The 115343-nt window shown below is 35.6% G+C and carries 130 protein-coding genes, 2 pseudogenes, 4 riboswitches and 1 other annotated feature (1 of these 137 running past the window's edge); of the genes and pseudogenes, 95 read left to right on the top strand and 37 right to left on the bottom strand.

The features are described 5' to 3' along the window. The first annotated feature begins 248 nt into the window (after positions 1-248). From ACXVYO_RS04855 to ACXVYO_RS04870, 4 genes are all read left to right on the top strand, one after another. Positions 249-2441, top strand: a complete 2193-nt coding sequence (locus ACXVYO_RS04855) for an MMPL family transporter (RefSeq protein ID WP_458466163.1) — start codon at positions 249-251, stop codon at positions 2439-2441. A gap of 101 nt (positions 2442-2542) precedes the next feature. After that, on the top strand, positions 2543-2959 hold the full coding sequence (locus ACXVYO_RS04860; protein WP_000490295.1) for a hypothetical protein: 417 nt from the start codon (positions 2543-2545) through the stop codon (positions 2957-2959). A 99-nt stretch (positions 2960-3058) separates the two neighbouring features. Next, the gene (locus tag ACXVYO_RS04865; protein WP_458466164.1) at positions 3059-3982 is read left to right on the top strand and encodes an RluA family pseudouridine synthase; all 924 of its coding nucleotides are present in this window, start codon (positions 3059-3061) and stop codon (positions 3980-3982) included. 91 nt (positions 3983-4073) lie between these two features. After that, positions 4074-4679, top strand: coding sequence for a DUF1648 domain-containing protein (locus ACXVYO_RS04870; protein WP_458466165.1), 606 nt, complete (start codon positions 4074-4076; stop codon positions 4677-4679). A 40-nt stretch (positions 4680-4719) separates the two neighbouring features. Here the strand turns inward: ACXVYO_RS04870 and ACXVYO_RS04875 are convergent, their stop codons facing one another. The 4 genes from ACXVYO_RS04875 to ACXVYO_RS04890 form a co-directional block, all read right to left on the bottom strand. Continuing rightward, positions 4720-5547, bottom strand: a complete 828-nt coding sequence (locus ACXVYO_RS04875) for a CAP domain-containing protein (protein WP_458466166.1) — start codon at positions 5545-5547, stop codon at positions 4720-4722. A gap of 465 nt (positions 5548-6012) precedes the next feature. Beyond that, positions 6013-7341, bottom strand: a complete 1329-nt coding sequence (locus tag ACXVYO_RS04880; RefSeq protein ID WP_061678841.1) for a (Fe-S)-binding protein — start codon at positions 7339-7341, stop codon at positions 6013-6015. Further along, the gene (gene glcD / locus ACXVYO_RS04885) at positions 7338-8750 is read right to left on the bottom strand and encodes a glycolate oxidase subunit GlcD (protein WP_458466167.1); all 1413 of its coding nucleotides are present in this window, start codon (positions 8748-8750) and stop codon (positions 7338-7340) included. Before glcD ends, ACXVYO_RS04880 begins: the two co-directional genes overlap by 4 nt. A gap of 96 nt (positions 8751-8846) precedes the next feature. Next, complete coding sequence (locus ACXVYO_RS04890) at positions 8847-9983, bottom strand: CdaR family transcriptional regulator (protein ID WP_458466168.1); 1137 nt, start codon at positions 9981-9983, stop codon at positions 8847-8849. A 136-nt stretch (positions 9984-10119) separates the two neighbouring features. Here ACXVYO_RS04890 and ACXVYO_RS04895 point away from each other — a divergent pair, with 136 nt between their 5' ends. The 9 genes from ACXVYO_RS04895 (at position 10120) to ACXVYO_RS04935 (ending at position 18259) form a co-directional block, all read left to right on the top strand. Further along, positions 10120-11094 carry a YncE family protein gene (locus ACXVYO_RS04895; RefSeq protein WP_458466169.1) on the top strand — a complete coding sequence of 325 codons (975 nt, stop codon included), beginning with the start codon at positions 10120-10122 and terminating at the stop codon, positions 11092-11094. Next, positions 11087-11758 (top strand): response regulator transcription factor, encoded by a 672-nt coding sequence (locus ACXVYO_RS04900; RefSeq protein WP_000049878.1) that lies wholly within the window; start codon positions 11087-11089, stop codon positions 11756-11758. Before ACXVYO_RS04895 ends, ACXVYO_RS04900 begins: the two co-directional genes overlap by 8 nt. Before the next feature lie 3 nt (positions 11759-11761). Further along, the gene (locus ACXVYO_RS04905; RefSeq protein WP_458466170.1) at positions 11762-13162 is read left to right on the top strand and encodes a sensor histidine kinase; all 1401 of its coding nucleotides are present in this window, start codon (positions 11762-11764) and stop codon (positions 13160-13162) included. Positions 13163-13372: 210 nt separating this feature from the next. Further along, positions 13373-14062, top strand: a complete 690-nt coding sequence (locus ACXVYO_RS04910; RefSeq protein ID WP_254913065.1) for a FadR/GntR family transcriptional regulator — start codon at positions 13373-13375, stop codon at positions 14060-14062. A 168-nt stretch (positions 14063-14230) separates the two neighbouring features. Then, positions 14231-14950 (top strand): (Fe-S)-binding protein, encoded by a 720-nt coding sequence (locus tag ACXVYO_RS04915; RefSeq protein WP_000869141.1) that lies wholly within the window; start codon positions 14231-14233, stop codon positions 14948-14950. A 16-nt stretch (positions 14951-14966) separates the two neighbouring features. Next, a complete protein-coding gene (locus ACXVYO_RS04920; RefSeq protein ID WP_098324483.1) occupies positions 14967-16388 on the top strand; it encodes a LutB/LldF family L-lactate oxidation iron-sulfur protein in 1422 nt (473 codons plus the stop codon). Continuing rightward, positions 16388-17098, top strand: a complete 711-nt coding sequence (locus tag ACXVYO_RS04925; RefSeq protein ID WP_458466171.1) for a LutC/YkgG family protein — start codon at positions 16388-16390, stop codon at positions 17096-17098. Before ACXVYO_RS04920 ends, ACXVYO_RS04925 begins: the two co-directional genes overlap by 1 nt. Before the next feature lie 112 nt (positions 17099-17210). Next, positions 17211-17933, top strand: coding sequence for a prepilin peptidase (locus ACXVYO_RS04930; protein ID WP_458466172.1), 723 nt, complete (start codon positions 17211-17213; stop codon positions 17931-17933). Positions 17934-17947: 14 nt separating this feature from the next. Continuing rightward, positions 17948-18259, top strand: a complete 312-nt coding sequence (locus tag ACXVYO_RS04935) for a cyclic-phosphate processing receiver domain-containing protein (protein WP_458466173.1) — start codon at positions 17948-17950, stop codon at positions 18257-18259. 27 nt (positions 18260-18286) lie between these two features. On the opposite strand, the gene ACXVYO_RS04940 is transcribed toward ACXVYO_RS04935, so the two are convergent. The 7 genes from ACXVYO_RS04940 to phaQ form a co-directional block, all read right to left on the bottom strand. Beyond that, positions 18287-19138: a formate/nitrite transporter family protein gene (locus ACXVYO_RS04940; RefSeq protein WP_098275457.1), complete on the bottom strand. Its 852-nt coding sequence runs from the start codon at positions 19136-19138 to the stop codon at positions 18287-18289. Between the two features lie 203 nt (positions 19139-19341). Then, the gene (locus ACXVYO_RS04945; RefSeq protein WP_073517466.1) at positions 19342-20136 is read right to left on the bottom strand and encodes a TerC family protein; all 795 of its coding nucleotides are present in this window, start codon (positions 20134-20136) and stop codon (positions 19342-19344) included. Positions 20137-20226: 90 nt separating this feature from the next. Beyond that, a riboswitch (yybP-ykoY riboswitch) is annotated at positions 20227-20392 on the bottom strand. Between the two features lie 38 nt (positions 20393-20430). After that, positions 20431-21750, bottom strand: coding sequence for a TrkH family potassium uptake protein (locus ACXVYO_RS04950; protein WP_458466174.1), 1320 nt, complete (start codon positions 21748-21750; stop codon positions 20431-20433). A gap of 114 nt (positions 21751-21864) precedes the next feature. After that, entirely contained in the window at positions 21865-22050 is a 186-nt protein-coding gene (locus tag ACXVYO_RS04955) for an alpha/beta-type small acid-soluble spore protein (RefSeq protein WP_000241212.1), read from the bottom strand. A gap of 147 nt (positions 22051-22197) precedes the next feature. After that, entirely contained in the window at positions 22198-22641 is a 444-nt protein-coding gene (locus ACXVYO_RS04960) for a MaoC family dehydratase (RefSeq protein ID WP_001067917.1), read from the bottom strand. Positions 22642-22742: 101 nt separating this feature from the next. Then, positions 22743-23267, bottom strand: coding sequence for a polyhydroxyalkanoic acid inclusion protein PhaP (gene phaP, locus ACXVYO_RS04965; RefSeq protein WP_061678855.1), 525 nt, complete (start codon positions 23265-23267; stop codon positions 22743-22745). 42 nt (positions 23268-23309) lie between these two features. Next, positions 23310-23762 carry a poly-beta-hydroxybutyrate-responsive repressor gene (phaQ, locus tag ACXVYO_RS04970; RefSeq protein WP_000903018.1) on the bottom strand — a complete coding sequence of 151 codons (453 nt, stop codon included), beginning with the start codon at positions 23760-23762 and terminating at the stop codon, positions 23310-23312. Positions 23763-23960: 198 nt separating this feature from the next. On the opposite strand from phaQ, the gene phaR reads away from it, so the two are divergent. The 5 genes from phaR (at position 23961) to ACXVYO_RS04995 (ending at position 29169) form a co-directional block, all read left to right on the top strand. Then, positions 23961-24443 (top strand): polyhydroxyalkanoic acid synthase subunit PhaR, encoded by a 483-nt coding sequence (phaR, locus tag ACXVYO_RS04975; RefSeq protein ID WP_073517464.1) that lies wholly within the window; start codon positions 23961-23963, stop codon positions 24441-24443. A 152-nt stretch (positions 24444-24595) separates the two neighbouring features. Continuing rightward, entirely contained in the window at positions 24596-25339 is a 744-nt protein-coding gene (locus tag ACXVYO_RS04980) for an acetoacetyl-CoA reductase (RefSeq protein WP_073517463.1), read from the top strand. 83 nt (positions 25340-25422) lie between these two features. Continuing rightward, positions 25423-26508 (top strand): class III poly(R)-hydroxyalkanoic acid synthase subunit PhaC, encoded by a 1086-nt coding sequence (gene phaC / locus ACXVYO_RS04985; protein ID WP_000206842.1) that lies wholly within the window; start codon positions 25423-25425, stop codon positions 26506-26508. Positions 26509-26602: 94 nt separating this feature from the next. Then, complete coding sequence (locus tag ACXVYO_RS04990; RefSeq protein WP_458466175.1) at positions 26603-27796, top strand: NAD(P)/FAD-dependent oxidoreductase; 1194 nt, start codon at positions 26603-26605, stop codon at positions 27794-27796. A gap of 23 nt (positions 27797-27819) precedes the next feature. Then, positions 27820-29169, top strand: a complete 1350-nt coding sequence (locus ACXVYO_RS04995) for a TrkH family potassium uptake protein (RefSeq protein ID WP_458466176.1) — start codon at positions 27820-27822, stop codon at positions 29167-29169. Positions 29170-29207: 38 nt separating this feature from the next. On the opposite strand, the gene ACXVYO_RS05000 is transcribed toward ACXVYO_RS04995, so the two are convergent. Further along, positions 29208-29543: a DUF3905 domain-containing protein gene (locus ACXVYO_RS05000; protein ID WP_262740989.1), complete on the bottom strand. Its 336-nt coding sequence runs from the start codon at positions 29541-29543 to the stop codon at positions 29208-29210. 148 nt (positions 29544-29691) lie between these two features. Between ACXVYO_RS05000 and ACXVYO_RS05005 the strand changes: the two genes are divergently transcribed. The 11 genes from ACXVYO_RS05005 (at position 29692) to cbpA (ending at position 42198) form a co-directional block, all read left to right on the top strand. Continuing rightward, positions 29692-29844, top strand: coding sequence for a hypothetical protein (locus ACXVYO_RS05005; RefSeq protein WP_000240799.1), 153 nt, complete (start codon positions 29692-29694; stop codon positions 29842-29844). 228 nt (positions 29845-30072) lie between these two features. Then, positions 30073-31149: a putative 2-aminoethylphosphonate ABC transporter substrate-binding protein gene (locus ACXVYO_RS05010; protein WP_073517459.1), complete on the top strand. Its 1077-nt coding sequence runs from the start codon at positions 30073-30075 to the stop codon at positions 31147-31149. 20 nt (positions 31150-31169) lie between these two features. Next, complete coding sequence (locus tag ACXVYO_RS05015) at positions 31170-32171, top strand: putative 2-aminoethylphosphonate ABC transporter ATP-binding protein (protein WP_061678860.1); 1002 nt, start codon at positions 31170-31172, stop codon at positions 32169-32171. Beyond that, positions 32172-33929, top strand: coding sequence for a putative 2-aminoethylphosphonate ABC transporter permease subunit (locus ACXVYO_RS05020; RefSeq protein ID WP_458466177.1), 1758 nt, complete (start codon positions 32172-32174; stop codon positions 33927-33929). Positions 33930-33950: 21 nt separating this feature from the next. Next, positions 33951-34745, top strand: coding sequence for a phosphonoacetaldehyde hydrolase (gene phnX / locus ACXVYO_RS05025; protein WP_458466178.1), 795 nt, complete (start codon positions 33951-33953; stop codon positions 34743-34745). A gap of 15 nt (positions 34746-34760) precedes the next feature. Further along, positions 34761-35858: a 2-aminoethylphosphonate--pyruvate transaminase gene (gene phnW / locus ACXVYO_RS05030; protein ID WP_327801247.1), complete on the top strand. Its 1098-nt coding sequence runs from the start codon at positions 34761-34763 to the stop codon at positions 35856-35858. Beyond that, the gene (locus tag ACXVYO_RS05035; protein ID WP_458466179.1) at positions 35855-37039 is read left to right on the top strand and encodes a saccharopine dehydrogenase family protein; all 1185 of its coding nucleotides are present in this window, start codon (positions 35855-35857) and stop codon (positions 37037-37039) included. Before phnW ends, ACXVYO_RS05035 begins: the two co-directional genes overlap by 4 nt. Positions 37040-37079: 40 nt before the next feature. After that, positions 37080-37862, top strand: coding sequence for a DeoR/GlpR family DNA-binding transcription regulator (locus ACXVYO_RS05040; protein WP_088095651.1), 783 nt, complete (start codon positions 37080-37082; stop codon positions 37860-37862). Positions 37863-38288: 426 nt separating this feature from the next. Further along, the gene (locus tag ACXVYO_RS05045; RefSeq protein ID WP_458466180.1) at positions 38289-40571 is read left to right on the top strand and encodes an NEAT domain-containing leucine-rich repeat protein; all 2283 of its coding nucleotides are present in this window, start codon (positions 38289-38291) and stop codon (positions 40569-40571) included. Between the two features lie 248 nt (positions 40572-40819). Beyond that, entirely contained in the window at positions 40820-41449 is a 630-nt protein-coding gene (locus ACXVYO_RS05050) for a class II aldolase/adducin family protein (protein WP_458466181.1), read from the top strand. A 125-nt stretch (positions 41450-41574) separates the two neighbouring features. Beyond that, positions 41575-42198, top strand: coding sequence for a cyclic di-AMP binding protein CbpA (cbpA, locus tag ACXVYO_RS05055; protein ID WP_458466182.1), 624 nt, complete (start codon positions 41575-41577; stop codon positions 42196-42198). 67 nt (positions 42199-42265) lie between these two features. Here the strand turns inward: cbpA and ACXVYO_RS05060 are convergent, their stop codons facing one another. Then, positions 42266-43036 (bottom strand): divergent polysaccharide deacetylase family protein, encoded by a 771-nt coding sequence (locus tag ACXVYO_RS05060; protein WP_458466183.1) that lies wholly within the window; start codon positions 43034-43036, stop codon positions 42266-42268. 397 nt (positions 43037-43433) lie between these two features. Here ACXVYO_RS05060 and ACXVYO_RS05065 point away from each other — a divergent pair, with 397 nt between their 5' ends. Continuing rightward, positions 43434-43715: an aspartyl-phosphate phosphatase Spo0E family protein gene (locus ACXVYO_RS05065; protein ID WP_000495532.1), complete on the top strand. Its 282-nt coding sequence runs from the start codon at positions 43434-43436 to the stop codon at positions 43713-43715. Between the two features lie 29 nt (positions 43716-43744). Here the strand turns inward: ACXVYO_RS05065 and ACXVYO_RS05070 are convergent, their stop codons facing one another. Continuing rightward, positions 43745-45241, bottom strand: coding sequence for a DUF3149 domain-containing protein (locus ACXVYO_RS05070; protein ID WP_458466184.1), 1497 nt, complete (start codon positions 45239-45241; stop codon positions 43745-43747). 194 nt (positions 45242-45435) lie between these two features. Between ACXVYO_RS05070 and ACXVYO_RS05075 the strand changes: the two genes are divergently transcribed. The 4 genes from ACXVYO_RS05075 to ACXVYO_RS05090 all read left to right on the top strand — a co-directional run bounded on the left by ACXVYO_RS05075 (position 45436) and on the right by ACXVYO_RS05090 (position 48624). After that, positions 45436-45882, top strand: a complete 447-nt coding sequence (locus ACXVYO_RS05075; protein WP_000203340.1) for a MarR family winged helix-turn-helix transcriptional regulator — start codon at positions 45436-45438, stop codon at positions 45880-45882. Positions 45883-46039: 157 nt separating this feature from the next. Next, entirely contained in the window at positions 46040-47734 is a 1695-nt protein-coding gene (locus ACXVYO_RS05080) for a M3 family oligoendopeptidase (protein WP_458466185.1), read from the top strand. A gap of 139 nt (positions 47735-47873) precedes the next feature. Then, complete coding sequence (locus ACXVYO_RS05085; RefSeq protein WP_000941973.1) at positions 47874-48407, top strand: DinB family protein; 534 nt, start codon at positions 47874-47876, stop codon at positions 48405-48407. 100 nt (positions 48408-48507) lie between these two features. Further along, positions 48508-48624, top strand: a complete 117-nt coding sequence (locus ACXVYO_RS05090) for a DUF6254 family protein (protein ID WP_274310576.1) — start codon at positions 48508-48510, stop codon at positions 48622-48624. 11 nt (positions 48625-48635) lie between these two features. Here the strand turns inward: ACXVYO_RS05090 and ACXVYO_RS05095 are convergent, their stop codons facing one another. After that, positions 48636-49844: an ATP-binding protein gene (locus ACXVYO_RS05095; protein WP_458466186.1), complete on the bottom strand. Its 1209-nt coding sequence runs from the start codon at positions 49842-49844 to the stop codon at positions 48636-48638. Positions 49845-50051: 207 nt separating this feature from the next. Continuing rightward, positions 50052-50095, top strand: a riboswitch (PreQ1 riboswitch). A 93-nt stretch (positions 50096-50188) separates the two neighbouring features. Between ACXVYO_RS05095 and queC the strand changes: the two genes are divergently transcribed. From queC to queF, 4 genes are read left to right on the top strand one after another with little or no spacing between them, the layout of a single operon-like run. Next, positions 50189-50851, top strand: a complete 663-nt coding sequence (gene queC, locus ACXVYO_RS05100) for a 7-cyano-7-deazaguanine synthase QueC (protein WP_000711596.1) — start codon at positions 50189-50191, stop codon at positions 50849-50851. Then, on the top strand, positions 50851-51342 hold the full coding sequence (queD, locus tag ACXVYO_RS05105) for a 6-carboxytetrahydropterin synthase QueD (protein WP_000368410.1): 492 nt from the start codon (positions 50851-50853) through the stop codon (positions 51340-51342). Before queC ends, queD begins: the two co-directional genes overlap by 1 nt. Then, on the top strand, positions 51335-52051 hold the full coding sequence (gene queE, locus ACXVYO_RS05110) for a 7-carboxy-7-deazaguanine synthase QueE (protein ID WP_073517446.1): 717 nt from the start codon (positions 51335-51337) through the stop codon (positions 52049-52051). Before queD ends, queE begins: the two co-directional genes overlap by 8 nt. A gap of 18 nt (positions 52052-52069) precedes the next feature. Then, entirely contained in the window at positions 52070-52567 is a 498-nt protein-coding gene (queF, locus tag ACXVYO_RS05115) for a preQ(1) synthase (RefSeq protein WP_000918895.1), read from the top strand. 55 nt (positions 52568-52622) lie between these two features. On the opposite strand, the gene ACXVYO_RS05120 is transcribed toward queF, so the two are convergent. Next, on the bottom strand, positions 52623-52808 hold the full coding sequence (locus ACXVYO_RS05120) for a YkvS family protein (protein WP_001165081.1): 186 nt from the start codon (positions 52806-52808) through the stop codon (positions 52623-52625). A gap of 263 nt (positions 52809-53071) precedes the next feature. Here ACXVYO_RS05120 and ACXVYO_RS05125 point away from each other — a divergent pair, with 263 nt between their 5' ends. Together ACXVYO_RS05125 and ACXVYO_RS05130 are read left to right on the top strand one after the other, a co-directional pair. Beyond that, a complete protein-coding gene (locus ACXVYO_RS05125) occupies positions 53072-53227 on the top strand; it encodes a hypothetical protein (protein WP_458466253.1) in 156 nt (51 codons plus the stop codon). An 88-nt stretch (positions 53228-53315) separates the two neighbouring features. Further along, complete coding sequence (locus ACXVYO_RS05130) at positions 53316-53918, top strand: histidine phosphatase family protein (protein ID WP_458466187.1); 603 nt, start codon at positions 53316-53318, stop codon at positions 53916-53918. 35 nt (positions 53919-53953) lie between these two features. Here the strand turns inward: ACXVYO_RS05130 and ACXVYO_RS05135 are convergent, their stop codons facing one another. Further along, entirely contained in the window at positions 53954-54532 is a 579-nt protein-coding gene (locus tag ACXVYO_RS05135; RefSeq protein ID WP_458466188.1) for a GNAT family N-acetyltransferase, read from the bottom strand. A gap of 244 nt (positions 54533-54776) precedes the next feature. Between ACXVYO_RS05135 and ACXVYO_RS05140 the strand changes: the two genes are divergently transcribed. The 12 genes and pseudogenes from ACXVYO_RS05140 to ACXVYO_RS05195 all read left to right on the top strand — a co-directional run bounded on the left by ACXVYO_RS05140 (position 54777) and on the right by ACXVYO_RS05195 (position 64636). Further along, positions 54777-54971, top strand: coding sequence for an abortive phage infection protein (locus ACXVYO_RS05140; protein ID WP_073517441.1), 195 nt, complete (start codon positions 54777-54779; stop codon positions 54969-54971). A 26-nt stretch (positions 54972-54997) separates the two neighbouring features. Next, positions 54998-55315, top strand: a complete 318-nt coding sequence (locus ACXVYO_RS05145) for a hypothetical protein (protein ID WP_088029065.1) — start codon at positions 54998-55000, stop codon at positions 55313-55315. A 476-nt stretch (positions 55316-55791) separates the two neighbouring features. Continuing rightward, positions 55792-56151: a class Ib ribonucleoside-diphosphate reductase assembly flavoprotein NrdI gene (gene nrdI, locus ACXVYO_RS05150; protein WP_000634376.1), complete on the top strand. Its 360-nt coding sequence runs from the start codon at positions 55792-55794 to the stop codon at positions 56149-56151. After that, positions 56138-57265: pseudogene (locus tag ACXVYO_RS05155) on the top strand (ribonucleotide reductase N-terminal alpha domain-containing protein); the annotation flags it as partial. The gene nrdI and the pseudogene ACXVYO_RS05155, both read left to right, overlap by 14 nt. A gap of 382 nt (positions 57266-57647) precedes the next feature. Further along, a complete protein-coding gene (locus tag ACXVYO_RS05160; protein ID WP_306472068.1) occupies positions 57648-58598 on the top strand; it encodes a ribonucleotide reductase in 951 nt (316 codons plus the stop codon). A 93-nt stretch (positions 58599-58691) separates the two neighbouring features. Further along, positions 58692-59660, top strand: a complete 969-nt coding sequence (nrdF, locus tag ACXVYO_RS05165) for a class 1b ribonucleoside-diphosphate reductase subunit beta (protein WP_001203019.1) — start codon at positions 58692-58694, stop codon at positions 59658-59660. Between the two features lie 216 nt (positions 59661-59876). Further along, on the top strand, positions 59877-60257 hold the full coding sequence (locus tag ACXVYO_RS05170; protein ID WP_000687513.1) for a GntR family transcriptional regulator: 381 nt from the start codon (positions 59877-59879) through the stop codon (positions 60255-60257). Next, complete coding sequence (locus ACXVYO_RS05175) at positions 60254-60952, top strand: ABC transporter ATP-binding protein (protein ID WP_458466189.1); 699 nt, start codon at positions 60254-60256, stop codon at positions 60950-60952. The genes ACXVYO_RS05170 and ACXVYO_RS05175 overlap by 4 nt, the downstream gene beginning before the upstream one ends. Next, complete coding sequence (locus ACXVYO_RS05180) at positions 60949-61737, top strand: ABC transporter permease (RefSeq protein ID WP_458466190.1); 789 nt, start codon at positions 60949-60951, stop codon at positions 61735-61737. Before ACXVYO_RS05175 ends, ACXVYO_RS05180 begins: the two co-directional genes overlap by 4 nt. Before the next feature lie 14 nt (positions 61738-61751). Beyond that, positions 61752-62654, top strand: a complete 903-nt coding sequence (locus ACXVYO_RS05185; RefSeq protein WP_458466192.1) for an ABC transporter ATP-binding protein — start codon at positions 61752-61754, stop codon at positions 62652-62654. Continuing rightward, on the top strand, positions 62654-63430 hold the full coding sequence (locus tag ACXVYO_RS05190; RefSeq protein WP_458466194.1) for an ABC transporter permease: 777 nt from the start codon (positions 62654-62656) through the stop codon (positions 63428-63430). Before ACXVYO_RS05185 ends, ACXVYO_RS05190 begins: the two co-directional genes overlap by 1 nt. A 192-nt stretch (positions 63431-63622) precedes the next feature. Next, positions 63623-64636 (top strand): CPBP family glutamic-type intramembrane protease, encoded by a 1014-nt coding sequence (locus ACXVYO_RS05195; protein ID WP_458466195.1) that lies wholly within the window; start codon positions 63623-63625, stop codon positions 64634-64636. A 28-nt stretch (positions 64637-64664) separates the two neighbouring features. Here ACXVYO_RS05195 and ACXVYO_RS05200 read toward each other — a convergent pair whose 3' ends face one another. Next, positions 64665-64847: a DUF3913 family protein gene (locus tag ACXVYO_RS05200; RefSeq protein ID WP_000707104.1), complete on the bottom strand. Its 183-nt coding sequence runs from the start codon at positions 64845-64847 to the stop codon at positions 64665-64667. A gap of 100 nt (positions 64848-64947) precedes the next feature. Further along, positions 64948-65400, bottom strand: coding sequence for an Lrp/AsnC family transcriptional regulator (locus ACXVYO_RS05205; RefSeq protein WP_001175498.1), 453 nt, complete (start codon positions 65398-65400; stop codon positions 64948-64950). A 63-nt stretch (positions 65401-65463) separates the two neighbouring features. Between ACXVYO_RS05205 and ACXVYO_RS05210 the strand changes: the two genes are divergently transcribed. Together ACXVYO_RS05210 and ACXVYO_RS05215 are read left to right on the top strand one after the other, a co-directional pair. Next, positions 65464-65979, top strand: coding sequence for a carboxymuconolactone decarboxylase family protein (locus ACXVYO_RS05210; RefSeq protein ID WP_458466196.1), 516 nt, complete (start codon positions 65464-65466; stop codon positions 65977-65979). A 158-nt stretch (positions 65980-66137) separates the two neighbouring features. After that, entirely contained in the window at positions 66138-66536 is a 399-nt protein-coding gene (locus ACXVYO_RS05215) for an SseB family protein (protein ID WP_458466197.1), read from the top strand. Between the two features lie 27 nt (positions 66537-66563). Here ACXVYO_RS05215 and ACXVYO_RS05220 read toward each other — a convergent pair whose 3' ends face one another. After that, on the bottom strand, positions 66564-67484 hold the full coding sequence (locus ACXVYO_RS05220; RefSeq protein ID WP_458466198.1) for a S66 peptidase family protein: 921 nt from the start codon (positions 67482-67484) through the stop codon (positions 66564-66566). Between the two features lie 115 nt (positions 67485-67599). On the opposite strand from ACXVYO_RS05220, the gene ACXVYO_RS05225 reads away from it, so the two are divergent. Beyond that, positions 67600-68694, top strand: a complete 1095-nt coding sequence (locus ACXVYO_RS05225; RefSeq protein ID WP_458466199.1) for an NAD(P)H-dependent flavin oxidoreductase — start codon at positions 67600-67602, stop codon at positions 68692-68694. A 17-nt stretch (positions 68695-68711) separates the two neighbouring features. Here ACXVYO_RS05225 and dltD read toward each other — a convergent pair whose 3' ends face one another. The 5 genes from dltD to ACXVYO_RS05250 form a co-directional block, all read right to left on the bottom strand. Then, positions 68712-69887, bottom strand: a complete 1176-nt coding sequence (dltD, locus tag ACXVYO_RS05230) for a D-alanyl-lipoteichoic acid biosynthesis protein DltD (protein WP_458466200.1) — start codon at positions 69885-69887, stop codon at positions 68712-68714. Beyond that, a complete protein-coding gene (gene dltC, locus ACXVYO_RS05235; RefSeq protein WP_000807310.1) occupies positions 69884-70123 on the bottom strand; it encodes a D-alanine--poly(phosphoribitol) ligase subunit DltC in 240 nt (79 codons plus the stop codon). Before dltC ends, dltD begins: the two co-directional genes overlap by 4 nt. A gap of 68 nt (positions 70124-70191) precedes the next feature. Further along, on the bottom strand, positions 70192-71358 hold the full coding sequence (dltB, locus tag ACXVYO_RS05240; RefSeq protein ID WP_000127945.1) for a D-alanyl-lipoteichoic acid biosynthesis protein DltB: 1167 nt from the start codon (positions 71356-71358) through the stop codon (positions 70192-70194). After that, positions 71355-72869, bottom strand: a complete 1515-nt coding sequence (dltA, locus tag ACXVYO_RS05245) for a D-alanine--poly(phosphoribitol) ligase subunit DltA (RefSeq protein ID WP_458466201.1) — start codon at positions 72867-72869, stop codon at positions 71355-71357. The genes dltB and dltA overlap by 4 nt, the downstream gene beginning before the upstream one ends. Before the next feature lie 12 nt (positions 72870-72881). Continuing rightward, positions 72882-73028, bottom strand: coding sequence for a teichoic acid D-Ala incorporation-associated protein DltX (locus tag ACXVYO_RS05250; RefSeq protein WP_000440293.1), 147 nt, complete (start codon positions 73026-73028; stop codon positions 72882-72884). A gap of 337 nt (positions 73029-73365) precedes the next feature. Here ACXVYO_RS05250 and amaA point away from each other — a divergent pair, with 337 nt between their 5' ends. The 5 genes from amaA to ACXVYO_RS05275 all read left to right on the top strand — a co-directional run bounded on the left by amaA (position 73366) and on the right by ACXVYO_RS05275 (position 76435). Next, complete coding sequence (gene amaA / locus ACXVYO_RS05255) at positions 73366-74535, top strand: N-acyl-aliphatic-L-amino acid amidohydrolase (protein WP_458466202.1); 1170 nt, start codon at positions 73366-73368, stop codon at positions 74533-74535. 232 nt (positions 74536-74767) lie between these two features. Beyond that, a complete protein-coding gene (locus ACXVYO_RS05260) occupies positions 74768-74938 on the top strand; it encodes a hypothetical protein (protein ID WP_170960728.1) in 171 nt (56 codons plus the stop codon). Further along, positions 74931-75377, top strand: coding sequence for a flavodoxin (locus tag ACXVYO_RS05265; RefSeq protein ID WP_144613760.1), 447 nt, complete (start codon positions 74931-74933; stop codon positions 75375-75377). Before ACXVYO_RS05260 ends, ACXVYO_RS05265 begins: the two co-directional genes overlap by 8 nt. Positions 75378-75401: 24 nt before the next feature. Continuing rightward, positions 75402-76175 (top strand): hypothetical protein, encoded by a 774-nt coding sequence (locus tag ACXVYO_RS05270; RefSeq protein WP_048561412.1) that lies wholly within the window; start codon positions 75402-75404, stop codon positions 76173-76175. Between the two features lie 98 nt (positions 76176-76273). Further along, on the top strand, positions 76274-76435 hold the full coding sequence (locus ACXVYO_RS05275) for a hypothetical protein (protein ID WP_016088745.1): 162 nt from the start codon (positions 76274-76276) through the stop codon (positions 76433-76435). Between the two features lie 2 nt (positions 76436-76437). Here the strand turns inward: ACXVYO_RS05275 and ACXVYO_RS05280 are convergent, their stop codons facing one another. Then, entirely contained in the window at positions 76438-77340 is a 903-nt protein-coding gene (locus ACXVYO_RS05280; protein ID WP_458466203.1) for an aminoglycoside phosphotransferase family protein, read from the bottom strand. An 83-nt stretch (positions 77341-77423) separates the two neighbouring features. On the opposite strand from ACXVYO_RS05280, the gene ACXVYO_RS05285 reads away from it, so the two are divergent. After that, entirely contained in the window at positions 77424-77942 is a 519-nt protein-coding gene (locus ACXVYO_RS05285; protein WP_458466204.1) for a biotin transporter BioY, read from the top strand. Positions 77943-77990: 48 nt separating this feature from the next. Here the strand turns inward: ACXVYO_RS05285 and ACXVYO_RS05290 are convergent, their stop codons facing one another. The 3 genes from ACXVYO_RS05290 to ACXVYO_RS05300 all read right to left on the bottom strand — a co-directional run bounded on the left by ACXVYO_RS05290 (position 77991) and on the right by ACXVYO_RS05300 (position 79767). After that, a complete protein-coding gene (locus ACXVYO_RS05290; protein ID WP_426831835.1) occupies positions 77991-78140 on the bottom strand; it encodes a hypothetical protein in 150 nt (49 codons plus the stop codon). Between the two features lie 18 nt (positions 78141-78158). Next, a complete protein-coding gene (locus ACXVYO_RS05295) occupies positions 78159-78332 on the bottom strand; it encodes a hypothetical protein (RefSeq protein WP_000343559.1) in 174 nt (57 codons plus the stop codon). A 70-nt stretch (positions 78333-78402) separates the two neighbouring features. Continuing rightward, entirely contained in the window at positions 78403-79767 is a 1365-nt protein-coding gene (locus ACXVYO_RS05300; RefSeq protein WP_458466205.1) for an MATE family efflux transporter, read from the bottom strand. A 181-nt stretch (positions 79768-79948) separates the two neighbouring features. Here ACXVYO_RS05300 and uppP point away from each other — a divergent pair, with 181 nt between their 5' ends. Continuing rightward, positions 79949-80743, top strand: a complete 795-nt coding sequence (gene uppP, locus ACXVYO_RS05305; RefSeq protein WP_242252452.1) for a bacitracin resistance undecaprenyl-diphosphatase — start codon at positions 79949-79951, stop codon at positions 80741-80743. 29 nt (positions 80744-80772) lie between these two features. Here the strand turns inward: uppP and ACXVYO_RS05310 are convergent, their stop codons facing one another. Both ACXVYO_RS05310 and ACXVYO_RS05315 read right to left on the bottom strand, forming a co-directional pair. Further along, positions 80773-81360, bottom strand: coding sequence for a thioredoxin family protein (locus tag ACXVYO_RS05310; protein WP_458466206.1), 588 nt, complete (start codon positions 81358-81360; stop codon positions 80773-80775). 33 nt (positions 81361-81393) lie between these two features. Then, positions 81394-81825: a YrvL family regulatory protein gene (locus tag ACXVYO_RS05315; RefSeq protein ID WP_458466207.1), complete on the bottom strand. Its 432-nt coding sequence runs from the start codon at positions 81823-81825 to the stop codon at positions 81394-81396. A 162-nt stretch (positions 81826-81987) separates the two neighbouring features. Between ACXVYO_RS05315 and ACXVYO_RS05320 the strand changes: the two genes are divergently transcribed. Together ACXVYO_RS05320 and ACXVYO_RS05325 are read left to right on the top strand one after the other, a co-directional pair. Beyond that, entirely contained in the window at positions 81988-82407 is a 420-nt protein-coding gene (locus tag ACXVYO_RS05320; RefSeq protein ID WP_458466208.1) for a MarR family winged helix-turn-helix transcriptional regulator, read from the top strand. 136 nt (positions 82408-82543) lie between these two features. After that, a complete protein-coding gene (locus ACXVYO_RS05325) occupies positions 82544-82699 on the top strand; it encodes a hypothetical protein (RefSeq protein WP_000184931.1) in 156 nt (51 codons plus the stop codon). Positions 82700-82721: 22 nt separating this feature from the next. Here the strand turns inward: ACXVYO_RS05325 and ACXVYO_RS05330 are convergent. Next, a pseudogene (locus ACXVYO_RS05330) lies at positions 82722-83938 on the bottom strand (dicarboxylate/amino acid:cation symporter). Between the two features lie 574 nt (positions 83939-84512). Between ACXVYO_RS05330 and ACXVYO_RS05335 the strand changes: the two are divergent. Next, positions 84513-85856 (top strand): TrkH family potassium uptake protein, encoded by a 1344-nt coding sequence (locus tag ACXVYO_RS05335; RefSeq protein ID WP_458466209.1) that lies wholly within the window; start codon positions 84513-84515, stop codon positions 85854-85856. A 33-nt stretch (positions 85857-85889) separates the two neighbouring features. On the opposite strand, the gene ACXVYO_RS05340 is transcribed toward ACXVYO_RS05335, so the two are convergent. Beyond that, on the bottom strand, positions 85890-86282 hold the full coding sequence (locus ACXVYO_RS05340; protein ID WP_073517663.1) for an imidazole glycerol phosphate synthase: 393 nt from the start codon (positions 86280-86282) through the stop codon (positions 85890-85892). Positions 86283-86541: 259 nt separating this feature from the next. Between ACXVYO_RS05340 and ytfJ the strand changes: the two genes are divergently transcribed. Both ytfJ and ACXVYO_RS05350 read left to right on the top strand, forming a co-directional pair. After that, positions 86542-87009, top strand: a complete 468-nt coding sequence (gene ytfJ / locus ACXVYO_RS05345) for a GerW family sporulation protein (protein ID WP_061678666.1) — start codon at positions 86542-86544, stop codon at positions 87007-87009. A gap of 108 nt (positions 87010-87117) precedes the next feature. After that, entirely contained in the window at positions 87118-87207 is a 90-nt protein-coding gene (locus tag ACXVYO_RS05350) for a hypothetical protein (protein ID WP_000608225.1), read from the top strand. A 351-nt stretch (positions 87208-87558) separates the two neighbouring features. Here the strand turns inward: ACXVYO_RS05350 and ACXVYO_RS05355 are convergent, their stop codons facing one another. Next, complete coding sequence (locus tag ACXVYO_RS05355) at positions 87559-87798, bottom strand: YkuS family protein (protein ID WP_458466210.1); 240 nt, start codon at positions 87796-87798, stop codon at positions 87559-87561. 243 nt (positions 87799-88041) lie between these two features. Then, entirely contained in the window at positions 88042-88281 is a 240-nt protein-coding gene (locus ACXVYO_RS05360; RefSeq protein WP_000752504.1) for a DUF3911 family protein, read from the bottom strand. A 59-nt stretch (positions 88282-88340) separates the two neighbouring features. Here ACXVYO_RS05360 and ACXVYO_RS05365 point away from each other — a divergent pair, with 59 nt between their 5' ends. From ACXVYO_RS05365 to ACXVYO_RS05465, 21 genes are all read left to right on the top strand, one after another. After that, positions 88341-88556: a hypothetical protein gene (locus ACXVYO_RS05365; RefSeq protein WP_458466211.1), complete on the top strand. Its 216-nt coding sequence runs from the start codon at positions 88341-88343 to the stop codon at positions 88554-88556. Positions 88557-88697: 141 nt separating this feature from the next. Further along, on the top strand, positions 88698-89594 hold the full coding sequence (gene ilvE, locus ACXVYO_RS05370; RefSeq protein WP_458466212.1) for a branched-chain-amino-acid transaminase: 897 nt from the start codon (positions 88698-88700) through the stop codon (positions 89592-89594). Positions 89595-89610: 16 nt separating this feature from the next. After that, positions 89611-89838 (top strand) — a binding site (T-box leader). Positions 89839-89911: 73 nt separating this feature from the next. Beyond that, the gene (gene ilvB, locus ACXVYO_RS05375; RefSeq protein ID WP_458466213.1) at positions 89912-91612 is read left to right on the top strand and encodes an acetolactate synthase large subunit; all 1701 of its coding nucleotides are present in this window, start codon (positions 89912-89914) and stop codon (positions 91610-91612) included. Then, complete coding sequence (gene ilvN / locus ACXVYO_RS05380) at positions 91609-92118, top strand: acetolactate synthase small subunit (protein WP_240587151.1); 510 nt, start codon at positions 91609-91611, stop codon at positions 92116-92118. Before ilvB ends, ilvN begins: the two co-directional genes overlap by 4 nt. Positions 92119-92144: 26 nt before the next feature. Continuing rightward, positions 92145-93155 (top strand): ketol-acid reductoisomerase, encoded by a 1011-nt coding sequence (gene ilvC / locus ACXVYO_RS05385; RefSeq protein WP_458466214.1) that lies wholly within the window; start codon positions 92145-92147, stop codon positions 93153-93155. A 1-nt stretch (position 93156) separates the two neighbouring features. Beyond that, positions 93157-94677 (top strand): 2-isopropylmalate synthase, encoded by a 1521-nt coding sequence (gene leuA / locus ACXVYO_RS05390; protein WP_097843832.1) that lies wholly within the window; start codon positions 93157-93159, stop codon positions 94675-94677. A 77-nt stretch (positions 94678-94754) separates the two neighbouring features. Beyond that, positions 94755-95819 carry a 3-isopropylmalate dehydrogenase gene (leuB, locus tag ACXVYO_RS05395; RefSeq protein ID WP_458466215.1) on the top strand — a complete coding sequence of 355 codons (1065 nt, stop codon included), beginning with the start codon at positions 94755-94757 and terminating at the stop codon, positions 95817-95819. Continuing rightward, positions 95819-97213 carry a 3-isopropylmalate dehydratase large subunit gene (gene leuC / locus ACXVYO_RS05400; protein WP_458466216.1) on the top strand — a complete coding sequence of 465 codons (1395 nt, stop codon included), beginning with the start codon at positions 95819-95821 and terminating at the stop codon, positions 97211-97213. The genes leuB and leuC overlap by 1 nt, the downstream gene beginning before the upstream one ends. Further along, positions 97191-97772, top strand: coding sequence for a 3-isopropylmalate dehydratase small subunit (gene leuD, locus ACXVYO_RS05405; protein WP_458466217.1), 582 nt, complete (start codon positions 97191-97193; stop codon positions 97770-97772). Before leuC ends, leuD begins: the two co-directional genes overlap by 23 nt. 309 nt (positions 97773-98081) lie before the next feature. Further along, positions 98082-99344 carry an ATP phosphoribosyltransferase regulatory subunit gene (hisZ, locus tag ACXVYO_RS05410; RefSeq protein WP_458466218.1) on the top strand — a complete coding sequence of 421 codons (1263 nt, stop codon included), beginning with the start codon at positions 98082-98084 and terminating at the stop codon, positions 99342-99344. Beyond that, positions 99320-99955, top strand: coding sequence for an ATP phosphoribosyltransferase (gene hisG / locus ACXVYO_RS05415; protein ID WP_458466219.1), 636 nt, complete (start codon positions 99320-99322; stop codon positions 99953-99955). The genes hisZ and hisG overlap by 25 nt, the downstream gene beginning before the upstream one ends. A gap of 11 nt (positions 99956-99966) precedes the next feature. After that, positions 99967-101256 carry a histidinol dehydrogenase gene (hisD, locus tag ACXVYO_RS05420; protein WP_458466220.1) on the top strand — a complete coding sequence of 430 codons (1290 nt, stop codon included), beginning with the start codon at positions 99967-99969 and terminating at the stop codon, positions 101254-101256. Then, on the top strand, positions 101256-101840 hold the full coding sequence (hisB, locus tag ACXVYO_RS05425; RefSeq protein ID WP_001209293.1) for an imidazoleglycerol-phosphate dehydratase HisB: 585 nt from the start codon (positions 101256-101258) through the stop codon (positions 101838-101840). The genes hisD and hisB overlap by 1 nt, the downstream gene beginning before the upstream one ends. After that, the gene (gene hisH / locus ACXVYO_RS05430) at positions 101841-102470 is read left to right on the top strand and encodes an imidazole glycerol phosphate synthase subunit HisH (RefSeq protein WP_458466221.1); all 630 of its coding nucleotides are present in this window, start codon (positions 101841-101843) and stop codon (positions 102468-102470) included. Next, positions 102443-103162, top strand: a complete 720-nt coding sequence (gene hisA / locus ACXVYO_RS05435) for a 1-(5-phosphoribosyl)-5-[(5-phosphoribosylamino)methylideneamino]imidazole-4-carboxamide isomerase (RefSeq protein ID WP_458466222.1) — start codon at positions 102443-102445, stop codon at positions 103160-103162. Before hisH ends, hisA begins: the two co-directional genes overlap by 28 nt. Continuing rightward, positions 103156-103914: an imidazoleglycerol phosphate synthase cyclase subunit gene (hisF, locus tag ACXVYO_RS05440; protein WP_458466223.1), complete on the top strand. Its 759-nt coding sequence runs from the start codon at positions 103156-103158 to the stop codon at positions 103912-103914. The genes hisA and hisF overlap by 7 nt, the downstream gene beginning before the upstream one ends. Continuing rightward, the gene (gene hisI / locus ACXVYO_RS05445; RefSeq protein ID WP_073517398.1) at positions 103911-104216 is read left to right on the top strand and encodes a phosphoribosyl-AMP cyclohydrolase; all 306 of its coding nucleotides are present in this window, start codon (positions 103911-103913) and stop codon (positions 104214-104216) included. Before hisF ends, hisI begins: the two co-directional genes overlap by 4 nt. 10 nt (positions 104217-104226) lie before the next feature. Beyond that, complete coding sequence (gene hisE / locus ACXVYO_RS05450) at positions 104227-104550, top strand: phosphoribosyl-ATP diphosphatase (RefSeq protein WP_458466225.1); 324 nt, start codon at positions 104227-104229, stop codon at positions 104548-104550. Positions 104551-104562: 12 nt separating this feature from the next. After that, positions 104563-105582 carry a histidinol phosphate phosphatase domain-containing protein gene (locus ACXVYO_RS05455; RefSeq protein WP_458466226.1) on the top strand — a complete coding sequence of 340 codons (1020 nt, stop codon included), beginning with the start codon at positions 104563-104565 and terminating at the stop codon, positions 105580-105582. Between the two features lie 68 nt (positions 105583-105650). After that, positions 105651-105818, top strand: coding sequence for a DUF4025 domain-containing protein (locus ACXVYO_RS05460; protein ID WP_001118891.1), 168 nt, complete (start codon positions 105651-105653; stop codon positions 105816-105818). A 144-nt stretch (positions 105819-105962) separates the two neighbouring features. Beyond that, positions 105963-106934: an NAD(P)-dependent oxidoreductase gene (locus ACXVYO_RS05465; protein WP_458466227.1), complete on the top strand. Its 972-nt coding sequence runs from the start codon at positions 105963-105965 to the stop codon at positions 106932-106934. Between the two features lie 29 nt (positions 106935-106963). Here the strand turns inward: ACXVYO_RS05465 and pssA are convergent, their stop codons facing one another. Beyond that, positions 106964-107665, bottom strand: a complete 702-nt coding sequence (gene pssA, locus ACXVYO_RS05470) for a CDP-diacylglycerol--serine O-phosphatidyltransferase (RefSeq protein ID WP_000285414.1) — start codon at positions 107663-107665, stop codon at positions 106964-106966. Positions 107666-107846: 181 nt separating this feature from the next. After that, positions 107847-109733, bottom strand: coding sequence for an LTA synthase family protein (locus ACXVYO_RS05475; protein ID WP_458466228.1), 1887 nt, complete (start codon positions 109731-109733; stop codon positions 107847-107849). A 255-nt stretch (positions 109734-109988) separates the two neighbouring features. On the opposite strand from ACXVYO_RS05475, the gene ACXVYO_RS05480 reads away from it, so the two are divergent. From ACXVYO_RS05480 to ACXVYO_RS05510, 7 genes are all read left to right on the top strand, one after another. Further along, complete coding sequence (locus tag ACXVYO_RS05480; RefSeq protein ID WP_458466229.1) at positions 109989-110384, top strand: DUF3888 domain-containing protein; 396 nt, start codon at positions 109989-109991, stop codon at positions 110382-110384. Between the two features lie 89 nt (positions 110385-110473). Continuing rightward, positions 110474-110655: riboswitch (Lysine riboswitch) on the top strand. 180 nt (positions 110656-110835) lie between these two features. Further along, positions 110836-112152, top strand: a complete 1317-nt coding sequence (gene lysA, locus ACXVYO_RS05485; protein ID WP_458466230.1) for a diaminopimelate decarboxylase — start codon at positions 110836-110838, stop codon at positions 112150-112152. Positions 112153-112268: 116 nt separating this feature from the next. After that, positions 112269-112377: riboswitch (SAM riboswitch) on the top strand. A gap of 72 nt (positions 112378-112449) precedes the next feature. Continuing rightward, positions 112450-112593, top strand: coding sequence for a YezD family protein (locus tag ACXVYO_RS05490; protein WP_000116163.1), 144 nt, complete (start codon positions 112450-112452; stop codon positions 112591-112593). 86 nt (positions 112594-112679) lie between these two features. Further along, on the top strand, positions 112680-113384 hold the full coding sequence (locus tag ACXVYO_RS05495; RefSeq protein WP_458466231.1) for a phosphoadenylyl-sulfate reductase: 705 nt from the start codon (positions 112680-112682) through the stop codon (positions 113382-113384). Positions 113385-113422: 38 nt separating this feature from the next. Continuing rightward, entirely contained in the window at positions 113423-114559 is a 1137-nt protein-coding gene (gene sat, locus ACXVYO_RS05500) for a sulfate adenylyltransferase (protein ID WP_458466232.1), read from the top strand. Between the two features lie 12 nt (positions 114560-114571). Further along, positions 114572-115183: an adenylyl-sulfate kinase gene (gene cysC / locus ACXVYO_RS05505; RefSeq protein ID WP_458466233.1), complete on the top strand. Its 612-nt coding sequence runs from the start codon at positions 114572-114574 to the stop codon at positions 115181-115183. 147 nt (positions 115184-115330) lie between these two features. Next, positions 115331-115343 carry the 5' portion of a nitrite/sulfite reductase gene (locus ACXVYO_RS05510; RefSeq protein WP_458466234.1) on the top strand. The gene runs 1610 nt beyond the window's last position, so 13 of the gene's 1623 nt are visible here — the first part of the coding sequence; the start codon lies at positions 115331-115333; the stop codon falls past the right edge of the window.

Raw genomic sequence — 115343 nt, forward strand, 5'->3', positions numbered from 1 at the left:
AGTGGGGGTTTTCTTCATCCCCCACTGATTATTAGCCCTCACCAATCGGACTTTTATGGGCAGTTGATCCCCCACCTAACTTCTTTGCTTTCGCTGCATTTTGAGGTGGGGGTCTTACTGCCCATTAAAGCGGGATAAAAAAACGTCTAGAAAAACTATCATTATAGTATTTCTAGACGTTTTTTGTTTGTACGAAGATGTGATACAGTATAAATGACAATTGAATTATTTAAAGTAGGTGAAAATGTGTGAAGACAAATGTACATAAAGTAGATAAGTGGGGGAAGTTAGGAGCTTTTTTGTATCAGTTTCGTTATACAGTAATTGTAGCATTACTATTGCTTGCGATTGCACTTGGTATTTTTGCTCCAAAGCTACCGGGAGTATTAGGTGGTGACGGTTTCCAAACAGAAGGGGACTATCAAAAAACGAAAGAAATTTTAGATAAAGATTTTAAGAGGTCTCAAGATACGTTGTTACTCGTTTTTGAAAAAAATAAAGGTGTTTCACATGAAGAATTTCAAAAGCAAGTAGAGGGAATTGTAAAAAATGTACAAGAGAAAGAGACATATGAATCTTTCCATCACCCAGTGCAAAATAAAGAAATGTTACAAGAAGATATCGGCTATGCGACAATTTTATTTTCCGGGAAAACCAATAAGGAACGAATGGAAAAGACGTTACAATTTGCTGATAAAATCGAAAAGGAAAGTAATGCAGCGTTAAAAGTAACGCCAACAGGGTTTCCAAAAATTAATCAAGAGATTAATGAAAGAACGCAAAATGATTTAAAGGTAGCAGAGATGATTGGGTTACCGATAGCATTTCTCGTATTACTATTTTCATTTGGTAGCCTTTTAGCATCTATTTTACCAATTTTAAATGGGGCACTTAGTGTTATTAGTACGATGGGCATATTATACTTTATAGGTGTCGATAAGGAGCTATCTATTTTTGTGTTAAATGTTGCACCGATGATTGGACTTGCTTTATCTATTGATTTCGCACTATTATTTGTAAATCGCTTTCGAGAGGAAGTTGCAAAGCGAACAGTAAAAGAAGCGATAGCAATTACATATCAAACAGCAGGTCGCGCGATCGTATTTTCAGGATTATGTGTATTTGTTGGATTATCCGGCTTGTTTTTCTTTAAAATCGATTATATTCAGTCTGTCGCAATTAGCGGGATGATTGTTGTGATTATGAGTATTTTATTCTCACTCACACTCCTTCCAGCGCTATTATCCTTAATTGGTAAACGAATATTAAAAAAGAATCAAGTAGCACATACGCCGGCAAAGGTATGGCGTAAATTTGCACAATTTGTAATGAAACATCCAATTGCGATGATTATTGTTGTTACAACATTTATTGTTATTTGCTTATTACCATTACGTACAGCTAATTTGCAGTTCCCTGATGTGGAAGCTTTACCTAAACAAAGTGATACAAGAATTGCATATGAGAAGTACAAAGAGGCATTTAATGAAACGGCAAAAACACATGCTGATGTTACGTTAGTGGTAGAGACGAAAAAAGATATGAAAGAAAAAGAAAGTTTACAAAAGGTAGAAGAAGTCGTTCAAAAGTTAAAAGACGACAAGAAAGTGCATGAAGTAAGAAGTTTATATGACGGGTTAACAGGTATGAAAGCAGATCAAGTTGCTGGAATAGTAGTATCGCCAGAAGCAGCGAAACTCGCTCCTATATTTGAAGCATATACGAAAGAGAATAAGACGACGATAGAAATCTTTTTGAAAACGAAACCACGTACTGAAACTGCTAAACAGTGGGTTCGTGATTTTAAACAAAATTATAAAGAAACAGATGTTACGTATTATTTAGGCGGGATGACGACGTTCCAACAAGAGTTAGAAGATGAAATTAAAGATAAAGTTGTAATTGGTATGTCTGTTATATTTGGATCGACTTTTGTTATATTATTATTTGCATTCCGATCTATACTCATTCCAATTAAGGCGATTATTATGAATATACTTAGTTTAAGCGCAACAATTGGAATTGTTGTTTGGTTATTTGAAGGTGGGCATTTTGGTTTAGAAGCGAGTCCTGTTCTATTTGTCTTGCCAATCTTCATTTTCGGTCTCGTATTTGGGCTTAGCATGGATTATGAAGTATTTCTTATTTCGCGTATTCATGAACTGTATGAAGAAACAGGAGATAACGATCAAGCTACGTTAGAAGGACTTGTGTCAACAAGTAGAATCATTACTTCAGCTGCGTTAATTATGATCGTTGTAACTGGTGCGTTCGCTTTTACTGATATTTTACCAGTACGACAAATGGGGCTTGGCGTTGCATTAGCGATATTCCTTGATGCAACAATTATTCGCCTTATGCTCGTACCAAGTTTAATGAAATTGTTTGGAGACTGGAACTGGTGGTTACCATTTCGAAAGAAAAGAGAAAAATCATCGTAAAAAATACTCATCTTATAGATGAGTATTTTTTTATGAATAGCAAGACCTACATTTTGCAAATAGTATGTGATAAGAACATTACATATAAGTAGGTGAAGGCAATGTTTCGTTATTTTAAGTTTAAGCTAAATGATACAGTACAGTTTGCAGAAAACGATGGGCATATGTATCGCATTGTCGGTTATCGGTTAGAAAAAGGATTTTATCCAAAAGATGAATGGACTCATATCATTTATGAATTGCTGAGAGATTTTGATGGATATACGATGGATGCGGAAGAGGAGGAACTTGTAAAGGTCATTCAAGTAGAGGATGAGTATTATAAAATACAAGAAGTATCGGGCTATCGTTATCCAGTAAAAATGAAGCAAAAACAACAAGTGATGAAAGTAGAAAAGATAGATGATTTATTAGATACGTATAATGATTATAAAAGATTGGCGGATTTCTTTAAAGATTTATCGTATGAGCAAAAAGCCGAAGAAGTATTGCAAGAAATGAAAAGGCGTAGAGCATGAGGGGGCAGTCTATTATAAGACTGTCCTCTATTTTTGACGGTGCATCAAAGTGTATTTTCCGTTACAATGAGAGAATCAATAGAAATAAGGTGATACAGTATGGAAACGAAGAAAAAGGGCGAATGGTGCCAAATTACTGTTCCAGCGAAATGGAATGGCATAAGTATTGATTCGTTATTAAAAATAGAATGGGAAATACCGAAAAAGTTGTTACATCAGCTTCGTATGGAGAAAGGTGTTACCGTTAACGGAGAACAAAAAAGGTGGAATGAGCTTTTAAAAGAAGGCGATAAGTTACAAGTTCATATGTTTACGGAGGAAGAATACGACGTAGAGCCTGAATATGGTGAATTACATGTAGTATATGAAGACGATCACGTACTCATCGTAAATAAGCCTGAGAAGATGGATACGCATCCTGCTGAAAAAGGTGGAACGGGAACACTTGCCAACCTTGTTGCCTTTCATTTTCAAATGCAAGGTTTAGAGACGAAGGTTCGTCATATTCATCGGTTAGATAAAGATACGACAGGTGGTGTCGTGTTTGCTAAGCATAGAATTGCTGGTGCAATTATGGATCGTTTATTAATGGAACGAAAAATTAAAAGAACATATGCGGCGCTTGTGGAAGGGAAAGTAAAAGGTAAGCAAGGAACAATTGACGCAGCGATTGGAAGAGATCGCCATCATGCGACGAGGCGACGTGTTTCTCCCAAGGGAGACCAAGCAATCACATATTATAGAGTAGAGAAGTATTTTAAAAACCAAAATGTTACGCTCGTAACGTTACAATTAGAAACAGGTAGAACACATCAAATTCGTGTTCATATGAGCTATCATGGCAATCCATTAGTTGGAGATGTATTATATGGTGGACAAACGCAATATATGTCCGGACAAGCATTACATGCGATGAAGATAAACTTCTTACATCCCATTACGAAAGAAGAGATCGAAGTGGATGTACCATTTCCTGTGAAATTAAATAATACAATGAAAGAATTTCAAAGAATGAATGCGTAAAGTATAAGTTTAAATTTGAGAAAAGTAGATTTTTGCAGGAATTTCTCTAAAAGAAGCGAAGCCGTTAAGAGAAAAGAGAGGTGAGAATCGCTTGGTCAAATGTAAATATATACTCGGAATATTTTTCGCTTGTCTTTTATTTACTCTATGCCTCTATCCATATTTGCCAAACCTTATGGCAGTACATTGGAATGAAAATGGTGCACCGAACGAGTTTATGAGTAAACAAGTTGTTATAGCATTTATTCCTTGTCTTATTATTTTTTTACATGGATTCGTGTATATTATTTCACATAATATATATAAGTTTAATGAGGGCGAGCATGTCATTACAAATGGATTTATAAAAACAATTACTTTATTTATGTTGTTTATCCATATGCTCATTCTCTTTATTAATTTTGGAAGCATGATGTCCTTTCAGACAGGACTAACGATTGGAATTAGTATGTTTCTTTTTATGCTTAGTAAAGGATTTAAAACAGTTAAGAGTACGGAAAAAGACCCAATTAAATTACAAAAAATTCGTTTAGTGAGTAGGCGGATTTTCCAAGTGATGGCATGTAGTATATTGTTTTCACTGTTTTTGGACTTGAAGTGGGGGTTTTACGTGTTACTTAGTGTAATAAGCTGTGGCTCTATTTTGTTTATGTTTTACATAATGTACTCATACATAATAGAAAGTTATGAAACGTAAAAAAGAGTCTTCTCATTATGAGAAGACTCTTTTAATCTATTTACTTCGTAATAAATTGTTGTGTCCAGTAGTTGCCGCTTTCTACATAGCCAACACCGATGTGAGTGAAGCCGTTATTTAAGATGTTTGCACGGTGTCCAGCACTGTTCATCCAAGCTTGTACTACTTCTTCAGGTGTACGTTGGCCTTGAGCGATGTTTTCACCGGCAGATGTATAAGAAATACCAAATTTCTTCATCATGTCAAATGGAGACCCGTATGTAGGGCTGTTATGATCAAAGTAGTTGTTTTTTTGCATATCTTCAGATTTAACACGTGCTACTTTGCTTAATTCAGTATCGATTTTTAAAGCTGGTAAGCCTTGTCTTGCACGCTCAGCGTTTGTTAATTCAACAACACGTTGTTCGAACTCGCTTAAAGATTTTGCTTCTTCAGCAGGCTTTTGCTCAGCAGGTTTTTGTTCAGCAGGCTTTTGAGTATTGTTGTTTTCAGCTGGTTTTTGAGCTTCTGGTTTTTGAACTTCTTCAGCAGGCTTTTGCTCAACTGGTTTTTGCTCAGCAGGCTTTTGAGTTTCTGGCTTAGCTGTTGGTTGCTCAGTTACAACATTTTCAGTAGGTTGTTGACCAGGAATAATGCAATTTGGTTGGAAGTTTCCTTGTTGCCATTGTGCGAATGACTCAACGCCCATAGATTGTAAGAATGCTTGTAATTCTTGTTGGCTCATTTGCTTCATCATCACTTTTGAATGCTGAATATTTTGAACCTTTATGTTAGATGGTTGTACTGTTGCAGCTTGTGCATCTAGAGAAGATACTCCTAAAGTAAGAGCCGTTGCAGCAGCTACAGATAATAAAACACGTTTTTTCATGATGTGTGTCCCCCTATATAAAGTTTTAATTTGTTTTCACACGATTTGTTTTTGACAGCCTGTCTGACTGACAAATTCATCGTAGCATAGATTTTGTGAGAAAAAAGATGGAAAAAAATTCATAGACTTAAAATTTACCTAATTTATCCTAAGAGGGGAAAGGAGGAAAAATAAGAGAAACATAGAGTATAAAAGGAATTTTCAGCATTTATATACTTGGTTTTAAGAGGGGTGTTTTGGATAAAGTTACCTAAATAGAAAATGAAGAATCCTATTGTATCAATGGTTTGAGAGGTTTTTTGAGGAATATACTGGATTGATTTTTACAAAACTGTAATGTTTCTGTTGTTCTTTTTTATAATAAAGTAACATATTTTTAATGTTGTAGAGGACAAAAAAGCGGCTATCTCTTTACGTAGACGAAGGAGATAGCCGTTTTCTTATTATTACGTATGTTACGAGTTATTACGAGTTGGTTTCAATTGCTTCTAATAATAAATCTACAATGTGAATTCCTCTCATTTTATGAGAAAGACCTTCTCGCTCAATGCCTAATTTCATTTGTAATAAACAACCTGGATTTGCAGTAACAATGGTTGCTGCTTCTGTTTCATGCACACGATCCATTTTATAATCTAGAAATTCCATAGATAACTCTGAATGAACAATATTGTAAATACCAGCAGAACCACAGCAGCGATCCGCATCTTTCATTTCACGGTATGTTGCGCCTTGAATTGCTTCTAGTAACATACGAGGTTCTGAAGATGTTCGCATAACATTGCGTAAATGACAAGAGTCTTGATACGTAATAATTTGCGGCGTGAGTCGTAAGTCATTCCGTTTATGGAAATCTAGTTCTACTAGAATAGCAGTAATATCTTTAATTTTAGAAACAAACTGCTTCGCACGTTCAGCCCACTGTGGATCGTCTTTTAAAAGATAATCGTAGTCTACGAGGTAAGCTCCGCAACCACCAGCATTCGTAATGATATAGTCGATGTTTAAATCTTCGAAGGCTTTTATATTACGTTTCGCTAATTCTTTTGCTCCACTTTTTTCACCAGCATGTCCATGTAATGCCCCGCAGCAACTTTGTGTTTTCGGAATAACGATATCGCAACCAGCTAACTGAAGAAGTTTCATCGTTGCATTATTTGTTTCTAAAAACATCGTATCCATTAAACAGCCCGTGAAGAATGCAACTTGTTTCTTTTTTGTACTTTCAGCAGGTAAAAATGCAGGACGATCTTTCATTTCTTTCATTTTTGGAACTTTTGGTAAAACAAGATCCATCGTTGCAAGTGTTTCAGGGAATAACTTCATAATTCCTGTTTTATGTGTTAGCGTTTGTAAACCGGAACGTTGGTAAAATCCGATTAACCCTGTTAATGTTCTCATTCGATTTTGATGCGGGAATAGTCCTTCAAAAACGACTTTACGCACAGCTTTCACTGGCACCGAGAATTTTTTGTTTTGATTTATAATATCACGAGTTTCTTCTAATAAATGTCCATAATTCACACCTGATGGACAAACAGGTTCACAAGCGCGGCAGCCGAGGCAAACATTTAATGTGTTTTCAACATCTTCATCTGGCTCAATTAAACCGTCAACGACTGCTTTCATTAATGCAATACGTCCTCGTGGTGAATGTGATTCTTTATACCCAGATTGAATATAAGTAGGACAAGTAGGTAAACAGAAACCGCATCGCATACAGTTTAGTAGTTCATCTTCACTTAATCTTTCTTTAAATTCTTTTTGAATGTTTTCTTTATTTAATGTTGTCATCGTTCAACCACCACTCTTTTGCGAGTGTCTTTCGCGAACATCTTGCCAGGATTCATAATGTTATTTGGATCGAAGGCTTGTTTAATTCCTTGCATGGCAGCAATACCTTCTTTACCTAATTTCATTTCTAAATAAGGAGCTTTCATCGCACCAACACCATGTTCACCAGTAATTGTGCCACCAAGTTCAATTGCTTTCGCAAATATTTCAGCAAAAGCTTGTTCAGCTCGGTGCATTTCTTCTTCATTACGAGCATCTGTCATACAAGTTGGGTGTAGGTTGCCATCGCCAGCATGCCCAAAAGTACAAATAGGAATATTATATTTCTTTGCAATGGTATTAATCGCTTCAACCATTGGAGCGATTTGTGAACGTGGTACTGTTGCATCTTCTAGTATTGTAGTAGGTTTTAATCTTGCAAGTGCTGATAGTGCGCTACGGCGAGCTGTTCGAAGCGCATCTGCTTCTGCTTCATCTTTTGCAACGCGAACATCAACTGCATTCATAGAGCGGCAAACGTTAGCCATTTTTTCAATATCTCGATTGACAACTTCAGGTGGACCATCTTGTTCAATTAATAAAATTGCTTTTACGTCAGTTGGTAAACCGATTTGAGCAAACTCTTCTACTACTTCAATTGTCGGTTGGTCTAAAAACTCAAGTGTCGCTGGAATGATTTTATTTGCAATAATAGAAGAAACAGCACGAGCAGCTTCATTAATATCTTCATAGAGCGCAAGCATCGTTTTCTTCGTTTCAGGCATAGGAACAAGTTTTAATATCGCTTCTGTTACGACGCCAAGTGTTCCTTCAGAACCGATAAATAACCGAGTTAAATCGTAACCAGCTACATCTTTTGCTAATTTACCGCCAGTGCGAATAATATCCCCATTTGGTAAGACAAGTTCAAGACCCATCACATAATCACGTGTTACGCCATATTTTAAGCCGCGTAAGCCACCGGAGTTTTCATTAATGTTACCGCCGATTGTAGAAATTTTCATCGAACTTGGATCTGGTGGATAAAATAAACCTTTTTCTTCTACCGCTTTAATAATATCAAGCGTAATCACACCAGCTTGTACTGTGATTGTTAAATTCTCTTCATCAATTTCTAAAATGTTATTCATATGACGGAAGATAAGGACGATACCGCCTTCAAGTGGACATGTTCCTGCGCAAAGGTTTGTTCCAGAGCCACGAACATATACAGGAATGTTGTGAGTGTTACATACTTTTAACACTTCCGCTACTTCATTTGTATTACGAGGAGCAATGACTGCATCAGGTATTGCTTGGAAGTTTGGAGTGGCATCATAACTATACGTTAAACGCCCCATATTGGATGTATCTACATTATCTTCGCCAACAATGGATACGAATGAATGAATAATTTGCTTTTCTAACATTGGAAATCCCCCTCAAACTGTTAACGTATTTAGTCATTATAAAAAACGTTGTCACAGTGCTTTCATTATAATGATAAAAAAGTTGGGGGATTCTTTCTATGTATGATCATCTAAAGATTGATCTATTTTATCGTTCTTTTTTGTGTGATTATCTAATAAGAGGAGCGAGAAGTATAAAATATGTAAGTCTTTGAATTGTTTCGGGTCAAGTCCTGTATGCTCCTCAACCTTTTTAAGTCTGTAATGCAATGTGTTAATGTGTATATGTAATTGTTCAGCTGTTTGTTTATAGGATTGGTTATAATCGATAAATAAGCGTAAAGTGTGCATAAGCTCAGGAGATGATAGTAAGTTTTCGATTGTGCGCTTTAGAAACTGTTCCCGCGTTTCTGCAGAAATATCTTGTAAGCACATTTCTAAACGTAAATCGTCATTAAATACAATTTGCTTCGTTTCAAGTGATACGGAAAGAGCTTGCAATGCTTGTTCGTACGATAAGTTCATATTGCTTGGCGTAACGGACTGTCCAATCCCGATATATAAAGGAATAGAAAACGAATTTTCACAGTCTTGTTTTAATCGTGTTAAAAATTGATACGTTTGTTCTTTGGAGTTCGTGGCTGTAAATAAAATGAATCGATCATTTCCCCAGCGAACAAATAGATGCTCCTTTGTTAATAGATTGCGTACGTGTTGCCAAATCTTACGCTGAAGCATCGTGTCATTTTGATCGATAGAGAACAAAATAAGTTGTTTCTTCTTATATAAATCAATACCAAGTGTTTTTGCGCGATCGAGAAAGCTTGGAGACCAATCTGTATTTTGAAGCCAATCAAAGACAAATGCTTCATAAGAACGGTGTTCAAGTTCTAGTTGTTCTAAAAAGTAGTTTTCATGAATGAGTAGCTCGGTCATTTTACGTAATATTTCTCCGTATTGTGAAATATTTTCAGGTTCGCCTGTAATTCCAATGACACCGATTACTTCGTCATGAAATAGTAAGGGGAGGTTCATACCCGCTTTTACGCCTTGCAAACGTCGTTCATCTTCTTTTGTAATAATGACAGTTTTCTTTTGTTTTGCACAGCGGAGTGCGCCCTCATGAAATTGACCGATTCTTTCTACATTTGTACTTGCGATAATAACACCTTGTATATTAATGATAATAATGTTTTCTTTAATTAGTCTTCGTACTTCTCGTACAATTTTATTCGCTAAATCAGGAAAAAGCATAATTTGCACACCTCAAATTCTATTTGTTGTACATTATATATGTAAATGAAGTAAGAAAGGAAAATTTCACACTTTCCACACATTTATTTGTTATTTTACAATTATAACGAAATCATCAGAAGATGGAGGGAATCTTTTGAGAAAGTATGTTTTTCTTCTCTGTTTTTTATTTCTATTAGTAGGGTGTCAAGGAAGTACATATACACCGATTGCTAAAGATAAAAGTGTTATGATAACAACGAATATAAAAGAAGGTAGTATCAGTTTTGTTGATAAACAAACTAAAAAGTTAATTACGACATGGGAACTTAATGAACCAATGGCGGGAGTTGCACTACTTCCAAACGGCGAGGACATACTTGTATATGGCAAGCAGTTAGAGTACATGTATGTATATTCACTAGCAGAAGGAAGGCAAGTGGACAAGTATAAAACTGGAAAAGGCATTGTAAATGTGATTGTATCCGAAGATAAAAAGCAATTATTTGCTGCCGATCAAACTGCTCAAAAGGTAAGGTTCTTTACGATAAAAGGGAAAGAGACAGGGAGTGTGTCAACTGGAAAAGGACCAATAACGATGGTAGAGTACCATAACCAGTTATCTGTATTAAACTTTTATGATACGAAGCTAACGACCATTGATACAAAGAAAAAAGAAGTGATACAATCCTTTATGATTCCCCCAGCATCAACGGGAGCGACAATTAGTCCAGATGGGAAAGAAATATGGATTGGCGGACATGGTGATGGAAATCAAGTCAATGAAAAAGTATTAGTGTATTCATTGCAGAGCGGGGAAATGGTACGTTCTTTACATGCTCCGTTTATGCCTGTGAATATAACGAAGGATAATAAGTATGTATATGCATTAAGCCACGGTTCGAATACGCTTAGACAGTTTGATGTTAGCACGTATAAAGAGGTAGCTTCTGTAGAAGTAGGATCGAACCCATTTGCATTTTTGAAGAGCGGAGCAGAAGGATACGTAGCAAGCTATGATAGTGATGAAGTGTGTGTCATGGATATGAAGAATTTGAAAATAAAACAAACGATTAAAGTCGGAAAAGGGCCGTTTCAACTCATAGAGAGGGAAGGGAAGGACAATGAGTAAATATAGGGTGCTAGTTGTAGATGATGAAAGTGATATGAGGCAGCTCGTTGGAATGTACTTAGATAATTTCGGATACGAGTGGGGAGAAGCTGAAAATGGAAAAGAGGCGCTAAAAAAATTAGAGACGGATCATTATGATTTCGTTGTATTAGATATTATGATGCCAGAGATGGATGGACTTTCAGTTTGTAAAGAAATTAGAAAAACATCGGATGTACCAATTATATTTTTAACAGCAAAAGGTGAAGAGTGGAATAGGGTGAACGGCTTACGTATGGGAGCAGATGATTATATTGTAAAGCCATTTAGTCCTGGAGAACTAATTGCTCGTATGGAAGCTGTGCTAAGACGTTATACAAAGCAAGAGCAACAAGAGGAGATTCAGTTTGGACCGATCCTTATTAATGAAAAAAGTAGGAAGATCGAGGCTGATGGTGAGCCGATTTCTCTTACAGTAAAAGAGTTTGATTTACTCTATTTTCTTTGCCAACATACGGGACAAGTATTTAGCCGGGAACAATTACTGGAAAAGGTATGGGGATATGATTATGCCGGAAGTACAAGAACAGTAGATACGCACGTGAAAACGATGCGTTTGAAGCTTGGAGAAAGTGGAAACTACATTCAAACGGTTTGGGGTGTAGGCTATAAATTTGAGGTGTAACGTATGTTTACGATGGTACAGAAGCTTTGGCTGACAGTAGTATGTGCAGTATTTGTAACAGTTTCCTTTCTTTATTTTGTATCTTTATACTCGTATGAAAAACTATACGTTGATAATTTAAAAGATTCATTAGTAATGGAAGGGAAGCGTCTTGCAGCGCAATATGATAAGCGTGAAGGAATAGCAACTTTTGAAGAGAAAGTAAGAGCATTTGATCAAATATCTAGTTCAGACGTTCTTTTCGTATCTAATCCGCGAGATTTAAGCGCATGTTTACCTTTTGATGTGCATCATCATTCTCTTATAAGTGAAGGGGACAGGCAATCATTATTAGATGGAAAAACTGTGACAAAGATAGGATATGAGGAACATTTTGACCGTAATATTATGGGGGTTGTCATCCCTGTTTTAGAAAATAAAAAATTAGTTGGCATTGTATATTCTTATATTCCTTTAAAAAGTATAAAAGACTTAATATATGATATGGGCCTTATTTTAGCACCGTTAGCACTTGCTATGACTTTACTGACAATATGGATTGGTAGAAAAATTATTATTGCTATTACGAGACCGCTTTCGCAAATGGAACGAGTTGCCAATCATTTGGCTACGGGAGATTTCTCAGAACGGATTACAATTTCTTCCGAAGATGAAATTGGACGATTAGGAAAAGCATTTAATAAAATGGCAAATTCTTTAGAGACAGAAGACGTAAAGCGAAAGGAATTTTTAGCTAACGTTTCGCATGAACTAAGAACACCGCTTAGTTATATAAAAGGATATAGTGAGGCTATTTTAGATGGTGTAGCGAAGGGACCGCAGCAGGAAAAAGTAACACAACTCATTCATAAAGAAGCGGGGCGTATGCAGCGTCTCGTTCATGATTTATTAGATTTAGCACAATTAGAAGGTGAACATTTTCCGCTAAAGAAACAACCTATCGTTTTTTCACAACTCATTGAAGATGTGTTAGATACGTATGAGATTAAGTTTATAGAAAAGAAAATTCGTATTTCAACAAATTTAAATCCAGAAATCATTGTAATGATTGATGAGGATCGTATGCAACAAGTGCTTCATAACGTGTTAGATAATGCGATACGGTATACAAATCAAAACGGGGATATTATGATAACGCTCAGGCAGATAGATGATTACTGTGAATTGAACATAAAAGATACAGGAATCGGTATTGAAACAGAGCATTTAGAAAATCTTGGCGAACGTTTTTACCGCGTTGATAAAGCGAGAAGTCGTCAACATGGTGGAACAGGTTTGGGTCTTGCTATTGTAAGACAAATTGTTCATATACATGATGGACAGTGGCGAATTGAAAGTGAAAAAGGGAATGGAACGACGGTTAGTATTAAATTGAAAATACAAGTTGAAGAAAGCATATTCTAACTTGAAGGATATGCTTTTCTTCATGAATATATATAAATTAATATCAAATAAATATTAAAGATTTGACGATTTTATGAACAAAACATTTGTACTTCTTACCAATTCGTTCTAAAATAGTTATGATGCAAAGTTCTTATAAATCGTTTCAATTGTTGTTTGGAAGATACTGAGGTGATTTAACTGGAGTACAAATCTATTAAACCGAAAAAAATTTATGAAGAAGTATCTGAAGCTATTTTAACAATGATTAAAAATGGTACGTTAAAACCTGGTGACAAACTACTTCCTGTACATCAATTAGCTGAGCAGTTTCAAGTTGGTAGATCTGCTGTTCGTGAAGCGTTAAGTGCGCTAAGAGCAATGGGCTTAATTGAGATGAAACAAGGAGAAGGTACATATGTGAAGAATTTCGATTCTTCTTCATTAACAAAATCATTAAACAATAAATTATTAATGAAGAAAGAAGATATTTTGAACTTATTAGAAGTACGAAAGGTGCTTGAAGTGGGGGCAGTTCGAGCAGCTGCGGCAAAGCGTACGGAAGATAATTTGCAAAATATGAAGCATTGGTTAGATGAAATGGCAAAGAGCATTGGAGATGAAAAGGCTGGTGAAAAAGCAGATTTTCAGTTCCATATGGGAATTGCGGAGTCTTCGCATAACAACATTTTGCTCGAACTCATGAATCATGTTTCAGAGATGATTGCTGAAACGATTGGTGAATCGAGACGCATTATTTTATATGGTGAACAAACAACATCAGAACGACTTATAGAAGAGCATCAAGTTATATATGATGCAGTGTTAAAGCAAGATGTAGAATTAGCGCAGCAAGCAATGCTAGATCATTTAACAAATGTAGAACATATTGTCACAGGTAAAAACGATATAAATTCGTAATTTAATCTTTTAAAAATCAAATTTTTTGATAAAATAGAGAGAGATTAAGTAAGCGTTTTCTTTAGAAGAGGGAGAGGATAGGCCATGGTTGAGCCTACTTCTTCTTTTCTTAGTCATCTGATGACCATATGTTTGTTGGTGGAGTTGTAAAAAGGGGGAGTAATAATTATGAAAGTTACTTTATTTGTTACTTGTTTAGTCGATATGTTTGAAACAAATGTCGGCAAAGCAACAGTTGAAGTGTTGGAGCGTTTAGGTTGTGAAATTGAATTTCCAGAAGCACAAGTTTGTTGCGGTCAGCCTGCTTATAATAGCGGCCATGTAGAAGCAGCAAAAGAAGCGATGAAACATATGATTGAAACTTTTGAAGATGCAGAATATATCGTTACGCCATCTGGTTCTTGTGCGACAATGTTTCATGAGTATCCGCATGTTTTTAAAGATGATCCGAAGTGGGCTAAACGTGCACAAAAGATTGCTGATAAAACATATGAATTTACACAATTTATTGTAGATGTTTTAAAAGTGACAGATGTTGGTGCAAGTTTACCAGGGATCGCTACTATTCATAAATCTTGTCATATGACACGCCTGCTTGGAGTAAAAGAAGCGCCAGGAATTTTATTATCAAACGTCAAAGGATTAACTGTGAGAGAACTGCCAAACGCGCAAAATTGTTGTGGGTTTGGGGGAACGTTTTCAGTGAAGATGACTCCAATTTCTGAGCAAATGGTAGATGAAAAGGTAGATAGTGCAATGGAAACAGGTGCTGATTATTTAATCGGTGCAGATTGTGGGTGTTTGTTAAACATTGGCGGACGTATTGAGCGTTTAGGAAAAGAAATAAAAGTAATGCATATTGCTGAGGTACTAAATAGTCGCTCATGAAGGGGGAACATAAGCTATGTCTATGAAAATCAGTGAGAAAAAATTTAATGATCGCGTTGGCGATGGAATTCAAGATTCGTTCATGCGCGGAGCAGTATCTTCTGCACAAACGCGCTTATATACGAATCGCTTAAAAGCAGCAGACGAATTAGGAAACTGGGAAGAGTGGCGTGAACTAGGAGAACAAATTCGCCAACATACGTTAGAAAATCTTGATTATTACTTAATGCAATTAAGTGATAATGTATCCAAAAGAGGCGGACACGTGTACTTTGCGAAAACGAAAGAGGATGCAGCAAAGTATATTCAAGACGTTGCAAAAAAGAAACAAGCGAAGAAAGTTGTAAAATCAAAATCAATGGTAACTGAAGAAATTAGTATGAATCATGCCCTTGAGGAGATTGGCTGTGAAGTGTTAGAAAGTGACTTAGGAGAGTATATCTTGCAAGTAGATAACGATCCACCTTCACATATTATTGCGCCTGCACTTCATAAAAATAGAGCACAAATTCGTGATGTATTTAAAGAAAAACTTGGTTATGAAAATTCTGATGATCCATACGAAATGACAAAGTTTGTTCGTAAACAACTTCGTGAGAAATTTATGGATGCAGAAATTGGTGTGACAGGTTGTAACTTCGCCGTTGCAAATACTGGCTCTCTTTGTTTAGTAACGAACGAAGGTAATGCCGATCTTGTTATGTCGATTCCGAAAACTCAAATTGCAGTAATGGGTATGGAACGTATGGTTCCGACAATGGAAGAATTAGATGTTTTAGTTGGTTTACTATGTCGTAGTGCAGTAGGGCAAAAATTAACAAGTTATGTAACTGTAGCGGGACCAATTCAAGAAGAGGAAGTAGATGGACCTGAAGAATTTCACTTAGTTGTTGTTGATAATGGCCGTTCTCAAATTCTTGGATCGGAATTCCGATCAGTATTGCAATGTATTCGTTGTGCCGCTTGTGTTAACGTATGTCCCGTATATCGTCACGTTGGTGGACATTCATATGGCTCTATATACTCAGGACCAATTGGTGCGGTATTAACTCCACTTTTAGGCGGATATGACGATTACAAAGAGCTTCCTTATGCATCTAGTTTATGCGGAGCATGTACAGAAGCTTGTCCAGTAAAAATACCATTGCATGATTTATTATTAAAACATCGTCAAGTAATCGTTGAGCAAGAAGGACGTGCTCCACTTGCAGAAAAATTAGCAATGAAAATGTTTAGTATGGGTGCTTCTTCAGCTGCTTTATATAAAATGGGATCAAAAATGGCACCTGCAGCAATGAGTCCATTTACATCTGGTAACCGTGTATCAAAAGGTGTTGGGCCACTTAAAAACTGGACAGATATACGTGAATTCCCGGCTCCAAGTAAAGAACGATTCCGTGATTGGTATAAAGATCATAAGAAAGGCGGGGACAAATAATGACAGGATTAATTCAAAACCGTGAGTCCTTTCTAGATAATATTGCAAAAGAACTTGGACGTGAGCGGAAAACGGAAGGCGTAAAGCGTCCAGCATGGAAAAGTAATGTGAATGTAGAAACGCTAAAAGATTATTCACAAGAAGAATTGTTAGAAGTATTTAAAAATCAATGTACAAACATTCATACAACTGTAGTGGAAACGACAAACGACCGTTTACGTGAAGATATTCAAAAAGTAATCGTGGAAAACGGCGGGGGACCTATTATGTTATCGGCAGATGAACGTTTTGATTCTTATGGATTGACTTCTTTATTTAAAGAAGAGCTTCCAATGCAAAATGTTGAAGTGAATGTATGGGATCCCGAGAAAAAAGAAGAGAATATGCGTATCGCAGAAAGAGCGAATATTGGAATCGCATTTAGTGATTATACTTTAGCTGAATCTGGTACGATTGTTGTACAAAGTCATAAAGGTCAAGGTCGTTCTTTACACTTTTTACCGACTGTCTACTTTGCTATTATTCCACGTGAAACACTTGTGCCTCGTATTACACAAGCAGTTCAGGATATGAACACACGTGTAGAAAATGGCGAGGCAGTGGCATCTTGTATTAACTTTATTACAGGGCCTAGTAACTCGGCAGATATTGAAATGAATCTTGTTGTCGGAGTACATGGACCATTAAAAGCAGTATATTTCATCGTATAAAAGAGGGGAAAGCAGGCCAGAAAATGGCCTGCTTTTTTAATAGAATAGAGATAATATGAAGTAGAATTTCTCTCCTTTTTTTGCTATGTTCTTCTGGAAAGGAGAGGAAGGGATGTTCACTTATTTATATGCATTGTTAGTGGGGATGGTGTTTGGTTCTTTTTTTATGGTAATTGCGATGAGAGTTCCGCTAGGTGAGTCTATCATTACCCCGCGTTCACATTGTCATTATTGTAAGTATGTGCTCAAGCCAAAAGAATTGATCCCAATCATTTCATTTTGTATACAGAGGGGACGTTGTGCGAATTGTAAGAGGACGATTTCAGTTTTGTACGTAGTATTTGAATTTGTAACCGGAATGATATTTCTTCTTACTGTATATATGATTGGGATGAAACGAGAGCTTATCATCATTTTATCACTATTTTCATTACTTCTTATTATTTCAGTTACAGATTACATATATATGTTAATCCCAAATCGTATTTTAGCTTGGTTTGCCTGTTTACTCATTTTAGAATGTATTTTTGTACCGTTAGTCACTTGGACAGATAGTATAGTTGGTAGTGGCGTTATATTCATTTTGTTATATTGCATGCAAAAGATATATCCAGAAGGGCTTGGTGGAGGGGATATAAAATTACTTTCGCTGCTTGGATTTATAGCGGGGCTGAAAGGGATTTTTATGATTTTATTTTTAGCATCTTGCTTTAGTCTTTGTTTCTTTGGAGCTGGTATAGTATTAAAACGTATGAAAATGAGGAGCAAAATTCCGTTTGGTCCTTTTATTAGCCTTGGGGCAATATGTTACATGCTGGTTACGTATACAAAATAAAGAGGGGATAGGACATGAATGTATATATGGATGATCAAAGAAGTTGTCCGTACGGATACGTTTTAGCAACTACAGTAGAATCTGCCTTACAAATTGTGAGGGATAATGAAGTGAATATTATTTCCCTCGACTATAATATGGGATGGCGACAAAAAAGTGGGTTAGATTTTGTAGAAGTTTTCTGCGAAGAAGGTTTATATGTTAATGAAATTCACTTGCATACAAATGATGTTATCGGTATGCATCAGATGAGGAAGAGAATAGAGAGAGGGAAAGAGCAAGAAGAGATTGAAGCTAGTATGACTGTGAAATATGTAGGGAGCTAAAAACTCCAAAGTTTTTCTTTGGAGTTTTTAATGTTTCATATGCGCTTGCAACGGAATGATTTCTTCTTGTTGAGCTGCTACTAATTCAGTTTCTTCTTGTTTCACGTCAGGTACTTTCTTTGTTAAGTAATGGTAAACCATACCGACAAATACAGACCCGCCAATAATGTTACCGATTGTAACTGGAATTAAGTTATGAATAGCACCTGCAAAAGAAATTGTCTCCGGATGCGGTGAAACTAAAGATAAAGCAAACAGTGATAAGTTTGCAATGCTATGCTCGTAACCAGATAAGAAGAATGTGAAAACGAGTAGCATCATCATCATAATTTTTGCTGTATCACCTTTCACTTGAGAAGGTAAGAAACACGCAAGACATACAAGCCAGTTACATAAAATTGCTTTAAAGAATAATTGCATTGTAGGTGTATTCATTTTTCCTTCTACTACTTTATTCATGAGATGACCGTGATCAATTGCTTCGAAAATGCCAGTTGCATAAAATAGTAAGGCAAAGAATAAAGCTCCAGCTAAATTCCCTGCATAACAAGCGACCCAGTTACGAAGTGTATCAGAAATCGTTGTTTCTTTTCTTAAAGTTGCTACAGTGAAGTACATTGTGTTTCCAGTAAACAATTCAGCGCCGCCATATATAATAAGTACGAGGGCAATTCCGAAAAACATAGAAGCAGCTAAATAAGTTGCTGGTGAATCTGCAATGTGAAAGAAATTACCTAATTTAAAACATAGTACAATAATAAAACCGATATAAATCCCCGCAAGTGCGGCACGAATGAAATATTGCATCGGGTTTGTATCTAGCATTTGTTTTTTGCTCTTAGCCAGTTTGACAACATAATCTAATCCTTGTTCTAGCATGAGTAATACGCTCCTTTAATACATCATCTATAAATACTCCTTATATGAATAAAGTACATGGATTCGGTCGTAGTTTCAATAAGTTTGTGCAATGTTTCACAAAAAGGACATACATGAATTAAGAAAACGTTTACAAAAGGTAGTATAATATAAATTTTTCTGGACATTGAGAAGGAGGAATGAAAAAAGAAAAAGCGCTGTGATTACAGCGCTTTTTCGTCTAAATTCTTTTCTACTTTTACTTCTACTTCTTTCGAGAAGAACCAACCACAAACTGCGATTCCAACTAATACAATCCAGAATGTAAGCTTCCATAGCGTAGACTCTGGGAATGAATGCGGAATTACATTTAATGCAGGGTGTGCTAATGTATAGACTGCTAGTTTCACACCAACCCAACCTACAATTAAGAATGCTGCAGTTTCAAGTCCTGGTTTACGTTTTAAGATTTGTACGAAAGCAGTTGCTGCAAATCGCATAATGATTAATCCGATAAGTCCACCCACAAAGATAACAACGAATTGCCCTGTATCAAGACTACCAATTGTACCTAATCCTGTTTTCGGTAAAGTCATTGCTAATGCAACGGCAGCTAAAATTGAATCAACTGCGAAGGCAATATCAGCAACCTCAACTTTAAATACAGTCCACCAAAAGTTCTCTTGTTTTTTCTTTGCTTCTTTTTCTTCTGTTTCTTCATCCGTATTCTTTTTAACATACGTTTTAAATAAGTGATTACCAGCGATAAACATAAGGTAAATGGCACCGATTGCTTGCACTTGCCATACGTCGACTAGGAACGAAATCATAAATAATGATCCGAAACGGAAAACAAATGCCCCCGCTAATCCGTAAAATAGTGCTTTCTTTCGTTTTTCTTCTGGTAAATGTTTTACCATAATTGCAAGAACAAGAGCGTTATCAGCCGCTAAAATCCCCTCTAGTGCAATTAGGATGAGTAATACCCAACCATACTCCAATAATAATGATACATCCATGTACATTCTCCTCTCATTTCTATAAGTACTAAATAAGTGAAGAATTTCCCCACTATTTAGTTTCCCCATACTCCTGCCTATTAACTTTGGAAGAATTTGGTAATGAATACAAAAAAGACCTCTGCCGTTAATAGGCAAAGGTCTTGCTAGACATATGTAATGAAAATGCCAACAAAGCCGGAAGAACTAAGTTCTACGTAATGACGACTTTGTTTCCAAGAAATATTCTTGGACGCTACTCCCCTTTGGAGATATGCTATTGTACCCTCATTATATGGATAATTTATACGGTTGTCAACCTGTTAAAATATCTTCATTCGGATATTTTATTTTTCGGTTCTTTTTACGTGCAAATGAAAAAGCCAATGTTAAAGGTCCCATCTTCCCGAAAAACATCATAAAGATAATAATAGCTTTTCCAATCATAGTTAAGTGTGGTGTGAAATTCATACTGAGTCCGACAGTCCCAAATGCTGAAAATACTTCGAAAGCACTCATCAATAGGGGAACTCGCTCAGTAATACTTAAAATTAAAATAGCAAAAAAGATAAATGAAATGGAAATAATAGTGATGGTCAATGATTTGACAATGAGAGTATCTTTAATAGATTTTTTAAACACGACAATATCATCTTGTTCTTGTAAAAATTTAAATACCCCAAAAAACATGATTAAAAAGGTTGTTAACTTAATTCCACCACCGGTTGAAGCACTACCAGCGCCAATAAACATAAGGAGCATCATTAATAGTAGGGAAGGCTTTGATAATGCAGAAATATCAACTGTATTAAACCCGGCAGTACGAGTTGAAACTGCCTGAAAATAAGCTGCCATTCCTTCTTCAAATGGGGTAAATCCTCTCATAGAAAAAGAATTGTGGAACTCGAATATAAAAATAAGAATAGTCGCAATAATATTGACGATTAGGGTAGATGAGAGCATAAGTTTTGAGTGTAATGTAAGGTTTTTAAAATTTTTCTTTCTTTTTATATCTATAATTACTGTAAAACCAATCCCACCTAAAATAATGAGGGAAGAAATAACGAGATTGACAAGAATGCTGTGAGAATGGGACATTAAATTATCGCTCCACACAGAAAAACCAGCATTGTTAAAAGCAGAGATTGAATGAAAAAAGCTATAATAGATCCCTTTAGCAATACCGTATTTTGGTATCCATTCAAAAGAAAGAATCAAAGTAGCGATACATTCGACTGTAAAAGAGAATAAAAATAATGCTTTGGCAAGACGAATGACGCCACCAATATTCGTTTGATTTAACGCTTGTTGCAGTAAAATTCGGTTTTGAAGACCAATTTTTCTGCCGAGCATAATCGCAATTAATACGGCAAAGCTCATAATGCCAAGTCCGCCCACTTGTATAAGCGTTAAAATGACACATTGGCCAAATAAGGTAAATACTTTCCCCGTATCCACAACACCAAGTCCTGTAACCGTACAAGCAGAAACGGTTGTAAATAAAGCATCGAGCCATGAAATAGACGTGGTTGTAGCAATTGGTAGCTTTAATAAGCATGTACCGATAATTGATAACATAATAAAAGACAAAGTAAGAACACGGGGAGGACTCATGCGAATGTTAATCCGTTTCATATCACATATCGTTCCTTTCAGTTTGCTCTTACTAGTATGTGAAAAAGTGCGATTAGGTATGTTAAAAATAGAAAGAGGCAGAGAATATCTGCCTCTAAGCCATATGTTATAGTATTATCCACGTAATTGTTGTTGAGCTAAAGCAACAAGTCGTTTCGTTACTTCACCGCCAACTGAACCGTTAGAACGAGATGCTGTATTAGAACCTAAGCTAACACCGAATTCTTGTGCAATTTCATATTTAAATTGTTCAAGCGCTTGTTCTGCACCTGGAACTAGTAATTTGTTTGTTTTTACCATGTTGATACACATCCTTATGAGTAGTCCAGTTCAGCTAAGTACTTATCTGAACTGGTAACATTATTTTATGTGGAAACGACGTACTCATACGCGGAAGTAATCGGTGTGATTAGAAGTTATTGGATAGAAAAAAGAGTAGCAAATTTGCTACTCTTTTTTCAGTATTGTCGCTGTACCTTCCACGACAATATCACCTGATTGATTATATATGTTTGTTTGCAACGTAATGATTTTTTTATCGTCACGTTTTTTGATGACTTCTGCCACAACGCGAAGTGTATCGCCAATTTTGACAGGAGCACGGAATGAAACGTTTTGAGACAAATAAATCGTGTTTTTGCCAGGGAGTTTCGTTCCAAGAATCGTCGAAATGAAACTGGAAACGAGCATGCCATGAGCAATACGTTCTTTAAACATTGTCGTTTTTGCAAAAGAATCTAAAATATGAATAGGGTTCACATCTCCAGTTAATTTTGCAAAATTGATAACGTCCTCATCCGTAATCGTTTTTGTAAGGGATGCTTGATCACCGACTTGAATCTCATCATAACGAAGCTCCGGAACAGTTTGTGCTTCTTGAAATGGATTCATTTGGGCCTCCTTCTTTTCCATATCGAAAAATGCCAGCCATCTTGATGTAGTAGGAGGAAGAAAGAGTTTTGTTTGTGCTGCAGTTAGCTCCCACATTTTTCTTACTTGATGGAAGTAAATAAATTTTTTGAGTTTTCCTCGAACTGCTTTGCGAGTTCTAGTTGTTTGGACTTGAACTCTCCCAAAAAAACTTCTAACTGTTTTTGAACCTCTTCACGTTGCACTTGTTGTTGTTCAATAAATTGTTTTGTTGTTTCTTCAAATTGACCGCTAGTTTGAGTAATAATAGACAAAGATGTTTTCGTAGGAGAAACAGTAAGTTGGTGCATTTGAGTAGAAAGTTCATTCCATTTCCCTTGCCACTCGTTAATTTGATCATTTAAGGAGTTTCCAGTTAATTGCTTCACGTAATCAGTATATTGGTTATTGAACTGAGCAGTGAATTGTTGTAGTTCTTTTTCTAGTTCATCTACTCCTGATGTTAATTTATGCAAAGCGTCTTGTTGTTGTTTTAAAGTTTCTAAAGTAAGTTGCTCCAATTGTTTCCCAGCTGAAGAGAAGAGGGAAAGAGATTGAGACCAGTTTTTCCAAAATGCATCGACTAATTCGTATGGCTTAGTTTCCATTGTTTGACCTCCAAATGTTTTTTTGCATATTGTGAACGCAGATTACTCTGCTGTACCACCAGGTGAAGATGAAGAATCCTTTTCATCCTTTTCTGGAGAAGTAGAAAATGGAAAGAATGCATTGGTGTATAACGTAAAAAACGTCCGCAACATATTTTGATAATGTTCAAAAGAAGTCGCACATGTTGTTAAATATTGCTCTCCATATTCTGTTAAAGAATAAATTCGTTTCGCTGGCCCGCCTTCGCTTGTATCCCAAGTAGAAGAAATAAGGTTTTCTTTTTCTAACTTGCGCAATGTTCTATACACATTACCTTGGTCAACAGAAGAAAAGCCGATGTCCATTAGCATTTGAATGAGTTTGTAACCATGAAGACTCCAGTCTTTTAGACAGAGAAGTAAGAAAGGAACTAAGAAGTTTTTTGGCATGGAGTTTGGTTGTTTCGCTTGGTTTTTTTCCAAACTTTCTGGGTGTTCTGGTTCATTATGTAGCATGATTGTGCATCACCTCATGAATCAGTTAGATGGAATTTTTTGCTTATAAGTGCAATTTACACCTATCTGTTTTTAATGTCAACACATTTATTGGAAAATAAAGAAAAATAAAATATGGACTTGAAGTTTTATTCAGAATATTAGAAAATAGTGAATAGGTTGAATTGTTTCAAAAACAAAAAAGGGAGTGTAGTCGAAGTGATTGATCAAAAATTCGATCCATTGCAAGCATGGAAAAATGCTTATGAACAAACCGAAACATTTTGGGGAAAAGCGCTCAATGAAACAATTAAAACAGAAGAATATTCTGCTTGGATGGGCAGCGTTCTAGACTTGAATTTGTTTTATCAAAAAGCGTTAAATGATACAACAAAAAGTTATTTAGAACAGGTGAATGTGCCTACGAAAGAGGATATCGCTAGAGTAGCTACGCTTGTTATCAACTTAGAAAATAAAGTTGATAACATTGAGGAAGTTCTAGAAGAGAAAGTGGATTCATTGGGACAAGCTCCTACATTAAAGCGTGATGTTACGAAAGTGAAACAAGATATTCGCACATTAGAAACGAAAGTTGATCAAATTTTGGAATTGCTAGAAAAGCAAAATGCAGTACTAGCGAAACTACAAGTACCTGCAAAAGAAGAAGTAAAGCCTGCGAATAAGCCGGAAAATAAAAAATGATAATAGCGTTTGTTTATAACGTGTAAAAGGGAAGGGAGAATCTCTTTTTCATGTATAAACAACGAAACATAATTAATAAATGGACTCTAATCATATGAGTACCAAAATGATTCATAACAATCGTTCACAAATTCATTTAAGGGGGAAAAGAAATGGTTCAATTAAATGGCAAAGTAGCAATCGTAACAGGTGGGGCAAAAGGAATTGGAAAAGCAATTACAGTAGCATTAGCACAAGAGGGAGCAAAAGTAGTTATTAACTATAACAGCAGTAAAGAAGCAGCTGAAAACTTAGTAAATGAATTAGGAAAAGAAGGACATGACGTTTATGCAGTTCAAGCAGATGTTTCGAAAGTAGAAGATGCAAACCGACTTATAGAAGAAACTGTGAATCATTTTGGTAAAGTTGATATTCTTGTTAATAATGCTGGTATTACAAGAGATCGTACATTCAAAAAGTTAAATCGTGAAGATTGGGAGCGCGTAATTGACGTGAATTTAAGCAGCGTATTCAATACGACTAGTGCTGTACTTCCATACATAACGGAAGCTGAAGAAGGAAGAATCATTAGTATTTCTTCTATTATTGGTCAAGCTGGTGGATTTGGACAAACAAACTACTCTGCAGCAAAAGCAGGTATGTTAGGATTTACAAAATCATTAGCGTTAGAACTTGCAAAAACAAATGTAACTGTAAACGCAATTTGCCCAGGATTTATTGATACTGAAATGGTAGCAGAAGTACCAGAAGAAGTACGTCAAAAAATCGTTGCGAAAATCCCGAAAAAACGTTTTGGTCAAGCTGATGAAATTGCAAAAGGTGTAGTATACCTATGCCGTGATGGTGCGTATATCACAGGTCAGCAATTAAACATTAACGGTGGATTATACATGTAATGAAGTAAGAAAAAAGTGCATATCCATAGCAGGAATGCACTTCTTTTTTTTAGAAAGAAATCGACCAAAAAGGAGATAGAAAAATGACTACATTCGTAACGGAATGGGAAAAGCAATTGGAGTTGTACCCAGAAGAATATCGTAAAGCATATCGCCGTGTGAAAAGAGCGAGCGAAGTTTTATTACGCGAACCAGAACCACAAGTTGGTTTAACACCAAAAGAAGTTATTTGGACGAAGAATAAAACGAAGCTGTATCGTTACATTCCAAAACAAGAAAAAACACAGAGAGTTCCAATCCTATTAATATACGCGCTTATTAATAAACCGTATATTATGGATTTAACTCCAGGAAATAGTTTAGTGGAATATTTAGTAGATCGTGGTTTTGATGTGTATATGCTTGATTGGGGCACATTTGGTTTAGAAGATAGTCATTTGAAATTTGATGATTTCGTGTTCGACTATATTGCAAAAGCAGTGAAAAAAGTAATGCGAACTGCGAAATCGGACGAGATTTCTTTACTTGGTTATTGCATGGGTGGAACGCTAACTTCTATTTATGCGGCACTTCATCCGCACATGCCAATTCGCAACTTAATCTTTATGACAAGTCCTTTTGATTTCTCTGAAACAGGATTATACGGTCCTTTATTAGACGAGAAATATTTCAATTTAGATAAAGCGGTTGATACATTCGGAAATATTCCGCCAGAAATGATTGATTTCGGAAATAAGATGTTAAAACCAATCACAAACTTTGTAGGTCCATATGTCGCTTTACTCGATCGCTCAGAAAATGAGCGCTTCGTCGAAAGCTGGAAATTAGTTCAAAAGTGGGTTGGTGACGGTATCCCATTCCCAGGTGAATCGTATAGACAATGGATTCGCGATTTTTATCAAAATAATAAATTAGTGAAAGGTGAACTCGTTATTCGCGGACAAAAGGTAGACCTTGCAAATATTAAGGCGAATGTCTTAAATATTTCTGCGAAACGTGATCATATCGCACTGCCATGCCAAGTAGAAGCGTTGCTAGATCATATTTCTAGCACAGATAAACAATATGTATGTTTACCAACGGGACATATGTCGATCGTTTACGGTGGAACAGCGGTAAAACAAACATATCCGACGGTTGGAAATTGGCTGGAGGAGCGTTCTAATTAAAAATAAAAAATCCAACTAGCGTATGTTAGTTGGATTTTTTTATGGGAAATAACAAAACATAGAAAGGAGAAATTTATATTTTAGGAGTATAATTATGAAACTTATGACTGGTAAGTTGTTTTGGAATACAGGAGTTTCTATACCTTGTTATCCATCATTAGAAAATGATATGATATGTGATGTGCTTGTAGTTGGAAGCGGAGAAGCAGGTGCTCATATAGCGTATTCGTTAGCGAAAATTGGAATGCATGTTACGCTCATTGAAAAACGAGCAATCGCATGTGGTAGTACAGCTGCTAATACAGGTTTACTTCAATTTCTTCATGATAAATCGTTAACCTCACTGATCCATACATTTGGTGAAAAAAAAGGGGTACGAGCATATAAGCTTTGTTACGAAGCGTTACGAACAATGGAACAAGTTGTACCGACTCTCGATATTGATCCCCAGTTTATTCCGCGAAGTAGTTTGTATTATGCAAGTAGAAATGAGGATGTATCGTTTTTACAAGAAGAATATAATACGTTACGCCATTATAGATTCCCGGTTGAGTATTTTACCGATTCGCATATGAAGAAGAAGTATTCATTCACAAAACAAGCAGCGTTATATACGCATGGTGACGCCGAGGTGAATCCGTATTTATTAGCGCATAGCCTTTTGCATAAAGCAAATCAAATGGGAGCTACTATACTTGAGCATACAGAGGCCATACATATAAAAAAACGCCAAAATGATTTAATTTGTTACACGAAAACAGGAAATCAAATTATAGCAAAGAATATTATTATGGCGACAGGTTATGAAGCGCTTTTCGGAAAGAAAGAAAAAAATACAATAGTGGAAACATCTTATGCAGTTGTGACAAATAAGGTAGATTCATTTGAAGGCTGGCACGAACAATCATTAATTTGGGAAACAGCACGGCCTTACTTATATTTTCGAACATATCAAAATCGCATTATTGTAGGCGGATTAGATGAAGCGATGCAAATTCAAACAATTGGTGATACGAAATTATTGCATAAGCGTGACATCCTTATTAACATTGTAAAAGAGATGTTCCCGCAGTATAAGAATATACAGGCAGAGTACTATTGGGCGGCAGCATTTGGTGGCAGTCATGATGGTCTCCCTATTTTAAAAGAAGATAAAAAGATACATAATTTGTTTTACGCATTACCATATGGAGGTAATGGAACTGTGTATGGAATGGTATTTGCCAAATTATTTGAGCAGTTATTTACAAATAAAGAAAGTGAAGATTTTTCTTTATTTAATCGATAGAAAAAAGGTAGCGAAGTGATGGAATGAGAGATATAAAAAAGTTTTTACAAAAATTACGTCCTGTACAACTCATTGTTTTGTTTTATTTATTAGCAGTAGTTGTATCGGTGATATTGCTTAGTTTCCCGTTTGTTACGAAGGCTGGTGTGAAATGGACATTTATCGATGCCCTTTTTACATCTGTTAGTGCGGTAAGTGTTACGGGTCTGTCTGTTGTTACGATTTCAGATACATTTACTACGGCAGGAATTATTATGTTAGCCCTAATTTTACAATTAGGCGGCTTAGGAATTATGGCACTTGGTACATTTGTTTGGATTATAACAGGTAAAAAGATCGGTTTGCAGAGAAGAAGACTCATTATGGCAGACCATAATCAAGGGAATTTATCAGGCCTTGTAGAATTGATGCGTTCGATTTTAATTGTAATTATTTCAATAGAACTTATTGGAGCAATATTATTAGGTACAAGATTCTTACTTTACTTTCCAACGTGGCAAGAAGCTTATTTTCATGGGTTCTTTGCGGCGGTTAGTGCAACTACGAACGGCGGATTTGATTTAACAGGACAATCGCTAATTCCGTATAAAAAAGATTACATTGTGCAAATGATTCATATGTTACTTATTATTTTAGGAGCAATCGGTTTCCCAGTGTTAATGGAAGTAAAGCAATTCCTTAGTAAAAGGAGACAGCAACTATTTCGTTTTTCGTTATTTACAAAATTGACGACAACAACATTTTTTGCGCTCGTTATCGTTGGAACAATTATGATTTTTTTACTAGAACGAAATCATTTTTTAGCAGGGAAATCATGGCATGAAACAATTTTCTATACATTATTCCAATCTGTGACGACGCGAAGTGGTGGACTGGCTACAATGGATATACGTGAATTGTCACAACCGACGCTTTTATTTATGAGTATATTAATGTTTATAGGAGCATCTCCAAGTTCGGTTGGGGGCGGAATACGTACAACAACATTTGCTGTTAGTATATTATCGTTATACACTTTTGCAAGAGGTGGAAGAACGGTTAGAGTTTTCAAACGTCAGCTACATGAAGAGGACGTGTTGAAAGCATCTGTCGTTATGACGATGGGGATTTTATTATGTGCCACAGCACTATTTATTTTATCTATTACGGAAAATGTACCGCTTATGAGTTTAATTGTTGAAGTGTGTTCGGCTTTCGGGACGACAGGCTTATCGACAGGTATTACGCCAGATTTAACAACGGTTGGTAAACTTGTACTCATTGTACTTATGTTTATCGGGCGTGTCGGTATTTTAACATTTATACTAGCTAGTGGTGGAAGAGAACAGCCACCTCGCTATAAATACCCGAAAGAGAGAATTATTATTGGATAATATGAAACCATTCTACCTACGTTAGGTAGAATGGTTTTTTAGTCGTTAATGCCAAATTGCGGATGCATAAAAGCGTCCTTCTTATTATTTCCTTCTTTTTTTAGCAACTCTTGATTTTCTTCTGAAATCCACCCAATATCATTTGTAGGATGGATCCATTCTTCTCCAGCCATAATGGCAGGATCTACTTCATCACTCCAATTGTGAAGTGGACTATTCTCAGAATCATATTTACTGTCTCCGATTACGACGTCATATTGATTTATGAAAGGTTGTTGCATCTTCTTTCCTGTTCCTTTAAAGGATGGGAAATTCATTTGATGCGGGAGCGTTTCATCTAAAATTGGTGACTGAATTTTATCTTTCTTCTTCATAATAATTGCTCCTTTTTATAATGCTTTCTTCATAGGTAGTATTTCCATCTAGCAGTTCTTATGTACTTGTTAACAGTTGCCAGTAATAATTATTGTGTGTTGCTTCAAACTAGAGTAGAAAGTGAATCCTTGAGAGCAGGTGAAGGTATTGGTAAAAAGAAAAGTGAAACAAAATGCAGCAATTAACAATAATAAAACTCCGAAAGAAAGCTTACCAGATGCAGAATTTGCATTAGAGTATGAAGGAGAAAATAGCGCGAAGTATGCAAATCGTAATTCAAAAAAAGGTAAACAAAAATGAGGCGTTTTTTACAAACGCCTCATTTTTTTGTGGGATTATAAAGGTTTTTTTAATTATTTGTAAATTTAGCGTTCATTATTAGCAGAAAAATGCGAAAAAACATAGAAGTAGCAACGTATTACACAAAAACAAACAACAAACAAAAGATTAATGTTGGTTTAATACTGCTTTTACACTAGTTGTTTATATTTGAATTGTACATAAGATTTGTAAAAGGAGAGAGAGACAGTGAAAAAAACAATCTTTAAAGCTGTAGCAACTGGAATGGTATTTTCGTTATTAATGGGGTGTGGTGCAAAGAAAGAAGAAAGTGCTGGGGCAAAAGTGAAAGATGATAAATTATCTGGATCATTGACTGTTTACACAGCGATTGAAGAAGAACTTGTACCAATTTATCTTGATTCTTTTAAACAAAAGTATCCAGATGTAAAACTGAACATTGTTCGTGATTCAACTGGAGTTATTACAGCGAAATTGCTAGCTGAAGGAAAAAATACACAAGCAGATGTTGTATGGGGAACAGCAGCGTCTAGTCTACTAGCTTTAGATAAAAAAGATATGTTAAAAGGATACTCTCCAAAAGGAGCAGATCGTGTTCTCACGCAATTTAAAGATGATAAGCAACCAGAAAAATGGGTAGGTAATACGGCATTTATGACGGGGATTGCTATAAATAAAGAAGAATTAAAGAAGAAAAATTTACCGATGCCAGAATCATATGAAGACTTAACGAAACCAGAATATAAAGGAACGCTTGTTATGCCACATCCGGCTTCTTCTGGAACAGGATTTTTAACAGTTTCTGCATGGTTACAAATTATGGGTGAAGATAAAGGCTGGGATTACATGAAGAAACTTCATGATAATATGGCAACTTATACTCATTCAGGATCAAAACCAGCGAAATTAGCAGGCGCTGGTGAATATCCAGTTGGCGTATCAATGGTTTATAGTGCTTTGAAAGAGAAACAAAAAGGTGCACCAGTTGAAGTTGTATTGCCGAAAGAAGGATTAGGTTGGGAAGTAGAAGCGAACGCACTTATTAAAAAAGATAATGCAAAAAATGAAAAATTAGCGCAAGCATTTTTAGATTGGGCAATTACTGATGATGTAATGAAGTTATACTTCGAGAAAAATGGATTTGCGACAATTAAAAATGATTATAAACTTCCAGATGGATTCCCTAAAGATGTAACAGAAAAGTTATACAAAAAGAATGACTTTAAGTGGGCAGCAGAAAATCGCGACAAAATCTTAGAAAAATGGGAAAAAGAATTTGGCCAAAAAGCAGAACCGAAAAAGTAAGTGAGTGGGAGAGAGAAAAAATGAGCGAATATTTATCAATTCAACACATTCAAAAACAGTTTGATGCATTTACAGCGTTAAAAGATATTTCTTTTACTGTGAAAAAAAATGAGTTTGTATGTTTATTAGGCCCAAGTGGTTGTGGGAAAACGACATTGCTTCGAATTTTAGCAGGGCTAGAAGAGGCAACAACAGGTAGTATAGCTGTGAATGGAAAAGATATTACAGCATTACCTCCTGGAAAGAGGAACTTCGGAATGGTGTTTCAATCGTATGCATTATTTCCGAATTTAACAGCACTTGAAAATATTGAATACGGCTTAAAGACAAAAAAATATGGAAAAGCAGAAGTAAAAGAAAAAGCGCTAGAGGCGTTGGAACTAGTTGATTTACTGAATGTAAAAGATAAATATCCTGCTCAAATGTCTGGTGGACAACAGCAGCGAGTGGCACTTGCACGTGCGCTCGCTCTGTCTCCGGATATTTTGTTACTGGATGAGCCGTTATCTGCTTTAGATGCAAAAGTACGTGAAAAGTTACGTAGAGAAATGCGTGATTTGCAAGAAAAAGTGGGAGTAACAACTATTATGGTCACACATGATCAAGAAGAGGCATTAACGATGGCTGATAAGATTGTTGTAATGAATCATGCGGAAATTATGCAGATTGGAACACCAGAGGAGATTTATCAAAGACCAGCCAATCCGTTTGTGGCAGATTTTATTGGTTCTATTAATTTCTTTTCGAAAAATAATGAAGAACATGCAATTCGTCCTGAACATGTAACAATTGTACAAAATGATGGTATTAAAACAGTTGTGGAAAGTATGGAATTTCGTGGATCTGTATATCGGACAGAAGTGCGAGTCGTAGAAGAGAAAACACATCTTTATAACGAGAAAATTGTAGTGGATATATTGGCATCAGAAGTAGAAAAAACCGCTATTAGAAAAGGAAAGCCGATTCAAATCTCTTTCTCAGAAAATCATATGTTGTCATATGGAAAGAAGGTTATTGTATAGATGGAGATGTTAGAAAATTTCAAGGTAGAAAGTACGAAAAAAAAGATTAAGAGACGTATTGGTAAAGAAGAGTGGATACAAAGACTATTAATTATTGGTATGCTTCTTGCTTTTTTGATCATGCTTGTATTACCCCTATTACAATTGTTTACACAAGCTTTTTACGATAAAGATGGGGCTTTCATTGGTGTTGCGAATTTCAGTAAATATTTCACAACACCAACGCTAGTTCAATCATTACAAAATACGATATGGATCTCGGGCGCGACAACAATTATTGCAGTGACACTCGCTTTTGCTTACGCTTATGCGATTGCTCGTACGAATGTGTTTGGGAAGCGTGTATTTCAATATATCGCGTTGTTACCACTATTCGCACCAACGATGATGCACGGTATCGCACTGACATATTTATTTGGTAATCAAGGGTTAGTAACGAAAGGAATGTTTGGTTTGTTTGAAGGGATACAAATCCCTTTATATGGACCAGTAGGAATTATAATGGCTGAAGTCATGTATACATTTCCGCAAGCATTTCTTATATTATTAATTGCTTTTCAAGGCTCTGATTATCGTTTATATGAAGCTTCTAATATGTTAGGAGCGAGTAAAACAAAGCAATTTTTCACTGTTACTTTACCTAGTGTAAAGTACGGATTAATTAGTGCGATGTTCGTTGTGTTTACACTTAGTTTCACTGATTTTGGGGCACCAAAAATTGTTGGTGGACAATATAATGTACTTGCTACTGATGTATATAAGCAAGTAATTGGACAGCAAAATATGCCGATGGGTGCAACTGTCGGAATGATTTTATTAATCCCTGCTATATTTGCATTTGCAGTTGATCGCATTACGCAAAGAAAGCAGGCGAATCTCTTATCTTCCAAATCAGTACCTTACAGAATAATAAATAATAAGAAACGTGATGTTATTTCATTCATATATTGTAGCGTAGTAACGCTTATGATCATTCTATTATTTGTGGCAGTTGGTATTGCGGCAAGTGTGAAGGTATGGCCATATAATATGAGCTTTACATTTGAGCATTTTAAATTTTCTAGTTTAACAGGAGATGGACTTGAAGCGTTTAAAAACAGCGTAATTGTTTCAGCAATCACAGCGGTTATTGGAGCGGTTTTAACATTTATGTTCGCTTATGCGATTGAGAAAATAGATCAGCTACAATTTTTCCGAAAAGCAGGTTACTTTTTCTCTATCGTCCCTTTAGCGATACCAGGTTTAGTACTTGGGTTAGGCTATGTCTTCTTCTTTAGTCAACCAACCATACAAATCTTTGGACTTTCCGTAACGAATCCGTTTCATTCTCTATACGGGACAATCGCTGTGCTAGTACTAGTCAATATCATTCATTTTTATTCTGTAACATTTGTTACAGCAACGACAGCTTTAAAGAAATTAGATCGAGAGTTTGAACTTGTTTCACAGTCGATGGGAATTCCGTTTTATAAAACATTCTTTCGAGTAACAGTACCGATGTGTTTACCGGCGATTTTAGAAATGGTAATGTACTACTTCGTAAATTCAATGGTAACTGTATCGGCAGTCGTATTCCTATATGCAGCTGATTTTAAACTAGCTGCCGTATCAATTGTAAATATGGATGATGCAGGAAATGTAGCACCAGCAGCTGCAATGAGTGTACTTATTGTTGTTACAAATATTGTAGTAAGAGTTGTATATGAATGGGGAACGAAAGCACTTCGTAACCGAACTTCACAATGGCAAAAAGGATAAATAAGAAGGGTGATGGATTGAATGAAAATAGAAGCAGTTATTTTTGATTGGGCGGGTACGACAGTTGATTATGGATGTTTTGCACCACTGGAAGTATTTATGGAGATTTTCCAGAAACGCGGTGTTGAAATTACTGCAGAAGAAGCTCGTAAGCCAATGGGGTTATTGAAAATTGATCATGTTAGGGCATTAACAGAAATGCCTCGTATTGCGAGTGAGTGGAATCGTGTTTTCGGACAATTACCAACAGAAGCAGATGTTCAGGAGATGTATGAAGAATTTGAAGAAATTCTCTTCGCTATTTTACCGCGCTATGCGTCGCCGATTAATGGAGTAAAAGAAGTGATTGCTTCTTTACGTGAAAGAGGAATTAAAATTGGTTCAACGACTGGTTATACGAGAGAAATGATGGATATTGTAGCAAGAGAAGCAGCGCTACAAGGGTATAAGCCTGATTTTCTTGTAACGCCAGATGATGTTCCGGCGGGTCGTCCATATCCGTGGATGTGTTATAAAAATGCGATGGAACTTGGTGTATATCCAATGAATCATATGATAAAAGTTGGAGACACGGTATCGGATATGAAAGAGGGAAGAAATGCTGGAATGTGGACAGTTGGTGTCATTCTTGGTAGTAGCGAGCTCGGTTTAACGGAAGAGGAAGTGGAGAATATGGATTCGGTAGAACTTCGTGAAAAAATAGAAGTAGTTCGCAATCGTTTCGTTGAAAATGGGGCGCACTTTACGATAGAAACGATGCAGGAACTCGAAAGCGTAATGGAACATATCGAGAAACAAGAACTTATTATTTCATAAAAGGGGAATAGGATCATGACTGAAAATCACTACTTATTATTAACACCAGGACCATTAACGACAACAAAAACAGTAAAAGAAGTTATGTTATACGATTGGTGTACGTGGGATGCTGAATATAACACGATGGTGCAAGATGTAAGAGCTAAGCTTGTATCGTTAGCGACGAAGGAAGAAGAAAAATATACGACTGTTCTCATGCAAGGAAGCGGTACGTTTTCAGTTGAAGCAGTAATTGGTTCTGTTATTCCTAGAAATGGAAAGTTGCTTGTTTGTACAAATGGTGCGTACGGTAAGAGAATTGTACAAATGGCAGAGATGTTACATATAGATGTGGTGGTTAGTCAAACGGAAGAATGGGAGCCTACTAATATTGCAGAAGTAGAAAAGATATTACAACAAGATAAAGAGATTACACATATTGCAGTTGTTCATTGTGAAACAACAACAGGTATTATCAATCCAATTGTAGATGTATGTAAATTAGGGAAGCAATATGGAAAAGTAACACTAGTTGATGCAATGAGTAGTTTTGGTGGCATTGAAATAGATATCGCTGAGTTGCAAATTGACTTTCTAATTAGTAGTGCGAATAAATGTATTCAAGGGGTTCCTGGGTTTGGCTTTGTTATTGCAAAGCGCGATGAATTGTTGAAATGTAAAGGGCAGGCACGTTCATTATCATTAGATTTATATGATCAGTGGGAGACGATGGAAAATCAAAATGGAAAATGGCGTTTTACGTCACCTACACATGTTGTACATGCTTTTTATCAAGCACTACTTGAATTAGAAAAAGAGGGCGGAGTAAAAGCGCGTTACAATCGATATTATAACAATCAAAAACTATTAGTGAATAGAATGAGAGAAATCGGATTTAAGTCACTAGTAGATGAAAAATATCAATCGCCTATTATTACATCCTTTATTTATCCAGAAGAGTGGTTTGATTTTGGGCAGTTATACAATGAATTAAAGCGTGATGGATTTGTTATTTATCCAGGTAAAATTTCAAAAGTAGATACATTCCGTATTGGAAATATCGGTGATGTACATGAGGCAGATATCAATCGTTTAGTTGATAGTATTGCTAAAGGAGTTGTTATAGGTTGAAAGTATTTTGCTTAGGTGGAGCAGGTAAAATTTGTCGTGAAGCAATTTTAGATTTAGTGCAATTTTCATCTTTTGAGACGATTACAGTAGCTGATTTTAATGAAGAAGAAGGTCTGAAAGTAGTAGAATGGCTTAACGATCCTCGCGTTGATTTTGTGAAAGTAGATGTAACGAATCATGAGGATACGGTTGCAAAAATGAAGGGCTATGACATTGTAATGGATGGCACGACGATAAAGCTAAATGGTTTGTCAACTCGATGTATTGCAGAAGCAGGTTGTCACGGTGTGAATTTGAATGGATTTGGTGAAGAAAATGACTCACATTCTATATTTGTTCAAAATGGAAAAACATGTTTACCTGGTTTTGGTATGACGCCAGGTGTAACGCAAATGATGGCAATGCATGCAGCAAATCAGCTAGATACTGTAGAATCAGTTCGTGTCAGTCACGGTTCGTATCGTCCGATTGCTTTTTCTGCATCAATTACAGAAACAACGACATATGAATATGATCCACATTTACCATCGCGTACAGTGTATGAAGATGGTGAGTTTAAGCAAGTACCTCCGTTTGCGCGTCCGAGAGAAATTGAATTACCGGCGCCTTATGGTAAGGAAACGCAGTATATAATCCCGCATTCTGAAACGATTACATTAGCAAAAGAACTGAAAAATAAAGGCGTCAAACTGATAGAGACGAGAGGGACTTGGCCAAAGCAAAATATGCAACTCGTACGTGCGTTATATGATTACGGTATATTGCGTAATGATCAAGTTGAAATAAATGGGGAAGAAATCGGCATTATGGATTGTATTTCGAAGTATTTATTGCAATCGAAAGAGGGACAAGAAACAGAAATTTACGGTTATGCACTTCATGTAGAAGTAATAGGTATGAAAAATAATGAGAAACAAAGGCACGTATTATATCATACACACCCGTTATCTGATGGATCTGTTGTAGGATGGGAAAAATTGAGAGCTTATACGAGAAACGTCGGTATTCCATTTGGGATTGCTACAGAGTTAATCGCAAAAGGGCAAGTAAATAAAGTTGGGGTTGTGACACCTGAGGAAGCTTTTGTAAAGCCACAAATTATTTTTGATGAACTGGTAAAGCGTGGTATTCATATTCATGAAGAAGTTTTTACTGAAAAAGAAAGTTATAACTTTGTATAAGTAAGGTAGTTTATGAGGTAGAAATCAATGGGGTGAGGCTATGTCTGTAGTAGGTGAAGAAAGAAAGCGAACCATTCTTGAGAAGGTAGAGTTTAAAGGGAAAGTAAAAGTTTCAGAGTTAGCGAGAGAGTTTGCTGTATCGACAGAGACGATTCGCCGTTATTTAGAAGAATTGGATCGTGAAAAGAAGTTAAAGAAAGTGTACGGTGGTGCCGTCCAACTTCCGGGAGCTGGAATAGAGGCACCAATGTTAGAACGAGAGATGCTGCATATAGAAGAGAAGAAGAGAATTGGGTATAAGGCAGCAACGTTTGTGGAAGATGGAGATGTGATTGCGATTGATGACGGAAGTACACCACTTCAAATGGTGCCATATCTTGTTCATCGTAAAAATTTAACGATTGTAACAAGTTCATTTCCAGTAGCCACACAATTAATTTCTTCTATTAATAAAAAGATGTTTCATGGTGAAGTTTTATTTATTGGTGGAAAAATATCCCCAAAGCATTCACGTGTGTCAGGGTCTATTTCGCAGCAAGTAATCCAGCAATTTCATTTTCATAAAGCATTCGTGTCGATTGATGGATTGTTACCTGGTTTTGGGGTTTCTAGTTTTGAATTAGAAAAGGCAAAACTGTCAGAAGCGATGATGAAATTAGCAGAGAAAACTTATATTTTATGTGATCATACAAAAGTAGGGGTAAAAGGAAATTACCGAATAGCAGCGTTTTCGCGTATTCAACATGTAATTTGTGATAAGAAAATGCCCTATAGTTTTGAAGAGGAAGTCAAAAAGCATAATATTCAATGGACAATTTGCTAAATAAATGGAACTTCCACCTGATTTTGAGGTGGAAGTTTTACGGTCCGCAAAAAGCAGGATAAAAGATTTGGATTTATGCAAAAAGTGGACACATTTTCTCATTTCTTTCATATAATTTACCAATACAAAAAAAGTTGGTCGAAGGAAAGAAGGGGGAAAGTATGTCAGAACGGATATATAATAAACTTGTATTGTATGCGAATATTTTGCAAAAAATTGGTTTTATTAATGAAAAAGAAAAAAGTGAAATTCTGCATACGATAAGTAAAAAGGCCCTTTGAATAAAGGGCCTTTTTATTTTTTCCTTTGGAAATATAAATTTAATGTAATATTCTCATTGACAATGATAATGATATTCATTATCATTTATTTGTAGATAATTGATAAGTGTTATCAATTAAAATATATATGATAGGGGATATTATTTTGAAAAAAAAATATATGAAGGCGTTAGTAGTAGCGACAACATTAGCAATTCCATTTGCTGCATACTCTACTCCAGCATTAGCAGCACTAAAAGTTGAAGCAAATCAATCGGTGGTAGCAGCTAGTGAACGTACGTACGATACTGAGATTAAAATATATAAGGACCAAAAAGACGAGCCATCTATGGTTTCTCAATATATAAAAGATCCTAAAGTAGCGATTGCAGACGGGAAAAAAATTGTTACTGTAACAATACAAGATAGCGATTATTTTCAATATCTTAGAATAGAAGATAAAAACCAACCAGGTGTATTTCATGATGTGAAAGTTTTGTCAGAAGATAAGAGAAAAAATGGGACGAAAGTAGTTCAATTTGAAATTGGCGAGTTTGAGAAGAAGCACAATATGCAAATGCATATACTTATTCCAGCTATTGGATACGATCACAAATATCAAGTTCAATTTGAAATTAAAGATCCAACTGTAGGTGACAAAGAAACAGAGAAACCAGATGATAACTCTAATTCAGGCAATACGGAAACGGATAATCCAGTTGATAATCAAAATATGATAACAGATAACAAATTAAGAGAACTTGTTAATAAAAAAGTATTTAATAGAAAAGATGTAAATACACCAATTACGAAAGAAGAGTTATTACAAGTAAAGGACTTGTTTTTAAATACGAATGAGATTCTTGATTATAGTGCATTAAAATATATGCCAAATTTAAAATCTTTAACAGTTGCGAATGCGAAGATAACAGATCCGTCGTTCTTTGCGAACTTAAAGCAATTAAATCATTTAGCTTTGCGTGGTAATGAATTTTCAGATGTAACTCCACTTGTTAAGATGGATAATTTAGAATCTCTTGATTTAAGTAATAATAAAATTACAAACGTTGCACCATTAGTTGAAATGAAAAATGTAAAAAGTTTATATCTATCAGGAAACCAAATAGAAGATGTAACAGCATTATCGAAAATGGAACAACTAGATTACTTGAATTTAGCAAATAATAAAATTACGAATGTTGCTCCATTAAGCGCATTAAAAAATATAACATACTTGACTTTAGCTGGTAATCAAATTGAAGATATTAAACCGCTATATTCATTACCTTTAAAAGACTTAGTATTAACACGTAATAAAGTTAAAGATTTATCGGGCATTAATCAAATGAATCAATTAAGTAAATTATTTATCGGGAAAAATCAAATAGAAGATGTGACATCACTTGCTAAAATGACTCAACTTACAGAATTAGATTTACCTAATAATGAGTTAAAAGATATTACGGCATTATCTAGTTTAGTAAACTTACAAAAACTTGATTTAGAAGCAAATTATATTTCAGACTTATCGCCAGTTAGTAAGTTGAATAAGTTAGTATATTTAAGTTTTGTTGCAAATGAAATTCGCGATGTTAGACCAGTAATCGAACTAAGTAAGAAGGCTTATATTAATGTTCAAAACCAAAAAGTCTTTCTAGAGGATACAGAAGTAAATAAAGAAGTAAAAGTACCTATATACGAAAAAGACGGCGAGGTATCTACAAAAATTCGTCTGAAGAGTGATGGTGGTACGTATAGTAATGGTGTAGTGAAATGGGGCACACCAGGTGAGAAAGTATATGAGTTTGGAGTGAAAGATCCATTTGCGGATACAGGAATCTTCTTTACAGGATCGGTAATTCAAAATGTGGTAGAAGGTAAAGGGGATAATACTTCTAAAGAGGATGAAAAAGTAGAAGTAGTAGAATTTAAAGATGTACCAAAAGGACATTGGTCAGAAGAAGCAATTCATTATTTAGCGAAAGAGAATATTTTTAAGGGATATGGAAATGGACAATTTGGATTTGGAGATCGTATTACTCGTGGACAAGTTGCGTCTTTAGTACAAAGGTACTTGAAATTAGAAAATAAAGTAGAGCAGAAAGAGAGATTTACAGATACGAAAGGGCATATGTTTGAGCATGATATTGCTGCAGTTGCGCAAGCTGGAATTATGCAAGGTGATGGTACTGGGGAGTTTCGTCCAGATGGAGTATTAACCCGATATGAAATGTCTGTAGTATTACATAAAGTATTTCAGTTAAAAGAAGATGGAAATAATAAAGTGAACTTTACAGATGTACCGACTGGTCATTGGGCAGAAGGATATGTGAAAGCGTTAGCGGATAATAATATATCAAAAGGTGATGGAAAAGGAAACTTTTTAGGTGATGATTTCGTAACACGTGAACAATATGCACAGTTTTTATATAATGCGATAATGAAATAAAAGATGAGAAAATACGTTATTCTTTGATTTAATAAGAATAACGTATTTTTTATGTACAAAATGAAATAGGCAATAGACAGGAGTATAGATATATGAATGGCCCATTTTAAAGAAGAGCTGTGAAACTATATTGACAAAAAGGCGTTCTCATGTGATAATTCAATTAAATTTTTAGAATAATCAAAAAATACTCCTTTTACATAGAAAGGATTCGAACATTATATAAATATTATGCCGGGGGTGACGAAATGTTATTTTTTCTAAAGAAATGGAATGAATTAAAAGATGTGAAATCTGAATTGGCACTTCGTGATTGGTTTTATGGTACAAAAATTAGTTTATCACTCTGTACGTCAAAAGAGCCGTTAACTTTTTTAGTAAACGTTGAGGGAAGAGATAAAGGGTTATTTTCAGAAGAAGACTTTATTGTTGTTAATTGTATGTGTGAGCCAGTATTTGAAAATGAAGAAAAACCAGCTGTAGAATCGTTTATGCATGCGGATATTTATAAAAAGAGTAGTGCAGAATGTATTTTACAAGTACAGACTGTAGATAGCCATTTAATATCAGAGTTATATGGAGAAGAAGGGGAAGTAACATTTGATAAACGTAGCGTGGAACGTGTTTTTGGAAAAGAAGGTATAACAGAAATGACAATTCCCATTGTAGAAGATGAGAAGAAATTTGCTGATTTATTAGAAGAAAATGTACCGAATTTTATTGAAGGTGGAGGAGTAGTTCTTGTTCATAATTATGGCATGATTGTGTGGGGGAAAACTCCAGAAGAAGCGAAAAAATGGCTAGAGGGTATAGAATATTTAATGAATTACCATGTAAAGTTGTTAATGATAAAAGGTGCAAAGAGCTCTGTTATATAAAATGTTTGTGATGTCGTTACAAGTCAACAAACAAATGAAAGCGTTTTAAAAATAATTTCACTCATAAAATATAGGTCTCCTTATTATATATAGATTACATGTTGACATGTAAGGAGGAACATATTTTGCGAGTTAAATATCATTTTCTGCCAAAACAGCAAGTAACATTTTGCAAAATAAGCGATTCAGGTGAAGAGGCTTTGCACATTATGAATGAAACGGGATTTCGAGCAATCCCTGTATTAGCAGAAGATGAAAAGAAATTCATGGGGATTATTTATAAAGTAGATCTTTTAGAAAAGAAGTGTGAAATCGGATTAGAGAAATTAAATACGGAACATATGCTGGAAGATTCCTCTGCATGTATTTTTGAAAAGGATTCTTTTTTTAGAGCATTTTATGTTATTCGTCGACTTCCATTTTTAGCTGTACTAAATGACTATAATGAATTTGTCGGTATCTTAACGCATTCCAATATATTTGATGTTATTGAAGATTCATTCGGTATGAGGACGGGTGGTTATATATTAACAATTGCAACACAAGATTGTAAGGGAACGATTAAAGAACTTGGGACATTGTTGAAAGCTTTTAATATCGGTGGACTATTTACGCTAGATAACGGTGATCAATATATTCGCCGCGTTATCGTAAATATAGCGGATGAGTTAAATGAAAAAAGATTGAAGCAATTAATCGAAAAAATAGAGAAAAAAGGATTCAGGGTGAGCCATGTAGATTATATTTAAGGTGGAAAGGAAAGGTACCAATTTGCTATATGCAGATTGGTACCTTTTTTAGTGTGAGTAATGAATTTTATTTTGAAACAGGAGGCGGAGATAATGCTAAATCAGATAAAAAAATAAAATCTGCATGTTCACGAATGTTAGGAATAGAAGACTCTATAACACGTGATGTAATTTCACCTGGAGGTCCAACGTGTCCGATAGCTACCATAATTGGTTTTTCTTGAAGTTTTTTTATGAGTAATTGGGCTTGTTTTGAAATATGTGCCGCTGTATATACATCATCAAAAAATAATTGGTTTTCAATAATAGGCACTCCTAATTCTTTCCCGATTTTTGGGACAACACTCTTAGGGTTTGTTTTGCTATCTAAATAAAATAAACCGTGTTTTTTACAAGCTGCAAGTATAAGCCTTACAATTCTTTCGTCCGCGGTCACTTTTGATCCCATATGATTGTTCATCCCAATTGCATGAGGTACTTCTTGAATCGCTTGTTCGAGTCGGTTATTTATTTCTTCGTCGCTTAAATCAGTTGTAATTGCTTTTGGTCCAAGCCATTCTTTTTTACCTTTAATAGGTTCCATTGGCATATGTATAATAACTTCGTGCCCTTTCTTATGAGCCGTTATCGCATCTTCCTTTGTGGAAGGGAGAAAAGGCATAACGGCAACAGTCAGTGGAATAGGAAGTGATAACATTTTATCAGTCCCCTTCATATTATTGCCGAAGTCATCAATGACAATAGCAACTTTGTTTGTATGGGCTTTGGCTTGAACAGGAAATAAGAAGGATGGTAAAAACATCGTAAAGATAAGCAATGCAATCGTATATTTGCGCATATAAATATTTCCTTTCTATTTGATCCCGCTATTTGCGAGCTGTGAGGAATGAACAAAATCCCCAATGATTAAACTTCACTTTATCAATCATCATTATGTTTTGCGTTTTTATATAAATTAAACAAAAAATGTCGAAGAAAAGTATATGAAAAATAGAGAATCCGCTATTTAATTGGTATTTGTAAAAAAAGAAGATGAAAAAAATGTCTATTATTGCGAATGTATTTACAAAGATAGAATAATTTGTAATAATTCTCAAAGTGAGGGTAAAGATTTGTAAATTACAGGGAGAAAATGTTAAATTTTCTGATTCTTCAAATTCAAATATGATTAAGTAGTTAAAAGGCCGATGGAGAAGTGAAGTTAAGAGCATGGAAGTATAATAAGGGGGATATGAATGTTTACTGTAAAAAGGAAGTACACATTAGAAAAGCTTTCACGTGATATTCATATGAAACGTGAAGAAATGATTCAATTAGGTTTAACGAGTGGGTTAAATAGTATGGAGACGATTCAGGTGAGTCAAGAATTGGACAAGCTTATTTTACAGTACCAGTGTTATAAAGAAAAACAAACACCAAAATGGTTATCAATTATAAAGGTACCTATTTTTCAAATTGGGTATGAAGGGAAATCGAGTAATTTTTGGCGAATGCTTGTGGCTGGTTTTATGAAATAAGTATAATTACCCTTTTGGGAGAAGGATAATTATACTAAGTGTAACGGAATTTCGATATGAACTGTCGTTCCTTCGTTTTCTATACTGTCGATAAAAATATGCCCATTGTACATCTCTACAATTCGTTTACATATGACAAGTCCAAGACCTGTTCCAGTATCTTTATTAGTAAAGAACGGATGAAAGAGGTGTTTTTGAATATGTTTTGGAATTCCTTTTCCAGTATCTATAATTTGCAATTGTGCGTGTGTTTCATTGTTTGTTACGGAAATAGTTAGTGTGTCACCAGAAGTCATGGCTTCAATTGCATTTTTTGTAATGTTTAAAACCACTTGTTTCATATGGTCTTTTGAGCAACGGATATGAACAGGATGGTCTGGTAAATGTAAATGAAATACAATGTTATGTAGATTCGCCTCAGATTGAATAATTAATGCTACCTCATTTAGAATGTTTCTCACATCGTATGTTTGTTCAATGATTGCAGTTGGCTTTCCAAGAATAAGAAATTCGCTTACAATTTCATTAATCCGTTCTATTTCTTGTTCGATGACGGAAAAATAGAACTGGTCTTGTTCATCTTTATATTTCTCTTTTAATAGAGCAACGAGTCCTTTAATTCCGGTAAGAGGATTACGGATTTCGTGGGCTGTACTAGCTGCAAAAGTGCCAACCAATTCAATTTTTTGTAGTTCATTTTGTTGTCTTTCCAGTTTTGTTTGGCGTTTTAATAACATATATTGAGCAAGTAAAAATAAAATAGACATTAAAAATAAAGTAGCTATACACTCTATTGAAACCCACTGATATAATGTTTTTTGATGGATAGGCAAGGGAGAAACAGAGACCTTCCAATTTAATCTTTGGAGTGGGGTAGTAAGCATATTAGAATGTGCATCACTTGTTTCGTTATTATCATCGGTGAGAAAAACTACATCATGTTTATCAGTTACTTCAAAGTGGTATTGTGGCTTAATGGCATTTAAAGATACTGAAATGTAGTCAAAGCGTAAACTTGCTAACAATAAGCCTGAGATTTCCTTCTGTTTATTGAAAATGGGAGAAGCAATCATAATAGCTTGATGTCCAAGAACACGATCTGTAATGACTGATGATACAGTTGTTTTTTTCGTCTGTAATACGTCTTGAATATATTTGCGATCTGAGACATCAACAGGTGGTCGGTCGCCTTCGGATGCGATTGTAATGATGCCTTCTGGTGTAGCGTAATATAAACCAGAAAAACGTGCATCGTTTCCATCTGTATCATGTACAATTTGTTTCACACCATTTATATTTCCAGTCTCGGTTTCTACGACCTTTGAGAGCATTTCTAATGCGGAAATTGCTTCACCAAGGTGATGATCTAAATAGTCTCTATATAAAAAGAGAACCGTGTGAGCAGATAGTTTGTTTTCCTGCTTCATTTTATATGAATGATATGAATAAAATGTAGCACCAATCCCTATCGTTGGTAGGATAACAAGCAATATATATAAAACTATGCTGTGGAATTTGACTTTCAAATTTGGTACTCCTTCTTTTTTATTATCATTATATATAAACTATGTTAAAATTGTCATGTTTTTATTCAAGAATCATTCATAATATATTTGGGGAGAGGAAATGAATGAGTGAATACTCATTCGGAATTTACATGAAGCACTAAGTTGTTTTTTCTTTTTATTACTGAGAATTTAAGTGAAGGGTTGAAAGTTGTATGACATCAAATAATGAACGAGAAGATATTTCTCAATCTCTAAAAGTATTTATTGCATTATCTCGTGTACATCGTTCTGTTATGGATACTACAAATAAATCTATACAAAGTAACGGGTTAAATCCAACTGAATTTGCTGTATTAGAACTGCTATATCATAAAGGTGGTCAACCACTTCAGCAAATTGGTGAGCGTATTTTAATAGCTAGTGGCAGCATTACATATGTTGTAGATAAGCTAGAGAAAAAGGGACTAGTAAAGAGAATTCCGTGCCCGAATGACAGACGTGTTATTTATGCACAATTAACTGAGTCGGGAGAGAACTTTATTGCTTCTATTTTTCCAGGGCATGAGCAAGTTATACACCAGTCTTTTGAAATGTTAACGAAAGAGGAAAAGGATGAATTACTTGATCTATTAAAAAAGATTGGAAAGTATGAAAAGTAATAGTATGTTCCAAAGGAGCTTTGGATAACGAAATCCAAGGCTTTTTTTACATATAATTATGACAGCGTCTGCTGTATTTTGCTGAAGAATAAGAGGAGATTTGTAAGTAAGCATTGAATTATAGTAAGGATGCATATAATGGAGAGGAGGCTCGTTCATGTCATTTAAAGACTATGAATATAAAAGGCCAAATATTGAAGAATTAAAAGAGAAGTTTACTGTTGCTTTAGAGAAGTTTGATAACGCCAAAACGGTAGAAGAACAAAAACAAGTCATCAATTCAATTAACGAAATTCGCAACGACTTCGGTACGATGGGGAATCTTTGTTACATTCGTCATTCTGTTGATACGACAGATGCTTTTTATAAGGAAGAGCAGGATTTCTTTGATGAATTCTCTCCAGTTGTACAAGGGTATGGTACAAAGTATTATAATGCGTTAATTCATTCTCCATTCCGTGAAGAATTAGAAGCGTATTATGGAAGGCAATTATTTGCTTTAGCGGAGTGTGATTTGAAAACATATTCTGATGAAGTCGTGAAAGATTTACAATTAGAGAATAAATTGTCTTCACAATATACACAGTTATTAGCATCTGCAAAAATTGACTTTGCAGGAGAAGAAAGAACGTTATCACAGCTTATTCCATTTATGCAAGGGAAAGAAAGAAGTGAACGTAAAGTAGCAAGTGAAGCATATTACGGATTTTTAGCTGAGAATGAGGAAGAGTTAGATCGTATTTATGACGAGCTTGTTAAAGTGAGAACGAAAATAGCCAAATCTTTAGGTTTCAAAAACTTTGTTGAACTTGGATATGCAAGAATGTACCGTACAGATTATAATGCGGAAATGGTGGCGAATTATCGTCAGCAAGTACTTGATTATATCGTTCCAGTTACAACGGAATTAAGAAAACGACAACAAGCACGTATCGGTGTAGAGAAGTTAGCGTATTACGACGAAAACTTTGAGTTTGCTACTGGTAATCCAACTCCAAAAGGAGATGCGGATTGGATTGTTAATCATGGGAAAACGATGTATAAAGAGTTATCGGCTGAAACGGATGAATTTTTCAATTTCATGCTAGATAATGATTTATTAGATTTAGTTGCTAAAAAAGGAAAAGCTGGTGGCGGATATTGTACATATATTGAGAATTATAAAGCGCCATTTATTTTCTCAAACTTCAACGGAACATCTGGCGACATTGATGTATTAACACATGAAGCTGGTCATGCTTTCCAAGTATATGAAAGCCGTAAGTTTGAAATTCCAGAATACAATTGGCCAACGTATGAAGCATGTGAAATTCATTCTATGAGTATGGAATTCTTTACATGGCCATGGATGAAGTCATTCTTTGAAGAAGATGCAGATAAATATTATTTCTCTCACTTAAGTTCAGCGCTTCTGTTTTTACCGTATGGTGTATCTGTTGATGAATATCAACATTATGTATATGAAAATCCAGAAGCATCACCAGAAGAGCGTAAGACAGCATGGCGTAATATAGAGAAAAAGTATTTGCCGCATCGTGATTATGAAGATAATAATTATTTAGAGCGCGGTGGTTTCTGGCAACGTCAAGGACATATTTATAGCTCGCCGTTTTACTATATCGACTACACGTTAGCACAAATTTGTGCACTGCAATTTTGGAAACGTGCAAGAGATAATAGACAAGAAGCTTGGGAAGATTATGTAAATCTGTGCCAACAAGGTGGAAGTAAATCATTCCTGGAATTAGTAGAAGTTGCAAATTTAACATCACCATTTGCTGAAGGTTGTGTGAAAAGTGTCATTACAGAAATAGAAGCGTGGCTACATGCGATTGACGACACAAAATTGTAAAAAACATGCGCTTTTTTTCACATGTTTAACATCGACATAACGAGAAAATGATGAGATAATAAAAGAAAATTCAGAATACTGAAAAGGTGTTTCTAATAAGGAGCACCTTTTTTCACCAACAAAAAGGGGGGAAAGAAGTATGCTTCAATCTAATATGGATGTGAGTTTAGAAAGTTTGGTGAACTCGTTACAGTCTACCCGAAGCACGCTATTATCAGAAATTGAAATGTTAAATGATACAGAAGTGAATGTAAAGCCGCGCCGTGATAAATGGAGTATTATTCAAATTTTGCATCATTTACATTTAGTTGAACAATCCGTTACGTCTGCCCTTGTATATGCTTTACAAAAAAATGAAAGAAACACGACTCCATTTAAAGACCTCCAACTTACGCTTGATCGCACACATAAACGAGAAGCTCCTCAGCAAATGAAACCAACAGAAACGTTAATGAAAAAACAGCAAGGAATTCAATTACTAGAACATTCACGACAAGAACTACTACACGCGCTTCATAGTGTGATAGATGAAAAAGATCTATTTGAAAATGGATTAAAGCATCCGGTTTTTAATGATCTGAATTTGTATCAGTGGGTTCAATTTCTTGATTTGCATGAACAAAGACATCTTACGCAGTTAAAAGAGGCGAAACACGCAATTTTACAGCGATAATTAGAAGGAAGTGGGAGACCACTTCTTTTTTGATACGTGTATAGTTTTCTTTCTTATTTTGGAATACTACATGGAGAAAGAAAAGAAGGAGTTGAAAAGTATGTCCAAGAAAAAGAAAGAAGAAGAGCGCGCTTGGAAAGCACGTAAAGAAAATCAAAAACCACATGGAAAAGTGAAAACCTTTGCTGAATTAGTTGAAGGAACAGAAAAAACGTGATGATTATTTCATCACGTTTTTTGTATGAGTGGAAAAGTTAATAAGAAAGTTGTACCAGCCCCTTTTTCGCTTATAATATCAATTTTTCCGTTCATAGCTTGCACAACACTGAATACGACCATCATTCCAAGACCAGTCCCTTTTTCTTTCGTTGAGTAGAAAGGGGATCCAAGGCGTTTTACTTGTTCTTGATCCATACCCACTCCTGTATCTTTTATATACAATTGTATATGTTTATGATCTGGAACTAAAGTAAGTACGAGATCACCGCCTGTAGGCATAGCCTCAATACAGTTTTTTAAAATATTTAATAAACATTGATTCAGTTTTTGTTTTTCACCAGCGATATAGAAAGATGTACTTTGTTTGATGTAGTGTATACGAACGTTTGTTAAATTAGCAAGAGGTGTGATTAAAGATAAGGCATGCAATAATTCTTCCTCTACTTGTAACTGTTGTTCTTTTTCAATACTTGGTTTCGCGAAAGTTAAATAGTCTGTAAGAACATGATTTGCTTGTTCGATTCCGTTGATGGCTATGTCGATATATAATTTTCGCTCTTGCTCAGTGCATGTATTTGATTGCAAAAGTTGTAAAAACCCTTTTGTTGAAGTTAATGGATTGCGAATCTCATGTGAGATGGACGCGGCCATTTCGCCAATTAAATGGAATTTTTCAGCATTCATAAGTTCGTTTTGAAGACGAACTTGCATTTGTAGTATGTGTAGCAAATATAAAGTAAGGATTGTTCCAATTATTGTACATATTTCGTATACGATAATATGTGGTATGTAATCTGCACTATTTGTAACCTCTGAAAGGAAAGATGGTATCCACCCTAAGCCAAATATGAGACTGTAAAAGATAGCGAGTGCTATTTTTATACGATTAGAACTTCGGTTAAATAGTTTGTATGTTAATAGTAGAACAATAAACAGTAAAACCGAAGCGATAAGGGATGGGAATACACCTATTCCCCCTAATAAAAAGCGGTATATGTTTAATACAACTAAGATGGAAGCACCAGCAATAGGACCTCCTGTTAATGTACCGACAATTAATACGATATGGCGCATATCAAATTGAAATCCATAATTTGTTTTTGCTCCGAAAGTAATACATAGTATGGTAGTGAGGCAACACAATGTAATAAATATAGCTGAATTTAATTTAGGAGAGCGTTTCCCTTTTTGATTCCAAAATAAATGGAATACGAGCATGGTAACAAGGATGAATAATATATTTAAAAAGAGATAAATAATAAAGGGTTTCAGTAGGATGCCTCCTCTCTTCTCACATTAAATTAATCATACTATAAAATGAAAGAAATGAAATGAGAAATGGCGGAAAAGTCAGAAATTTTTTCTGTTAGTATACAATATGTTACAATAAGCTTTGTCAATGAAAGAAGGAATTCCGTGCATTGCACGGGAGAGGTTCGCGAACTCCCTCTATAAAAAACTATGGAAACAACAATATCTTTAGGTATTGTTTTGTTTTTTTATTGTGACAGTTCAAGAACGTTCTTTCTTCTTATTCGTAGTAGAGAAGGAGAATGAGTGAAATGAAAAAAGAAAAGGCAGTTGTTGTTTTTAGTGGAGGACAAGATAGTACGACATGTTTATTTTGGGCAATAGAGCAGTTTGCAGAAGTAGAGGCTGTAACGTTTAATTACAATCAACGTCATAAGCTAGAAATTGATTGTGCAGCGGAAATTGCAAAAGAGCTAGGAATTAAACATACGGTACTAGATATGAGTCTATTAAATCAACTTGCTCCAAATGCGTTAACGAGAACGGATATGGAGATTACACATGAAGAAGGTGAATTACCATCGACGTTTGTAGATGGACGAAATTTACTATTCTTATCATTTGCTGCTGTATTAGCAAAACAAGTTGGAGCACGTCATATTGTAACGGGTGTATGTGAAACTGATTTTAGTGGTTATCCAGATTGCCGTGACGTGTTTGTGAAATCGTTAAACGTTACTTTAAATTTATCCATGGATTATCCGTTCGTAATTCATACACCACTGATGTGGATTGATAAAGCGGAAACATGGAAATTATCAGATGAACTTGGAGCATTCGAGTTTGTTCGAGAAAAAACATTAACATGTTATAACGGAATCATTGGTGATGGTTGCGGTGAATGTCCAGCATGTCAACTTCGTAAAGCAGGATTAGATACGTACCTACAAGAGCGCGAAGGAGCGAGTAACTAATGGATAACTTCTTTGGATTTCGCATCGTAGAAAATTTGCAAAAAATGGACAAGGATATTCAGCGTAAGCAGCTTAAATATCATAATAAAAGAGTAATGGTCAGCAAGGAATTTACATTTGATGCAGCACACCATTTACACTGTTATGAAGGGAAATGTAAAAACTTACATGGTCACACATATAAAGTTGTATTTGGTATTAGTGGATATGTGAATGAAATAGGTCTTGCGATTGACTTTGGAGATATAAAAGAAATTTGGAAGAATGAAATAGAAATTTATTTAGACCATCGTTATTTAAACGAAACGTTACCAGCGATGAATACGACTGCTGAAAACATGGTCGTTTGGATTTACGAAAAGATGGCAGAAGCATTAATAAAAGATAATCGTGCGAACGAATATAAAGGAGCTCGCGTTGAATTTGTTCGTCTTTTCGAGACGCCAACTAGTTATGCGGAAGTAAGACGGGAGTGGATGCTCGATGAGTAAAATCCCTGTCTTAGAAATATTTGGTCCGACTATTCAAGGTGAAGGAATGGTTGTGGGACAAAAAACGATGTTTATCCGTACAGCAGGTTGTGATTATAGCTGTGCATGGTGTGATTCTGCTTTTACGTGGGATGGATCGGCTAAGGATCAAATTAGACAGATGACAGCAGAGGACGTTTGGAACGAGCTTGTAGAAATTGGTGGCGAAAATTTTTCTCATGTTACGATTTCAGGTGGAAATCCAGCATTGTTGAAAAATATTGAGTTTCTTCTTTCTATATTAAAAGAGAATGGAATGCGGACGGCAATCGAAACACAAGGGAGTAAATGGCAAGATTGGTTACTTCAAATTGATGAGATAACGATTTCTCCAAAACCACCAAGCTCGACAATGAATACTGATTTTCAGAAGTTAGATGCTGTTATTCAGAAACTAGCAGGAAAAGATATTAGTTTAAAGGTAGTAGTGTTTGACGACTATGACTTTGAGTATGCAGTTAAGATGCACGAACGTTATCCAGATGTACCATTTTTCTTACAAGTAGGGAATGATGATACAAAAACAGTGGATGATGCGATGCTGATTAAAAAATTATTAGATAAGTATGAGTGGCTTATTGATAAAGCTGTAAATTGTAAAGAGATGAATGATGCAAAAGTATTGCCACAGCTTCATGCGTTAGTATGGGGAAATAAACGCGGAGTATAATGAGAAGGGATGTTTAAAATGGCAGGAAGATTAGATGAAGATTTAAAAGATGTAACGTTACTAGGAAATCAAAATACAAAATATTTATTTGAATATAGCCCAGAAATTTTAGAGGTATTTGATAATAATCATCCAAACCGTGATTATTTTGTGAAATTTAATTGCCCTGAATTTACAAGCCTATGTCCGAAAACAGGCCAACCAGATTTTGCAACAATTTATATTAGCTACATTCCAGAACAAAGAATGGTAGAGAGTAAATCTTTAAAGCTATATTTATTTAGTTTCCGCAATCACGGTGACTTTCACGAAGATTGCATGAACGTTATTATGAATGATTTAATTAAATTAATGGATCCGCGTTACATTGAGGTATGGGGTAAATTCACACCACGTGGAGGGATTTCAATTGATCCTTACTGCAACTACGGTCGCCCAGGAACGAAATATGAACAAATGGCAGACTACCGCATGATGAATCATGATCTATATCCAGAAACAATTGATAATCGTTAATATATGATAGAAAGAAAGGATCTGTATGTTATACAGATCCTTTCTTTCTATTATATTATGCATTTTGATTAATGACAGTATAGTTTTTATGACTTACAACTGTAAGAGGTTCCATATCTAGTTCTCTAAAATTTTCCATAATTGTTATATCTACAATAACGGAATTTTGATTTACTTTTTGAACACGGCCTTGCATTCCACCTTTAAATTCAATGATATCTCCAGTTTCTGCGATCTGCATAAGCAACTCTCCTTGTTACAGTTTTCCAAAAAAAGAATAATTTTGGGTTTTTTTATTTCCTCTTATTTTGAACCATATTGTCCAGTTTGTAAATGTTTCCAAAGTAAAAATTCGAAAAATATTCACATTTTGTAAGAAAATATGTAAGAACTCCATATTAATAGAAAAAAAGAACGATTTAAATGTGGACATCTTTATATAGGGGTATAATAAAAAATATACAATAACCTACTAAAGTAGGAGAAATTAGAGGCGGTAAAATGATGTTTGAATTTGTGGGGAGTGTTATAGCATTAATTTTATTTGTATTTTCTTATATAAATTTAAAAAAGATTCGTCATCATGAAACGACTACATATTTTGATGGGATGGATGGTATACATGCTGGGGTCACAAATGAGAGTGGCGGGGATATGTAAAGGGGTATAACTTTCTTTTTTTGCGTGGTATGATATTAAAAAATAGTACATAATAGAGTTCGTAAGTGATGAATGGAGAGTGGAAAGAATGAAGATTTCTTTTATTCGTCATGGTCGCTTAGATCGTACTATAGAACCAATGACGGTTACATCCTTTCATGAATGGATGAAAGGATATGACTTACATATTACAACAGAACAAGCACCTATACCAATGGAAACAAAGGAAGCGGTTGAAGCAGCAAAATTGATTGTAACGAGTGATCAAAGGTGTGCTGTACAGTCAGCAGCTGAATTAATGGATTCTTTATCCTTTATGCAAAATTCTCTTTTTAGGGAAGCTGAAGTTCCGACGAGTTTTTATGCTCCGAAATGGTTGAAATTTAAACCTAACGTATGGATGTTTATCGGACGAACAGTATGGATACTTGGTTACCATAAAGATGTTGAGTCTTATAAGGAAGTAAGAGAGAGGGCAAGGCAAGCGGCCTACTTATTACATCGTTACGCTCTCATACACGGAAGTATTGCTCTTATAGGTCATAATTACATGAATGCAATGGTTGGTGCGGAACTGAGAGCGATGGGATGGTCTGGTTCTCCTATTTTACATAGGAAGCCATGGGGATGTACAACCTATACATTCCACGAAGCGATGGATGGTAATGCATTAAATACAAATTTAACATAAAAGCACACGATTTATATAAATCGTGTGCTTTCTTTTTAAGATATAGAAACTTTGATGTTTAATGTTTTTACAAGATGTGCATAAGGTTCGCCTACGAGCATAACGATTTGATCTTTTTTATAACCTAGCTTCTCGTATAGTGAATAGGCACGTTTGTTTTCTAAGTTAACAAGTAATGCGATTTTTTTATACACTTTTTCAGTTGCATGGATTTCAGCAGCTTCAATTAATTTAGAACCAATGCCTTTTCCCCCATATGCACTTGAAACTGATAATGTATCAATGTAATATTCATCAAGTTCAGCTTCTTTTTCTAACGTAATCGATTCATCTTTATGTAATTCTCTTAAGTAATGTACAATTGGTGTATCAAGCGTTGTTGCTTCACTACCGTGATAAGCGACAATAACCCCAACTGCATCCCCGTCTTGTTCATATACAAAACAGTTTTCGTAGCTCAGTCGATTTCTCTCTTTTGAGAACCATGTTTCAAGTCCTAGTAATACTTCTGTCTCAACTGTGCTACCAGTGATTTTTTCAGCAATTTCGTGCAGAGCGTTATACAATAAAGGCGCTACCAGCTTCGCATCTGTCTTTTTTGCTTTCCGAATCATAGTATCCCTCCTAGTTCTATTTGTATATTGTAGCATAGTGGTATGGAACTTTGCATAATTGGATGTCGAAATGTTTGATATAGAGAAGTAGCTATGTTAGTATATGATATTTAGTGGACATATAGTAAAATGATATCGTTTGCAAATAATGAAAATGAAATGAAGGTATAGCATCTGGATAATTTTACAGTTGTTGACCTAAAGAATATACGATAAAATAAAATATTGCATAGAGGTGAAATACATGGATGAGCAATTAGCAAATACAATTTTGGATCAGCTGAAAAATGGTGAAATAAAGGAGTATGTTGTAACGAAAGATGTATTTTATACGTTTAGGAAAGTTGTAGTAGGGCGTGAAGATTTTAAACATATTATTGGGAACGCGCAGCGCGGCGGACAAGTAATTTATACATATTCAGAAACGCCACGTTCGTAACTAGAAGAATATAGGGGAGGAGAATTATGGGCGATTTTAAACAAGGCATATTACCGCATTGGGATTATATGTGGAAAGACAGAGCCGGCAATAGGTTTATGGGGATGGTTATGTACCCAGAGAAACGAAAGTGTTCGGAAAAAATGCTTCGAAAAATAAAAAGAGCATATGAAGAGGCTATAGAAATTAAAGTAACTGTACAAGTTCAACATACATATCAGTACGTAGAAGGAATGATTGTGTACTTTGATGAAGAAGCTCCTGTATGTACAATGATTGATAAAGATGAAAATCCACATCATATATTTGTAAAAGATATTTTGCGCATTGAGCACTCTGAATAATCTTTTCATAAATAAGTTGAATTTCCATAATAATAATCTTTTTCTATAATAGTTATCTTTTAGTATGTAACGCGAGCCAAAAGTATATGTATAATATTTAATAAAGTAAAATTGATAAATGTAATCGTTTGTTAGAACAGATTATCGTTTCATGTCTGTTCTTTTTTGCGTGATGCTGGAGAAATATATTCCTCCAGCATTTGCCGTTTTATGACAAAATATATTGGTCACTTTTTTAAAAATAAGGTTAAATTCGTTGACAACTTTTTTGAAAAGCACTTTATTGACATGAGTTTTAGAATGTTGTTTCATAGTCATTGTATTAAAAAAAATCGACTGTCTTGTCGAAAAGTAAAATTTAAAAAAAGAAAGAATTTATACATATATCTTGTGTCTTATTTTGAAACGTAATACAATATATAGAGAAAACAAGAATCAACATACAGAGAGTATAGATTGGAGAGGGAGGGTCGGAAATGATAGTTGCATATGATTCAATGACAGGAAACGTGAAGCGTTTCATTCACAAATTAAATATGCCGGCCGTTCAAATTGGTGAAGATCTAGTAATAGATGAAGACTTTGTTTTAATTACGTATACAACAGGTTTTGGCAACGTACCAGAACGTGTTTTAGAATTTTTAGAGCGCAATAATGAAAAATTAAAAGGCGTATCTGCAAGCGGCAATCGTAACTGGGGAGACATGTTCGGTGCAAGTGCTGACAAAATTTCTGCTAAATATGAAGTGCCTATTGTATCAAAATTTGAGTTATCAGGAACAAATAACGATGTAGAATATTTTAAGGAAAGGGTGCGGGAGATTGCGACACATTGAACTGAATAATGAAATCACGCAAATGCAGGACGGTTTTTATCAGCTTCATAAAGATAAAGAGGCATTAGAAGTCTTTATGGAAGAAGCTAGAGAGAATACCGTTCATTTTAATAGCGTGGCAGAGCGAATGGAGTATATGAAAGAACATGATTACTATTACAACGTTCTGGACGAGTATAGCTTGGAGGAAGTAGAAGAAGTATATAACATCGCTTATGGTGAAAACTTCGAGTTCCAATCTTATATGGCAGCATCTAAGTTCTACAAAGATTATGCGTTAAAAACAAATGATCAAAAACAATACTTAGAAAGCTATGAAGATCGTGTAGCAATTGTTTCATTATACTTAGGACGCGGTGATGTTGCGAAGGCAAAACACTTCGCAAGCATGATTGTAAAACAAAACTACCAACCAGCGACACCAACCTTTTTAAATGCGGGACGAAGCAGAAGAGGAGAAATGGTGTCTTGTTTCTTGTTAGAGATGGATGATAGCTTAAATTCAATCGGCTTTAACATTAATACTGCAATGCAATTATCAAAAATCGGCGGGGGAGTAGCTTTAAACTTATCTAAGCTACGCGCACGCGGTGAGCAAATTAAAGGTATCGATAATGCTGCAAGTGGTGTAGTACCTGTTATGAAATTACTTGAAGATTCGTTTTCATATGCGAATCAGCTTGGCCAACGAAAAGGTGCCGGCGCAGTATACTTAAACATTTTCCATTGGGATATTATTGAATTCCTTGATACAAAAAAAATAAATGCCGATGAGAAGAGCCGTATTCAGTCTCTATCAATCGGAATTATCGTTCCAAGTAAGTTCTTTGAGCTTGCTGAGACAAACGAACCTTTCCATGTTTTCGCGCCTTATACGGTGTATAAAGAATATGGCAAGCATCTAGATGATATTGATATCGATGAAATGTACGATGAATTAATGAGCAATCCGAAAGTGAAGAAGAAGCCGCTAGATATTAGTGCACGTGATATGCTTATTAAAATTGCTATGATTCAGCTTGAGTCTGGTTACCCATACTTAATGTTTAAATCAAATGCAAATAACCAACATCCACTGAAGGATATTGGAACTGTGAAGATGTCGAACTTGTGTTAAATATGTAGCACCTTCTAGTAGAAATGCTAGTCGAAAACTCCGTTAAACGGGGAAAGCCTCAAATTTGAGGTAACCTACCGTGCTAAATCTTATCTTAGAATGAAAATATAAAAGTTCAGAATGTATCTTATTATTTTGTATAGCAGAGTTAGGGGACAACATAAAGTAATAAGAGACTTTCTGAAGTATTAAGATAAGTAAAAGCCTAACGACTATCCCTTAGGGGAGTAGAGCGCAAGCGATTGGCGTTCGAAAAGCGGAGCACCTAATCAGGTAATGCTGTAGGTGATGATATAGTCTGTCCTGTATGGTGACATACAGCAGTTGCTTGAGCAACGGACTGAGGAGTAGCGAACTCGGTTGAACATTCGAGACAGAAATCTTCCAGCTTCAAGAAACTTCTGAAATAAATGATTACGGTACAGATGACATTATCCGCCGTGATATTAACTGTAACTTAGGATCGTTAAATATTGTGAATGTAATGGAAAATAAAGAAATTCGTGAAGCAGTGCATGCGGGAATGGAAGCTTTAACAGCTGTTTCTGATATGACAATCATTCCGAATGCACCAACTGTGAAAAAAGCAAATGATGAGCTTCATTCAGTTGGACTTGGCGCAATGAACTTACACGGATATTTATCAAAAAACAAAATCGCATATGAAAGTGCTGAAGCGAAAGAGTTCGCTCGTACATTCTTTATGATGTTAAATTACTACTCTATTGAGAAAAGTATGGAAATCGCTAAAGAAAAAGGCGAAACATTTAAAGACTTCGATAAGTCTGATTATGCAAATGGCACATACTTTGAAAAATACGAAACGACAGATTACAGCCCAGTAACTGAAAAAGTTCAGCAACTATTTGATGGAATTCATATTCCAACAAAAGAAGATTGGACAAGTTTAAAAGAGCAAGTGAAGAAGAATGGATTATATAATTCATACCGTCTTGCTATCGCTCCAACACAATCTATCAGTTACGTTCAAAATGCAACTTCAAGCGTAATGCCGATCGTAAGTCAAATCGAATCAAGAACATATGCGAATGCGACAACATATTATCCAATGCCGTATTTATCAAAAGATACGTTCTGGTACTATAAATCTTCTTACGATATGAATCAGTTTAAATTAATTGATTTAATCGCAGAAATCCAAGAACATATTGACCAAGGAATTAGTACAATTCTTTACGTTAATAGTGATATTTCAACACGTGAATTAGCACGTTACTACATCTATGCACATAAAAAAGGCTTAAAGAGTCTTTATTATACGAGAACACGTAAGTTAAGCGTGGAAGAGTGCGTAGCTTGTACCGTTTAATATAAAAAGTGAGACAGCATGAGCAGGGTTTTCTGAACCCTGCTCATGCTTAGTTATCAATTTTTCATGTTTATTTAGAGAAGGGGCGATTGAATGCGTGCGGTAAACTGGAACAAAAAAGAAGATGATTTTAGTTTAATGTTTTGGAAGCAAAACATCGCTCAGTTTTGGACAGAAGAAGAAATCGCGGTATCTTCTGACAAAAATACTTGGGCACAATTATCAAAAGAAGAGCAGGTTGCTTATAAGCGTGTATTAGGTGGTTTAACACTTTTAGATACGAAACAAGGTGGCGAAGGGATGCCGCTTGTACTTGTTCATCTTGAAAATTTACAAGCGAAAAGTGTATTAGCTTTCATGGGAGCTATGGAAGAAGTACATGCGAAGAGCTACAGTCATATTTTCACAACGCTAGCTACTGAAGAAGAAATTGATGATATTTTTGAATGGGTAGACAATCATCCATTACTTGAGAAAAAAGCTGGTATTGTTACTAGTTACTATCGTCGTTTATTAAAGCCTGAAGTAACGAAAAAAGAATTATACATGGCAATGGTAGCCAGTGTGTTCTTAGAAAGTTACTTATTCTATAGTGGATTCTTCTATCCACTTTACTTAGCAGGTCAAGGTAAATTGACGGCAAGTGGTGAAATTATTAACTTAATAATTCGTGATGAATCAATTCACGGCGTATTCGTCGGTATTTTAGCACAACAACTCTTCGCAGAACTTTCTGCAGAAGATCAACAAGAAGTGCAAAAAGAAACACAAGAGTTATTAATGGAACTATATGAAATTGAAATGGCATACACAGAAGAAATTTACACTTCTATCGGTCTTGTAGAGGATGTAAATCGTTTCGTTCGTTACAATGCGAATAAAGGACTTATGAACTTAGGACTTGAGCCGAAGTTTGAAGAAGAAGAAATTAACCCAATCGTTTTAAATGGTTTACGTACAGATACGAAAAACCATGATTTCTTCTCTGTAAAAGGAAATGGTTACGTAAAAGCGACGAACGTTGAAAAGTTATCTGATGATGACTTCGTGTTTAATTTTTAATATATGATCATAAAGAAAAGCTGTCTTATTCATTGATAAGGCAGCTTTTCTTTATTGTTTTGTTTACATAACACTATTATTTTTGTATAACGATTTCTGTTAAAAAAGTTCTATCCGGCTAATGGATAGAACTTTTTTGTAATTAAATGGGTATTTACAATTCTTTTGTATCGGTGTATTATTTAACTAGTACACCGATACAAAAGGAGGGAAGAAATGAAAATAGAGTTTTCTCCAAATACACCAATTTACATTCAAGTAATGGAATACATAAAAAAAGAAATCGTAACAGGACATTTATTGCCTGGTGATAAAATTCCCTCTGTACGTGAATTAGCGAGTGAATTACAAGTAAATCCAAATACGATTCAGCGTACATTTCAAGAGCTAGAACGGGATGGAGTTGTAGTAACGCGTAGAGGAATGGGACGATATGTAACGAATGAAGGGGAGAAAATTATGGAGCTGCGCAAAGAGATGGCGAAAGAATTACTTCATTCTTTTATAGATGGAATGGACAATTTAGGTTTTTCAGAAGAAGAAATTCTTACAATCCTGCGCTCTTCATTGCATGAGAAGAGGGAGGAGAGCGAATGACAGAGTTATTAAAAATAGAAAACTTATGGAAGAGATACGGATTAAAAGCAGTGATCCGTGAATTAAACATAGAGATTACGGAAGGGAAAATTATAGGACTCGTTGGAGATAATGGGAGCGGGAAAACGACGTTATTGAAAATGATTACCGGTCTGCAGCATTCTTCCGAAGGGATTATTACAATCGCTGGTAAAAAGGTCGGATTAGAAACGAAAGAAATTGTTTCTTTTATGTCGGATAAACCAGTATTTGATGATTGGATGACGGTAAAAGATTCTTTATTTTTCTATCGAGATTTTTATAAAGACTTCGACATTCAAAAAGCGGTAGATACGATTGCGGAATTTAAAATACCGTTAGAAGAAAAAATTACAGCTTTATCAAAAGGTATGGTTGAAAAGCTACAAATTATTTTAACATTTTCGAGGAAAGCGAAGTTGTACGTACTAGATGAACCGCTTGGTGGAATTGATCTTGTTTCTAGAGAACATGTATTAGAACTTATTTTACAGTTTTATCGCGAAGATTGTACGATAATAATCGCGACTCATTTAATAAATGAAGTTGAAAATATTTTTGATGAAGTAATCTTTTTAAAAGATGGAGAAATTGTATTGTATGAAAATGTAGAAGAGTTACGTTTTCAGAGAGGAAAAGCCGTCACAGATGTGTTTAAGGAGGTGTTTAGTAGATGAAGCCGAGCTTAATATACATGTACAATATAAATAAAAAGCAAATAATTATTTCGTTGCTATCATTTATATTCATTATCGCTGTAGCTTTCGTAAGTTTGGGGAATTATATTAAGCAAGAATCAGGAGAAGTAAGACAAACAATTATAGTTAGTTTCGTTATTCTAGTATATATAATCTTCTTAGCAATGATAGTTATTCAGGCAGTGTCTGCATTTGGAAAAATGACTGAAAGCACATTATTTCGGTTAACATCGATATCCGGTAAAAAGATTGTTTTAGCAATATTGTTATACGCTGTAATTTATTTACTTATTTTTGAATTAATAGGTTCTATTTTTTTATATGGTATTTCTATGAAAATAATAAAAGGTACAGAGCTCTATGAAGTATTATTTACTCAAAGTGTATTCAATCCACTAAAGCACCTCTTTAGTACTATGTTATATGTATTTAATTTATCTAGCATATTGCTAGTATTACTTTTTTCAGTAGCAAGCGTTAAAGTGTTTTCTTTAAAAAAGAAGAAGTTAAAATATCCAATGGTATTTTTCTTATTTTTATTAGTAACAAAATTATTAGGTGCTATATATGGAATGTTGGGCGGGCTTGCACCTACTGCGCCTTTAATAACAAAGTTAGTGTATATAGATGAATCATCAGAAGCAAATGTGTTTCTCTATCCAGAAAAACTTATGAATGTATATAGTATTGCTTTTTCAATCGGTATATTTGTTTTACTTGTTTATATAACAGGTCGCATAATTGATAAAAAACTAGAAGTCTAAAGGAGGAATCAACATTGGGAAATGTAGTAGTAAAGTTAGAGAATGTTCGAAAAAAGATTGGTGGAACAGAAATTATCCGCGGTTTATCATTTGAAGTTCGTAAAGGGGAAGTGTACGGGTTTCTTGGACCGAACGGTAGTGGTAAAACGACGACAATTCGTATGATGACAGGTCTTATATCAATGACAGAGGGCGATATTACAATTTGCGGTCATAGTATTCGCACGGAGCGTGAAAAGGCGCTAGAGCAAATTGGGGCGATCGTAGAAAATCCTGAACTATATGATTATATGACTGGAATGCAAAACTTAAAGCATTTTGCGAATATGGCAATTACACCAATTAATAAAGAGCGCATTGTTGAGATTGTAAAGCTTGTTGAATTAGAGCATGCGATTCATAAAAAAGTGAAAACATATTCACTTGGTATGAAACAACGTTTAGGAATTGCACAGGCATTACTTCATCAGCCGAAAATTTTAATTTTAGATGAGCCGACAAATGGATTAGATCCAGCTGGTATTCGTCAAATTCGTGATTATTTACAGCGTTTAGCGAAAGAAGAGAATATTGCCGTAATCGTATCAAGTCACTTATTAAGTGAAATTGAACTCATGTGTGATCGCGTCGTTATTATTAAGCAAGGGGAGTTTGTACAAGAGTACAACTTACATGAACAAGCGAAACATGATGAGACAGTAGTTGTAGCGTTTGAAGTAGATCAAGTACAGAAAGCAAATGAAATCATTAAAGGTAAGGCGCAAGGAAACGTAATTGCAGTATCTGTAATGAAAGAGGAAATTCCACAACTTGTAAAAAGACTTGTGAATGACGATGTGCTTGTATATGGAGTTACTGTTCAAAATAAAACGTTAGAGGATGAGTTCTTAGCGATTACAGGGGGAGTGAAAGCGTAATGTTTAAATTAATTCAAAATGAATTTTTAAAGTTGCATGCGAAAAAAGGTATGTATATTTTAATTGGTGTTATTGCAGTATTGGAGATTTTAGGAGTTTTAGCGATGCTAAAATGGGGAGATGGAAGCGAATTTAAAGGATCATATTTAGATTTTGCAAGTTCAGAGATTGGTTTAATTACTTTGTTTGCAACAATTTTTGGAATTACGATTGCTTCTCGTATGATTACTGATGAGTTCCAAAAAGGTACAATTAAGCAGTTATTAATCCGTCCAAGAAAACGAATTACAGTTTTATTCTCTAAATATATTACAGTGTTACTTACTATAGTATTTATCATATTTGCTAACACGATCATTTCAATGATTATTGGCGGAATTGTAATGGATGGTAGTAAAACAGAATTAACGCTAGGAATCGTAATGAAATCTACTTTATATCAAGTACTTTCACCGTTCTTCTTTGCGACACTTGCATTTTTCTTAGCAAACGTGTTTAGAAAGTCTGTATTACCACTAATTATTACGATGTTCCTCTTCTTCTTACAAGGACCAATTAATATGGTACTGATGATGTTTGCAAAAGGTGTAGCTAAATTTGTAGTGTTTTTCCATTTGAATTTAAGTGTGTACGATAGTAATAAACTAGTAAGTGGTGGAACGGAACCAACATTTACAGAGTTTACATTTACAACTTCATTCTTACTTGTAGCTGCATACTTTGTTGTATTACTTGTAGCATCAAGTGCATTATTCCAAAAACGTGACGTATTATAATAAAAGAAATCCCCGCTTGTAAAAACGGGGATTTTTATTACATAACTTTCTCGTAGATTTCAATGGAAAGAAAAAATAATTACTATATGTTGTTTGAAAGGATTTGAGAAAAATAGGAAAATTTCCAACTATATTCATATTATAATTTGATTATCAGATCATTTATTTTTACTATCTTTGGGGGTGTTCTATATGCACTATGCATTTTCACGTATAAGGCTACGTAGTTTTTTTGGATGGATGATTATAGGGTTGTTCCTTACGATGATCCCATTAGATCTAGCAAATGTTTCTGAGAATACGATGGAAGTTATTTCACAAATAACTTTATTTTTTGTATTTCCGTTATTTTGGTTATACGTAAAAACAAATAAAAATAATGTTGTATTTAACAGTTTTTTTGATAAGCCAGGACGTTTACCGTGGGGATTAATTGTATTAGCAACGATAATGGGAATGATTTTTTCAGTTGGTATATCTCAGATTCAATTTTACATATTAGCACATACGTTACCGAATTTTTTAGTTACTATGTTAGAAGACGGAAATGTTATTAACACGAGTAATGTATATATGACGATATTCACTTTCATTTCAGCATGTGTATTAGCACCTATTATGGAAGAGGTTATTTTTAGGGGCTTCTTTTTACAGCGAATGGCTTATAAATGGGGAATTAAAAAAGCTGTAATCATATCTTCACTTATTTTTGGTTTAGGACATTTTGATGTTATTGGTGCGTTCATGTTTGGTGTTGTAATGTGTCTTTTATATATAAAGACGAAAAATATATGGACGAATATCGCTGTGCACGCTCTAAATAATTTAATTGCAACAAGTATGCAATTTGTCGGTGGAGAAGAGAGCGGTGCAATTTCAATTCCTGAAATACAAGCGCAAAGTAATTTATGGATCGGTATCGGTCTTACAGTTGTTGGTTTACTTTGGTTAACTCCGTATGTCTGGAAGCAATGGCGTACAGTAACAGAAGTTGGTGTGCCGCCGATGCGCTTTATAAATGAGGAAAAAATAGTGAGTGCATTACAAGAAAATGAAGTGTATAGTCAAGTGATTGTAACAGATAGACTGATGGCTGTAGAGCTACCAGATGAAGCAGTAAATAAGCTTCGATTAGAAGAAAATGATTATGTAACAGTATCTGTAGAAGAAGATAAAATCGTTATAAAGAAAGCGCATGAGAGATAACTAAAAAGTAGCTCCTTGGAGCTACTTTTTAATTTGTAATAATTTCTACACGAAAATTATTACCGTTCTTTACATATTTAATATCTGTAACGATACGGACTGTTTTTAAAATCTCAACTTTTTCACCAATTCGAGGGATAGTCGGAACGTTATCCCAAATGCCAAGCAAGTCATCTAATTGTGCCGTTTTTTCATAAAACCAGATTTTCAATGTAAAGCCCCTTTCTCGAACTTTATGTATTTTAATACATAATATATTATTTTTATTCTTAATGTAAGGGGTTTTTATATATTTTATGAATAAAAATAAATTAATCTTCTGGGAAGATATGTTCAATATCAGGAGTAAGAGATACTTCTGATAATACGATATGAGAAACAGTCGTTGCATATGAAGAAACATCATTGATAAATTCTTCAAGTTCAACGAGTGAAGGAACAGAAATTTTTACAATGTAGCATAAGCTCCCTGTTACTCGGTAACAAAAACTTGCAGATGGATAAGACTGAATAAACTGTTGCATACGTGTAGTATCACCATTTTTTAAAGTGATTTCTAAAATACAATCTAAAACAAGTCCTGCTTTTTTATAATCGATATCGATTGTGTACTTTTGAATCACACCCTCACTTTCGAGTTTACGAACACGTTCTGCAGTAGACGGAGCAGATAAGTTTACTCGTTTCGCCAATTCACGCATCGAAAGGCGACTATCATTATATAGTTCATTTAAAATTTTTCGATCAACACGGTCTAGTTGCATTTGTAAATATACCTCCAGTAAAATGATGATTTTTGTAAAGTGAAAATATAAATTAAGATTCATATGAAATGTGAAGTGAACTTTATTTATTTTACAATAAAACAGAAGGAAATAGGAGGGAAAATGATGGAGAGAATTTTATTATCAAATGTAGGAGATACAAAGTTTCAAAAGTTATTAGGGCATAATCCGGACCTATTACATTCATGGAGTATGGTAGAGGATACATTGTATAGTAAAGGAACTCTTTCAGCAGAGTTGAAGGAGCAAGTAAGAAGAACATTAGCGTACGGGAATGAATGTCCGTACTGTATGGCAAAGGGAAGGCCTGATGATATGCAAAAGGTCGAAACAATGAGTGTAGCAGTTACTTTTGCACATACATTTGTTCATGACAAAAAGGCGATAGATGATAATATGTTTCATGTATTGAAAGAATATTGGACGGAAAAAGAAATTGTAGAGCTTTGCGCTTATATTTGTTTTATTACTGCGTCACAACAACTTGGTTTTCTGTTTCAATTACAGCCGAATGAAGGAGAAAATGATGATGAATCAAATAGCACTTATTATAATTGATGTACAAAAGGCGTTTCACCATGAAGAGTTTGCTACGATTGTGACGACAAAAGAAGTATGAAAATTATTTTAAGAAAATAATTGCGAATTATATAGAAAAAAATAAGAATATTTCGTATAATCTAAGTACAATCATTTTGAAATAGGGGTGGCATCATATGGAGCAAATTCCGGTAAAGAGAATAGAAGAAGTACTTGTTATAGCAGGGGACGATAAAAAGAAGCAAAAGGAATTTTATGAATTGCTCTTATCTACTGAGTTTTATGTTGCTGGTTCACTAGAAGCAGAGGACGGGGCAACAGAAGGAATACTTCGTTTGCGTCATTTCCAAGGAGAGGATAGATGGATCGTTCCGTTCTTTACACAAATGGAATTTGTAAAAGATGTGTTGCCAGAAGGAACGCCCCTTATTACGATACGTGGGAAAGAGTTATTTGGTGGCATTGAGAAAGATGCTACAGCAGTATTAAATGTTGGCACTGATATAAGTAAAACATTTATTCCAGAAGAAATTGCAGATATCGCCTCTGGACGAATTTTTAATTATTATAAATAAAAGGAAAAGCGGAATCGCTTTTCCTTTTTAATTTGAAAACGGAGTGGTTACGCCAGAGGAAATAGAGAGTGTTTTATTATCTGTATTTATTGTCGCTGTAGCTCCAAGAGGAATCCCGATGTTTGGGCTTATATGTCCAATCGGTAAACCGAATAGAACAGGTATATGATAGGGTGCGAAATATTCATATAATATTGTTTGTAATGATTGAGATGGTTTAGAAGGAGTGCAGTCGTGACAACTTGTAAAAATAACACCACTACATTCATTAAACTTTCCAGATAAAAGTAGCTGATTTAACATACGGTCAATGCGATACGGTTCCTCCCCAATGTCCTCAAGTAACAAAAGTTTATTCGCCGTATTTATCTCATAGGATGAACCAACTATACTCGTTAATACAGCTAAATTTCCTCCCACTAATGTACCTGTAACTGTACAGGAAGAGGTAGGTACGATACATTCTGAAGCAGATAAGATGGTGGAATACGTATGGAATAGTTGATTGAAAGAAGATAAAGAGAGAGAATCTACACCTTTTCCTAATTCTTCCACCATTGGACCGTGAAAAGTAACGAGCTTTGCATAACGTGAAAAAGCAGTATGTAAAGCTGTAATATCGCTATATCCCCAAAAGATTTTTGGATTTTTCCTAATGATTTCATATTGAATGTGAGGGAGGAGACGAGCACTTCCGTAACCACCTCGTGCACAGAAAATGGCCTTTACTTCATGATTTGAAAATGATTCATGTATATCATCAAGACGAACTTGATCACTTCCAGCTAAATATCCATATTTCTCATAAACACTCTTCCCGATTACTACAGATAAACCCATTTCTTGTAATACGTTTACACCTTTTAATACATTTTCAATTGTTGGTGGGCCGGACGGTGCAATAATCATTACTGTATCACCTTGTTGTAACGCATTTGGATATATCATTGTTTTCAGCCTCCTTCACTTTCAATATATTCGCTTCCTATGAAGTTCAACCCTTGTAAAAGAAGGGGAAAGTTTGTCAAATAAAGAAGATATAAGGGGAATAGGAGGAGAAATGATGTTTACAAGTCGAGTTATAGACACATTACAAATTAAGTATCCAATCATTCAAGCAGGTATGGCAGGTGCAATTACGACGCCTGAGCTTGTTGCAGCTGTAAGTAATAGCGGAGGACTAGGAACGCTTGGAGCAGGCTATATGAGCCCTGAACAAATTCGAGACGCAATTTATAAAATAAGGGAACGAACGGATAAGCCTTTCAGTGTTAATTTACTGTTAACGAAAGAGATACAGATAGAAGAAGAGAGAGTAAACTTGGCAAAGGTATTACTTAGCGGAGTGAATAGAGAATTCGGTATAGAGGAAGAAGAGACGATAAAGCTTCCAAAAAGCTATAAAGAACAATTACAAGTGTTAGTAGAAGAAAACGTACCAGTCGTTAGCTTTGCATTTCAAACGTTAGAAAAAGAAGAAATAGATAACTTGAAAAGAAGAGGAATAAAAGTTATCGGAACAGCTACTCATGTGAAAGAAGCGAGGGTGCTTGCTGAATTAGGAGTAGACATTATTGTCGGTCAAGGTAGCGAGGCAGGAGGGCATAGAGGAACGTTTATCGGGAAAGAACAGGACGCTATGATTGGGACGTTCGCATTAATTCCGCAGTTAGTGGTAGCAGTCCCGCATATCCCAATTGTTGCAGCAGGTGGTGTAATGAACGGACAAGGGCTTGTTGCGGCATTTACACTGGGGGCAGAAGCTGTTCAAATGGGATCAGCCTTTTTAACGAGTGAAGAAAGTATTACGCATGATGTGTATAAAGAAGCAGTTTTACATAGTACAGATACGAGTACAACTGTGACCCGTGCGTTTTCCGGGAAATATGCACGGGGTATTCGTAATGAATTTATAGAGAGACATGAAGGGAAAGAAGAAGGGCTTCCGATGTATCCAGTGCAAAATGTATTAACCTCTAAAATACGCCAAGAAGCAGCAAAACATAATAAAGGAGAATATATGTCGCTTTGGGCAGGACAAGCGTCATCATTAGCACGAATAGAATCAGCTCAGCATGTAGTGGAGCGAGTTATGAAAGAAGCAGAGAACGTCATCGAACAATTAAAAAATATATATATAAAAAGACCACTTGAATAATTCAAGCGGTCTTTTTATTAGTTTGCTTTATAAAATTGTTGGATGGCCTCATCGATATAAACCCAGCCTTTCCAACCTAAGTGCATATGATCTTTTAAGAAGTATTTATCATACTCATGATTTGAGAAGTCGGCAATTGGATACCCAGCTTTCTCAATTTGCTCATGAACTTTCTTGTAGTACAATTCGCGACGTTCTTTCGGGAAGCCAGCATAATCGTACCAAGGACCTTTTACAGGAACAGAAATGAAGAGTGGTTTTGCACCAGATTGTTTTAATAAATCAAGTACAATTTGTAAATCTTCATATTCTGGCGATTGATCATAAGCATCATTTTTTAAGTAGCCTTCACGTTGCTTTAATTTCTTCTTGATTTTGCTGTTGAAGTAATCATCTTCGATACCATATTCGTTAGAACCTGATTCTACTGCACCAGTTTGATCTGCATGTTTACGAGCCTCTTCCCAATTCATTTGTTTTAATGAAGGGTCAAGTTTTTCTTTATGCGGTTTAATATCAAACATTGCTGTAAATAAATCTTTACGATCTAAAATGTTACGATAAATATAAGCGAAAGGTTTAGCGGCAAGTGCTTTTACTTTATGCTTTGTATCATCGTAAACGATACCTTCAAGTGAAATTTTAAGTAAAGTTTCTTTCTTAACGATCTCAAAGTTTAATAAACGTTTTGCAATTTGCTTTTTCATTTCAGGTTTTACATCATCGTTGAAAATGAAGTGGTAACCTTGTTGTTTTGAAAAGTTAGGTGCAAAGTGTGTTTCATCAATACCTTGTGGTACAAACCATTGAGGAGAAAGAACGAATACCATTTTCTTATCCTTCAATTGATCCATTGTAGATGCAAAGTTTAATACATGTACAAGGTCTTGGGTTCCACCGCGTCCAAGTAGGAATGGTGTGAAGCCTTCAGGCTTTACTTTGAAATAGTTTGATGGATGGTAAGCATCCATACGTGCGAATTCCGATGAACCGTACATCGGAAGGTATTTCGGGTCTGCTAACATCTTTTGCTGTAATATCATACTTTGAATCTTTTCTTCTTTTAAAGAAGTGGCAGCTTGTTCTACTTTTTCATCACTTAATAGTGGAAGTAGGAAGCGCGTTGGAATAAGTAAGAATACAGCAAAAAGGGCCAATGCTAAAAGCATCGGACCAAATTTTGCTTTGTTCATCGGATTTCTTCCAACTTCTTAATAACCATGTTTGGTGTAGCCCACTCGTCACGGTCAAAATCAGAAATAGAAACTTCAATATCTAAACGCTCTTGGAATTCAACTAATAAAGATACTACAGCGAAAGAATCAAGAATACCTTCTTCAAATAATTGAACATCTAAGTTTTCTTTCACAATATCGTTTTCACATACTTCTTCTAAAATATCTAATACTTGCTCTTTGAATTCTGCCATTTTTAAAATCTCCTTTATATCCGAAATATATTATATGTGCAACTTCTTATTAGTATAAGAAGGGTGCATTAAAAGTATCTGTTAAGGTGTCCAGAGAAAATTAGGAAACCGAAACATACAACGTGGAACGTAATTACAATCGCAAGGACGTGTGTAAATTTATTGTTCGGCCAAAACTTATGCTTCTTGTTTTTTCGTTCGAAAATATCGAATAAAATAAACAGTGCGGCATGATAAAGACCATAAATAATGTATTGATACACATGCTCACCAGTAATATGCCAAATTCCCATGATGAAAAAGTTCAAAAATGCACCGATATAAGAAATTGTATAACGGTTTTTAATTAACTTTTTCTTCGTTGCAAAAAAGACGAAACGCATGTAAATAAAATCACGGAACCAGAATGATAAACTCATGTGCCAGCGGTTCCAGAAGTCTTTAATATTACGACTAATGAACGGTTTATTAAAGTTTTCTGGCGTTTTAATACCCATCATATAACTCACACCAATTACAAATGAGCTATAACCAGCAAAGTCAAAGAATAAATATAAGCTATAGCTATACATGTAAATCATATTGGATAGGATTGTATCTTGCTGAGCAAATGCCGGATCCATAAAATATTGTTTTATTAAGTAAGCGATAATAAATTTATACAAGAAACCTTGGAAAATACGGTTTAATCCTGTATATAGTAAGTTTTGATACTCCTCAGCGCTAGGTGGCTTTTGAATATCTTTTTGGAATCTGCGGTAACGATCGATAGGTCCCGTTGAAATTGCCGGGAAGAATAAAACGAATTCCCAAAAATTAAAGAAGGAAAGTTCTTTAATTAAGCCATCACGAACCTCAAATACCATTTGTACTGCTCTAAATGTTACATAGGACATTCCTAGAAATACAATAAACTTTAGATCAGGTGCAAACGGTGCGATTTTTGCCAAAATAAGTGGCAAAATCGATAAAATAACAGCTACACAAAAAGTGAGTGTACTATTCTTTTGTTTTCTTAATAATAAATAGCCTTTAATCAAGGCATATTGCCAAATAATAAATGCGGCTAACATAATTGCTTGCTTCGGTTTATCCGAGAAGATAATAGCAAGCATGACTAATGTTAATACGGCATTATATTTACGCAACATTTTACCTTTTAATCCAGCTATGATAGTAGGTATTAATAAAATGCCCACTATAGCGAAAAAATAAAATGATCCATATGCGGTCATGCTGTAACCTCACTCAATAATTTTTTGCGATCTACCTTTCCATTTGGTGTCATTGGAATAGAAGATTGATACATGAATTTACGTGGAATCATGTAGTTTGGTAATCGCTCATTGAGTTCTTTTTTGATTGCAGATGTTAATTTGAATTCTTTTTCAAATGAATGTTCCCCAGGGACAACAACCGCTAATAAATAATCGTATTTCTCACCTTTTTTAATTGGAACGATAACTGCTCCTTCTACGTAAGAACACGCACGAAGGTGATGCTCAATTTCTTCTAATTCCATTCGATAACCATGCAGCTTAATTTGGAAATCAAGACGACCATTATAGAATAGAAGACCATTTTCGACATAGCCAGCATCGCCTGTTTTATAGGCGCGCTCACCGTCAATCATAGTAAATGCTTTTTCTGTTAATTCAGGGCTTCCTAAATATCCAACGCTTACGCTTGGACCGACAATTACAATTTCACCTTTTTCACCATCAGGTGCAATCGTACCATCTTCTTTCATAATAAGAAGGCGGCAGTCTGATTTACAGTAACCAACTGGAAGTGATTTGTATTGATCAAGAACTTCTTCTGTAACGTGAATACCTGTTACAGCGACAGTAGCTTCTGTTGGACCGTACGTATTCATAATTGTTGCTTTAGGGAAACGCTCAATTAATTTTCTAGCCACTTCGTTTGGTAACACTTCACCGCAGAATAAGAATGTTTTCATGTTTGGTAGCATACTCTCAGAGAAAGATGCTTCCATTAAACACATTTCTGCGAAAGATGGTGTTGAAGTCCATACTTGTATATCCGATTGCTCTAAAGAAGCAAACAAGTCTTTTGGACGTGCAATCATATCTTTATCGATTGCCCAAAGTGTACCACCTGTTACTAATGATGGGTAAATATCCATGACAGATAAATCGAATGAGAAAGGTGCTTGGTTTAAGAATACTTGCCCTGTTTGTAAGTTGAAATCTTCTACAGCCCATTTTGTAAAGCTTACAAGGCAGTTATAAGTAATCTGAACCCCTTTCGGATTACCTGTGCTTCCTGAAGTGTAAATAATGTAGAAGTTCTCATCACCTTTTACCGCATGTTCAGGATTTGGAGTGTTCCCTTTATGAGTAAAGAAAATATCTTTTAAGTTATCTTCACTTACAATGCGAACTGGTAAATCAGTTACAGTTACTTCTGTTCCTGATAAAAGTAGTTTCGCACCAGAATTTTCAGCGATACGTTGTACACGATCATCTGGGATAGATAAATCTACAGGAATATAAGCGTGTCCAGCTTTTACACATCCTAAAAAGTTAATAATCATTTCAGGTTGCATATGGCCATACACCATAATTGGTGAACGATCATCTGGATACTCAGAAGAAATCCAATGTGCTAACGCATCAGAATCTTCCTTTAATTGTTTGTACGTAATTTTCGCATCTCGCCAAACAAAAGCAGTTTGATCAGGCGTTTCAATAGCCCACTTTTCAATTTGTTCTAATAACTTCATAACGTTCCCACCCTAGAATTCATTGTAAATAAATGTACTTGTGTTTGTATCATGGAATCCATACAACCAAAGTAATGCAAATAAAATTGCAAGGTAATAAACCGTCTTTGCAACCCATTGTGTGAGTGGTCGAGACCATATCTCTTTTAATCTTTCCATGTCTTTCCCTCTCTTAATGAAATAATAGCTCTTTGTAGGTATCATGTCCTACATTATTGTGAAAAAAACAAAATTCCACATTTTAGGTAAAAATAAGTCAAAAGGCTCTTTTCTGATATTAGCACTAAATACTAAAAAAGAAAATCCCTAACTTAGCAATTATATTACATTCAGCATCAATTTGTAACGGGTTTGACATGTAAATAGAAAGTGGATTGTGTGAATACATAAAAGTGGACTATAAGAATACGTGAAAATATAAGATTTGTTACTTATTAATCGGTAGAGAGTGAACAAACTTTAAGTTTCTAAATCTTTTTAAAAGGAGGAAATTATCGTGAATAGAGTGTGGAAGAGTCTTATTTCGGAAGAAAATATCGTGAAATGGAGAAGGCATTTCCATAAGTATCCGGAATTATCATTTCATGAAAAAGAAACTTCGCAATTTATATATGAAACATTATGCTCATTTTCTTCTTTTGAAGTAACGAGACCGACGAAGTATAGTGTACTAGCAATTAAAAGAGGAACGGAACAAGGGAAAGTGATTGCGATTCGAGCTGATATAGATGCTTTACCAATTCAAGAGGAGACAAGGAAATCTTATACGTCTGTGAATAAAGGAATGATGCATGCATGTGGGCATGATGCTCACGCAGCTATTTTGTTAAGTACAGCAGAAGTGTTATCACATATAAAGGAAGATTTTGCAGGTGAGATTCGGCTCTTCTTTCAGCACGCAGAAGAGGTGTATCCTGGGGGCGGACAAGAAATGGTTGAGGCAGGTGTGATGGATGGTGTGGATTATGTAATAGGTTTACATGTTATGTCAGGACTTGAGAGCGGGAAGATAGGAATTGCGTATGGGCCGATGATGGCGGCACCAGACGTATTTACAGTTGAAATTCAAGGGAAAGGAGGGCATGCGGCGAGGCCAGAAGAAACGATAGATCCTATTGCTATCGGAGCGCAGATTATTACAAATTTACAACATATCGTATCAAGAAATACAAGTGCGTTCATGCAAAGAGTTGTTTCAGTTACGCAGTTTCATGGGGGAATGGCTGATAATATTATTCCTAGTACAGCAACTTTAATGGGAACTGTTCGTTCATTTAATCAAGCATTAAGGGTAGAAGCAGAAGAGAAAATTGAGAAAATCGTGAAAGGCATTACAAAAGCACATGGGGGAGAGTATACATATTCGTATCGATATGGATATGATCCGGTTATTAATGATGAGTATATTACGAAGGTAGTAGAAGAAAGTGCACTACATTTGTTTGGGAATAAGCGTGTTGTGAAGCTTGAACCTTCTATGGGAGGAGAAGATTTTTCAGCATATTTAAGAAAAGCACCGGGTTGCTTCATTAAATTGGGGACGGGGAATGAAAAAGTAGGTACTTGTTATCCGCATCATCATCCGAAATTTGATGTAGATGAATCGGCTTTAATTTATGGAGTGGAATTATTTCTAGAGACAGCGATAAGACTACTGAAATCATAGAAAAGTATAAAAAAAGGCAACTGCGCTCTATCGCAGTTGCTTTTATTTCTTTCCGTCAGAGAGGGCTGAGAAAGAACTATGCTCATTTATAGTATATGAATAGCTAACGGACAAGCTTGTACATTTTAATCATTTTTTTAAAAATAGTTATTGACATTGATAATCACTGTCAATTAATCTAAGGGTAGTTGAAATTGATAATTATTATCAATAGGATGGATGAGACATGTTAATGAGAAAAAAATTTCACCTTCTGCGGAGGGGATTAAAAGATAAAAATAAAGATGTTGATCAGCATATGGAATGGCAACGAAATGTAATTCGTTCTGAATATGTAGATGAGAAGAGTCCGCTTCCAACAGAAAAAGAGATACAAGGTAAAAGGAGAGATTCAGTTGAGTAAGTTAGTAATGATTTTTGCAAGTATGAGTGGAAATACAGAGGAAATGGCTGATCATATTGCCGGTGCCGTTCGTGAAACAGAAAATGAAATTGAAGTTATCGATATTATGGATTCACCAGAAGCTTCTATACTAGAACAGTATGATGGGATTATTTTAGGTGCTTACACTTGGGGAGATGGTGACCTTCCTGATGATTTCTTAGATTTTTATGACGCAATGGATTCAATTGATTTAACTGGGAAAAAAGCGGCAGTATTCGGATCATGTGATTCGGCTTATCCGAAATACGGCGTGGCGGTTGACATTTTAATAGAAAAGCTACAAGAACGCGGGGCAGCAGTTGTGTTAGAAGGACTAAAAGTAGAATTAACGCCAGAAGATGAAGATGTAGAAAAATGTTTACAGTTTGGAGCTGAATTTGTAAAACACCTTTCTTAATGGCAGAAGGGAGATGAAGAGCAAGTGCATGAGAAAATCGCAATCAAAACGATGACAGATTATCATTTGTATGATTTTATGCGTTGTCCGCATAAATTTTATTTCCGTCATATAAAAAGAAGAGAACCTTCTTCGTTTGAATGGCAACAAATCGCACAAATGATTGTGAATCGAATTATTAACGAATATTACACACTACCTGCGGGCCAACAAACGAAAATCGTACTTTTAATATTAATAGAAAAGTATTGGAAAAAAGTAAGGATTAATATGTTTGCTTCAAAGACGGAGTATTATATCGTGTTAGCGAAGTTAACGGATCATTTATTACAGTTTGTTGAAAGAGATGATAGTCAGACACCGCCGTTATTTTTATATGAAAAATTTCAAACATATATGGAAGAGTTAGGTGTTCACATGTCATTGACATTAGAAGTTGGTGAGTGGAGTACTGAGTCGTTTGTAATTAAAAAGTATGTTGTCGATGCGGATGAGGAAATGCTTGCTCTTTGTCAAAAGTTAATGACAGTATTCAGTTATAAAGCTTTCGGCATTCTTCCAGGGAAAATTGAAGTAATTAATTTAATAGAAGGAACTAAGTATGAGTACATTCCGAAACAGGAAGATATTATAACTGGAATGGCTGATTTATCTAGAATGAAAGAAATGTTGCAACAACCTGAGCATTATACAGAGCGTCACTTTCGTTCTGAGTGTATGAGTTGTGCATTTCGTAGGGAATGCCAAGGGGAAGAAGTAAAAAAAGAAGCGAAGCAGAAGAAAAATATCGTACATTAAAGGATGCAATGTTGCATCCTTTTTTATTATTGACATGAAAAGCTTTTCATCATTTACCGTATATTTGTAGCAGATTTTAATAAAGGGAGGAATAATCAATGAAAGATGAAACGAAAGTATTTCAATGGTTAAAAGAACAGAATGCTCCTTTTGGAATTCAACTGCAAATTTTACAAGCATTTCAACTGTATCAAGTCATTGTTGAAATGGATAAAAAGTTAATGATGTATGAGGAGAGAGAGTATAGGGAGAGAATGTAATCTCATCCCTGTAGTATTACTTTCAGTTGTTCTGTACCCGCTAGGAATGCGAGTTCATTCTTTGTTTCAAAGCTATAAGTAATATTATGTAGTAAAGGACTGTATTGATAAAAGCTCGTGATGCGGTGAATGAGTAGTGGGTCATCGTGTGAAATAAGCATGCTGTATTGTTCATATACAGATGTAGTAAATTCACGTCCGAAATCATAATATAGCCCAGCAAAATCAAAAGCAGGATCGCCAATTTGAGCATCACCAAAATCGATAACCCCTGAAATGTTTTTGTTTTGCTTATTAAATAAAATGTGATGATGTGTAAAATCAGCGTGAATAATTGTATTTTGAAAAGTGGTTGTATCGATAAAAGTAAAGAAATTTTCGAATAACCGATTTAAAGATGATTTCTGTAACGAAGTAAAACTATTAGTAACATACTGATTTAACTTAGTTTGTAGCTCTTTCCAGTAGGTAAGTGTTTTTTCAACAGGGAATCCTAACTTTGTATCTTGTTTTAAAGGAATACTATGTAGGGTTGCAAGGAAGGTAGCTAATTGTGTAATAATAGTTTTTAGTTCTTTATCCTCAAGTTTGATTACTATGTCTGTTTTTAATGGTTCACCATGAATGAGTGTATAGTAGCTACAAAGTGGAACCGCATCAGCATCATTTCTATATAATAGGCGATACTGTGGAACCTCAATTTCATGTAGTGAACAAGAGAGAAGTGTGCATAATTCTTTTTCTAAAGGAATGCGCATTGCATATTCTTGTTTTCGTGGGAAACGAAACAGTAGTTCATCATTTACGATAACCGCTACATTATCCCAGCCTTCTTCATTTTGTTTATAGGAATGTATAGAAAGATTAGGCAAAGCTTCTTTTATATACTGTTTGTAAGAGTCCATAATTGTTCCTCATTTCCAAGTTAAGTTATTCCACTTCATGATATCAGAATTTTCTTTCTATATGTTAAAATATAACTATCATTATGAAGAAGGGCGGGAGTATTACGAAGAAAAGACTATTCATCATTTCTCTATGTATCGCTTTTGGATTGTTTTGGTCATATAAAGAAGAGGTTTTTGCTAGCTTTAAACAGATTGATCAGTACGGATTAAATAATGAATTAAAGAACAAAAGTGTCGAAACTTTAACTCATAATGAAATGAAAAAGGTAGGGGAACATTTTGTGACAGAGCAATTAGCAGTGTTTGAGTTTAATAATAAAGAAGATGTGAGACGAAAAGGTGAAGAAATATTTTTTAATAGAGGGTATGAACGATTAATAGAAAATTATTATCCAAATCGTTTTCGGGATTTAGAGTATAAATTTATAAACGAGGATATACGTGAAGTGGCGGATGGAAGTTTTCTCTATAAAACTGTAGCATACGTTGCGGGTACTGAAAATGGTAAGAGAATCGAAATGAAATTGAAGTATGAAATGAAAATTGTAAAGGTTAATAATATATTTAAAGTGTTAGAACAAAAGCAGTATGTACAATAAAGTGCCACAAATAGCGGATAAAAAAATCCCCCAGTTCTTTGAGGGATTCTAAAGGTTTTCATTTTGTTGACCAAGTTCTTTTTGAGCAATATATAAATTTCCTTGCTCGACTTGTTTCTGAGTAAGCACAGAATCACCGGCATACCCTTTTTCTGTTTTTACAGCTCTTTTCGAACGATTGGAATCCTGTTTCTTCATATAATAAACCACCTTATATCAAAAATAAACGAAAATGATGAGTACGAGTAACACAGCAGCAAAAATGGTAATGCCCATTAAAAACGAGGTGTTTTTATATTTAGGTGGCTTATGTACATCTTGCCGATATCCAGGTGAAATTTCAGGGGCGAATTCTTCATCGAATGATTGCTTTTTTTCTTTTTCGTCCATATGTATCCACCTTTCTTTTTCATTATGTTATACGTTCATACAAAAAATATGCATAAAGAAAATCGCCCCTCTATCGTGAGCGGCGGTTTTCTGTTGTATATTTTCTTTGAACTTGAAAGAGGCGGAAAAGAAGGAAGATAGCGCCAAATGCTAGACCGATAATAAGACCGATCCAATATCCTTTTGCTGCCCAGTCAGTATAAGTTGCTAATATGTAACCGAGAGGGAGACCTATTACCCAATAAGCGATTAATGTCATAATTAAGGAAACATTTACGTCTTTATAACCACGTAGTGCCCCTTGTACAGGAGTTGCAATTGCATCTGAAATTTGAAATAAAATCGCAAATATAAGAAATTCTTTTGCTAAATGATGAACTTGTATATCTGTCGTATAAATAGAAGCAATTTCATCATCAAAGAAGTAGAGAAGAATTGAATATAATAGGGCGAATGCAAGTGCTAAACCAATCCCGATAAATCCATATTGCTTTGCGTTATTATATCGTTTGGCTCCCACTTCGAATCCAACAGCGATGGTCATTGCCATTGCTAAACTTAAAGGAGTCATATATAACAAGGAAGCGAAGTTCATAGCTGCTTGATGGGCTGCGATTGTTGTCGTACTAAAATTACTCATCATAAGTGTCACTGCAGCGAAAATACTCGTTTCAAAAAAGATAGCAAATCCGATAGGGACGCCAAGTTTTAAGAATTCTTTCCAACTTGAAAGAGAAGGACGATATAATTGTTTAAAGATATGGAAAGATGCGAAAGGCTCTTTCGTACGAATAATAATAACGGTAATAATTAAAATACACCAATAGGTTGCTGCAGAAGCAATTGCGGCTCCGACACCACCGAGTTTTGGAAAACCGAAATTACCGAAAATTAATAAATAATTTAATACTACGTTAATTGGTAATGATAGTAATGTAATGATCATCGTTGTGCGAGTTTTTCCTAATGCATCAATAAACCCGCGTAAAACAGTGTAAGTAAATAAAGGGACAATTCCAACTGCAATAATACTTAAAAATTGTGCTGCAATACGTTCCACAGGTTCTTCCAGGCGCATGCCGTTTAAAATAGGTGAAACAGCGAAGAAACCGATAAGGATGACCACGAAACTAGCACAAATTGCTAAATATACTGCTTGTATGACAACTTGGGGAACATCCTCTTTTTTCTTGGATCCAACGAGCTGTGCAACAATTGGAGTAGTAGCCATTAAAATTCCTGTTAATCCGGTACTAACGGGAAGCCATATACTTGTTCCGATAGCAACACCTGCTAAATCAATAGGACTTGCGTGCCCTGACATTGTCGTATCGAAAAAACTCATTGCAAATAATGACATTTGCGTTACGAAAATCGGGAAAAATAGTAATACAAATTGCTTTAATTTTTGTGAAAATGAATTAGTTTCTTTCATAAAATCCCCTTTCCGCTAAAAAAACAAACTCTTACTATCATACAATTTAATCAAAAAATAGAAAAGAAATAAGCGCATATAACATGTACAATCAATAAAAAAAAGATGCACTTTAATAGGGGATAAGGTATTATGATAAGGTGTGAAAAATTACATATTCGTTATTAAGGAGGCACTACTCGTGGCTGATTGGTTAATTGGAATAATCATGGGTGCTGTTGAAGGTTTAACAGAGTTTTTACCAGTTTCATCAACAGGACATATGATTTTAACAGGTCATTTACTTGGATTTGACGATGAGAGAGCGAAAGTTTTCGAAGTTGTTATCCAATTGGGATCGATTTTAGCAGTTGTTGTTATATTTTGGAAGCGTCTATGGTCTTTAGTAGGTATAGGGAAAGTAACAGATGGACCATCGTTAAATTTATTACATATTATTATCGGGATGATTCCTGCCGGCGTACTTGGCGTATTGTTCCATAGTGCGATTAAAGAAGTTTTATTTGGGCCAGGCCCAGTTGTCATCAGTTTAGTGGCTGGTGGTATTTTAATGATTGTTGCTGAGAAGTTTTCGAAACCAAGTACAGCAAGAACATTAGATGAAATCACATATAAGCAAGCATTTACAATTGGGATGTTCCAATGTTTAGCGCTTTGGCCAGGATTTTCTCGTTCTGGTTCTACAATAAGTGGTGGTTTATTAGCTCGCGTGTCACATACAGCGGCGGCTGAATATACATTTATTTTAGCAGTACCAATGATGGTAGCTGCAAGTGGTTTAGATTTAATTAAAAGCTGGGATATATTAAGTGCGGCTGATATACCGTTATTTGCAACAGGATTCATTACTGCATTCGTTGTTGCGATGTTTGCAATTGTTTCATTCTTAAAATTATTAGCGCGTGTAAAACTAACGCCGTTCGCTTACTATCGTTTCATTTTAGCTGCGGTATTCTATTTCTTCTTCATTATGTAATAAAAAAACTGCCGAGTTCGGCAGTTTTTTTATTTTACTACTTTTTCCATCATGCTTTCCATTACATGTTCCCAAAGAGAAGTATCATCCGCTAATGTAGCACGGAAGTTAGCGTACATTTCTTTTTGTTTTTCCTCGAATGTTGGATCTTCTTTTTCAGGCAATGTAGCGCGCATAGAAGTTACTAATTCTTGTACTTTTGGAGCGCGTGGTCCCCAAACGGCTTGTTCATTTCCATCTTTATCAATGAAAATAAAGATTGGAATGGCACGTGCGGTTCCATTTGTTAAATATTGATCCATTAATTCTAAGTTTTCATCACGAATTAATAATCTCATATCAATATTTGCAACTTCAGAAATTCGTTTCATAACAGGTACGCATAAAAGAGCGTCACCACACCAATCAGCTGTTAATACGATAACACGCCAGCCATCATTTTGGCGTTCTTCTAATACGGGAAGTAATTCATTTGGAATTAAAAAGTTATTGTAAATGTGCAGTAGCTCGTATTGATTTACTTTCATTTCATTCACATATGTATCAAAGGACATACCTGTATCAGCCCATTGTTGTAAGTTCATAAGTAACACCTCTTTAGTATGATTTGCTTTCATTGTACCAATTTTTATATAGAAAAGCTTGTATTCTTACTCTTTCTTGTCACTTAATAATTTATTTAATAGGAAAAGGAATAGTACGACACATAATTCAGCTATGTTGGACAGTTGTACGCTCTCTATCCAGTCGTCAACGGTATGAATGACGAACCAATCTAGCGTAATTTCAATGATTGCGAAAAGAGTAATAGAAAGCCAATTTGGCATGTTTTGTGTCATTGGATATAGCAGTGCCTTGAAGAAACTGAAGATGAAAAATATAATACCGTCTAAGAAAGTAATTAATAAAAAAAATAGAAGTAAGGCAGTGCGCGACCTATACTCTACACCAGTAATATGAAAGATTCCTACATATACAAAAAATATAAATGCAAAAATTATAATGAGGAACAGAATAATAAAACCAATAATCAAAGTTTTATCTTTTAGATTGAAATTAGAAAATTTATCTTCTTCACCCACTATCCCAACTCCTTTTTTTGGAAATTCAACTTCATTTTATCATGAAATGTATATTAAAAAACTACGAATTATGGGAAAATAAGGTGACAAAAAGTAAGATTTCATGTAAAATTATTAATAAGGTTTTTATTTAACTAAATGAAGTAAAAGGGGCTGTCAAAATTGTCTCAAAATCGAGAGCAATTAATGGAAGAACTATCGACAAATGTGTTTGCTATGTTTCGCACGTTGCGTAATGATATTGGAAAAATATTTGGTGGTTACATACCGTGGAATGAGTTCATTGTCCTTAGAATATTGAACCGTACGAATAAAGAAATGGTATCACGTGTAGCTAACGAATTAAATGTATCGAATAGTCATATTACAGCTGTTACAGAAAAATTAATTAATAAAGGTTTTGTAACTCGTTCACGTTCTACATCAGATCGCAGAGTTGTATATTTAGAGATTACAGAGCAAGGAAAAGATTTGGTTGCGAAAATGGAAGGTGAGAAAAAGAAATATTTACAAGAAAGATTCTCTATGCTTTCAGAAGAAGAAATGAATATAATGATATCTATTTCTAAAAAACTTATTTAAGTCATTATAAGTAAGAAAACGCTTACGTAGTAAAAGAGAAGACCTTCCTTATATGAGGAAGGTCTTCTTTCTTATGTAAAAGATTATAAAAAAGAAAATATGTAACATACTACTAGTAAAGGAAGGGGGCAGAAATATGACAAATCGAAATGGTAGTAAAGGGAGCGGAAATCAAGGCTCACCAAAATCAGGGCAATTTCAGCAAGAGTTTAGTGCGGAATTTGAGACTGGTAATGATAACAAAGGGAAAGAATATCGTTCGAAAAAAGGAAGTAAATCAAAAAAGGAGTGAAATGATTCACTCCTTTTTTGATTTAAGATGCTGCAGATTGATCCGTATTATATTTTTCTTCTGATTTTGCAACAATCATTGCGCAAATTGCATCACCAGAAATGTTTACAGCTGTTGGTCAATACCGATAATTAAGGCAATACCTTCTACTGGTAGATTTACTTGATTTAAAACCATCGTCAGCATTACGAGTCCAACACCTGGTACACCGGCAGTGCCGATACTAGCTAGTACAGCAGTCAATACGACGATAGCTAATTGGGACATAGTAAGTTCAACTCCGTATACTTGAGCGATAAACACAGTTGCTACGCCTTGCATAATGGCAGTACCATCCATATTAATCGTTGCACCTAGTGGTTGTACAAAAGAACTTATCGCTTTTGGAACGCCAAGTTTTTCTTGTGCGGTTTTCATTGCAAACGGAAGAGATGCATTAGAGCTAGATGTACTAAATCCAATTGCCATGACCGGTCCGAAATGTTTAAAGAAACGGACAATGCTTTCTTTTGCTAATACCTTTAATAATCCACCATATACGAAGACGCCGTGAATAATAAGTACTAGCATAACGACAATCATATACTTGAACATCGCAGCGACGCCTGCAAGACCCATTTTACCAAAGGATGAAGCAAGCAACCCGAATGTTCCAATTGGAGCTAATTTCATAACGAGATTAACGAGATACATCATTAATTCGTTGCCCTGTTCAAGTAATGAATGGATACCTTGAACTCGTTTTCCTAAAATAGCGATACCGAGTCCGATTAATACGGCAAAAGAAATAATTTGTAACATGTTTCCATCAGCCATTGCTTGTGCTGGATTATCTGGTACGATATTGAGCAATGTATCGACGAAAGATGTTTCGGTTTTTGCACCTTCATATTTAAGGCCTTCGGTTTTAAAGTTACCGCCAGATCCTGGTTGTATAGTAAGTGCAAATGTAACTGCAATAGAGATGGCAACGGCTGTAGTGACAAGAAAGAATGAAATTGATTTTAAGCCGATTCTTCCAAGTTGTTTCGGGTCTCCAAGCCCAGCAGCCCCAAGCACGATAGAAATGAACACAACAGGAACAACTAGCATTTTAATGAGTCGAATAAACAATTGACCAAGTGGATTGAACACATATTGATTTAATGGTTCAAAAATGGATGGTGCAACTAAATTTAAAGTGAGTCCGACAACTAAACCGAGAAATAATGCAATTAAGATTGCTTTTGTTTGTTTCAATAAAACCCCCCTTATTTTTGTGAAATTACTTTCTACATTAATTGTACCGAAAAACCGTTTTATTTAACGGTATTTTCTGAATATTTTGCATAAAAATATCTATTTAAATATAGATTGCTTTCGCTAGAGTAAGTGAAAAAAATGGGGAATCTAGTCAGAAAACAAAATAGACCATCACATAGGATGGTCTAGGGAAGGGGACAATTTATGTCAATTTAATTAGGGATGGAAGTTGTTCAAGACACTGGGGAATGTCTTATAAATTAGGGAGGAACAACTTCGATACATATACTATAAAAGATAGATGTGACCTTGGTGTGAACATAGAGTGAAAGGTATGAGGATTTGAGAAATGATACATATAAAATGATTGTTGCGAGAGTTGTAGAGTAACAATAAATAGTATAGAAAGTGTCTCATCATAAAATGAAGTAAAGTTCGATTATAAATAAAAGTTGAAATCTTTGGAAAAAAGGATTATGCTCAACTATATTATAAGAATATAAGGTTTATCCCACTATGTAAGGGCTTTTATAAGCCTTTAGTTATGAGGGGGAAAAGGGAGTTAGTGAATATGGAAGTAACGAAAAGACAAGGGCTGTATAATCGTTTTATACGATTAAATCCACCACAAATATTAGCATTAGGTTTTTTCTTCCTAATTGTGGTTGGCGGTTTGTTATTAAAGTTACCATTCGCAACGAAAGTACATATTAGTTGGGTAGATGCTTTCTTTACGGCGACGTCAGCAGCGACTGTAACGGGATTGGGAGTAGTAGATACTGCAAGTACGTTTACGATGTTTGGCGAGATTGTTATTATGTTTTTAATTCAAACAGGCGGTTTAGGTCTTATGACAATTGCCATTTTAATTGTTTGGGTATTAGGTAAAAAAATCGGATTACGCCATCGATTATTAATTGGAGAGGCATTTAATCAGACAAATATAGGTGGTCTTGTAAAATTAGTAAAACGTGTCTTTATATTTTCAATTTGTATTGAGCTTATTGGAGTCATCTTTTTATCGTTTCGCTTTATTCCAGAGTTTGGTTTTGGAAAAGGCGTATACTATAGTATTTTTCACGTTATTGCATCTTATAATAATGCTGGATTTGCTCTATGGCCGGATAATTTAACAAGGTATGTAGGAGATCCTATTATTAATATTGGGATTTGCTCTTTAATTGTAATAGGTGGTCTCGGTTTTACTGTATTAATTGATGTATGGTATAGCCGTAGTTTCCGAAAATTATCGCTTCATTCCAAAATTATGATTGTTGGAACGGTAGTGCTAAATGTTATAGCGATGATTGTGATTTTTGTATTAGAATATAATAATATGAAGACGTTAGGGGATTTACCATTAAATGAAAAGTTATGGGCTTCTTTCTTCCAAGGTATTACTCCTCGTACTGCTGGATTTAATACAGTTGACTACGGGGGGATGGAAGAATCATCTATATTATTTACGATGGTTTTAATGTTTATTGGCGCAGGAAGTGTATCAACAGGTGGAGGGATTAAATTAACAACGTTTGTTATTTTAGTTACATCCGTCCTTTCTTTCTTTAGAAAGAAAGAGGAAATCGTTTTATTTCAGCGTACAATTAAAATGTCGACAGTAACGAGAGCGTTAGCTATTGCTGTTGCTAGTCAAATCCTCATTTTTACAGCAGTATTTGTATTAATGCTTACAGAAAACTTCAGCTTTATTCAGTTACTATTTGAAACAATTTCAGCGTTCGGTACAGTAGGGTTAACGATGGGGATTACTGCAAAGTTATCAGCGTTTGGAAAATGTATTATTATGTTTGTTATGTTTTGCGGATTAATTGGACCGTTAACACTTGTGTTTTCTTTAGCGCGACCAGCAAAACAAAAAATTAAATATCCATCAGAAGATGTATTTACAGGATAAGGTATCCCGCATAAGCGAGATACCTTTTTCTTTTTAAAAAAGGGAGAACAATAATCCAACAAGCGCTACTCGGAATAGAATTGCAATAAGTGCTGCAATTCCGCCGACAATCGCAGCAATGCCACCAGTTACAGTAGCTCCACGATTATAAGCGTAAATCCCTAGTAATACAGAAACAAGACCAAATAATGTTGGGAAGGTAAAGAGTGATAAAATAGATAAGGCAAGAGCGATAAAGCCAGCCGTTGATCCAGCCGCAGACGATCTTACATCATCTTTATGATCTTTCTCATCGTAATCATAATCAATGCGCTGTGGTGCAACCTCAGCTGCATATTCTTCTTTATAGTCACTATAATCACTATCTATTCTATCTCTTTTTTTATACTCATCAAATTTCTCAGTCAAAGTCATGACTCCTTTCATAACAAGGTTCAATAGTAGTATGTTTCTCTTTTTCTTTTTTATCCCGCTTTAATGGGCAGTAAGCCCCCCATCTCAAAATTCAGCGAAAGCAAAGAAGTTAGGTCGAGCTGTCCATTAAATTCCAATTGGTGAGGGCTGATAATCAGTGGGGGATGAAGAAAACCCCCACTGATTAAAGTTTCACTTTATCCGAGTATGTACAGGGAGTAATATCCATTTAGAAGGAAGAAATTGTTTTTTTGAAATAGGAAAAGTTAGTATGACTTCCTCTATTTTGGAAAGTATAAAAAAGAATAAGAAGGAAAGGGTGCAATACATAATGGAACATCCAATTGAAAATTTAATGAAAACAGCAATGACAAATTTAAAAGAGATGGTAGATGTAAATACGATTGTTGGAAGTCCAGTTTCAACGGCTGATGGAAATGTAGTATTAACAGTATCTCAAGTGGCTTTTGGTTTTGGTGCCGGCGGAAGTGATTTTAAAGGGGATTTTATTTCTGAAAAACATAATAACGGACAAGGACAGCATAAAGAGAACAAGCAAAGTCATCCATTTGGAGGCGGAAGCGGGGCTGGGGTTTCTATTAGCCCAGTTGCTTTTTTAGTAGTTGGTTCTAACGGTGTGCAAGTATTGCACCTCAATAGTAGTACGCATTTAATTGAAAAGGCTTTAAATACTGTACCAAGCACTGTAGATAAATTTGTAAATGGTCGCCAAAAGTGAACTTGCATTTTTTAGGAATTATGATATATTAGAAAAAGTGCGCTTTAAGATGATCGGAATAATTGAACTGTAAATATATATGATGTGTGGAATAAGGGAGAGGAATTTATGATTAATATCAAAAACCTAGTAGTTGGCTTATGTATGTTAGTAAGCGGTTTTGTTGTATATGTAATAAAAGAAAAAGCTCCATTCTAAAACAGACAAACCGTTACTGTCTGTTTTTAATTTGTAAAAAATATTGACAAGTTATTGTATTGATGTTAAAATTTTAATTCGTGTCTCGGTTACAGCTAGTGTAAAATAAATAAATCTTATAAATATAATACGAAAAGTTTGCGAAAGATCGGGTAGTCTTACCAACAACTTTTGTGAACAAACCCTATAAATTATTATTGTAGGCTTTATATGTATACTAGTGAATCAAGGAGCGGTCAGTGGAACCGTAATGATGAGAGAGAGGTAGGGCTTTCATCCAGTATATGTTACTTTCCCGTTAGGTGAATATAAAAAAGAGGACTCCTTTTCAAAAGGAGTCCTCTTTCTTTTTTAAGTGCGGCTATCAACTTGCTGACAAATTTCATCTGTTGTTAAACCATGAGCTGTAATTACCGATCCCTTAATGGATGCATCTGCAATACCCATCATATTGGAATCTTGCCCAGTTACAACACAACAATCGCATCCTTGTGCATCATGTTCGGAGTGAAGGGTAACAACCTCATGTCCCTGTTGCTTAAGAGCTTGCTGAACATCTGTTAATGAGTTTTCAACGCCAATTCTAGCCATAATTCTCACCTCCTACCATCTAGTTGCTAGTATGCTCAAGTACATTGCATATATTTATCCCGCTTTAATGGGCAGTAAGCCCCTCACCTCAACATGCAGCGAAAGCAAAGAAGTTAGGTTGGGGATCAACTGCCCATAAAAGTCCGATTGGTGAGGGCTGATTAAAGTTTCACTTTATGCAAAGAAGGTAGGAAGTCTATATTTATCCTGCTATTTACGGGTAGAATTAACGTATTACTTTATTTAGTCGTTATATACACCAGTAAGCATTTGACTTACGAATTGATCGTTTAAAGTATCTTGGGCGGAAGAAGTATTTGAATGAATGTCAATTGAAGCAATAAAATTATTATGTTCTTTATTATTTGGTTCTACCTCTACATAATTATCGAATTTACAAAAACCTTTCGTATCCATTAGATCAAATAGTTGCAGCATTTCTACTACCTCTTGTCTCGTTCCTTTAATTTGTACGCACGCCATATTGATTTCCTCCTTCATTTTGACAAATTGTTTTTTAAAAATAGGATTATGATTGCGAGATGAAAAATATGAATGTTATTTTTAGACAGCGTTATTTTTATTATTTTCCCCCTTTTTCAGCAAAAGTCGTTGTATATTCCCGAATTTATAAAAACGGACGTCCGTTTATTGAATACAATAGATTCGTATCAATTGATGAAAATCCTTCTTTTAAACAAATATTTTTTTTAGTGGAATTTGGCGAAAAAATTTTTTTGACTTTTTGTAAACGTTAACAACGCTATTAAATCAATATAATCAAAGATGTACGTACGATTAAAAATTATAAATTTTCTAAAAATTTACTTGATTTATTTAGAAAGGAGAGTAAACTAGGAAACAATAAAAAATTCATAGAACATAGGAGGCGCTTTCCAGTGAATGAGCAATGGATTTTCTTAAATGGAGAATTTGTTCCAAAAGACGAAGCAAAAGTTTCAGTATATGATCATGGTTATTTATATGGAGATGGAGTATTTGAAGGAATTAGAGTTTATAGCGGTAATGTTTTCCGTTTGAGAGAGCATCTTGTCCGATTATATGAATCAGCAAAATCCATCATGTTAGAAATTCCATATTCTTTAGATGAAGTAGCGAATATTGTTGTTGAGACGATTCGACAAAATAAATTATCTAATGGATACATTCGCCTTGTTGTATCGAGAGGTGCAGGAAATCTTGGATTAGATCCTGATTCTTGTAAGAAACCGAATGTAGTCGTAATTGCAGAACAACTATCTTTATTCCCACAAGAATATTATGAAAAAGGGATTCCGGTTGTAACAGTTGCAACGCGCCGAAACCGTCCAGATGTTTTGTCGCCTCAAGTAAAATCTTTAAATTACTTAAACAATATTTTAGTTCGTATTGAAGCGAAATTAGCTGGAGTACAAGAAGCACTTATGTTAAATGATCAAGGATACGTAGCTGAAGGTTCAGGAGATAACGTGTTTATTGTAAAAGGAAATAAATTAATTACACCACCAAGTTCTGCTGGAGCGTTAGAAGGTATTACACGAAACGCTATTTTAGAAATCGGTGAAAAACTTGGATATGACGTTAGAGAAGAGTTATTTACAAGACATGATGTATATGTAGCTGATGAAGTATTTTTAACAGGAACGGCTGCAGAAGTAATTGCTGTTACGACAGTAGATGGTAGAACGATTGGTTTAGGGCAAACAGGTCCACATACGAATCGTTTATTAGAAGAATTCCGAAAATTAGTTATAGAAGATGGAGAGAAAATTTACGAAGAAAATAAAGTTGGATAACAACTTTTTATAACATAAGAAAGCGTTGAGAGGGAGGAGTAGTTGATTGTGAAGCCTCACAGAGAGTCGGTGGTTGCTGAAAACCGATGGTTCACGTCGACGAACATCGCCCTTAAGTGCTAAGCTGAAGCATTTGTCTAGGCTTAGACGGTAGCTCCGTTATTAGCTAGACTCATTTATGGGTCACTGAGGCAAGAGTATTCTTGCAAAGAAGGGTGGTACCGCGAAATCTTTCGTCCCTTCAGCACATAGCTGGAGTGTGGACGTAGGATTTTTTTTATTGATAAAAGTTTTCAAAAAGGGGGCTTATAAGAACAATGTCTTCAAAAACGGAAGAGAAACTGGCAACCGGTGCACAGCTATTGTTAGAAGCGCTAGAAAAGGAAGGAGTAGAAGTAATTTTCGGTTATCCTGGTGGTGCTGTTTTACCTCTTTATGATGCACTCTATGACTGTGAAATTCCACATATTTTAACAAGGCATGAGCAAGGTGCTATTCACGCCGCTGAAGGGTATGCCAGAATTACTGGTAATCCAGGTGTTGTCATTGCAACGAGTGGACCAGGTGCTACAAATGTTATTACAGGTCTTGCAGATGCGATGATTGATTCGTTACCACTTGTTGTATTTACAGGGCAAGTAGCAACAACGTTAATTGGAAGTGATGCTTTCCAAGAAGCGGATATTATGGGGCTTACGATGCCGGTGACAAAACATAACTATCAAGTGCGAAAGGCTTCAGATTTACCTCGAATTATTAAAGAAGCATTTCATATTGCTAGAACAGGAAGACCAGGCCCAGTCGTTATTGACCTTCCAAAAGATATGGTGGTAGAGCAAGGAGAACGATGTAATGACGTACAAATGGATTTACCAGGATACAACCCGAATTATGAACCGAATCTACTCCAAATAAACAAATTATTACAAGCAATTCGTGCTGCAAACAAGCCGTTAATTTTAGCTGGAGCAGGTGTATTGCATGCGAAAGCATCAAAAGAGTTAACGAGTTTTGCTCGTAAATATGAAATTCCCGTTGTGCATACATTACTTGGTCTCGGTGGCTTTCCGCCAGATGATGAACTATTTTTAGGAATGGGAGGAATGCATGGTTCTTACACAGCCAATATGGCGTTATATGAATGTGACTTACTCATTAATGTAGGTGCGAGATTTGATGATCGGCTTACAGGGAATTTAGCTTATTTTGCTAAAGAGGCGACTGTTGCGCATATCGATATTGATCCAGCAGAAATCGGGAAAAATGTGCCGACTGAAATTCCTATTGTTGCAAGTGCTAAGCAAGCGTTGGAAGCATTACTTCAACCGGAAGGAAGGAAAGAAAATCATTATGAATGGATCACTTTATTAAAGAGTAGAAAAGAACAGTATCCATTCTCTTATAAACGAAACTCTGAAAGTATTAAGCCTCAATACGCAATTGATATGTTATATGAAATTACGAAGGGAGAAGCGATTGTAACAACAGATGTTGGGCAACATCAAATGTGGGTAGCCCAATACTATCCGCTGAAAAATCCAGATAAATGGGTAACTTCAGGAGGATTAGGAACGATGGGGTTCGGATTTCCAGCAGCAATTGGGGCACAAATTGCAAAGCCTGAGGAACTAGTTATTGCAATTGTCGGTGACGCTGGATTTCAAATGACCCTGCAAGAATTAAGTGTGTTAAAAGAACACTCCTTACCTGTTAAAGTGTTTATTTTAAATAATGAAGCTTTAGGAATGGTAAGACAATGGCAAGATGAATTTTATAATCAAAGATACTCGCACTCTTTACTGTCGTGTCAACCAGATTTCGTCGCTCTTGCGAATGCGTATGGCATAAAAGGAGTTCGAATAGATGATCCACTTCTTGCAAAGAAGCAAATACAGCATGCGATTGAATTACAAGAACCGGTCGTAATTGATTGCCGTGTACTTCAATCAGAAAAGGTAATGCCAATGGTTGCGCCAGGGAAAGGTGTTCACCAAATGGAGGGAGTGGAAAAAAGGTGAAGAGAATTGTTACAGCGACAGTTCGAAATCAAAGTGGTGTGTTAAACCGAATTACAGGTGTTATGACACGAAGGCATTTTAATATTGAAAGTATTTCAGTAGGTCATACAGAATCATCAGACATATCACGGATGACGATTGTTGTACACGTTGAAAATGAGCAGCAAGTTGAGCAGTTAATTAAACAACTTCATAAGCAAATTGATGTTATGAAAGTATCAGATATTACAGAAGAAGCGATGATCGCAAGAGAACTTGCACTTATTAAAGTCGCAACATCAGTAGCAAGAGCAGAATTATATAGTTTAATTGAACCGTTTCGAGCCGCTGTAATAGATGTTGGGAAGGATTCCATAGTTGTGCAAGTAACTGGTACGCAGGAGAAAGTAGAGGCGTTAATTGAATTACTTCGTCCATACGGTTTGAAAGAAATTGCTAGAACAGGTGTAACAGCATTTACGCGTAGTATGAAAAAACAAGATAAGCAAGTTATGTTAATTCAATAATCATTTATATATAGGGGGAAATGAAAATGACAAAGGTTTATTATGAAAAAGATGTAACGGTAAATGTATTAAAAGAAAAGAAAGTAGCAATCATCGGATATGGCTCGCAGGGTCATGCGCATGCGCAAAACTTGCGTGATAACGGATTTGATGTAGTAGTAGGTTTAAGAAAAGGGAAGTCTTGGGATAAAGCGAAAGAAGATGGATTTTCTGTATATACAGTAGCAGAAGCAGCGGAGCAGGCTGATTTAGTAATGATTCTACTACCGGATGAACTGCAGCCAGAAGTATATGAAGGGGAAATTGCACCAAATTTACAGGCAGGAAATTCTCTCGTTTTTGCACACGGATTTAATGTTCACTTTGATCAAGTGAAACCACCAGCTAATGTAGATGTATTTCTAGTAGCGCCTAAAGGTCCAGGGCATCTTGTACGCCGTACGTTTGCTGAAGGCGGAGCTGTTCCTGCATTATTTGCAGTATACCAAGATGCAACAGGAGTTGCGACTGAAAAGGCACTTTCTTATGCTGATGGAATTGGAGCGACGAGAGCGGGCGTATTAGAAACGACGTTTAAAGAAGAAACAGAAACAGATCTATTTGGAGAGCAAGCTGTACTTTGCGGCGGAGTAACCGCGCTGGTGAAAGCTGGATTTGAAACGTTGGTTGATGCAGGATACCAGCCTGAACTTGCATATTTTGAATGTTTACATGAACTTAAACTAATCGTTGACCTTATGTATGAAGGTGGACTTGAAAATATGAGATATTCAGTTTCAGATACAGCGCAGTGGGGCGACTTCGTATCAGGACCACGCGTTGTAACGGAAGATACGAAGAAAGCGATGGGTGCAGTGCTAGCCGAAATTCAAGATGGTACATTTGCAAGAGGTTGGATTGCAGAGCATAAAGCAGGAAAACCAAATTTCCATGCGACAAATGAGAAAGAGAATGAACATGAAATCGAAGTAGTTGGACGTAAATTACGTGAAATGATGCCTTTCGTACAGCCACGAGTAAAGGCAGGGGTCAAATAATATGAAGCAGATTTTGTTCATGGATACGACGCTACGTGATGGCGAACAATCACCAGGAGTGAATTTAAATGAACAAGAGAAATTGCAAATTGCAAGGCAATTAGAGAGACTAGGTATTCATGTCATGGAAGCTGGATTTGCAGCAGCTTCCGAAGGGGATTTTCAGTCGGTAAAACGCATCGCAAATACGATTCAAAATGCTACAGTTATGAGTTTAGCTAGAGCGAAAGAAAGTGATATTCGAAGAGCATATGAAGCTGTGAAAGGTGCTGTATCTCCTCGTCTACACGTATTTTTAGCTACGAGTGATATTCATATGAAGTATAAACTTTGTATGTCAAAGGAAGATGTATTAGATAGTATTCATCGTTCGGTTACACTTGGGAAATCGTTATTTCCGACAGTACAATTTTCTGCAGAAGATGCGACAAGAACAGCAAGAGATTTTTTAGCTGAAGCAGTAGAAGTCGCGATTCGTGCAGGAGCAAATGTAATTAATATTCCAGATACAGTTGGATATACGAATCCAGAAGAATATTATTCTCTTTTTAAATACTTACAAGAATCCGTTCCTTCATATGAAAAAGCAATTTTCTCTTGTCATTGTCACGATGATCTTGGGATGGCTGTAGCAAATTCATTAGCTGCGGTTGAAGGTGGAGCATTGCAAGTAGAAGGAACAATTAATGGAATTGGAGAAAGAGCAGGGAATGCAGCGTTAGAAGAAGTCGCAGTTGCTCTTCATATTAGAAAAGATTTCTATAAAGCAGAGTCTTCTATGACGCTAAAAGAAATTAAAGCGACGAGTACATTAGTAAGCAGATTAACAGGTATGGTTGTACCGAAAAATAAAGCGATTGTTGGAGCAAATGCATTCGCTCATGAATCAGGAATTCATCAAGATGGTGTATTAAAAGAAGTGACAACGTATGAGATTATTGAACCAGAGCTAGTAGGTGAATCTCAAAATCTATTTGTACTTGGAAAACATTCTGGACGTCACGCGTTTACAGAAAAAATGAAAGAGCTTGGTTATGAATTTACAAAGGAAGAACGAGATGCGGTGTTTGAAGCATTTAAAAAATTAGCTGATCGTAAGAAGGAAATTACGGAGGAAGATTTACGTGCACTTATGCTTGGTGAAGCAGCATTTGCGGCTCAGCAATACACCATTACGCAACTGCAAGTACATTTCGTATCAAATAGTACACAATGCGCGACAGTTGTATTAAAAGATGAAGAAGGGAATGTATACGAAGATGCAGCTACTGGCTCAGGTAGTATTGAAGCGATTTATAATGCAATCCAAAGAATTTTAGGCTTAGAATGTGAATTGGCAGATTATCGCATACAATCTATTACACAAGGTCAAGACGCACTTGCTCATGTTCATGTTGAATTAAAAGAAGGAACGCATCAAGTATCAGGTTTTGGTGTCGCGCAAGACGTATTGGAAGCGTCGGCGAGAGCATATGTTCATGCGGCGGGGAAATTAAAATCTTTTATCCAGCTTGTGAAATAAGTAGTTGATAGGTGAGAAAAGCTTTCCTCACCTATCAAAATAAAGTTCTGAAAATTCGGTTAAAAGGAGTGTTGAAATTGGAAAAACGTATCGTTTGTTTAGCTGGTGATGGTGTTGGCCCAGAAGTTATGGAAAGTGCGAAGGAAGTATTGCATATGGTAGAGAGATTATATGGGCATCGTTTTCATTTGCAAGATGAGTACTTTGGCGGGAGTGCTATCGATTTAAATGGGCAACCATTACCACAACGAACGCTTGCCGCCTGTTTAGCAAGTGATGCAGTTTTACTAGGAGCAGTTGGTGGACCAAGGTGGGATAGTGCGAGAGAAAGACCAGAGAAAGGATTATTAGCTTTAAGAAAAGGACTCGGCGTATTTGCGAATGTTCGCCCTGTAACGGTAGAAAGCGCAACGGCACATTTATCGCCATTAAAAAAGGCTGATGAAATTGATTTCGTTGTCGTTCGTGAATTAACAGGGGGAATTTATTTTTCTTATCCGAAAGAACGAACGGACGAAGTAGCAACAGATACACTTACGTATCATCGTCATGAAATTGAACGTATCGTTTCGTATGCTTTTCAATTAGCAAGTAAGCGGAAAAAGAAAGTAACATCGATTGATAAGGCGAATGTTTTAGAGTCTAGTAAACTATGGCGAACTGTGACAGAAGAAGTGGCACTTCGTTATCCAAACGTTGAACTAGAACATATTTTAGTAGATGCCGCTGCGATGGAGTTAATTCGAAATCCAGGACGGTTTGATGTAATAGTAACTGAAAATTTATTTGGAGATATTTTGAGTGACGAGGCTTCTGTATTAGCTGGATCATTAGGGATGCTTCCATCAGCAAGTCACGCTGAAAAGGGACCTTCATTATACGAGCCTATTCACGGTTCAGCACCGGATATTGCTGGGAAGAATAGGGCGAACCCAATTGCAATGATGCGCTCTGTTGCAATGATGCTTGGGCAATCGTTCGGATTAACGAGAGAAGGGTGTGCAATTGAAGAAGCAATTTCTACAGTCCTTACATCAGGGAAATGTACAGCAGATATCGGGGGGACTGAAACGACAACTTCATTTACGAAGGCAGTTATGCAAGAAATGGAAGAGCAAGCGTTAGTAGGGAGAGGGAGATAATGGGGAAAAGGTTGCTAGATAAACTTTGGGAAAGACATATAGTTACGACAAACGAAAATGGATTAGATTTATTATATATAGATCTGCATCTTGTTCACGAAGTAACGTCACCGCAAGCCTTTGAAGGCTTGCGGCTTACAAATCGAACAGTCCGTAGACCAGATTTAACATTCGCAACGATGGATCATAATATTCCAACGAAAGATGTTTGGAATATTACCGATCGCATTGCGAAGCAGCAACTAGATACACTTCGGGAAAATTGTAAACAATTTCAGGTACCGTTAGCGGATATTGGAGATGAAGAACAAGGGATTGTTCACGTTATCGGACCAGAACTTGGGCTCACACAGCCAGGAAAAACAATTGTTTGTGGTGATAGTCATACAGCAACGCACGGTGCGTTTGGCGCGCTAGCATTTGGTATTGGTACGAGTGAAGTGGAACATGTATTGGCGACGCAAACGTTATGGCAACGTAAACCGAAAGCAATGGGCATTGAGTTAAAAGGGAAATTACAGAAAGGTGTTTACGCAAAAGATATTATTTTGCATCTCCTTTCAAAGTACGGTGTAGCAGTTGGAACTGGATACGTAATGGAATTTTACGGAGAGACAATTGGAGCTATGGAGATGGAAGAGAGAATGACGCTTTGTAATATGGCAATTGAAGGAGGAGCAAAGGCTGGTATTATAGCACCAGATAAAAAAACATTTGCTTATGTAAAAGGACGTAAATATGCACCGAAAGATTATGAAACTTTCGAGAAAAAATGGTCGGAACTGTATACAGATTCAGATGCAATTTACGATTTGCATATTTCAATTGATGTGGCGGATTTAGCACCGTACGTTACGTGGGGAACAAACCCGAGTATGGGTGTTCGTATTGATGAAAAATTGCCAGAAAAGTATGATGCAAATGATGAAAGAGCATTTTCTTATATGGGATTAAGCCCTGGACAAAGTACGTATGACATTCCAGTTCAGCATGTTTTTATTGGATCTTGTACAAATTCCAGGCTTTCTGATTTAGAAATTGCTGCATCTGTTGTGAAAGGGAGAAAGGTAAAAGAAGGTGTGCGAGCACTCGTTGTGCCTGGATCGAAAAGGGTAAGAGAAGCCGCTATGCAAAAAGGACTACATCATATATTTGAAGAAGCAGGATTTGAATGGAGAGAACCTGGATGTTCAATGTGTCTTGGAATGAATCCAGATCAAGTACCTGAAGGAGAACATTGTGCTTCCACTTCAAACCGTAATTTTGAAGGAAGACAAGGAAAAGGAGCGCGAACACATTTGGTTAGCCCAGCAATGGCGGCAGCAGCTGCGTTATATGGTCATTTTGTTGATACTAGAAAGGAGAGTTATGATGGAGCCATTTCGTATTCATAAAGGTACTGCCGCAGTATTGATGAATGATAATATTGATACAGATCAAATTATTCCGAAGCAATATTTAAAGAGAATTGAAAGAACGGGATTTGGAAAATATTTATTCGATGAATGGCGTTATGATAATAACCGCCATGAAAACCCTAATTTTCCACTTAATGCACAAGATAGAAAAGGAGCAAGTATATTAATTACAGGTGATAATTTTGGTTGCGGTTCTTCAAGAGAACATGCTCCGTGGGCGCTTGCTGATTATGGTTTCCACGTTATTATCGCTGGCGGGTTTGCAGATATTTTTTATATGAATTGTATGAAAAATGGTATGTTACCAATAGTAATGGATAAAGAAATGCGAGAACAACTTGTCAAAACGGATGCGAGAGAACAAATAGAAGTAGATTTAGAGAATGAAGTCATTACAACGAGTACGCACAGGTTTCATTTTACAATCGAGAAAATGTGGAAAGAGAAATTATTAAATGGTCTAGATGAAATTAGCATTACAATGCAATATGAACAAGAAATTGTAGAATATGAAAGGGAAGTAGCTTTATATTAAGAAATAACGGAATGTTCGAAATGTATTTACATTCAGAATTAAGTATTATATACTATGTAAAAAATCAGAGGAGAAAGGGAGTAAGTATTATGAATATCGTGCAACCTATTGAAATGCTTACACAACTACATCATCATACATAAAGCCCTTGAACCTAGCGTGAAAACGTGTAGGCACAAGGGTTATTCCCGTTGTACCTACACTCTACTAAAGAGCCTTGTAGGTATTTTGTCTACAAGGCTCTTTTTATTTTCGGTTTAGGTGCACGAAATAGGCATACATTAGAAAAGGAAAGGTGTGAGAATTTAGATGACAAAATGGAAACGGGCAAATCCAAATGGAACGAGAGACTATTTATTCGAAGAATGTACGTTAATTGAAGAAGTGGAGCAAAAATTAAGACGTACTTTTTTAGAGAGAGGTTATGAAGAAATAAGGACACCAACAATAGAATTTTATGATGTGTTTGCCTTTCAAAATAGACCGATAGATGAAGAAAAGATGTATAAATTTTTTGATGAAAAGGGACGGATTATCGTCTTGCGTCCAGATATGACAATTCCTTTAGCGAGAGTGATGGGAACGCAGAGGTGGGATACGCCGCTAAAACTAACGTATGGAGGGAATGTATTTCGGGCGAATGAGTCCCTTACTGGAAAATATAATGAAATTGTACAAAGTGGTATTGAAATTATTGGGATTGATAATGTAAGAGCTGAAATTGAATGCGTCATAAGCGTCATTCAATCACTTCAAAAGGTGAAGGTGCAATCTTTTACAATAGAGATTGGGCAAGTGCAGTTATATAAATGTATTGTCAAAAAGCTCTCCATTCATGAAGAAGAAGAGCGAGTACTTAGAACATATATTGAAAGTAAAAATTATGCTGCTCTATCAAATTTTATTAGAGAAAAGAAATTAGATCGATGTGATGAAACAGTAAGATTACTTGAGAAATTACCAAGGTTATTTGGGAATTTAGAAGTAATTGAGGAAGCGGAAAAACTCGCCTCAAGTAATGAAATGAAAATGGCCATCGCAAGAGTGAAAGAAATATATGAAGCAATTGAAAAACTAGGCTATGGATCTTACATATCAATTGATTTAGGTATGATCCAACATCTGGATTACTATACGGGAGTTATTTTCAAAGGGTATATATATGAAATTGGAGAAGAAATTGTTAGTGGTGGAAGATATGATGAGTTAATTGGGAATTTTGGAGAAATGCTGCCGGCTGTTGGACTCGCGGTGCAAGTCAATCAAATTGTGAAGGCGCTGCAAGAGCAGCAAGAACCATATGAACGAAAGAGAATAGATATTATTATTCATTATGAGTTAAATAGATTAGCAGAAGCGGAAAGATTACGAAATTTACTTCAAAAAGACGGGAAAAAAGTAGAGCTATCCTTATTCTCTAATGTAAACGACACCTTTCAATTTGCAAGAAAAAATCAAATAGTAACGGTCGTTGAGGCAAAGAATGAATCATTAGTGGAATATGTATGGAAAGAGAAATGGGTAGTCCAGAAAGAAGGAGAAACCTCATGCGTAACATTCAAATTGCGTTAACGAAAGGAAGATTAGAGAAGCATGTGATTCCGCTCTTTGAGCAGATTGGAATTGATTGTTCAGAGCTCAAAAATAAAGGAAGAAAGCTTGTCTTTCAAAGTAAAAATACAGATGTTTCATTTATTTTAGTGAAAGCAGTAGATGTTGCTACTTATGTAGAACATGGAGTAGCTGATATTGGGGTCGTTGGAAAAGATATTTTAATGGAAAACGAGAAAGATATTTATGAAATGTTGGATTTAGGAGTAGGCGTGTGTAAGTTTTGTGTAGCTTCTATTCCTACTTATAATCCGAAGAGCTACCGGAAGAAACGTATTGCAACGAAATATCCTCATATTACTTCTAACTATTTTCATGATAAAGGAGAGGATGTAGAAATTATTAAAATAGAAGGTTCTGTAGAAATCGCTCCTATTCTTGGGTTGGCAGATGCAATTGTTGATATTGTTGAAACAGGAACAACATTACAAGAAAATGGACTCATTGTATTTGAGGAAATGTGTTCTATATCTGCTCGAATGATTGTGAATAAGGCTGCATTAAAAACTAAAAAAGACGAAATATTTAGTATTGTTAATATGATGGAGCAAGAAATTTTGTCAGGAAAATAGGGGGACTTGAAATGGAGATCGTTTGTGAAGATTTTCAAAAGGCGTTATCGAAAATAAAATTGCTACGAGAAAACGCTAATATAATAGAAGAAACTGTTCAAAGGAGTGTAAGAGAGATCGTTCAAAATGTAAGGGAGAATAGGGATGAGGCCCTATCTTTTTATACAAACAAGTTTGATGGTGTGGAGATGAAAGAGTTTCGTGTAAGTGAAGAAGAGATAAAACGAGCGAGTATGTTTGTAGAAAATTCATTTTTAGAAGCGTTACAAGAGGCGAAGAAAAATATTATTTCATACCACGAAAAGCAAAAAAGGCAATCCATATTCGATTGCGAGAGTAAAGGCATCATCAGGGGACAAATCATTCGGCCGTTAGAAAATGTAGGAGTATATGTGCCAGGGGGAACTGCTTCGTATCCTTCATCAGTATTAATGAATGTATTGCCAGCAAAACTAGCTGGTGTGAAAAAGATTGTAATGGTAACACCGCCGAGAGAAGGAGGCTTTGATCCCTATATTTTAGCTGCTGCAAGTCTTGCAGGGGTAGATGAAATTTATACGATAGGCGGTGCGCAAGCAATTGCTGCTTTAGCATACGGTACGGAATCGATTCCGAAAGTGGATAAAATAGTTGGACCAGGAAATTTGTACGTCGCTCTAGCGAAACGAGAAGTATATGGAATAGTAAATATTGATATGATTGCTGGACCGTCAGAAATTGTAGTTATCGCTGATGAAACCGGCAATGCAAAATATATTGCTGCTGATTTATTATCACAGGCAGAGCATGACGCGAGAGCGACAGCAATTTGTATTACAACGAATATAGAGTTAGCAAAAGAAGTAGAAAAAGAGATAGAAAGACAGTTAGAAACATTACCAAGAAGCGAAATTGCTCGTGAATCGATAAATAGAAATGGGGCCATCTGCATCGTTCCTTCTATAGATGAGGCACTCCAATTGTCGAATGAAATCGCTCCAGAACATTTAGAGTTACATATAAAAGAACCGATGAATGCTTTAGCTTATGTGAAACACGCAGGATCTATCTTTCTTGGGCCATATGCACCGGAACCGCTCGGTGATTATTTAGCAGGACCGAATCATGTGTTACCGACAAGTGGAACGGCAAGATTTTTCTCACCGTTATCAGTCGATGATTTCGTAAAAAAATCAGGCTTTCTGTCTTATACGGAGGAAGCGTTAAGAGATGTACAACATCATATTGTGGAACTTGCCAATAAAGAAGGGTTACATGCGCATGCGAGAGCAATTCAAATAAGATTTGAGGAGGAAGAATGATGCGAGAGTCTAGTCAAATACGTGAGACGACAGAAACAAAAATAAAATTAAGTTTGCAGCTTGATGAAGGAAAGGATGTTTCTGTACAAACGGGAGTGGGATTTTTTGATCATATGCTAACTTTATTTGCAAGGCATGGAAGATTCGGTTTGCAAGTGGAGGCGGAAGGCGATGTATTCGTTGATGCACATCATACAGTTGAAGATGTTGGAATTGTGCTCGGAAATTGTTTGAAAGAAGCATTGCAAAATAAAGAGGGGATTAACCGTTATGGCTCTGCTTATGTACCGATGGATGAATCTTTAGGTTTTGTCGCAATTGATATAAGTGGACGCTCGTATATTGTATTTCAAGGAGAATTAACAAATCCGAAGCTAGGGGATTTTGATACAGAACTAACAGAAGAATTTTTTAGAGCAGTTGCGCATGCTGCAAATATTACATTACATGCTCGCGTTTTATATGGAAGTAATACACATCACAAAGTTGAAGCATTATTTAAAGCATTTGGTCGAGCACTTAGGGAAGCAGTTGATAAAAATGCCAACATTACTGGTGTAAATTCAACGAAAGGGATGTTGTAATTGATTGCTATTATAGATTATGGAATGGGAAATATTCGTAGTGTAGAACAAGCATTAAAATATATTGGAGCAGCGTACATCGTAACAAGTGATAAAGAAGAGATTTTTAGAAGTGATGGAGTGATTTTACCAGGAGTAGGTGCATTTCCAAAAGCGATGGATGTATTGGAAGAAAAAGATTTAGTGCGTGTATTAAAAGAAGTTGGGTGTTCAGGAAAACCGCTTCTAGGCATTTGCTTAGGAATGCAGCTTTTATTTGAGAAAAGTGAGGAACTACAAGACTGTAACGGATTAAGTTTATTGCCAGGTGTTATTCGAAAGTTAAAGGTTCCTTATAAAATTCCACATATGGGATGGAATGAGCTAAAGAAAGAGGGAGAAATAGCGCTTTGGAATGGAGTAGAGGACGGTTCTTTCGTATATTATGTCCACTCTTATTATGCAGATTGCCCTAATGAAATTGTGTATGGAATAAGTGAATATGGAGTGAAAGTACCTGGTTTTGTAGCAAAAGGGAATATATACGGCGCACAGTTTCATCCTGAAAAAAGTGGTGACGTCGGAATGCAAATGTTGAAAAACTTCAAAGGGGTGGTAGAAGCATGGAAATTTTCCCAGCTATCGATTTAAAAGAGGGACGGTGCGTTAGACTGTATCAAGGAGAGTTTAGTAAAGAAACAGTAATGAATGAAGACCCGGTTGCGCAAGCGATTATATTCGAAAAATCGGGAGCAAAAACACTGCATATTGTTGATTTAGATGGTGCAATTGCTGGCGAATCGTTAAACTTGCCAATCATTGAAAAAATTTGCAAGGCAGTACGTATTCCTGTGCAAGTTGGAGGGGGAATTCGGTCACTTGTAGCGGTAGAGAAGTTATTGTCAGTAGGTGTAGATAAAGTGATTTTAGGGACAGCAGCTCTTTATGATAAGGAATTTTTAGAAGAAGCGGTTCGTCTATATAAAGAAAAAATCATTGTTGGAATCGATGCGAAAAATGGTTTCGTAGCAACGAGAGGCTGGCTTGATGTGTCTGAATTTTCTTATATTGATTTAGCGAAGCAAATGGAGAATGTAGGTGTTCAAACAATTGTGTTTACAGACATTTCGAAAGACGGGACACTTGCAGGGCCGAATGTAGAGCAATTGGAGTTACTACAAAAAAGTGTGGGTATTCGTCTTATTGCTTCTGGAGGAGTGGCATCTATTCAAGATGTGAAAAAATTAAATGATATGAATATATACGGTGTCATAATTGGTAAGGCTCTTTACGAGAAAACGATTAATTTAGAAGAAGTGTTAGAGGTAACAAAGTTATGTTAGCGAAACGTATTATTCCATGTCTAGATGTGAAAGAAGGGCGAGTCGTAAAAGGTGTAAATTTTATAGGATTACAAGACGTCGGTGATCCTGTTGAAATAGCAGCTTTATATAATAATGCGGGAGCAGATGAAATTGTATTTTTAGATATTACGGCAACGCATGAAGGACGAAAAACAATTATAGATGTTGTAGAAAAAACAGCTTCGAAAGTATTTATTCCTCTTACAGTTGGCGGGGGGATTTCAAGTGTTAAAGATATGTACAATTTATTAAGAGCTGGAGCAGATAAAGTTTCAATCAACTCAGCGGCAGTGCGAAACCCAAAGCTAATCGAGGAAGGAGCAGAACATTTTGGCTCACAATGTATTGTTGTAGCAATTGATGCTAGAAAAGTAGCAGAAGATAAGTGGAATGTATATGTGAACGGCGGAAGAGTTGATACGGGAATGGATGCAACCTTGTGGGCAAAGCGCGTTACCGAGCTAGGGGCAGGCGAAATTTTGCTAACGAGTATGGATGCAGATGGAACGAAAAATGGATATGACCTTCGTTTAACAGAAGAAATTTCAAAAAGTGTTTCCGTGCCAGTCATTGCATCAGGCGGATGTGGTCATGTTGATCACATTATAGAAGTCTTTCAAAAGACAACAGTTGATGCAGCGTTAGCGGCATCCATCTTTCATTATGGTGAGGCGACAATACAAGAAGTAAAGCGAAAATTAAGAAATGCAAACGTTGAGGTGCGGTTATGAAACCTAACTTTTCAAAAGGATTATTACCAGCAGTTGTCATGGAAGAAGGGACAAAAGAAGTTTTAATGCTAGCTTATATGAATGAAGAAGCATATGAAAAAACGCTAGAAACGAAAAGAACTTGGTTTTATTCTCGTTCAAGAAGGTCGTTATGGAATAAAGGAGAAACATCAGGAAATGTCCAATATGTGCAATCTCTTTATTTAGATTGTGATCAAGATTCAATCGTTGTTGTCGTAAAGCAAGTAGGACCTGCTTGCCATACGGGAGAGAAAACGTGTTTTCATTACAAAATTATATAGGGGGATACATATGGGAAACGCCTTTATATTACTATTTAAAACAATTGAAGAGCGAAAGAGAAATCCACTTCCTGAATCTTATACAAATTACTTGTTTTCAAAAGGAGAAGATAAAATTTTAAAGAAAATTGGTGAGGAATGCACGGAAGTAATTATCGCATCTAAAAATAATGATAAAGAAGAATTAGTAAAAGAAATGGTTGATGTATTGTATCACTGCTTCGTCTTATTAGCCGAAAAAAATATATCATTAGAAGATGTTATGGAGGAAGTGACAGAAAGAAATGGGAAGCTTTCGCGAGTAGGTGATAGAAGAGATATAGATACATTATAAGGGGGAATATAGATGAAGGTGGATTATCACATTCATTTAGAAGAAGGGCCATATTCAATAGGGTGGCTCGCTAAAATAAATGAAGCATTGCAATATTATGAACCGCTTGAAGAAGAAAAACATTCTATGGAATGGCTTGTGAAAACACAAGAACGCCTGCAAAGACGTGTGAAAGAAGGGCCATTTACAACGAAATGGATTGATTTATATTTAGAAGAAGCTTTGCGAAAAGGTATAAAAGAGGTTGGGATTGTCGATCATTTATACCGTTTTTATGAAGCGAAAGAATACTATGAAAGATATGTCGATATTAATGATTCGGAGCTTGGTCGTTTACAAAAGGAATGGCTAGACCAAGTAAGGGTAGCGTCACTACATGATTTTACAAAGGCAATAGAAGAAGCGAAAGAACGATGGAGTAAACGAGGTGTTACGCTTAAACTTGGAATTGAAGCGGATTATTTTATTGGTGGTGAACAAGAATTACAATCTTTACTCGCATTAGGAGATTTTGATTATGTAATTGGTTCTGTTCATTTTTTAAATGGTTGGGGATTTGATAATCCAGATACGAAAGAATATTTTAAGAAGCATGACTTATATGCTTTATATGATACGTTTTTCAAAACGGTGGAGTGTGCAGTTCGTTCTGAGTTATTTGATATAATAGCTCATCTTGATAACATAAAAGTATTTAATTATCGGTTAGATGAGAATGAACAACTTTCTTATTATAAGGAAATTGCGCGTGCATTAGTAGAAACAAATACGGCAACGGAAATAAATGCGGGATTGTATTATCGCTATCCTGTGCGTGAAATGTGTCCGAGTCCGCTATATTTACAAGTATTAGCTAAGTACGGGGTTCCGATTACTCTCTCCTCAGATGCTCATTATCCGCATGATTTAGGAAAATATGTGGAAGAGAATATAAAGACGTTACGTAATCATGATATTTCGCATTTAGCTACATTTGCGAAACGAGTAAGAACGTTGAGATTACTGGAAGATGAAGTATCCATTTCAAAATGATCACGATTTTTTGATGAAAACCCACCTTTTTGTTCAAAATAAGAAAGAATAAAAAGGAGGGCAAAGAAATGGCGAAACAACAAAATAAACAAAATGTACAAAGTGCACAGCAACAAGCGTATACTTCTGAAACGAATGCTACTTCTCAATCCGTTATCGAGGAACAAATTAGTGATACAGTTGCAGAAGGAACGATCGATGTGAAGCTTGGAAAAGAATCGCAAGAGAAAGCATAAGAAGAGGGGAGACTTGCATCTCCTCTTTTTTCATGGAAAAGTGTCGATTTTCAAAACTATAATCAAATTCCTTGGTTTTTATATGTGGATTTCTTACAATGAAAGATAAGAGCTATCTTATTTTCTATAGAAGAGGTGTTAGTAGTGGCAAAAATATTAGTAGCAGGGAAAATTCCAGCAATCGGATTAGAACTATTAAAGGATCATGATGTAGAAATGTACGATAAAGAGGCTTTAATTTCTTTAGATGAATTAACAGAGCGTGCAAAAGATAAAGATGCATTGTTAAGCCTACTTTCTACAAAGGTGACAAAAGAAGTGATTGATGCGGCACCTAATTTGAAAATTATTGCAAACTACGGTGCTGGTTACGATAATATTGATTACTCGTATGCCGGAGAAAAAGGGATTGCGGTAACGAATACACCAAAAGTATCAACTGAAGCGACAGCAGAATTAACATTTGCACTTCTTTTAGCAGCTGCACGTAGAATTCCGGAAGGTGATACGCTATGTCGTACAACTGGATTTAACGGATGGGCACCATTATTTTTCTTAGGCCGTGAAGTACATGGTAAAACAATTGGAATTATTGGCCTTGGAGAAATCGGAAAGGCAGTTGCAAAACGTGCGAAAGCGTTTGGAATGAATGTTTTATATACAGGACCAAATCGAAAAACTGAAGCTGAAAGTGAACTGGAAGCAACATATGTAACATTGGAAGAATTATTACAAACAGCAGACTTTATTACAATTAACTGTGCGTATAATCCAAAATTGCATCATATGATTGATGAAGAACAGTTTAAAATGATGAAGAAAACGGCGTATATTGTAAATGCTTCACGTGGGCCAATTATGCATGAAGCGGCACTGGCTCATGCATTAAAAACGAATGAAATTGAAGGAGCGGCTCTTGACGTATTTGAATTTGAACCGAAAATTACTGAAGAGCTAAAAGAATTAAAGAATGTAGTACTTGCTCCTCACGTAGGAAATGCAACATTCGAAACGCGTGATGCGATGGCTGAAATGGCAGTAAGAAATATTTTAGCCGTATTAAACGGTGAAGAGCCTGTAACACCTGTAAATCAAAAAGCAGTAGTTACAAAATAATAAGAAACCTTCCGGAATCGGAAGGTTTCTTATTTTTCTTTATTTGCTCTTTTAGATGGTCTTTGTCTAAGAAATTGAGATAGCATATACAAAATGTATAGTGGAATAGCAATGAATAAGAAAACAGAAAAGTTACCGATCCCTGTTTGGTACATTGTGATAATGCTTCCAACTAAAAATAGTGTAATAATGATACTATATCGTGGAAGTGGTACATCTTTTAAACTTGGGATACGAATGCGGCTCACCATTAAAAATGCGAACGTTACAAAGACTGTAATAAGAACGATTTTTGGAATGATATGTGAAAATAATGTTAAGAAAGCAACAAGCCCTCCCGCTGCTGTAATCGGTACCCCAGTGAAATATTTCATTGAAGTAGAAGATGGTGTTACATTAAATCGTGCTAAACGATATGCTCCGAAAAGAGGAAATAGTCCCGCTATGTATAGTCCGATGATTCCGTAATTGGAGAAAGATGTGTAATACATAAGAACAGCAGGTGCTGCACCAAATGTCACGACATCCGCAAGTGAGTCAAGCTCTTTTCCCATTTGTGAATCAACGCGTAATAAACGAGCAACACGCCCATCAAGACTATCTAACATCATCCCGATAAGTACTAAAATAGCAGCTGATTTATAATATCCTAAAGATGCATAGCCGATTGACAAGAATCCACTATATAAATTTCCGAGCGTAAATAAGTTTGGAATAGCTGCTCTATACAAAATCTGATCCCTTGCTTTCTGTAATAAATTCTTAATTAGTGTATGAAATTTTACTTATTTTATCATACCATAAATTTCTTCCTCATACGAAAGAAATTCCCAATTTGTGAAAGATTTCATAGAAGAATGATTTGAAAAATAAGTAAAAAAAGAAGCAACTTTTATAAAGTTGCTTCTAGTACTACTCAAATTTTGTTGTCATTGTTCCAGTTTTATAACGATTGTTAGGATCAAAACGTAATAAATCTCCATAAATGAGTTTATCGGAGAGTTTCAATTCAGTTTTTGCTTTTTCAATATTTGGTTGGCATAATGAAATGTCAGCTTCTTCACCTGTATTTCGTTTATAGCACATGTTTTTTGTATACACATAATCTTCCGAAACGAAGCTACCATCACGCATTACCATAAGCGGATCTTTTTCTTTAATAAACAAGTCAGTTCCAAATTCAACGGATTGATTTGTTTTAATACCAAGTAAATGAAGTAGCGTTGGTTTAATATCAATTTGACCAGATACTTTAGAAATGACTTTTCCTTCTTGACCAGGTACATGAATAATGAGAGGGACGCGTTGTAATTGCATAGAATCAAACGGTGTAATAGCGTCTTTCCCAAGGAACTGGGCCATAGCTGCATTATGGTTTTCTGAAATGCCGTAATGATCTCCATAAATGACAATAACAGAATTATCATACAGTCCTTCGTCTTTTAACTGTTTAATAAATAATTTAAGAGCTTCATCCGTGTAGCGAACGGTTGGGAAGTAGCGGTTTACAACACCACTTTCCGAATTAAACTCATCAACATATTGATCTTCTGGATTTAGAAGAAATGGAAAATGGTTTGTTAAAGTAATAAATTTTGTATAGAACGGTTGTGGTAAAGATTTTAGCTTTGGAATGGATTGTTCAAAGAACTCTTTATCTTTTAATCCCCAGCCGACAGACATTTGTTCTGTGCCTGAGTAATCATTTAAATTAAAGTAACGATCATATCCGAGTGCAGGATACATTACATCACGATTCCAAAACGTTTTATCGTTTGAATGGAAGACAGCAGAAGAATATCCGTATTTCTTTAATTGCTCTGGTGTAGCTGTATATTCATTTGTTGCGTGAGTAAAGAATACAGAACCGCGGTCTAACGGATAAAGTGAATTTTCAACGATAAACTCAGCATCAGAAGTTTTACCTTGTCCCGTTTGATGATAGAAGTTATCGAAATAAAAACTATCTTTAATAAACTCATTTAAAAATGGAGTAATTTCTTTTCCATTTATTTTTTTATTAATAACAAAACTTTGTGTAGATTCCATGGAAATCAAAATGACATTTTTGCCTTTTGCAGCTCCAAATAAGTCTTTATCAACTTGCTTATCTTTTGAGTCTGTATAGTTTTTAATTTCAGAGAAACCGTCACCACTTGCAAATACACGTTCAGCTGAAGATTTAGATTGAAGTGTAATATCAAATAGGTGATATGTGTATAAACCTAAATTCTTCACGACTGTTTGACGATCAAATGAGCGTGAGAACATTTGTGGTTTATAAATAACGGAAACAACAATTTGTAGTGCTAATAAAGCTGTTATACCGCTAAAGAAAGTTCGCTTTTCAGAGCGAGAAAGCGGCGTCTTATCACAAAATGCTGGGAATTTACGCGAAAGAAACATTAAAATAATCGCATCTGCAAATAAAAGTAATGTTTTGTACGTAAAGAGTTCTTTTATACTCGTCCCTAAATCAGCCATATTATTTGTTTGGAATAAAACCGGGAACGTAACGAAATCGTTATAAAACCCATAAAACATTGCATTTCCAAATAAAATAAAGGACAGTATAAAACTGATTCCAACTATAATGCGGTTTCGGTGTTTAGATGCAAATAAAGCAAAACCGAAAAATAAAAGTAACGCAGCTAGTGGATTAATAAAAAGCATAAATTCTTCGAAGAAATTATCAATTTTAATATCAAATGCTAGCTTGTACACAATATATGTTTTTATCCATAATAAAACGACTGCAACGAGTGCGAATCGCAGTTTTGGAAACAGACGTTGTAGCATAATATACTCCTCTCCTAAAAAAGCATGACTGTTCTTTTGAGCCGGTTTGGTTAGCGCCTCATTTTATATATACGAACAGTCCTTTGTTATTATGTTTATTATACTATGAGTATCATTATACGAAAATAAAAGAGAGTTGTGGGCTTTTTTATAATAATTGAGTAGAAAAAGGGCAGTGGGAGACAATAAAACGGAGTTTCTATGTATGATTATTATCGTGCGCAGAAAGAATTGTGTAATAATACGGAGGTTATAATGCGAAAATTATTATATTTTATAGTATGCAGTAGTGTTATACTTTTTGCTTCACCGAGTTTGTCGGTAGCCCAATATGATGCACCTCTTATGGAAGATGCCCTTTATTCTGTTTTATTTCCGAAAATAAATAAAGCAATTGAAAAACAATATGGGAGCTTGAAGCCTTATCAATGTCCTAAAATTATTAGTTTAAAAAAAGTGTATAGCGGTACATATTTATTTCAAGCAAGTATTGAAGTAACGAAGTATGAACGAGTTGCTGGGAAAATTGCTCCACCATTTGAGAAGGTAACGATTACATTTAATAATGAAGAAGGCGAATGGGAAGTGTCAAAGATTTCAGTAAAGCGCTTACCAAATGATACGAAACTAAACTGTAAAAAAACAATATAAAAAAATGTTTGACAAATAAAATGGTCCTTTGGTATTGTTAATAGCATCAATTAGATGTTTGAAAATTAAATAGACTTACCTCATCTACTCTCAAAGGTAGAGGCCGCGATAGGAAAGAGTAAGCTATGGGAGATTTAATGGAATCTGTGATCATAGGTTGAAAGGGACTATTGCCGAAATATAAGAATAACCATCTTATTCATATATTGGGACTACATTGAATAAATGTAGTACTGTCATAATATTTCTTTTATGGAGAGCTATTTGGAGATGTTGATGCGGTTTCTTATTTTGAGGAGATAACAACTCGTTTATTTTTTCAATATATATTTTTCCTAATAAGAAACGCGTGTGAACATTGTTCCGCGCGTTTTTTGTCTATCTAAAAGCGTGCTGCAATGAATAGAAGATTGGGGTTATGAGTTTTAGAGGAAATAAGGGAGGAATTCAAATGTATTTACACGGCACAAGCCGAATCAATGGGCAAGGACACTTAGAAATTGGAGGGTGCGATACGACGCAGCTAGCAAAACAATACGGAACACCACTTTATGTATACGATGAAGAGTCTATTCGAGGAAAGTGCCGCGCGTTTCATCGTGCGTTTAAAGAAAGTGGTTTCTCTTATCAAGTAGCATATGCAAGCAAGGCGTTCTTGTGCATGGAGATGTGCCGAGTAGCTCGTGAAGAGAATATGTCATTAGATGTTGTTTCTGGTGGGGAATTATATACTGCGCTTCAAGCGGGATTTCCAGCATCTCGTATTCATTTTCACGGCAATAATAAAACAGAAGAAGAAATCGTGATGGCTCTGCAGGAAAATATTGGTTGTTTTGTCGTGGATAATTTCTTAGAATTAGAAATTTTGCATGATTTAGCAGTGCAACATGGGAAATTTGTGAACATATTAATTCGTGTAACGCCTGGAGTAGAGGCGCACACACATGAATATATTACAACAGGTCAAGATGATTCGAAATTTGGATTTGGCGTGTCAAATGGTCAAGCGATGCAAGCAATTGAGCTTGCTTTACAAAAATCAAATTATAATGTGTTAGGAATTCATTCACATATCGGATCACAAATATTTGAAACGGCTGGATTTGTTCGAGCGATTGAAGTTCTTCATCAATTTTTAGAAGAAGTGAGAGAGCGCGCGAACTATGTAGTAAAAGTATTAAATGTAGGCGGAGGATTCGGAATACGCTACACAGAGTCAGATACACCATTAACTCTTGAGACATATGTGCGAGCTGTAACAAGTACGGTGAGGGAGCAATTTACAGTATGTAATTATCCCCTGCCAGAAATATGGGTTGAACCAGGCCGTAGTATTGTAGGGGATGCTGGAACGACAATTTATACAGTCGGATCTGTGAAAGACATTCCTGGTATTCGGAAATATGTATCAGTGGATGGTGGGATGACTGATAATTTAAGACCTGCTTTATATAACGCTCGTTATGAAGCGATGTTAGCGAATCGAGGGAATGATGAGAACGAGGAAGTTGTTTCGATTGCTGGGAAGTGCTGTGAGAGTGGAGATATGTTAATTTGGGATATTACTCTACCGAAAGTTGCTTCTGCTGATTTACTAGCAATTTCTTGTACAGGGGCATACGGGTACTCGATGGCGAACAATTATAATCGGATTCGTAGACCGGCTGTCGTCTTCGCGAAAGGCGGCACATCACAAATTGTTGTAGAACGCGAAACATATGAAAATATTATTGGGAACGATCGCATACGTATTAAAGAACTTGTTTAAATAGAGAAAAGGAGTTGTTCGGATGGGCAATTCCTTTTTTGTAAAATAAAATAATTAAAATATATCGGAAAACTAGGATTGAAAAAAATCAGAATTGTGATAAAATACAAATACAAAGCTTATCAAGAGAAGCGGAGGGAACTGGCCCGAAGAAGCTCGGCAACCTGCTTATAGAAAGCAAGGTGCTAAATCCAGCAAAATGGAATCCATTTTGAAAGATAAGGTAAAATATATTACCGAACAGTCTTTTCGAAATGGGAAAGATTTTTTTTATGAATAAAAAGGGGGGCTGTTCGCGTGAGTGTACGGGAACATTTTGAGGAAGTATCTGAGAAAATTCAAGCGATGCTTGCTGATATGAAATATGGTTCAATTACAATTGTTGTGCAAGATGGGAAAGTCATTCAATTAGAGAAAAGTGAAAAGGTACGTTTAAAGTAAAAAGCGCTGACTAGAAAAACTAGAGGCGGTTTTAACCTATTATATTAGGTTAAAACCGTCTTTTTGCTTTTACAGGGGGAAAAAACATGTTGACGTATGAAACGTGGGAAGAAAATAATGTTCCATTTTCAGAAGAAGATGAAACGAAAGGCGCGCTATCAGTATTAAGTTGGGCTTATAAAGAATATGAAAGTGAAATTGTATACGCATGTAGCTTTGGAGTGGAAGGGATGGTATTACTACATCTTATAAACCAAGTAAATCCATCTGCTAAAGTTGTATTTTTAGATACAAATGTTCATTTTCGCGAAACGTATGAATTAATTCTAAAAGTGCGGGAACGATTTCCTTCATTAAATATTATAGAAAAACAGCCGGAACTTACACTTGATGAACAAGCGAAGTTGCATGGTGAGAAATTATGGGAAAGTAATCCGAACCTTTGTTGTAAAATTAGAAAAATTTTACCGTTAGAAAAATCATTAGCAGCGGAAAAAGCATGGATATCGGGCTTAAGGAGGGAACAATCAGAAACACGTAAGCATACAAAGTTTATAAATCAAGATCATCGTTTTCAATCGATTAAAGTTTGTCCACTCATTCATTGGACGTGGAAAGAAGTGTGGCGATATGTGTACAAACATAGTTTGCCGTATAACCCGCTGCATGATATTGGGTATCCAAGTATTGGGTGTGAGAAGTGCACGTTACCTGTAGGAGAGGGTGGCGATTCGAGAGATGGTAGATGGGCCGGGAAAGTGAAAACAGAATGTGGTCTTCATTACCAATAAGATGAATTTGAAAATAAAGCTAAGAGAGGGTATAGAAAATGAGTACAAGAAACGAATTAGTAAACCGTATAGACGAGACATACGACGTATCACAAATTGAAAAAGAAATTGGGCTAGACAACATTGCATTAAGTGATTTGGAGCTATTAGCGACAGGGGGATATAGCCCGCTTACTGGTTTTTTAGGGAAGAAAGATTATGATTCGGTCGTAGAAACGCTTCGCTTAGCAAATGGTAGCGTATGGAGTATACCGATTACATTGCCGGTAACAGAAGAAGTAGCAGAAAATCTAAAAGCTGGAGAAGAAGTAAAGCTTGTTAATAGTGGAAATGTATATGGTGTCATTCAAATAGAAGATATTTTTATACCTGATAAAGAGAAAGAAGCATTACTTGTATATAAAACGACGGATGATGCTCATCCAGGAGTGAAAAAATTATATGAACGATCGAACGTTTATGTCGGTGGAGCTATTATTCTTACAAAACGATTTGAAAATAATCAGTTTCCTTCTTATCATTTAGATCCAATTGAAACGAGGGAAGAATTTAAAAAACGTGGTTGGAAAACAGTAGTCGGATTTCAAACGAGAAACCCAGTACATCGTGCTCATGAGTATATTCAAAAATCTGCTCTTGAAATTGTAGATGGCCTCTTTTTAAATCCACTCGTTGGGGAAACGAAGTCGGATGATATTCCTGCTGATGTAAGGATGGAAAGCTATGAAGTATTACTTCAAAACTATTATCCGAAAGATCGTGTCTTTTTAGGTGTATTTCCTGCAGCGATGCGTTACGCAGGACCGAGGGAAGCGATATTCCATGCATTAGTTAGAAAGAATTTTGGATGTACCCACTTTATTGTAGGGCGCGACCACGCTGGGGTAGGAGATTATTACGGTACTTATGAAGCGCAAGAAATCTTTACAAACTTTACAGTGGAAGAGTTAGGGATTACACCGCTATTTTTTGAACATAGTTTTTACTGCACGAAATGTGAAGCGATGGCTTCCACGAAAACATGTCCGCACGGAAAAGAGGATCATGTCATTTTATCGGGTACGAAAGTAAGAGAGTTATTAAGAAACGGTGAGGTTCCACCAAGTACATTTAGTCGTAAAGAAGTAGTAGAAGTACTAATTAAAGGTTTAAAAAAAGAAGTAGTAACAGAATAGGGAGAGAATGAGATGGATACAAATATTACTTGGCATACAGCATCTGTTTCAAAAGATGAGAGAAGAGTAAAAAATGGGCATCATAGTTTTGTAGTTTGGTTTACTGGTCTATCAGCTTCAGGTAAATCTACGGTGGCGAACGCGGTTGCTCGTAAACTATTTGAAAAGAATATTGGAAACTATGTACTAGATGGGGATAATATACGTCACGGTTTAAATAAAGACTTAGGTTTTTCTGAAAGTGATCGTATGGAGAATATAAGACGGATTGGCGAAGTAGCGAAGCTATTTGTAGATCAAGGTACTGTTGTTCTTACAGCGTTTATTTCACCGTTTCGAGTAGACCGAAAACAAGTTAGAGATCTATTAGCGGCAGATGAGTTTATAGAAGTGTTTGTAAAATGTCCAATTGAAGAGTGTGAAAAACGTGATCCAAAAGGGTTATACAAAAAGGCAAGACAGGGTGATATTAAAGAGTTTACTGGTGTTGATTCACCGTATGAGGAGCCAGAGAAAGCAGAGTTAATTGTAGAAACGCACAAGTATTCTATTGAAGAATGTGCAGAACAAATCGTGAAGTACTTACAAGAGCGTAGTTTTACCCCGCTATTTGGCGGGCAGTAAAACTACCATCTCGAAATTTGGCTAGGGCAAAGAAGTTAGGTGGGAGATGAACTGCCCGTAAATGCCCGATTGGTTAAGGCTAATAATCAATGTGGGATGAACACTTCCCACTGATTAAAGTTTCACTTTATATAGGGGGATTAAAAAATGAGTTATGAAA

The organism is Bacillus sp. BC08, assembly GCF_054326875.1.

Bases quoted from the DNA above. Each gene is read 5' to 3' on its own strand.
- ACXVYO_RS04860 (WP_000490295.1), top strand. From the start codon at position 2,543: ATGTTTCGTTATTTTAAGTTTAAGCTAAATGATACAGTACAGTTTGCA.
- ACXVYO_RS04865 (WP_458466164.1), top strand. From the start codon at position 3,059: ATGGAAACGAAGAAAAAGGGCGAATGGTGCCAAATTACTGTTCCAGCG.
- ACXVYO_RS04875 (WP_458466166.1), bottom strand. From the start codon at position 5,547: ATGAAAAAACGTGTTTTATTATCTGTAGCTGCTGCAACGGCTCTTACT.
- ACXVYO_RS04880 (WP_061678841.1), bottom strand. From the start codon at position 7,341: ATGACAACATTAAATAAAGAAAACATTCAAAAAGAATTTAAAGAAAGA.
- glcD (WP_458466167.1), bottom strand. From the start codon at position 8,750: ATGTTAGAAAAGCAAATTATTCATTCATTCGTATCCATTGTTGGCGAA.
- ACXVYO_RS04890 (WP_458466168.1), bottom strand. From the start codon at position 9,983: ATGCTTTTTCCTGATTTAGCGAATAAAATTGTACGAGAAGTACGAAGA.
- ACXVYO_RS04900 (WP_000049878.1), top strand. From the start codon at position 11,087: ATGAGTAAATATAGGGTGCTAGTTGTAGATGATGAAAGTGATATGAGG.
- ACXVYO_RS04905 (WP_458466170.1), top strand. From the start codon at position 11,762: ATGTTTACGATGGTACAGAAGCTTTGGCTGACAGTAGTATGTGCAGTA.
- ACXVYO_RS04915 (WP_000869141.1), top strand. From the start codon at position 14,231: ATGAAAGTTACTTTATTTGTTACTTGTTTAGTCGATATGTTTGAAACA.
- ACXVYO_RS04920 (WP_098324483.1), top strand. From the start codon at position 14,967: ATGTCTATGAAAATCAGTGAGAAAAAATTTAATGATCGCGTTGGCGAT.
- ACXVYO_RS04925 (WP_458466171.1), top strand. From the start codon at position 16,388: ATGACAGGATTAATTCAAAACCGTGAGTCCTTTCTAGATAATATTGCA.
- ACXVYO_RS04930 (WP_458466172.1), top strand. From the start codon at position 17,211: ATGTTCACTTATTTATATGCATTGTTAGTGGGGATGGTGTTTGGTTCT.
- ACXVYO_RS04935 (WP_458466173.1), top strand. From the start codon at position 17,948: ATGAATGTATATATGGATGATCAAAGAAGTTGTCCGTACGGATACGTT.
- ACXVYO_RS04940 (WP_098275457.1), bottom strand. From the start codon at position 19,138: ATGCTAGAACAAGGATTAGATTATGTTGTCAAACTGGCTAAGAGCAAA.
- ACXVYO_RS04945 (WP_073517466.1), bottom strand. From the start codon at position 20,136: ATGGATGTATCATTATTATTGGAGTATGGTTGGGTATTACTCATCCTA.
- ACXVYO_RS04950 (WP_458466174.1), bottom strand. From the start codon at position 21,750: ATGAAACGGATTAACATTCGCATGAGTCCTCCCCGTGTTCTTACTTTG.
- ACXVYO_RS04955 (WP_000241212.1), bottom strand. From the start codon at position 22,050: ATGGTAAAAACAAACAAATTACTAGTTCCAGGTGCAGAACAAGCGCTT.
- ACXVYO_RS04960 (WP_001067917.1), bottom strand. From the start codon at position 22,641: ATGAATCCATTTCAAGAAGCACAAACTGTTCCGGAGCTTCGTTATGAT.
- phaP (WP_061678855.1), bottom strand. From the start codon at position 23,267: ATGGAAACTAAGCCATACGAATTAGTCGATGCATTTTGGAAAAACTGG.
- phaQ (WP_000903018.1), bottom strand. From the start codon at position 23,762: ATGCTACATAATGAACCAGAACACCCAGAAAGTTTGGAAAAAAACCAA.
- ACXVYO_RS04980 (WP_073517463.1), top strand. From the start codon at position 24,596: ATGGTTCAATTAAATGGCAAAGTAGCAATCGTAACAGGTGGGGCAAAA.
- phaC (WP_000206842.1), top strand. From the start codon at position 25,423: ATGACTACATTCGTAACGGAATGGGAAAAGCAATTGGAGTTGTACCCA.
- ACXVYO_RS04990 (WP_458466175.1), top strand. From the start codon at position 26,603: ATGAAACTTATGACTGGTAAGTTGTTTTGGAATACAGGAGTTTCTATA.
- ACXVYO_RS04995 (WP_458466176.1), top strand. From the start codon at position 27,820: ATGAGAGATATAAAAAAGTTTTTACAAAAATTACGTCCTGTACAACTC.
- ACXVYO_RS05000 (WP_262740989.1), bottom strand. From the start codon at position 29,543: ATGAAGAAGAAAGATAAAATTCAGTCACCAATTTTAGATGAAACGCTC.
- ACXVYO_RS05015 (WP_061678860.1), top strand. From the start codon at position 31,170: ATGAGCGAATATTTATCAATTCAACACATTCAAAAACAGTTTGATGCA.
- ACXVYO_RS05020 (WP_458466177.1), top strand. From the start codon at position 32,172: ATGGAGATGTTAGAAAATTTCAAGGTAGAAAGTACGAAAAAAAAGATT.
- phnX (WP_458466178.1), top strand. From the start codon at position 33,951: ATGAAAATAGAAGCAGTTATTTTTGATTGGGCGGGTACGACAGTTGAT.
- phnW (WP_327801247.1), top strand. From the start codon at position 34,761: ATGACTGAAAATCACTACTTATTATTAACACCAGGACCATTAACGACA.
- ACXVYO_RS05040 (WP_088095651.1), top strand. From the start codon at position 37,080: ATGTCTGTAGTAGGTGAAGAAAGAAAGCGAACCATTCTTGAGAAGGTA.
- ACXVYO_RS05050 (WP_458466181.1), top strand. From the start codon at position 40,820: ATGTTATTTTTTCTAAAGAAATGGAATGAATTAAAAGATGTGAAATCT.
- ACXVYO_RS05060 (WP_458466183.1), bottom strand. From the start codon at position 43,036: ATGCGCAAATATACGATTGCATTGCTTATCTTTACGATGTTTTTACCA.
- ACXVYO_RS05065 (WP_000495532.1), top strand. From the start codon at position 43,434: ATGTTTACTGTAAAAAGGAAGTACACATTAGAAAAGCTTTCACGTGAT.
- ACXVYO_RS05075 (WP_000203340.1), top strand. From the start codon at position 45,436: ATGACATCAAATAATGAACGAGAAGATATTTCTCAATCTCTAAAAGTA.
- ACXVYO_RS05080 (WP_458466185.1), top strand. From the start codon at position 46,040: ATGTCATTTAAAGACTATGAATATAAAAGGCCAAATATTGAAGAATTA.
- ACXVYO_RS05085 (WP_000941973.1), top strand. From the start codon at position 47,874: ATGCTTCAATCTAATATGGATGTGAGTTTAGAAAGTTTGGTGAACTCG.
- ACXVYO_RS05090 (WP_274310576.1), top strand. From the start codon at position 48,508: ATGTCCAAGAAAAAGAAAGAAGAAGAGCGCGCTTGGAAAGCACGTAAA.
- ACXVYO_RS05095 (WP_458466186.1), bottom strand. From the start codon at position 49,844: ATGCTCGTATTCCATTTATTTTGGAATCAAAAAGGGAAACGCTCTCCT.
- queC (WP_000711596.1), top strand. From the start codon at position 50,189: ATGAAAAAAGAAAAGGCAGTTGTTGTTTTTAGTGGAGGACAAGATAGT.
- queD (WP_000368410.1), top strand. From the start codon at position 50,851: ATGGATAACTTCTTTGGATTTCGCATCGTAGAAAATTTGCAAAAAATG.
- queE (WP_073517446.1), top strand. From the start codon at position 51,335: ATGAGTAAAATCCCTGTCTTAGAAATATTTGGTCCGACTATTCAAGGT.
- queF (WP_000918895.1), top strand. From the start codon at position 52,070: ATGGCAGGAAGATTAGATGAAGATTTAAAAGATGTAACGTTACTAGGA.
- ACXVYO_RS05120 (WP_001165081.1), bottom strand. From the start codon at position 52,808: ATGCAGATCGCAGAAACTGGAGATATCATTGAATTTAAAGGTGGAATG.
- ACXVYO_RS05125 (WP_458466253.1), top strand. From the start codon at position 53,072: ATGTTTGAATTTGTGGGGAGTGTTATAGCATTAATTTTATTTGTATTT.
- ACXVYO_RS05130 (WP_458466187.1), top strand. From the start codon at position 53,316: ATGAAGATTTCTTTTATTCGTCATGGTCGCTTAGATCGTACTATAGAA.
- ACXVYO_RS05135 (WP_458466188.1), bottom strand. From the start codon at position 54,532: ATGATTCGGAAAGCAAAAAAGACAGATGCGAAGCTGGTAGCGCCTTTA.
- ACXVYO_RS05140 (WP_073517441.1), top strand. From the start codon at position 54,777: ATGGATGAGCAATTAGCAAATACAATTTTGGATCAGCTGAAAAATGGT.
- ACXVYO_RS05145 (WP_088029065.1), top strand. From the start codon at position 54,998: ATGGGCGATTTTAAACAAGGCATATTACCGCATTGGGATTATATGTGG.
- nrdI (WP_000634376.1), top strand. From the start codon at position 55,792: ATGATAGTTGCATATGATTCAATGACAGGAAACGTGAAGCGTTTCATT.
- nrdF (WP_001203019.1), top strand. From the start codon at position 58,692: ATGCGTGCGGTAAACTGGAACAAAAAAGAAGATGATTTTAGTTTAATG.
- ACXVYO_RS05170 (WP_000687513.1), top strand. From the start codon at position 59,877: ATGAAAATAGAGTTTTCTCCAAATACACCAATTTACATTCAAGTAATG.
- ACXVYO_RS05175 (WP_458466189.1), top strand. From the start codon at position 60,254: ATGACAGAGTTATTAAAAATAGAAAACTTATGGAAGAGATACGGATTA.
- ACXVYO_RS05180 (WP_458466190.1), top strand. From the start codon at position 60,949: ATGAAGCCGAGCTTAATATACATGTACAATATAAATAAAAAGCAAATA.
- ACXVYO_RS05190 (WP_458466194.1), top strand. From the start codon at position 62,654: ATGTTTAAATTAATTCAAAATGAATTTTTAAAGTTGCATGCGAAAAAA.
- ACXVYO_RS05195 (WP_458466195.1), top strand. From the start codon at position 63,623: ATGCACTATGCATTTTCACGTATAAGGCTACGTAGTTTTTTTGGATGG.
- ACXVYO_RS05205 (WP_001175498.1), bottom strand. From the start codon at position 65,400: ATGCAACTAGACCGTGTTGATCGAAAAATTTTAAATGAACTATATAAT.
- ACXVYO_RS05210 (WP_458466196.1), top strand. From the start codon at position 65,464: ATGAAATGTGAAGTGAACTTTATTTATTTTACAATAAAACAGAAGGAA.
- ACXVYO_RS05215 (WP_458466197.1), top strand. From the start codon at position 66,138: ATGGAGCAAATTCCGGTAAAGAGAATAGAAGAAGTACTTGTTATAGCA.
- ACXVYO_RS05220 (WP_458466198.1), bottom strand. From the start codon at position 67,484: ATGATATATCCAAATGCGTTACAACAAGGTGATACAGTAATGATTATT.
- ACXVYO_RS05225 (WP_458466199.1), top strand. From the start codon at position 67,600: ATGTTTACAAGTCGAGTTATAGACACATTACAAATTAAGTATCCAATC.
- dltD (WP_458466200.1), bottom strand. From the start codon at position 69,887: ATGAACAAAGCAAAATTTGGTCCGATGCTTTTAGCATTGGCCCTTTTT.
- dltC (WP_000807310.1), bottom strand. From the start codon at position 70,123: ATGGCAGAATTCAAAGAGCAAGTATTAGATATTTTAGAAGAAGTATGT.
- dltB (WP_000127945.1), bottom strand. From the start codon at position 71,358: ATGACCGCATATGGATCATTTTATTTTTTCGCTATAGTGGGCATTTTA.
- dltA (WP_458466201.1), bottom strand. From the start codon at position 72,869: ATGAAGTTATTAGAACAAATTGAAAAGTGGGCTATTGAAACGCCTGAT.
- ACXVYO_RS05250 (WP_000440293.1), bottom strand. From the start codon at position 73,028: ATGGAAAGATTAAAAGAGATATGGTCTCGACCACTCACACAATGGGTT.
- ACXVYO_RS05260 (WP_170960728.1), top strand. From the start codon at position 74,768: ATGAGAAAAAAATTTCACCTTCTGCGGAGGGGATTAAAAGATAAAAAT.
- ACXVYO_RS05275 (WP_016088745.1), top strand. From the start codon at position 76,274: ATGAAAGATGAAACGAAAGTATTTCAATGGTTAAAAGAACAGAATGCT.
- ACXVYO_RS05280 (WP_458466203.1), bottom strand. From the start codon at position 77,340: ATGGACTCTTACAAACAGTATATAAAAGAAGCTTTGCCTAATCTTTCT.
- ACXVYO_RS05285 (WP_458466204.1), top strand. From the start codon at position 77,424: ATGAAGAAGGGCGGGAGTATTACGAAGAAAAGACTATTCATCATTTCT.
- ACXVYO_RS05290 (WP_426831835.1), bottom strand. From the start codon at position 78,140: ATGAAGAAACAGGATTCCAATCGTTCGAAAAGAGCTGTAAAAACAGAA.
- ACXVYO_RS05295 (WP_000343559.1), bottom strand. From the start codon at position 78,332: ATGGACGAAAAAGAAAAAAAGCAATCATTCGATGAAGAATTCGCCCCT.
- ACXVYO_RS05300 (WP_458466205.1), bottom strand. From the start codon at position 79,767: ATGAAAGAAACTAATTCATTTTCACAAAAATTAAAGCAATTTGTATTA.
- ACXVYO_RS05310 (WP_458466206.1), bottom strand. From the start codon at position 81,360: ATGAAAGCAAATCATACTAAAGAGGTGTTACTTATGAACTTACAACAA.
- ACXVYO_RS05325 (WP_000184931.1), top strand. From the start codon at position 82,544: ATGACAAATCGAAATGGTAGTAAAGGGAGCGGAAATCAAGGCTCACCA.
- ACXVYO_RS05335 (WP_458466209.1), top strand. From the start codon at position 84,513: ATGGAAGTAACGAAAAGACAAGGGCTGTATAATCGTTTTATACGATTA.
- ACXVYO_RS05340 (WP_073517663.1), bottom strand. From the start codon at position 86,282: ATGAAAGGAGTCATGACTTTGACTGAGAAATTTGATGAGTATAAAAAA.
- ytfJ (WP_061678666.1), top strand. From the start codon at position 86,542: ATGACTTCCTCTATTTTGGAAAGTATAAAAAAGAATAAGAAGGAAAGG.
- ACXVYO_RS05350 (WP_000608225.1), top strand. From the start codon at position 87,118: ATGATTAATATCAAAAACCTAGTAGTTGGCTTATGTATGTTAGTAAGC.
- ACXVYO_RS05355 (WP_458466210.1), bottom strand. From the start codon at position 87,798: ATGGCTAGAATTGGCGTTGAAAACTCATTAACAGATGTTCAGCAAGCT.
- ACXVYO_RS05360 (WP_000752504.1), bottom strand. From the start codon at position 88,281: ATGGCGTGCGTACAAATTAAAGGAACGAGACAAGAGGTAGTAGAAATG.
- ACXVYO_RS05365 (WP_458466211.1), top strand. From the start codon at position 88,341: ATGAAAAATATGAATGTTATTTTTAGACAGCGTTATTTTTATTATTTT.
- ilvB (WP_458466213.1), top strand. From the start codon at position 89,912: ATGTCTTCAAAAACGGAAGAGAAACTGGCAACCGGTGCACAGCTATTG.
- ilvC (WP_458466214.1), top strand. From the start codon at position 92,145: ATGACAAAGGTTTATTATGAAAAAGATGTAACGGTAAATGTATTAAAA.
- leuA (WP_097843832.1), top strand. From the start codon at position 93,157: ATGAAGCAGATTTTGTTCATGGATACGACGCTACGTGATGGCGAACAA.
- leuC (WP_458466216.1), top strand. From the start codon at position 95,819: ATGGGGAAAAGGTTGCTAGATAAACTTTGGGAAAGACATATAGTTACG.
- leuD (WP_458466217.1), top strand. From the start codon at position 97,191: ATGGAGCCATTTCGTATTCATAAAGGTACTGCCGCAGTATTGATGAAT.
- hisZ (WP_458466218.1), top strand. From the start codon at position 98,082: ATGACAAAATGGAAACGGGCAAATCCAAATGGAACGAGAGACTATTTA.
- hisG (WP_458466219.1), top strand. From the start codon at position 99,320: ATGCGTAACATTCAAATTGCGTTAACGAAAGGAAGATTAGAGAAGCAT.
- hisD (WP_458466220.1), top strand. From the start codon at position 99,967: ATGGAGATCGTTTGTGAAGATTTTCAAAAGGCGTTATCGAAAATAAAA.
- hisB (WP_001209293.1), top strand. From the start codon at position 101,256: ATGCGAGAGTCTAGTCAAATACGTGAGACGACAGAAACAAAAATAAAA.
- hisA (WP_458466222.1), top strand. From the start codon at position 102,443: ATGGAAATTTTCCCAGCTATCGATTTAAAAGAGGGACGGTGCGTTAGA.
- hisF (WP_458466223.1), top strand. From the start codon at position 103,156: ATGTTAGCGAAACGTATTATTCCATGTCTAGATGTGAAAGAAGGGCGA.
- hisI (WP_073517398.1), top strand. From the start codon at position 103,911: ATGAAACCTAACTTTTCAAAAGGATTATTACCAGCAGTTGTCATGGAA.
- hisE (WP_458466225.1), top strand. From the start codon at position 104,227: ATGGGAAACGCCTTTATATTACTATTTAAAACAATTGAAGAGCGAAAG.
- ACXVYO_RS05455 (WP_458466226.1), top strand. From the start codon at position 104,563: ATGAAGGTGGATTATCACATTCATTTAGAAGAAGGGCCATATTCAATA.
- ACXVYO_RS05460 (WP_001118891.1), top strand. From the start codon at position 105,651: ATGGCGAAACAACAAAATAAACAAAATGTACAAAGTGCACAGCAACAA.
- ACXVYO_RS05475 (WP_458466228.1), bottom strand. From the start codon at position 109,733: ATGCTACAACGTCTGTTTCCAAAACTGCGATTCGCACTCGTTGCAGTC.
- ACXVYO_RS05480 (WP_458466229.1), top strand. From the start codon at position 109,989: ATGCGAAAATTATTATATTTTATAGTATGCAGTAGTGTTATACTTTTT.
- lysA (WP_458466230.1), top strand. From the start codon at position 110,836: ATGTATTTACACGGCACAAGCCGAATCAATGGGCAAGGACACTTAGAA.
- ACXVYO_RS05495 (WP_458466231.1), top strand. From the start codon at position 112,680: ATGTTGACGTATGAAACGTGGGAAGAAAATAATGTTCCATTTTCAGAA.
- sat (WP_458466232.1), top strand. From the start codon at position 113,423: ATGAGTACAAGAAACGAATTAGTAAACCGTATAGACGAGACATACGAC.
- cysC (WP_458466233.1), top strand. From the start codon at position 114,572: ATGGATACAAATATTACTTGGCATACAGCATCTGTTTCAAAAGATGAG.